We start from the raw sequence: 115343 nt of genomic DNA, 5'->3' as shown, positions 1-115343 counted from the left end.
GCCTCTTACTTTTTTTATGCCTATCAACATTTGCACAACAAAAATCCGGAACGGTAAGCGGACGCATCGTTCAATCAAAAGATAAAAAGCCTTTAGATTATGCTTCAATCGTAATTAAAAACCTAAAGGATTCAAGTACAGTAGTTTCAGGAACAACAAGTGCAGATGGTAAATTTGCTTTTAAAAATTTGCAGTTTGGTAATTATAAAATTTACGCTGCCTTCATTGGATTAAAAAATAACAATAAGGATTTTTCTATTTCTGCTGATAAAAGCGATGTTGCATTGGGCGATATTGTGTTAGATGGAAGCGCCATTGATTTACAAACGGTAGAAATTAAAGCCGAAGTACCACCAATCGTAGTTAAAAAAGATACGCTTGAATTTAATGCCAGTTCTTTTAAAACGGTGGAAAATGCAGTTGTTGAAGATTTGTTAAAAAAGCTTCCAGGTGTTGAGGTTGATAAAGCTGGAGCCGTAAAAGCACAAGGAGAAACAATAACCAAAGTTATGGTTGATGGAAAGGAGTTTTTTGGTAATGATCCATTATTGGCTACAAAAAACCTTCCGGCAGATATGGTTGATAAAATACAAGTTATCGACCAACTTTCAGACCAAGCGCAGTTTACAGGTGTTGATGATGGAACCAGAACTAAGATTATTAACATCACCACAAGAAAAAATAAGAAAAACGGTTATTTCGGTAATACAAGTATTGGTTATGGCTCGGATGATAGATACGATGCGAACGCAAATTTAAATCGCTTTAATCAAGACCAACAGATGAGTTTGGTTGCGCAATTTAATAATGTAAATAAGCAGAACTTTGGTGGTGGTTTAGGTGGTAATGGTGGTGCAGGTGGCAGAGGAACTGGTATTACAACAACAAATGCTTTGGGTTTTAATTTTGCAGATACCTATTCAGATCAAACTCAAATTAATGCCAGCTATTTCTTCAATAAAACCGAGAATCTTGTGCTTAGAAATAGCGTTACGCAGAATCTTCTGGGAGACATTACTACTATTTTTAATAATAATCAGAACAATGTATCTAATCGATTAAATCATCGCTTAAATTTTATGGTTGATACCAAGATAGATTCGCTAACCTCTTTAAGAATTCAGCCAACGCTTAGCTACACTAATAATGAGAGTTCGAATAATAGTATCTATACCAGGGATTATAGCACCTATACTACAAATGGAACGCAAGCTTTAAATAACAAAAATGCATCACCATCAATAAATAATAATATTTTATTAAGGAGGAAATTTAAACGCAGAGGTAGAACGCTTTCGTTAAACTTAAATACCAGCATTAACAATAACCATGCTGATAATTATAACAACATTGTAGATAATACCACCAATGCAGGAGTAACAACTCAAAAAATTACAAATCAGCTTAACGATCAGACTACCGAATCCATCAATCAAAGCACGAGGATTGTTTATACCGAACCATTATCCAAAACTTTAAATTTGGAGCTGAATTATCAGAATGGGTATAATCATAATACATCCGATAGGTTTACATACAACTTTAATCCGGCAACGTTACAATATGATATTTTAGATTTAACCTACAGCAATTCTTACGAGAATACAATTTTAACCAATACCGCAGGTTTCAGTTTTAACGGAAACGGCAAAAAGTTTAACTGGAACGTGGGTATGGCTGTGCAAAATACCGACCGTACAAATGATAATTTAACGCAAGGCTTTACCTTAAAGCAAAATGTATTCAATTATACACCATCGACAATGTATCGCTATAATTTTAGTAATAGTAAACGTTTGGTTATTAATTATAGAGGTTCTACAAATCAGCCAACCATTCAACAATTACAGCCTATTCCAAATAATACAAATACACAAAGTATTCCGGTTGGTAATCCCGATTTAAAACCTGAGTTCAATAATAATCTTCGTATAGCTTATAATACATTTACGGTTGGCAAGAATCGGTCGCTTTTTGTTAATTTAAATCTAACTCAAACGCTAAATAGAATTGCAAACAGTAGTAGTTTAATTCAAAGTGGAATAGATCAGGGTAAACTTGCTATTTTACCAGTAAACGTAAATGGAACTTACTCAGGAAGTATTTCATCTTCCTTAAGTTTACCATTTTTGCCAGAAAATAAATTAAACTTTCATATCAATATCGGCGGAAACTACGATCGTGATGTGAATTTTACTAATACATTAAAAAACATAACTAATAGTTGGGGCATAAACAACGGTTATCGATTGGTATCTAACTTAGATAAATTGGATTTAACTGCAGGTATAAACGGCTCAATTAACAGAGCTACTTATTCTGTACAACCAAATTCAAATACAAGATTTTATACTTTTAGTCCGAATGTGAGTGTAAGTTATCTTTTTCCAGGCGATATCCGTTTTAATATTGATGCAGATTACAATCAAAACACTGGTAGAGGAGAAGGGTTCGATACTCACTTTACATTGGTAAATTCTTACATCAGCAAGCTTTTATTTAAAAACCGCGGAACACTTAAGGCGGCGGTAAATGACTTGCTGAATCAAAATCAAGGCATTACAAGGACAGCAAATAATAACACCATTCAGGATGTAAGCTACAATGTTTTAAAACGTTATTTTATGTTTTCTTTTACATACGCACTTAATCGCATGGGCGGAAAAAATATGAATATGATGCGAGATCAACGTAACGGCGGTGGAAATCGAGGTGGCGGTTTCGGTGGTCGTCGAAATTAATCAGCTTACAGTCAAGGATTGATTTAAGGCATACGATTGTTACCCGCTTATTTGGAATAAATCTAAAGAAAGGCTAAATTGCACCAAAATTAACAAGTGATGCTTTTTTCGGCATTTAGTTGTTAAATAAATAACAATGCAAATGAAACTTTCACAATTAAAGGTCGGCGAAAAGGGAACCATTACATCGTTTACAGATTTAGATCTTTCTGTAAAATTAATGGAAATGGGCTGTTTACCTGGCGAAGTTGTAGAAGTAGAGCGCTTTGCTCCGCTAGGAGATCCAATGGCAATTCGAGTTGCAGGTTATCAGCTTTGCTTGCGTAAAAGCGAGGCCGATGTCATTATCATACTATAAATAAAGCTGGTTTGAATATTAAAGTTGCATTAGTTGGTAATCCCAATACAGGTAAATCTACTCTGTTTAATCGTTTAACAGGATTAAACCAAAAGATTGGAAATTTCCCGGGCATCACTGTCGATAAAAAAACAGGGTTTACAAAACTTGGTAATGGGAGGGAAGCCGAAATTATTGATTTACCAGGAACCTATAGTTTGTATCCAAAGAGTGCTGATGAAAGCATTGTTTTTCAGGTGCTTGCCGATAAATCTAATGACGCTTTTCCTGATGTAATCGTTTTAATTGCAGATGCTTCTAACCTAAAGCGTAATCTATTATTGTATTCGCAGGTTGCGGATTTGGGCATACCAATGATTTTGGCTTTGAATATGATCGATTTATCTGAAAAGCAAGGGATAAATATCAATTTAGATAAGTTAGCCCAAAAATTAGGCGTTCAAGTGGTTTCTATCTCTGCCCGTAATAATATCGGTATCGATAAATTGAAGCAAGCTATTGCCAATACAAATAAAGTGGCTACTCAGTTTCAAGATGTTGATGTAAATATTTTGGCACCTGATGCGATTAATGCAATTAAATCGAAGTTGCAGTCTGATAACGATTATTATGCCTTGCAAGTTTTGCATCAACACGAATATTTAAAGTTTTTTACAGCGCAAGAGCAAGATGAAATAGAGCAGATTGAGGGTTCACATAGATTTGAATCTTCAAAAGTTCAGGCAGCAGAAACCGTTGCCAGGTATAAGCATCTAAATACTTTGCTTTCTGGAGTTGTTACTGATAATGGGTTAGCCAAAAAGTTTACTTTAAGCGATAAACTGGATTCAATTTTAACACATAAAGTTTGGGGTTTTGGTATCTTCCTCTTAATTCTTTTCGTAATTTTTAATGCAATTTTTGCATGGTCATCTTATCCAATGGATTTGATTGAAAGCACATTTGGTTTAATAACAGAACTTGGTCACCAATACCTTCCGGCAGGGATGCTAACCGATTTGGTTTTAGACGGTGTAGTTGCCGGTTTAGGTGGAATATTTGTTTTTATCCCGCAAATTGCCATTTTGTTCGCTTTTATTTCTATACTTGAAGATACCGGTTATATGTCCAGGGTTACTTTTATGATGGATAAAATCATGAGTAAAGTTGGCTTAAACGGCAAATCTGTTGTGCCGATGATTGGCGGTTTAGCCTGTGCTGTACCATCAATTATGGCGGCCAGAAATATCGAAAACTGGAAGGATAGAATGATAACCATCATGGTTACGCCCTTAGTGAGTTGCTCTGCCAGGCTACCGGTTTATATTTTAATTATCTCACTAATTATCCCCGAAAAAAACGTTTTTGGTATTTTCAGTCTGCAAGGTTTATCCTTAATGATTATGTATTTGGTGGGTTTGGTGGCTGCGGTTTTGGTGGCTTGGGTTATGAAATTCATCATCAAAACCAAAGAAAGAGCCTACTTCATTATGGAATTGCCAATATATCGCATGCCAAGGTGGAAAAACGTACTATTTACCATGTACGAAAAGTCTAAAACCTTTGTTTTCGAGGCAGGTAAGGTAATTATCGCAATATCAATAATTTTATGGGTCTTAGCATCTTTTGGACCTGGCAACCGTTTTGAAAACATTGAGAATAAATATAAGTCAGCATTAAGTGATACCACAAAAAATACAGCACACATTGAAACTTTAATCGCTACTGAGAAACTCGAAAATTCTTATGTTGGAATTTTAGGCCACTGGATTGAGCCAGCAATTCGCCCATTAGGTTACGATTGGAAAATTGGCATTGGTTTAATCACTTCATTTGCTGCCCGTGAAGCCTTCGTTGGCACAATGGCAACCATCTACAGTGTTGATGGCGGCGATGAAGATACATCAACCATCAGAGAGCGTATGGCTGCTTCCGTAAATAATCGTACGGGTTTACCTGTTTATTCGTTCGCAACTGGCATTTCGCTGATGCTTTTTTATGCCTTTGCTATGCAATGTATGAGTACTGTGGCAATTGTTTACCGCGAAACTAAAGGCTGGAAATGGCCGGTTATCCAATTGGTTTACATGACGGCAATGGCTTACTTTGCAGCGCTGATAGCTTATCAGTTACTGAAATAAAAGCTAATGGTTTTGAAAAATCTTTAGAAGAGCAAGTTCGTACTTCTATTGATGTTTCTTCCCGCTTTCCGTTTTACTCAACCACAGCAGGAAAAGCTGTGGCTTCGTGCCCACTCCAATCGGGTCTATAAACAAAATTTGTGTAAGAGATTTCGTTCTGCATTTACCGTTGTTCGCTTAAGTCTTTATTCCTTGCTCCTTAATCTTTGCTCCACTAACCCAACTCAATCTGCCTTTTAATACTTTCTTCCAACGAAATTAAAGTTTCAGTGCGTTGAATACCGTTTACTGCTTGTATTTCTTCATTTAATACATGGCGCAAATGATTTGTATCTCTACAAATAATTTTAGCGAACATACTGTAAGCACCAGTGGTATAATGTAATTCTACAACTTCCTTAATTTTACTTAATTGTGCAACAGCATCTTTGTACTGAATCCCTTTTTCAAGGTAAATACCAAGAAATGCACAAATGTCATAACCAGCCTTTTGTGGATCAATAATCAAATGCGAACCTTTTATAATACCCATTTCCTGCAATTTTTTCATTCTAACGTGTATTGTACCGCCTGAAACAATTAGATCTTTTGCAATTTCTGTATATGGTTTGGTCGCATCCTGCATTAATTGTTTTAAAATATCAATGTCTAGGTTGTCAATTTCTAAATTGGAATTATCTTTTTTAAGCATATTTTCTGATTTTGATAAGCAAATTTAAATAAAATTATCAATATTATAAAAATAAAATTAAATGATTAAAATATTTGCAAGGTATTAGTTGTTCCTTTACATTTGTATTAAGCAAATCACAAAAAGGAACGTTCTTTAACAATTTGTTTAACATACTGTAGGGTGGTGAAACAGGCAGACACACCTCCTTGTCTCGGTGGCGGAGAATTTGGAAAATCGGAAACGGCTAACCACTCCTTGAAGGTTCGATTCCTTCCCCTACAGCACTGAAGTTATAAGTTAACAGTTTTAAGTTATACGTTTCGCATTTCGGAAACTGACTTATTACTTACAACGTAAAACTTATAACTTAAGTAATAATGTTGGGTGGTGAAATTGGCAGACACGCCTCCTTGTCTCGGTGGTGGGGAATAATGGGACAAACGCAGTTTATTGGGTTGACCACAATTAATTTTTTGAACTGTAGCTAACTACCCCTTGAAGGTTCGACTCCTTCCCCAACAGCATTTTTTATGAATAATAAGTTAGTTAATCGAGCAATCCCGGATGGGTTGCTCTTTTTCTTTTTAGGGGCATTTTTAATCGTTATACAACAAAAAAAGGAACAAATCTCTTTGTTCCCTTCAAATATCAAATCGTAAAGCAGTTAAACTGTCATTACATCTTTTTCTTTAGCTTCTGCGTGTTTATCAACCTTTACAATATATGCATCAGTTAGTTTTTGCACTTCGCCTTGACCTGTTTTAATTTCATCATCAGAAACACCTTCGCCTTTTAATTTTTGGATTTTAGTGTTTGCATCTTTACGAATATTACGAACAGTAATACGACCACGTTCAGCTTCTTCTTTTACTTTTTTAACTAAGTCTCTTCTACGTTCTTCAGTTAATGGCGGTACAACCAAACGAATAACTATACCATCATTTTGTGGGTTAATACCAATATTTGCTACCTGAATAGCTTTTTCAATTGGCACAAGCAAAGCTTTTTCCCAAGGTTGAATCACAATCGTTCTTGCATCAGGCGTATTAATGCTCGCCACTTGAGCCAAAGCAGTAGATGCACCGTAATAATCAACAAAAATACCATCTAGCATTCCTGCTGATGCTTTACCAGCTCTAATTTTAGTTAATTCAGCTTCACAATGATCGATTGCTTTCTCCATCGAAGATTGAGCATCCATTAATTGTAATTCTATGAGTTCGTTCATAATGTGTGTATTTCTACAAAAATAATAAAAATTTAAACGCTTATTTTACCAAAGTACCAATTGGTTCACCATTAGCAATCTTCATAAAATTACCATGCTTATTCATGTCAAACACAATAATCGGAACCTGGTTTTCTTCACATAATGTAAATGCGGTCATATCCATTACGTTTAGCCCTTTTGCATAAACTTCTTTAAAAGTTATTTCATCGTACTTAGTCGCCAACGGATCTTTTTCCGGATCTGCGGTGTAAATACCATCAACTCGTGTTCCTTTTAAAACTGCGTCGGCTTTAATTTCAATTGCTCTTAAAGCAGCTGCAGAATCAGTTGTAAAATATGGGTTTCCCGTACCGGCTCCAAAAATTACCACACGTCCTTTTTCCAAGTGACGAACAGCTCTTCTGCGGATAAATGGTTCGCAAATTTGCTCCATTTTGATTGCAGTTAATAAGCGGGTTTTCAAACCAACTTTTTCTAAGGCATCTTGTAATGCCATTGAGTTAATTACAGTTGCTAACATGCCCATGTAATCGGCCTGCGCTCTGTCCATTCCACTTTTTTCGGCACTTAAACCTCTAAAAATATTCCCGCCACCTATAACGATTGCTATTTCTAATCCTTTATCGTGTACAGCTTTGATATCTTCAGCATATTGTTTAACACGTTCATTATCAATACCGTATTGTTTGTCGCCCATTAGCGATTCGCCGCTAAGCTTTAGTAGGATGCGTTTGTATTTCATGACCTCAAAAATAGGATAATTGTTTTAATGTTGGAAAGTTTTAATGCTAAAGGTTTAATTAAATTAATTCGCCCTTAAATATGACTTGCTTTAAGTTTAATTGCTCATCAAGAACCAATAAATCTGCTGATTTATCAACCGCAATTTCGCAGGTTAATTTTTCAATACCGATTAGTTTAGCCGGATAAGTTGTCGCCATTTTTAAAGCTTCTGGTAAAGAAATATCACAATGCTCTACACAATTTTTAACAGCTTGTAACATCGTTAGTGAAGAACCTGATAAAGTTCCATCTGGCATTACGAATTTGTCGCCACTTTTTACGTGTTGGTATGGTCCATTATTACATTCGGTTACCGCATCTGTTATCAGAAACAATCTTTCTTTTAATAGTTTCTTTGCAAATTTTACGACTTCAAAATCCAAATGTTGTCCATCGGCGATAATACTTGCAACTGCTTTATTATGATTGAAGACAGCCGTTGGTATTCCAGGCTCACGGTGATGTATCGGGCTCATGGCGTTGAATAAATGCGTGGTGGTTTGAATACCCTTGTTATAAGCACTTGTAGCTTCGTCAAATGTTGCGTTGCTATGGCCCAATGAAACCACAACACCATTATCCAATAAATAACTAATTACTTTATCATCCTGAAGTTCCGGAGCAATCGTCATCATTTTAATAACACCATCTCCAAAATCTAAAAGCTCTTTAATTTCATCTAAATTTGCTTTGCGAACAAATTCTGGAATATGGGCACCTAAACGTTGCGGGTTTAAAAACGGACCTTCTAAATGTAAGCCTAAACAATTTTTTGCGGTTGAACGATGTTCTTTTGCTGCTTTAATACACTCGTTAAAAACTTCTGGTGTGTTAGTTGCCATGCAAGCCAAAAAACCAGTTGTACCTTTTTTTAATAAATCATCTTCTATAATCTGTAGCGATTCTACTGTTGGCGATGCTGAGAACAATCTTCCGCCAGCACCATAAATTTGTAAATCAATAAATCCGGGAACGGTTAAAGAATCATCAGTTTCCGAATCTGCTATAGATATAATTTTACCGTTTTCAATATTGATTGTTTTGTTTTCATTCACAACATCATTGCTGTAAAAGCTCGTATTAGATATATTAGGCATTGTTGGTTATTTACAGCTGCTAAGTTACAAATATGAATCAATTGATTTTTTGGAAAGCAAATGCAGTAGAAATATTAAAGTTAGTCGGGCTCTCGTTCCAATTTCCGATGAAGAATCGTAAGATTTCCACTAAGTCCCGTTTAGATAACCTGGGTTTTTGCTACAATTAACACTTGCAAGGCAACAAGCTAAACCCAAATGTGATTTGCTTTGTATATTAAACCAGATAGCGTGGAAATACTTTTTGTTGCAACAACCTTGAATATATGGTGTCATGCTGAGTTACGAAGCACCCGATGAAACAGATTCTTCGTTCCTCAGAATGACAGAAGTTTCAAAAAGATTGGAACAATAGCGGGGCTGCAATTGCCGAAGAACATAACGCTATCATTTACTAAAAAAACAAAATCTAAGCGCAAAAAAAAATCCGTTCCAATTTTACATCGGAACGGATTTTTATATGTTTTATTAATGCTTATGCGCCTAATTGAACACGTTTGAAAGCTGTTACTGTTAAACCTTTAGATGTGTTATCTAAATATTTACGAACATCCATCGAACCATCTTTAACAAACTCCTGGTTTAGTAAAGTACTGTCTTTGTAGAATTTATTTAATTTACCAGCAGCAATTTTCTCAACCATTTCTTCTGGTTTACCTTCTTGACGGATAACGTCTTTAGCAATCTCGATTTCACGCTCGATAGTAGCCGGATCAACACCGTCTTTATCAACAGCAACCGGGCTCATTGCAGCAATTTGCATTGCAACATCTTTACCAGCTTCAGTAATATCAGCACCGTTAGCGCCTTGGAATACTACTAAAACACCCATTTTACCGTTAGAGTGAACATAAGAAACAACCTGTTCGCCAGAGATATTTGCATACTCCTGGATAACGATTTTCTCGCCAATTTTACCAGTTAATTCAGTAATCGTTTCAGCAACTGTACGTCCATCTTCTAAAGTAATTGCAGATAATTCTTCTGCAGTAGCAGGATTGTTAGCAACCGCAGCAGCTAAAACAGCTTGAGCTAAATTACGGAAATCTTCAACTTTAGAAACTGGCTCAGTTTCGCAAGCTAAAGCAACTAATTTACCGTTTGTACCATCAGCTGAAACAGCGATTGATACCAAACCTTCAGATGTAGCATTACCAGAACGAGCAGCAGATACTTTTTGACCTTTTTTGCGCAATAAATCAACAGCTGCTTCGAAATCGCCGTTAGCTTCAACTAAAGCTTTTTTGCAATCCATCATACCAGCACCAGTTTGTTGGCGTAGTTTATTTACATCAGCGGCAGTAATTTGTACTGTAGACATTTTATTTCTTTTTTAAAATTTACGATCTTGTTTATAACAATTACAGGTTACAAGTTACAAGCGCCAAGTTAAACTCATGTTAAGCCAACTTAAAACCTGAAACCAGTAACCTGCAATTAAAAAATATTACTATTCTTCTGTTTTAGTTTCTTCTGATGAAGATGCTTCAACTTCTGCTTCAGCAGTTTTTTTACGTCTTGGTTCTTTAACCTCTGGCGCATCAGCTGCAGTTTTAGCTGCTACTGCTTCTTTTTCTGCTTCATCATCTTTTTCGCGTTTACGCTCGTCTAAACCTTCTTCAATCGCTTTAATAATTACATCAGTAATTAATGAGATAGATTTTGTAGCATCATCATTCGCCGGGATTGGGAAATCGATGTTTGAAGGGTCAGAGTTTGTATCAACCATCGCAAAAGTTGGGATGTTTAATTTTAACGCTTCAGTTACCGCAATGTGCTCTTTCTTAACATCAATTAAGAATAAAGCTGCTGGTAAACGATTTAAATCAGCAATACCACCTAAAAGTGATTCTAATTTAATACGCTCACGCTGAATCATCAAACGCTCTTTTTTAGATAAAATAGCATAAGTACCGTCTTTAGTCATTTTATCGATGGTAACCATCTTTTTGATTGACTTACGTACTGTAGCAAAGTTAGTTAACATACCACCTAACCAACGCTCGGTTACGAAAGGCATGTTTACTTTTTTAGCTTGCTCAGCTACGATTCCTTTTGCTTGTTTTTTTGTTGAAACAAATAATACTTTACGTCCTGATTTTACGATTTGTTTAATCGCAGCCGCAGCTTCTTCAGTTTTAGTTAAAGTTTTATTTAAATCTATAATGTGAATTCCATTACGCTCCATGAAAATGTAAGGAGCCATTTTTGGATTCCATTTACGGGTAAGGTGACCAAAGTGTACACCTGCATCCAATAAGTCTTGATAAGTTGTTCTTGCCATTGTTCTTGCCTCCTGTGATTAACGTTTACTGAATTGGAATTTCTTACGAGCTTTAGCACGTCCTGGTTTCTTACGCTCAACCATACGCATATCACGCGTCATTAGGCCTTTAGCACGTAATGCAGGTTTTTTCTCCGCATCTAGTTCAACAATCGCTTTAGCAATAGCTAAACGAACAGCTTCTGCTTGTCCTTTTACTCCACCACCTTGTACGTTTACTGTGATATCATAACGGCCAGTAAGCTCAGAAACCTCTAAACTTTGGTTTACGATATATTGCAATGGTAAAGTTGGGAAATAAACTTTGTGATCTTTACCGTTAACGGTAATTGCTCCAGCACCATCTTTTAAGTAGATACGTGCAACAGCTGTTTTTCTTCTTCCTGAAGTGTTAGTAACTGACATTTCTTAAAGTTTAATGGTTTTTGGAGATTGAGCTGCATGAGGGTGGGTTTCACCAGCATACACAAAAAGATTGGTGTAAAGTTTTTTACCCAATTTAGTTTTCGGTAACATACCACGTACCGCTTTCTCGATTACACGTTGAGGGTGTTTCGCCATTAACTCTTTTGGAGAGATAAAACGTTGACCACCTGGATAACCAGTATAAGAAACATATTGCTTTTCGCTGAATTTGTTTCCTGTCAATTTAACCTTGTCTGCATTGATAACAATTACATTATCTCCGCAATCTACGTGTGGGGTGTATTCAGGCTTGTTTTTACCACGGATGATCATAGCGATCTTCGATGACAAGCGCCCCAAAATCTCGCCTTGTGCATCAACAACAATCCACTGTTTGTTAACAGTTTTCGCATTGGCAGAGACAGTTTTGTAACTTAACGTATTCACTTGCTTGTATTTAATTTATTAAACAATTATTTATTCCCATTAAAATTGGGACTGCAAAGATAGATAGAAAACTTTTATTATCAAATAGTTGGTAAGAAAAAAGTTGAACGTTTTATGTAGTAGGTTTAACTTCCACAAAGCTATCGTTAAGCTAAACAATTTCGTCATTGCGAGAAGCTTAGCGACGCGGCAATCTCATTCATAAATATGTAAAGCAATTTCACTAGTACTTTGTTTGGGTTCGGCCCCGCTTTTTGTTGCAATCTTTTTTGAAACAGCTACTGCCTTTAATATTACGTCATTGCGAGGCGAAACGACGAAGCAATCTATCTTAGGTAGAAGAAACAAAAAAAGTATTTCCACTTCAATCGGGTTTGGATTAGAAAGGTAAATCGTTATAACTCATCAGGCTTAAACCCAATCCTCGTTCTTGGCTCGTTTTTCTTCTCCATCAATTTATCCAGGTAACTAAAAACCAATTCTATGCTTTTGTCCTGGTTCTTAGCCCCATTTTATCTGCTTTGGAGGTCACAAATTGTGACCTCCAATCTTCAAGTTCTTCTTTATTAAGCTCAAACATAAAGTCGTTGGGGAATCTATCAATATTTCTTTTGACTGCTTGTTTTAAAACTTTGGTTTCTATACCATAAAGTTCCGCCAAATCCCTATCCAGCATAACTTTTTGGCCACGGATTTCATAAATCTTATTTACTAAAATATTTCCAGGGATGATAGAGAGCGTTTGTTTAGCTGTCATATCATAATTGGATTTAAATTGAATAAACAAAAATCAATTCAATCTATGAGGTCACAATTCGTTACCTCATAGATTTTTCACTCCAACTCCAGCATCATATTAATTATTGCTTTTACTTTATCCTCTCTTTCTTTGTAATCCCCTTTTATTTCGATGTATGGAACACTTCGCTTATCAAGCTCATTTTTAAATAGAGCAAACATCTCTTTTCTCCTGTGTCCTTGGTCTCTTAAATTATCAGCAACCCATTCTATATCAATATCTAAAAGAAAATATAAGTCATATTTAATTTGGGCTTCAAGTTCAAAAAGTATCTCAGGAATGGCTCGTAAATAATGTTGCGAATAAATCTGTGTGGTAATAATATCTGTATCGCAGAAAAGAACTTTGTTTGCAATTCGTGTTTTATCAATTACGCGTTGCGTTTGTGCGTTCCCAATCTTAATAATATCATCAACAGAAATATCATTCGAGGTAATTAATTCTCTGGCAACTTCTGGAACAAATTCAGTTTCATAAGTCAAAGCCATTTTTTCAGCCATTGTAGATTTTCCGGTGCTTTCTGGACCGTAGAAACAGATTTTTTTAACGAAATGTGGTTTAACGTCATCAGGAATATAGTTCCAACATCTAAGGGGATTACTGCGTATCATTGTTGCAGAGACTGGAATTACAAGTCTCGCCTGGTCGAATAGAAAGTGTTTTGCTTGTAAATTTAAGGCAAATGGTTCGCCATATTCTTCTGAACTAAACAATACATCAATTTTTGGATAAACCTCCTGCATCTTCCTTGCCCAAATTTTGGTTCGTTCTTCTAGGGCTAAATTGTCATTATCAAAATCATCAGCAATTAAAGCTGGTTTAATATTCGGTTGGGTTTTGAAGATTTCTTTTATCCAATTAAAACGCAATTCTGCATTTATTGGGTCGCTTGGAGTGTAACTCATTGATACGATAAGTTCATCACATTGTGCTGCTGCGAAGTTAATTAATGCAACATGGCCATTATGAATGGGCATAAACTTGCCGATTACTAAGCCTCTTTTCATGCAGTTTTATTATAACTTTTATACTCTTCAATCCAATTCCATAGGGCAAATGCGGCAATAATGGTAAAGATGAAATATTCAACTCCGAAAAATTTGGCTCCTTTTAAAAAGTATAAATAAGTGGCTACAACATCAATCAACAACCAAATAATCCAACATTCAATTCTTTTTTGAATCATTAAGAAGGTGGTTATTACACTCATCACTAAAATAAATGAATCGACAAATGGGTAGGCACTTGGCAAATTAAACAGCAGCGGAAACCAATTATGAAGTTGGCTGGCTAACATGCCGATGAGTATAGTCCCTGCAACGCCAACGGCAATGCAAATGTAAAACTGCTTTCGAGGCATGAAACTTACCTTCAGTTCTTTCTTTTTGTCTTCTTCTTCGGGTTTAGGGTTTGCCCATCGCCACCAGCCTAAAATATTGGTTACGAAAAAGAAAACCATCAGAAACATATCGGGGTACAGCTGAATTTGATAATAGAAAAAGGCAGATAAAAAAACATTTACAATGCCTGCCGGCCAACTCCAGATGCTTGCTTTTGCCGAAAGAATAACGGAAATTATACCCGTTATTACTGCGAAAAACTCCAAATAGCTCATCTGGTAACCAAGAATTGTAAAAAATATACTGTGGGAACTGAAAAAATCCATGTTAGAATTTCGTTTTGAAATACAAAGTCCTAAAAGTATATAATTTATTATTGTTGTGCCATTTCTTTGGTACAAACAAAAGTGAAAGATGCTTGTTGTTAAAGTATCTATGGCTTTTCAGCCTAATTTATTAACCAACAAATTTCTTAAATGCAGTATTTAGATAATATTTTCGGTTATCCTATTCCGTTATTTTTAAAGAACTTAATCATTGGTATCATTGCAATATTGCTGGGTATTTTGGTTAAGTTTATCATCCATAAAGTATTTATTTTGCTATCTCGCTGGTGGGATTTCATCATCATAAAATCTACCATAAAACACCTCCGCAGACCAATCGCAGTTTTTATTCCTTTACTATTTCTTAATTTTTCACTGGATTTAATGGCGATATCTGCGAAAGTAAAGTTACCATTGGATAAAGTATTAGAAATATGTTTAACTGCAACTTTTGCTCTTATTTTAATTCGATTAATAAATGTGCTCGAAGATTATTTCTACCTCAAGTACGACCTTAACAAAGAAAATAATTTAAAGGAACGAAAAATTAGGACGCAGCTGCAGTTTGTTCGCAAGTTCATAGTTTCACTAATCATCTTAATTACGGCCGCGATTATTCTGCTAAGCTTCGAAAGTATGCGAAAAATAGGCGCTGGGCTATTAACTGGTGTTGGTATTGGCGGAATTATTATCGGTTTTGCGGCACAAAAATCGCTTGGAAATTTACTGGCAGGTTTTCAAATTGCTTTTACACAGCCCATTCGTATAGATGATGTTTTAATAGTTGAGGGCGAATGGGGTAGGGTTGAGGAAATTACGCTGACCTATGTGGTCGTTAGTATTTGGGACCAACGGCGGTTAATTTTACCCATCACTTATTTCATCGAAAAACCCTTTCAAAACTGGACAAGGGTTTCGGCTGATTTACTCGGAACGGTTTTCCTTTATCTCGATTATACCATCCCAATTGAACCCATGCGCCAAGAGCTAACCAGATTGCTAACTTCAAATCCCCTTTGGGATAAGAGAGTCAATGTGGTGCAAGTTACGGATAGTACGAAAGATGGCGCTATTGAAGTTCGTTATTTGATGAGTGCTTCTAATTCCTCCAGAGCTTTTGATTTACGTTGTTATGTGAGGGAAGAAATGATAGCTTTTATTCAAACCAATTACCCTGAAAGTTTACCAAAGAAAAGATTGGAATTTAAGGATAAGTTTGATGGGATTTAGTATCATTTGTCGTCATCTCGACTGGAGCGCAGCGGAATGGAGAGATCTTTGTAATATGTAAACAAAGTTCAAAGATTACTCCACTACGGTCGAAATGACGACAATATAATTTACTTAAACATCCCTTTCAACTTCGCTAATTTTTCCTGTAAATCGCCATCTGCATCTTTAGGTTGAGATTGAGGATGAGATTGAGCTTTAGGCTGAGAACGAGATTGAGAAATGATAGCCTTTATTCAAACAAATTACCTTGAAAGTTTACCAAAGAAAAGATTGGAATTTAAGGATAAGTTTGATGGGATTTAGCATCATTTGTCGTCATCTCGACTGGAGCGCAGCGGAATGGAGAGATCTTTGTAATATGTAAACAAAGTTCAAAGATTACTCCACTACGGTCGAAATGACGACAATATAATTTACTTAAACATCCCTTTCAACTTCGCTAATTTCTCTTGCAAATCGCCATCTGCATCTTTAGGTTGAGATTGAGGACGAGATTGAACTTTAGGCTGAGAACGAGATTGATTATGCTTTGCATTCTGTTCTTTATTCTTTGCTCCTTGCTCCTTATCCTTCGTCCCCACTTCAGTCTTCATCGATAACGAAATCCTTTTACGAGCCACATCAACCTCCATTACCGTAACTTCAACTTTTTGATGCACCTTAACTACATCGTTCGGGTTAGCAACGAAACGATTAGCCAACTGACTGGTATGCACCAAACCATCCTGGTGAACGCCAATATCTACAAAAGCACCGAAATTGGTTATGTTGGTTACAATTCCAGGTAATTTCATTCCAATTCTTAAATCAGCTATTTCATTAACACCATCCGTAAAACTGAAAGCCTCGAATTGCTCACGCGGATCGCGACCGGGTTTTGCCAGTTCCTTTAAAATATCAGTTAAAGTTGGCAAGCCGATTTCATCGGTAACATATTGTTGAGGTTTAATTTGCTTTTGAAGTTGCGCATCTTTCATCAAAGTCGAAACAGTTGTACCCAAATCTTTGGCCATTTTATCTACCACAGCATAACGTTCTGGGTGAACACCACTGGTATCCAAAACGTTTTCTGCATTGCGGATACGTAAGAAACCAGCCGCTTGCTCGTAAGCTTTATCGCCCAAGCGAGCTACTTTTTTCAAGCTTTCACGGTTTTTAAAAGCGCCGTTTGTGTTTCTGTAATCCACAATGTTTTGCGCCAAGGTTGGTCCTAAACCAGATACATAAGCTAAAATTTGTTTCGAAGCCGTGTTTAATTCTACACCTACCGCATTTACCGCACTAATTACGGTATCATCCAAACTGGCTTGTAGTTTAGTTTGGTCAACATCATGCTGATATTGCCCAACACCGATAGATTTCGGGTCGATTTTTACCAATTCTGCCAATGGGTCCATCAATCTACGACCAATTGAAACCGCCCCACGAACGGTGATATCTTGTGTTGGAAATTCCTCACGAGCCACATCAGAAGCAGAATAAATTGAAGCACCACTTTCATTCACCATCACTATTGTAACATTTGGTAAATTTAACCCGCGAACAAAAGCCTCGGTTTCTCTACCAGCCGTTCCGTTGCCAATAGCAATTGCTTCAACATTATGTTTTTCGCAAAGTTGTTGAATCGTAACTTCTGCATTTTTAACGTTTCCTTGTCCGGTATGCGGATAAATCGCTGTGTTTTCTAATAGCTGACCTTGCTTATCCAAACAAACCACTTTACAACCCGTACGGAAACCTGGGTCGATAGACATTACATTTTTTTGCCCCATTGGTGCAGCCAACAATAACTGACGGGCATTTTCTGCGAAAACACGAATCGCTTCTTCATCGGCTTTTTGTTTGGTTAAAACACGCAATTCGGTTTCCATTGCTGGCTCTAATAAACGTTTGTAACCATCTTCTAAAGCTTGTTGAACCTGTTTCGAAGCCGCATTATTTCCTAAAATGAACTGTTTTTCTAAAATTGCTAAAGCGTCTTCTGCGGGAGGCAAAGCGTCTAAACGTAAAATCAATTCCTTCTCACCACGGCGCATGGCTAAAACACGGTGCGAGGCCGCTGTTTTTACTGGCTCAGTCCACTCAAAATAATCTTTATACTTAATGCCCTCTTCTTCTTTTCCTTTTATCACTTCCGATTTGAAGACCGCCTTTTCCTGAAAATAAGTGCGCATTTTTGTACGGGCTTCTGCATTTTCCGAAATCATTTCGGCAATAATATCTCTTGCGCCAGCCAAAGCTTCATCAAACGTATTTACGCCTTTCTCGGTATCAATAAATTTATCGGCAGCAGCTTCTAAATCAAAGCTTTTCTGCTCAAAAATTTGTAGGGCCAATGGTTCCAAACCTTTTTCTTTTGCCATCGAAGCACGTGTTTTGCGCTTCGGTTTGTAAGGCAGGTAAATATCTTCTAAAAGCGAAATGGTTTCAGCTTCGTTTATTTGTTTTTCCAGTTCTGGCGTTAGTTTTCCAAGCTCAGTCATCGATTTTAAAATCGCTTCGCGGCGCTTGTCTAAATCGCGTAATTGCAAAACCCTGTCGCGTATTCCTGCTACCTGCACCTCGTCTAAACTCCCCGTTAATTCTTTACGGTAACGCGAAATAAATGGTACTGTTGCGCCCTCGTCTAACAAATTTACGGTTGCGGTTACTTGTTTTTCTGCAACGTTTAATTCGGCTGCAATTATTTTATGGTGAGCTAACATATTCAAAAATTAATGTCGCAAAGCTAATCAGGATTTACTGGATTTAAGGATTTTTAAGATGAAGTTTTCCACCAGATATTGTGAGTAAAATTATGGTAGGATTTACAGGGTTTTTGTGAGTTTTAGAGATTGATTTTTTGAAAAGCAAAGACAGTAGATTTTATTAATATCCGTCGGGCTTTACGCTATATTCCCGATGAAAAATCGGGATATGCCGCTTCAATCCCGTTTAGAAAATTCTGTTTATGCAACTATTTTGGGTTACATGGGGAATCGTATCAGAATGTGTATTATTTCTTTTTCTCCGCTTCTTTTTCCAAATCTCGCTCTGCTTTAAATTTTGTAATTCTGGTAATCAAATCCAAAGGCATTGGTTTATTTATGGGAAACTGTACTGCACCTTTGCTCCATTTATAATCGCCAAATTCGTGTTGAAAGGCTTCGATGCCTGAGCCTGTTGGATAAAAACCAATATGTTTTGCATAACCTGCAAAGTAAACTAAAATACCATTTTGCTTAAATGCCGGCATTTTATAGCTAATTACTTCTGTTGCGTTTGGCACAGCATTTTGAATGGTTTCTCTAACTTGTTGCAAAATTTCTTGCGTTTTTGCAGGGAATAGCGCAATGTATTCATCGATGGTTTTTGGGTCTGTCTTTTCCATAGCAATTGGTTAGTAGCTAAGATAATAAATTATATTTATTTGCTTTTTGATTTATGCAGGAACCCAATTAAGTTTTTAGCACAGGTTTTTGTTAAATAAACCAGACAGAAATGGAAATACTTTTTGTGATAATGACGAAAAAAAAGCTACGTCTTTCCGCCACGCAATGGCGAGAATTGACGCAAAAACAGTAGTGCACAAAAAGATTGAAATGAATGGCGGGACTGCTGTAACCGAAGAATTACGGATATTGGTTTTCAGAAATATTTGACCATGTAAGGAATGTAAGATACATATGAGCCCGGAGAAGAAATCTTTACGCTTTTATTTTAAAGTAGTTATATGTGAAAAGAACACCCCGCCCTACGGGCACCCCTCTAAAAGAGGGAATAAAAAATCCCCCAAATTGCTTTGGAGGATTTATATTTTTTTGTCTTCTAATACTTGTCCCGATATTTTTAGGGAAGCTCAGACTGACAGGTTGTGCTTATTTTGTAGCGTACATTACTTCTTTAACCGCTTTGATAACTTTTTCTGCGTTTGGTAAGCTTGCAGCAATTAATGTTGGCGAGTATGGAAGTGGAACATCTGCACAAGTGATACGTAAAACTGGCGCATCTAGGTAATCGAAAGCTCTTTTTTGTACCATGAAAGCAATCTCACCAGAAAGTGATGCTAACGGCCAAGCTTCTTCAACCACAACTAAGCGATTTGTTTTCTTAACCGATTCGATAATGGTATCGTAATCGATAGGACGAACGGTACGTAAATCGATAACTTCTACGTTAATTCCTTCTTTAGTTAATTCTTCTACAGCAGGGTTAACTACGCGGGTTAACATTTTACCGAAAGTTACGATGGTTACATCAGTACCTTGTTTGGTTACGTTTGCTTTACCGAATTCGATGTAATATTCTTCTGCGGGAACATCGCCTTTATCGCCGTACATTACTTCAGATTCCATGAAAATTACTGGGTCTGGGTCGATAATGGCTTGTTTTAATAAACCTTTAGCTTCGTATGGAGTTGATGGAACAACTACTTTTAAACCTGGAGTGTTTGCAAACCAGTTTTCGAAGTTTTGTGAGTGTTGTGCACCTAATTGACCTGCGTTACCTGTTGGACCGCGGAAAACCATAGGGCATGAGAACTGACCACCGCTCATTGATAAAATTTTAGCTGCGCCGTTAATGATTTGGTCGATAGCTACCAATGAGAAGTTGAATGTCATAAATTCGACAATTGGAATAAGGCCTGCTGTTGCAGCACCAGTTGCAATACCTGCGAAACCTAATTCGGCAATCGGGGTATCGATAATGCGTTTCGCACCAAATTCATCAAGCATGCCTTGACTTACTTTGTACGCTCCGTTATATTCTGCTACTTCTTCACCTAATAAAAAAACGCGGTCATCTTTACGCATTTCTTCGCTCATGGCTTCGCGTAGTGCTTCTCTAAATTGGATTTCTCTCATTGTAAATTTTAATAACGGTGGCAAATATAATTATTAAAAGCATTGAAACCAAAGGGAATTAGGCGTGTATTTTGTAATAATTATGCTTGGTTTTAATGGCTTTTTGCAGGTTAAGGTTTCTATTTTAATGGTTTTTGGATAATAGCTAAAATATTATTTCGCAATGGGATGAGTTAGGTTGTTTTTGTATTACTCTTTATCTATTTCTCCAAATATTTAATGATCAGGATTCATCAAACCATAAATTTCGCTGTCTAAAAACTGCCCGCGGAAATAATAATCTTGCTTAAAATGCGCTTCTTTGGCAAAGCCGTGTTTAATAAGCATTTGCCTTGATGCATCATTTTCTACATTAATGTTTGCTTTTATGGTGTGCAAATTCATATCCTCAAAGCCAAAATCTATGGTTCTTTTTAAGGCTTCGGATATCATTCCTTTCCGCCAATAATCGGGGTGAAGCATATATCCAACTTCTGCCCGGTGGTTTGCATAATCTGTTCGCCAGAAACCAATGGAGCCAATCATTTCGTTGGGATTTTCTTTTAATGCAATTACCCAAGCAAGGTTGTCGCCATTTTCGAAGCCCTCGTTAAACTTGGTAATAAAGGTTTTGATTTCCATTAAATCTTTTGGTCGCTCACGGTCAATGTACTTCATAACCGTTTCATTGGTGCGCATTGCGAATAATGCCTCGGCATCTGCCAAATTGTGTTCTCTTAAAATCAATCGCTCGGTTTCGAGGTTTGGAAATTTAGTGAAGTTGAGGGTTAGCATTATATTTTTTTTATTATCTCAAATTTATATTTATCTGCGAATTCTTTTACTTCTGTTCCAAATGTTTTTTTTGAATGATGCGACTCTTGATTTTTGATGTAGTTTGTAACCGCTTCTAATTGTGATTCGCTTACTGATACTGCGAAATAATCATCCTGCCACATGAATGTCCCATCAACAAGCATATTTTTGTTAATCCAAAACCCAGATTCGCCTTTAATAAGCTGTGCAACTTTGGCGATATTTTGTTCTTTTCCTAAAGATATTAAGCAATGCAGATGGTCTGTGTATCCATTTATAGCTTTAAGGAAGATGGATTGTTTTTCACAGTTTTCAATAATGTGTTTTTGAACTTGATAACGGATGTTTTTGGTTAAATAGGGATGTCGGTTTTTTGTTGAGAACACCAAGTGAACCCAAATTTTTACATACGACATATTTTATGGTTTGGCTAAAGCCAATATAAGAAAATAATTATTATCCGTCGGCTGAAGCCAGACGGCAAAGAGATAACTGAGGAGAGTGATATTGCCTTTATGCGTTTGCTAAGATTAATTGCCGTTGGTTTCAACCAACGGTTAAAGTTTATGCATTGCCAAAGCCAATATAAGAAAATAATTTTTATCCGTCGGCTGAAGCTGGACGGCAAAGAAGTGACTGAGCAGAGTGATATCGCCTCTATGCATTTGCAAGATTAATTGCGGTTGGTTTCAACCAACGGTTTAAGTTTATGGTTTGGCTAAAGCCACCCAAATATTTAATATAGGCAGTCAGCTAAAGCAGACTGCAATTAATGCATGTATATTGGGCGATTTGAAATCTTCATTGCCATTGGTTTCAACCAACGGTTAGAGATTGGTTGCCATTTGGCTTTAGCCAAACCTATTTCCCAAACAAAGTTTTATAAATCGAATACTTATAATTATCGGGTATCTCGCTGGCTTTAAAATAAGGTGCGCCAAATAATTCGGTTAGTTTTTCTTTAAGTTTAGCCAGAAACATAGGTTTTATTTCCTCAAGGAAATCGCCTCGCAAAACTTGTCGGTTAGATTTAAACCAAACGCCGCCATAAACTGGGTCGTTCATGGTTTTAACAATATATAGATTTGGCTCAACACAAGTTTTTCCAGCAGATTGCTCGTAAGCATAAGTATAAAGTAACGTTTGAATTAATGCTTTGTTAATGTGTTTACCGTCAGAATTAAAAAGTTCTTCAACATCCTTAAAAGCTAATTTGTCGCTCCCTGTTTTATAATCTACAATTTTGGTGATGCCATCCTTAACATCCACCCTATCGATATAACCGAAAATTTTAATGCTTTCCTCTTTGCCATTTAGCGAAAAACTGATTATGGCCTCAACTTTTTGCTCCAAACTGATGATGGTAAATGGCGTTTGCGAAATATCCTGGTCTAAAATGATTTTAACATAAGCTTCCACGATTGCAAGTATCACTTTTTGCATGCCTTTATATTCCATCACCAAATCTGGATGGTTAAACATTACCGCGTTAAAAGCTTTTTGAATGAGTTTTGGAACCAACTTCCTTTGCTCATTAATTCGTTCGGCAGTAATTTCAGCTTTGCGTAAATCCTCATAAAAATATTCCATCACCTTGTGCAAGATAGAACCAATTTCATTTGCTTCTACAACGGCACTAATCTCTTTAGGCTCTTTTATGCCTGCAATGTAGTTGAAGAAAAAATCAATCGGGTTCGAAATATATTGCGTTAGAGCCGATGGAGAAAGGATTTTCTTTTTATCCAGATATTTTTGCAACGTTTCCTGAATGAAAGCATTGTTGGTTTTCTCAATCTGAACTTCTTTAAAAGCTTCGGTTTTTACTTCGAGATTTAATTCGTGGTAAGTAAAGTTAAAACCACTTTCGTATTCCAATTGCTTTAAAATTCTGCTGGCTTCGCCCGATGTACTTTCATCCGTTAGGCTGTTGTAAACAAAATTGATGTTTTTTGCCCTTTGCATCAATCTGTAAACCATATAAGATGAAATCGCATCTAAATTCTCCAGAACTGGCAAGCCATAAACCCTGCGGATGGAATCCGGAATAAAGCTATTTCCGATGGATGATTTTGGAATGATGCCCTCATTAAAGCCTAAAATAACAACCTTGTCAAAATTTAGATTTCTGGTTTCGAGCAAACCCATAACCTGTATGCCATTGAGCGGGTCGCCAGAAAGCGGGACAGCGATGGCTTGCAGCGATTTTTGGACCAAATAAATTACGAATGGAATCTCCTCCTTCCCTATATGACTGTTGAAAGTATCGTGTAAGCGGTTTAGCTCCTGAATGGTTTTTACGAAAAGCTCCGCATCGATTTTCTTTAAGGTTTTCGCATTCGATAATCTGGTTAAAACAAAATCCAAAACCTCGAGTAAATTCGTGACAACAAACTGCGGTTCCTCAATTTTTTTGTAGAAAACTTCGAATAAACCATTTTGCCTTAAAAGGCGTTTGTGGTCTATCTCAACCTGATTTTCTTCCAAAAGTGCGGTCAGGATTTTATCACGCATTTTTTGCGACAAACCTGTTAATGGATGGGTTAGAAAAGCTTCAACACTTTTGTAGCTAATTTTATCGCTCTGCAAAACCTCTAGCTGGCTGGTTAGCCATAAATCTACCAAGCCAAAAATGCTTGAAGTTGATAAAGCAAAACCCATCGTTACATTGAGGTCGATTTCAGTTCCATTGAAACTTGCCGGAATGGTTTGTAGAGTTGGAATGAGCAAGCTTTCATCGGCTAAAACCACAACTGTTTTGCCAACCGTTTCGGCATTCGTATAATCTTCTTCTAAAATATTATTAAGAATTTTTGCTTGCGCAGATTGCCCCTGAACCTTGAAAACGCTAACATCATGTTGCTCAGTTTTCATTAAACTTTCCCGGTTAGCAAACTCATTTTTCAAACCAAGCAGGTTAAGGTTTTTCCTTAAAAACAAGCCAGCTTCCTGAGAAGTATCATCTAAATAATAACGGTCTGCATCGAAATAAAAAAGTGCTTTTTCGGCTTCCTGCAATTGCGTAAAAATTTTCGCTTCCGCACTGCTCAACGCATTAAAGCCAACAAATATGATTTTTCCTTTTTCAAAGTTGGAAATAAATTCCTGGTGACTTGTAATATCATCAGCCAAATGGCGATATACAGAACCATTGGTTAAATAACCCTGTTCCTTTAATACAGTGTGAAATTTATTATAAAGTTTGGGCATTCTGCGCCACATTTTTATAAAAAGTTCTTGCTGTTTTTTATGTTTTCCCTCAGAATAAGAAGTCCAGAATTGGGAGAGAAACTGATATTGTTCAGGGCTTAAATAATCGAAATCTTGGTTGATAATTGAAATATCTTCCAAATCGCGATACAATTTTTCGGCATCAACTAAATCCGCATCAATTTGGTTAAAATCGCTCAAAATAATTTTTGCCAGCGGAAAAAATTTATGGCTTGAAATGGTTTCGAGTTTTTCTTCAGCCAAAAGCTGATTATAAATTTTGTGTAGCGTAAAAAACTGCAAATAGAAATCGGCAATTTTAAAATTGGTAGAGCAGGCAAAAAACTCTTGTATGGTAAAAAAAGATGGGCTGAAAAATGGCTTGCCAATAATATCAGCAAAGTGTTTTTGCAAATAAGCGGCTGGTCTCTTGTTATTAAAAACAATGGCGCAGTTTTCTAGCTCATTTCCAAATCTGGCAATTAAATCTTCGGCAACTTCTTGTAAAAATGGTTTCATTTAATAAATTTTGCTTTGTTATTTAATCGGTTCTCAATCTAAATTTTTTACCTCCAAAGGTTGATATATTATAATTCAATCCAAAGTTAACTACACGCATCACTTGGTTATTTCTGCTTTCGATAATGGTATTCCCAAATATACTCTGCGAAATATTATTACCTTCATTAAGTAAATCGTTAACACTAACTGTACAAGATAGACTTTTACTTTTTAAGAATGATTTTCCAACTCCTAAGTTAATAATCAATGGATTTATATTATTTAAATTATAACCTTTAGTAAATCTTTTATTTCCACTGAAGTTAAAATTCCATGATTTAAGGGCTGTTCCATTTCCAGATGCACCAAGGTTAAACGATTGTGTTTTAGCATTTATATTTTGAGTAATTGTATTAGCAGTATTATTGTTGTTGAGCATATAATTCCCATTAAAACCAAAGCGAAAATTTTTAAGTCGTAAAGATGACGAAATGTTGCTGCTTAAACTTTTGGTTGTAAAAAACGATTGACCTGTATTCATTAATAAGTTATAGTTAAAAGAAGGGTCGGTAGGCATAGGATACATGAAGTTATTATCATTATTTGTGCTCATACTGTAAGTTAAACTTACATTGGTGGTTACCTTTTTCTGGTTCATTGAGCCATTAATGCTTTGCGAAAAATTTAGTCCCTGATTATATGTTTTTATACTATTTACAATTGCAATCTTTCTAGAATTACCAATAGTACCGTTTAAACTAATTGAAAATTTTCTTTTATTGAATGGGATATTTAGATCATAGTTTCCATTAATACTATAGTTTCCATTCGCATTCTCAAAACGTGTTTCTTGCTTAAAGGCCCCAAGTGTATCAGAAATAAAAGTAGTGCTGTTAACAATCTCATTCCTGATTGTATTATAGCTAACACCAGTCATAAATGAAATGTTAGATTTTTTCCCAAATGAATTAAAACTGGCTGAAAGTGAATTACTAAATGATGATTTCAGATTTGGGTTTCCAATTACAATATTCTGCAAATTACGTGTGTTTCTTACAGGTTGAATCTGCATAATGGACGGATTACTATTCTGTCCACGATAAAAAATCGATAATGATTTTGAACTACTAATTGTCTTTGAATAATTAATGCTTGGAGAGATATTGATATAATTATTATTGAATGTTGAATTTAGTTCGGGATAGTTATTCTTTATTAAGTTTGGACTAATATTTAGCCCAGCACTCATCCTGTTTTTCTTGCCAGATTGGTTATAATTAAGACTTAAAGACTGATTTATTGAGGCATTTCTGGTAAATATACTCAATGAATCTATTTTAACATTTCTACCAGTTGCAGGATTAAGCACCAGCGTTTGTAAGTCGCTTTCGGTGATGTTTGCTGAGCCATGATAGTTAACGGATAAGCTTTTTGTAAAAATAGTATCCTTTTTTAAGAGGAAACTATAACTTACACCGAAATTAAATCGTTTAGTATCTCCGTTATTATAAACTATTCTATTAAGTAATGAATCCTTTTGCAAAATGCCAGCTGCTGAGTAATACAATGTATTTGTGCTGATATCTTGATTAGATTTATTGGTAGAATTTGAAAATGAAAAATTTCCTGAGAAGGTATTTTTATTAAGTTTCTTTGAGAAATCTAAATTTACTTGCAGATTAGGTGCAGTATTACTGGAATTAGAGTTATTTTTAAAATCTTGTCTTATAAAACCTGTTTGATTATTCAAAGAATTTGCAGCTGATTCAGATTGATTGTAATTTAAGGATGCTGAGCCCGTAACAAAAATATCTTTAGTGGTTTGATTCAAATTTAGGCCAAAATTATGACCATTATTAGAAGATTGATTAAAGTTTTCTAGTCGGCTATTTAATCTTCCTAACTCACTCACGGTTTCAGCAATCTGCATGGTTCTATTATTATTGTTATTGCCATTAAAATTATAGTTAGCGCCAAACCGAGCGTTTTTATTAATTTTATCGTTAATGGAAAGTGATGTGTTTTTATTTTTTGAAAGTCCTGCTCCATTATCGGCAACATTGTAGCCCATCCCTCCACTAATTTGTTTCGAACCCTTCCAGTAATTACCATTCGCACCTCCTCCAATTTGTCTGTTGGTTCCACCGTTTAAGGCAATAAAACCAAACTGCCCCTTGTTCATGCCTGGTTTTGTAACGATATTCAGCATTTTGTTAGGCTCACCAACTTTAATGCCCGTAAAATTTGCCATATCGCCGAAATCATCAATTACTTGTATTTTGGCAACAATTCCTGCAGGAAGTTTTGAAATAAAGTCTTTAACATTATTAGTAAAAAAGTCTTCACCATTAACCCTCAGCTTAGTCATGCTTTTACCCATGGCAGTAACATTTTCATCATCATCAACCTCTACACCAGGAAGCTGTTTTAATAAGTCGCTTACTCTATCATCATCCTGAACATTAAATGCATTTGCATCATATTCAATAGTATCTTGCATGTACTTAATTGCCACAGGCTTTGCTTTAATTATTACATCGGGCAAGGTTATTTCTCCTGCTGATAAAATTATTGTGCCCAGGTCTATTTCCTGCATATCAGGCTTTATTGTGTATTTAGCCATTCGGGTGTTAAATCCAACAGCACTAATGTGTATTGTAATTTGCTTTGCATTTATTTTAGAAAATGTAAAACGACCATTGTCATCTGTTGTGGTACGCAGAGAATCTTTAGTAGAATATAGCCTTACCGTGATATTGCTCATTGCTTTCTTTGTCGAATCAGCAACTACGCCAGTAACCTCACAGTTAGTTTGTGCAAAAAGAGATTTGCCAAATAGTAGTAAAATTACAACGAGTGGAACTAGAAAGTTTTTCAATGAGTAGCGTAATTTTATAAATATGGTTTTAGCTTAAGATGGATTTCCTTCAAAATTTCCATAAGCATCAGGACATATTAATTTGGTTAATTAAATACTGGTTTCAGTTTTTGATTAACTGCATAAAACAAATAGGCATGAATATTTTCATATCCCATTTGACTAAGTAATTTTTTATAATTTAATACCTGTTCAATGTGTTTATCGCTTTCTTCCAAAGTAAATTTATAATCCAGAATAATCACTTCATCGGCGTTTATTAAAACCTTATCTGGTCGATGGAGCTTGCCGTTTGCATCAATAATGTTTTTTTCGGTGATGCTTTCGGTTGCTTTATTTAAAATCTCTTTTAGTTCTGGATGATTTAAAACTTCCATTGCAGATTCCGCCAGTTTTTCCTTTTCTTCTGCCTTGATTATGCCTTGTAGAATAAGATTTGAGATGTAATCCTCCACACCTTTTTCGGTAGTTGCGCTCGCTAAAATATCATGAAGCAAAGAACCTTCTCTACCAGAATTTTCGATGTTAACCAAATGCTTTAAGTGCTTTTCTTCTGATGGAATATAAAGCTCAGATAATCGGCTAGTGGTTGGATAATGCTTTAAATTAATGAAATTCGTTTCTTCAGTTTTGCTTTCATTTTTTATAAAATCCACAATTTCGTAAACGCCATTTTCATCAAACTGTTCATCGAAAGTGAAGTTTATCACATCGCCCATGTTCGAAAGTTTTGGCTCTTTTTTGCCCATCGTAGCGATATATAAATAATCTTTCGACCGCGTTGTGGCAACATAAAGCATGTTTAAGGCATCCATATTGTTGTAGAGCAATTCTTCATAATAAGCTTGTGCAATGGCAGAATCGGCCAAAGCCTCATTATATTTTAAAGGAATTCCTCTAAGCTCTTTATAAATCGTATCTTCTGATGAAACCCAGAAAGTTGAATTTGTTTTACCCTTAACTTCCCAATTGCAAAACGGCAAAAAGACAGCTCTAAAAGCTAATCCTTTAGATTTATGGATGGTAATAATTTGAATGGCATCTGCACCTTCGGGCGATGGAAGCGATTTTTTTATACCATCTTCATCCCACCAGGTTAAAAAGGAAATGATGCCTTTTTCACCAAGTTTTCCCGCATTAGCGGTTAAATCTCTAAAAGCTAATAAATAAGGTAGATGCTGATTGAGGTTTTTAAGGTCGTACGCTTCAAATAAAATTTCGACTAATTCTGCCAAGGGAAGTTGTAGCCACGATTGCCAGTTTTCGCAAAGCGATTTTGGTAAAACATGACTTAAAGAACTTAATGAGGTATTATTTAAGTTTAAATAATGATTTGCATTTGCTTCTTTTTCGTGCAGCGAATGGTAAAGTGCAATGCAGTTTGCCTTGTATAAAGCGGTTTGCGCATCTAAACCAATTAATGTTTTCAAAGTATTGATGATAAGTTGTACAGCAGAATTATTCGAAATCAGCAAGGCATCACCAGATAAAACAGGAAGTTTTTGCTCCATCAATTTTTGAACGGTTAACATGGCCTCGCTATTGGAGCGAACCAGGATTGCAATATCCTTTAGCGCATAATGCTGTTCATTTTTTAGGTAGAGAATCTCCTCAATAATATCATTCAGCGCAATATCTCTGAAAATTGTTTCCGTAAAACGCACTTCATCTGGCGCATGTTCTTTGCTAAATTTTTTAATTTTTATGGTTCCGCCCTTTACGGTTTGTGGCGCAAAATTTTGCGTAGAACCTGCGTAAATATCAGTAATTATGGAGTTGTAATATTGCGAATCCCACCAGGCTGTAATATGTGCGGGTTTGCCAGTAATATTCTGATTCAGCTCTTCCTGAAGTGTTGCCGGTATTTGTCGGTAAAGGAAATTATTGAAGGTGATGATGTTTTCGGTACTGCGATAATTTTCTTCTAAACTATCTTCGATAACATTGTGCGCACCAACATCTAACTTTGCATGTTTATGTAAGATGTTCCAATCGCCATTTCGCCAACGGTAAATAGATTGTTTCGTGTCGCCAACAATCAGATGGTCGGTTAAATCTAAGCTTGGCGTGGCAATGGCATTGGTTAATAGGGATTTAAAACTTCCCCACTGACTGGTTGATGTATCCTGGAATTCATCAAACAAAAAATTACGGTAACGATTGCCAACTTTTTCCCAAATAAATGATGGATTGTCGCCTGCATCTTCTGTAATTCCCGAAATTAATTTTTGCGCATCACTGATTAAAAGATTATCATTTTCTGCCCGATATTCTTTCAGCAGGACTGCAATTTCCTGCATCAAACGTAAATAATACAGGTTTTTATTAAAGGCGATTGCCAACTGGTAATTTGGCAAATGATTTAGATAATGTGTTTTAATCTGCTGTAAAATCGGGTTAACTGTAGCAAAAGCTTCAGGATTATCTGCATTTTTTTGAAACCATTCATCAGGCTCATCGATAAGGTTAAAAAGCGCTTCAATTTTTGAAAAATCACCTCTTGCCACCACAACTAATTTCGTCAGCGGACTTCTAGATTTTCCTTTTAACTGATCGTTTTCTACACCTAAAACTTCAAGTGCTTCACGGGCATCAGTTGCTAACTGAATAATTTCGCTCTCAAAATTTTTGATTTCATCTTTGGTAACACTGATGTATTTTTTGAATAGTTCATCAATGTTCTCTAATCCTAATTCTTCAACCGCAGATTCAAAAATCTGAAATCGTTCTGAGAAAATTTCTCCAATAAGGTTATAGAGTTCGATTTTGTAATTCCAACTTTTATTATCGCTGATGCGTTCGATTGCCAAATCAATAATCCACTGTAAAAGTTGTTTATTGTCATTTAAAGCTTCATCAAGCTTATTTACCAAATCGTCTTTTACCTTATCATAATTCATTTCTAAATTATAATCGGCATTTAAACCCAACTCAAATGCGAAGCCACGAATAACTTTTTGCACAAAACCATCAATAGTACTTACCGAAAAACGACTGTAATCGTGAAGAATTTTTCGGTAAATTTTATCTGCTTTGCTTTGAAGTTCCTGAGAACTCAATTGTGGATAAGCTTTTAGAATCAACTTTCGGTAATCATCAATTTTTTTTGAAGGATTTCCTTGAGCCAGGCCAATTAAAACCTCTAAAATTCGGGTTTTCATTTCTTCTGTAGCCTTGTTGGTAAAGGTTACGGCTAAAATTTCTCGGTATTTATTCTCGCTAGAAAAAAGTAGTGTGAGGTAATGTGCAGTTAAACTGAACGTTTTACCTGAGCCTGCAGAAGCTTGAAGAATTTTTAAAGGTTGAGGCATAAAATGATTTCGTTTCGGAATTTAAACTTACAACAATTTAAAATCCTCCCGAAATTAGAATATCCACAATAGTTATTTTTTCTTGAGCTTTCTCTTGGCCAAAGTTTTATGACTAATCCTTGCTGGTCTTTCGGCCATTTCTATTTTTAAACCAAGTAAATCGCGAATAACAACTGAAGCGCAAGTACCACCAAAAGCTGCAGGGAGGTAAGAAACTGTTCCATAAGCAGAACGTTTGAAGTTACTTCCATCAGTCATAATCATGGAATTTTTATCCATTTCCTCGGTAGAAAAAACTGCTTTTATCTTTGCTGCACCAACCAATTTATTAAGCCTTTTGCGTACATAACTGGCAAATACACATTGATAGGTATCGGGAAGCATGGCTATTCTAAGCTTTGTGGGATCCATTTTGCCACCAGCACCCATCGAGCTTACAATCGGAATGTTTTTTTGTAGTGCTGTACCTAATAAGGTAATTTTCGGCATTACACTGTCTATACAATCCATAATGTAATCGAAATTTGATTCCAAAATTTCTCTGCATTTTTCTGGTGTTAAAAAAGTATTCACAACGTGAAGTTTCAGTTCAGGGTTTATTGCAAGCAAGCGTTCTTGCATAATTGCCGCTTTACTTACGCCATGATTAGTAGCTAAAGCAGGTAATTGTCGGTTGCGGTTTGTTGGGTCGACCACATCGCCGTCTACAATAGTCATTTCACCAACACCTGCCCGACAAATAAATTCGGCAGCAAAAGAGCCCACGCCACCCAAACCAATTACCAAAACGTGTTTCGATTGTAATTTATCAATTCCATCATTTCCTACCAATAAGGCAGAGCGTGAAAGCCAGCTTGTATCAGACATTTTTTAAGTAAAGTGTAATGTAAAAAGTAAAAACTGAAGGTAAAAACGGTTACAGCAAACTCAATTTATCCCAGTTTGCAAAAATAAGTGCTTTTAATTCATCAACAGAACATTTTTTTAGATTCGCAGCCGCTTGATAAAGTTCTTCAATTGAAACGTCCGAATCATCTGTTTCCAGAAAAAAATTATTGGATTCTTGTATCAGCTTTGCTGCACCAGAATTTTCTTTTAAAATCGCTACTCCAAACGACAGCAAAAAACCTTTATCTAAAAGCTGTTTACCAAGAATTTCATTTTTAGCAAAACCGTGAATTATCATCGGAACTTTAACTTTCAAACGCTCTTTGATTTCTATTAATTCAGAAAAAGCTTTTACACAATGTAGAATTAAGGGTTTGTTTAATTCTTCAGCGATAGATATCTGTTGCTCTAAAATGTAGGTTTGGATTTCTAAACTTTCACCTCTTAGCTTATCTAAACCACATTCGCCAATCAGTTTTACATTGCATTGTTTCGATAATACTTGTAAATACCTCAATTGAATTTCAAGTTTATCCTTTGAAGCATACCAAGGATGTAATCCGATTGAAATGGGTTTAGTTTTAGGCATTGCTAAGAAAATATCACTGGTTAGCGATAGGCTCTGAATGCTGTAAACATCCTTTCCCTGCGAGGTTTTATGAGTATGTATGTCTAAAAAATCCATTGTGATGCAAAGATAAGCTTTGCAAAAATGTATTCCTTCTGTAAAAGATAGGATTGATAATCTATAAAGTTAGTAGTCTTTGCTATTTTTGTTCCATCATTCTTAAAATCATGAAAAAGATAATAACAATATTGGCTGTCCTTTTTATTTCGGTAACAGCTTTTGGTCAGGTCAAGAAAGAAGGTGTTCATATTTACAATCCTGAAGCAAACGCTATGGCAGATTTGAAAGCGGCTACAGAAAAAGCAGCCAAAGCAAAAAAACATGTATTGGTGCAGGTTGGGGGTAATTGGTGTACTTGGTGCATCGCCTTTCATAATTTGGTTGATATAACCGCAGTTTTAAAACAAACAATAAGCGATAACTTCGAATATGTTTTAGTGAATTGGGATAAAGATCATCATAACGATGAAGCCATGAAATACTTGGGTTTTCCAAACCGTTTTGGCTATCCTGTTTTTGTTGTCTTAGATGGTAAAGGAAAAGTATTACATATTCAAAACTCCGCTTATCTTGAATCAGAGGAAATTGGAGCGGATGGGAAGCGCAAAGTTGGTCACGATGTTAAAAAAATTAATTCTTTTTTAAAAGGGTGGACTGTTGCAGCTGTAGATCCAGAAACTTACAAGCCTAAAGCGAAATAGGTTGCATGTCAAAAAATTCAAAGCCACAAATTTTTAGTTGTTAACTGCTAATTTGTGGCTTTTTTTTAATCTTCTGAATAATCTTCCTTTAAATCATCTACATTTAACTCGTAAGATGGTCTCGAAGCTTCATCAGCTTGTTCTAACAAATCTTTATCGTGTTCTATGTTAGAGCTTTCGCCATTCAATTCATTAATATTTTCTGTGTCGTCTTCTCTGCGTAGAGCATCATTTGGGTCGTTGGAATAATCTTCGTCTTTTGGGTCTATCATAACATTATGTTTTATTAATATATAATGATTTAAAGAACGATATTGTTTTGAATTTTAATAAAGAAAGCTTCTTAAATGAAATGAGGGCTTACATCCCGTCGCCAAACTTATAATTTGGCAAAATACTAACTGGTAATTTGCCTGTAGGAACTAATCTGTTATTAATTACGGCTGCTGCAGAAATTTGCATATAATCTTCCTTTTGATAGCCAACCACCAAACCTTTACTATTTTCTAAACCAGGCAAACCTGCAAGATTATATGGGTTTGCGAACAATGCAAAAACTGCATTTCTGGTTGATAAATCTTTAATAAAATTCTTAACGCCGGCATTCAGCTGAATGTTATTTCCAGGTCTCGAGCGACTATCATGAATGCCAACAATAACTTGGTCAAAGGCTGCAATCTCTCTTGCAACATTCGAAATTTGTGTTGCGCTTGCATCTTTATCTAAAACATAATACACCGAATTATAGAAACCTTTCGAAATTTCTTTCTGAAACTTAGTTACAGTTGGTACGCCAATACTAATAATAGCCGTTCTTCTTATCGGAATCAGGTTTTTAATATAATCTTTACCTTTTAACATCGTAACAGAAGCATTTGCCAATTCCTGCACAAGCGCATTACTAGAATTGCGATTAATTCCGGCTATTAAGCCTTTGGTCACAATAGTATCTTTTTGCGCTAATCCTGCCCAATATTTAGCTGTTAAAATTTTTCTAACACTCTCATCTATTACTTTTATATCAATCTTGCCCTGACGAACAGCTTTTCGAACTAAATGGATTGCTCTGTCGCTATTTTCCGAAAGTTCTAAAATATCGTTACCAGCTATAATGCCCATCAAATCGGCCTCGCCGTTTTTAAAATATTTCACAACACCTTTCATGTCCATTGCATCAGAAATGATTAAACCTTTAAAGCCCAGTTTTTGCTTCAAAATACCCGTTACAATTGGTTTTGATAATGTAGAAGGCAAATTTGGTGTATTATCCAATGAAGGAATATTCATATGAGCAATCATAATGCCCGAAGCACCTTGCTTAATTAGTTCCCTAAAAGGGTACATTTCTAACGTATCCAATCGCGTTGCGCTAAAAGTTAGCTGTGGTAAATCATAATGAGAATCTACATCAGTATCTCCATGACCAGGGAAATGTTTCAATGTGGTTAGTAAGCCTCCATCTTGCATCCCCTTCATGTAAGAGCCTGTTTTTGTCGTAACATTAAATTTATTTTCTCCGAAAGAACGGTAGTTAATAACCGGATTTTTTGGATTGTTGTTTATATCCGCATCTGGAGCCAAATTCATTTGCATACCCAAACGCTTATAATCTTTGGCAACTTCCAGGCCCATTTTATAAAGCAACTCTTTATTTTGGATGGCACCCAATGTCATTTGGTATGGGTAAGAAATTGTACTATCCAAACGCATACCCAAGCCCCATTCCCCATCATTAGCTACAATTAACGGTACGCGACTTACCTTCTGATAAGCATTTGTTGCCATGGCTTGCCTTACTGGCCCGCCTTGAAAAAATATTACTCCACCAAGCTGTTCTTTCTTAATCACTAAACCAACCGAATCAGTATATTTCTGCCCTAAATTAGTATGTGCCCTCACAAAAAACATTTGGGCAATTCGTTCTCTTCTGTTTAATTTTTTAAATACCGAATCAACCCATTTAGGTTGGTTTGCCAGCATTTCTATATAGCTAATTTGTTGTGCACTTGCAGAAAATGCCAGTGTGCAGATGGTTATAAGTGTTAGTAAGTTCTTTTTCACAGTGTTTTGTTGTAGCGGCTAAATTAATAAGTTATATGCTAATAAAACAAAAACCAATCCAAGTAATCGATTTAATACATTTTAAAAGTTAAGGTTGTACTAATTAAAGCGTTTTGAAAATTACCGTTCAGTAGTACTTTCAAAAAGTAGTCCTGCTTTCTGTTACAATCTTTTGTCTAAACTTATGAAGTCTCTGCCCCGATGGCGATATTCAGACTTCGTAAGTTTGGTAGGCCAAAAGTATTTTCACGCCAATCAGGTTTAAGTACAAAGCTGTTGCTACTATGATGGGTTTCCCTTGCATAAGCCAAAGTAAATAGCCCTAATTGTAGCGAAAATACTTTTTGATGTAGTGCTTCAATAAGTTGCTGATAACATTGGCAAAAAGATTGAAGCATAAAGTAGGACTAACTATTAATAATTGTACAAGCTTCGCGCTTCAAAAAATATAAATATTTATAATTAATGAATAGGCAGTTTATAAAAATGTATGGAGCCTTTTAAATTAAAAAATTAAAACTTTCTGCAATATCAAAAGTTAATGTAATAGCGCTTTACAATAAATGTTAAACTAAAACTTTTAACCATGAAAAATGTAAATACACCAAAGAACAATCCAACAGTTCAAGGAAGTTCAATCGCCGATAGAGCAAATCACGATGTAAAGGTTGATAAGAAAATTCAAGGTATTACTAATGGAGGCGGACAACGTTCAGACCAAACTTCGAATAAAGATAACCAACGTAAACACGACAATAAAAAATAGTTACGATGTGAGCGGTAAGATGGAAATGTAAGATGGGGGATGTGAAACGGAATAGATACTTTGCTTTACATTTGCCCTAATCCATTTTACATTTCCATTTCCAATCTTCCGTCCTCCAATTTCCACCTTTAAGATGGTTCATTAGCTAAAGCTATAATATCTTTGCCTTCTAATGCTCTACGTTCATTGTTATGGCTTAACGTATTAATCATTGCATCTCCAAGCTCTTCCATTTTACAAAATCCATTCGGGAAAAATTTTCTCCCGATGGGGAACATCCAGTTTATGTATTTATAAAATTTGTGGGCAAATTTTTGTCCCTCAATTGGTTTTATAAAACCTGGCCTGAAATTATAAACCTGCTCAAAGGGAAGTTTCATTAAGTCATTTTCAGTTTTCCCCTTTACTTTTTGCCAATTTAACTTTCCTTCTGCATTAGTTCCACTGCCAGAAACATAACAGAAAGTCATATCATTATTCAACTCAGCTAATATTTTTGCGATATGTAAAGTTAAAGTATAAGTCATTTTGTAATAAGTGTCGTTGTCGGCACCTAAAGAAGTAATTCCAAGGCAAAAGAAACAGGCGTTATGACCTTTAAGCTGTTCCTCAATTGGTGTAAAATCTAAAAAATCTTTGTGAATAATTTCTTTCAGCTTGGCGTGTACATAACCACATGGTTTACGGTTAATCACTAATACCGAATCAATTTCAGGACTATTTAAACACCTGATTAAAACACCTTCCCCAACCATTCCTGTGCTTCCGGTTATAATTACATTATTTAATGATCTCGTTTTTCCCATATTTGCTTTAATAATATTAACCTCCAAAGGTAAACTTTGTTTTACATCAACTATGTTGTAATAAAAAAGGATAGCCGTTTAGCTATCCTTATTAAATTATCTTGTCGGACCCTTCATTTTATAATCTTTAGGTGGTTCAGCACCCAATAAATGTTGCACAAAATAATCCCATCTTCTTCTCATCATGTAAGCCGAATATTCTCCAAAGCCATGTCTGCTGTTAGGGAAAATAACCAAATCAAATGATTTGTTTGCTTTTTGTAGAGCTTCCACAACTAACAATGTGTTATAAGGAGGAACGTTATCATCCATCAATCCATGTACTAACATTAGCTTGCCTTTTAAATTTTTGGCATAATTCTGATTGGCCTGAGCTTCGTAATCAGCGTTTTCAACTAAACCGTTGTATCGTTCGCCCCAATCATCCTCATAGTTTCTATTATCATGGTTTCCAGATTCAGAAATACCAACCTTAAAGAAATCTGGATAACGAAGCATTGCCGTTGCAGTAGCAAAACCACCGCCCGAATGCCCCCAAATACCAACTTTGGCTGTATCAATTGGGTATTTTAAAGCAAGTTGTTTAATCGCAGTAATCTGATCTGGAAGTGTATTTTCTGCCATATTTCCGTAGCTCATATCGTGGAAACTTTTAGAGCGGTCGGGATTGCTTGTACCTTCAATCACTACAACTATAAAACCCAATTCGGCTAAAGCTTGGTTATCGCCACGAGAGGCCGCAAATGCCCAGCTACCAACACTTCCGCCTTGTGGACCAGGATAAATATAATCAATAACGGGATATTTTTTTCCTGCTTCTATTTTAGTTGGTGTAAAAACTAAACCGTAAATATCAGTTTTACCATCATGCGCTTTTACTGTAACCGGAGTAGGAGCTTTCCAACCGGTTGCCGCCAATCGTGTTACATCTGTTTTTTCTAAGGTACTGATAAGCTTGCCGTTTAAGTCTCTTAAAACAGTAACCGATGGAACATTTGGCTGAGAATAAGTGTCTAAAATGTATTTTCCTGTTGGAGAAAAACTACTAACGTGATTGCCTTCTTGTGGTGTTAATGAAACTAATTTTTTGCCATCAAATCCTATTTTATATAAATGTGTAAAATATGGATTTCCAGCTTCTTTGCCATTTCCTACAAAATATATTGTGCGGGTTTTTTCATCAACCTTTACAACCCTTGCAACCACAAATTCGCCTTTTGTAATTTGATTTTTAACTTTTCCGGTAGTAGCATCATACAAATAAAGGTGGCCCCAATTATCGCGTTCCGAATACCAGATAATTTCTTTCGATGCTGGTAAGTATCTCCAGTTTATCGCACCTTGTCCAGATTCGTATTGTGTTTTCACAACTTCTTCAAAAACTTCACGTACTGCACCGGTTGTTGTATTTGCGATACGGAATTTTTCTATTTTATGATCTCTTGATGTAGAAACAAAAGCAACTTCCGAGCCATCTGCTTTCCAATCAATATCATCAAAAGTGCCACTGCTCGAAATGTCATCGCTCAAAGTAGCACGATGCGGATCTGGAGCTACGTTTAATGAAATAACTTTTGGCTGCTCAACATCGATAATTACTCGTCTTATTGTTGGTATTTCCTTATCGCCAGGTAAAGGATATTTCCAGGCTTCTAATTTTGGCGAACCAACATTTGTGGTAACCAAATACATATCTTTTGTATTGCGTTGATCTTGCTGGAAGGTGGCAATTTTCTTCGAATCAGGCGACCAGCGAAGTATTGCGCCATCGCTATGCTTCCAACCTGCATTATCGGTAGCATAGCCGTAATCTTTAACACCGTCGGTTGTTAATTGAGTTAATTTGCCAGAAGCAATATCTTTAACATATAAATTATAATCTTTTATTAAGATTGATTTTTTGCCATCCGGTGATAAAACTTCTCCTCTTCCTCTGCGTGGAGCTTGAACCGGGCTGCCAGATTTATATTCGGTTGTTAGTGTTTTTGTTTTAGTTGATGGATCGACCAGGTAAGTTTTTTCTTCACCATTTATCTTTACAGTGTACCAAAATTTATCGCCGTCTAGCCAGTTTGGTCTAACATTACCACCATCAATGAATTTTTCTGTATTGTAACTCATAAAACTTTCAGCACGTTCATAATCTTGAACGGTAAAAGTATTTTTTTGCTGTGCATTAGCCGATAAAGCCATCGCCACAGCCGTTACGCTTAATAAATGCTTATTCATATTTTGTTTGTTCTTTGCGATAAAATTAAAACTGTTTTATCATTAGATTTTAATTTATCAAGAATAATACAAAATATGGTGAATTAATACTTACAAAACGAAGTATTTTACTAAAGCGGAGAGGGCGGGATTCGAACCCGCGGTACCTTGCAGTACACACGCTTTCCAAGCGTGCTCGATCGACCACTCTGACACCTCTCCGAATTATATAATATTATTTTGCTTTAGATAAATGTAACCATTTACCGATTTGTAATATTGTTCCCTTCTAAAGGCTTCACTTCTTGTGTTAAACACTTCATAAAAATGAACAATGAAAGGCCTTCTATTTTTTGTTGATTTTGTACCTCCATTATTATGTTTGATCTATGTCACTTCTAAGTTTTCAGTACTGCCATAATAGTACTTTCCATCCTTGCAGCTTTTTAAAATGTAACTATAAAACATAATTATCTTCTAATGCAAGTTAATAATTTTATAGAAAGTTTATTAGAGCTTTCCAAGCGTGCTCGATCGACCACTCCCCATAGGGGTCCTTTGGACTGACACCTCTCCGAATGGATAGCAAAAGTATATTTTTTATTCAAAAAAAAATGCTTCCAATTAAATTGGAAGCATTTAATATTTATTTGTCGTTGAAATTAATCAATAACAGTAATTTTTAACATATTGGTTTTACCTTTTGCTTCCATCGGGATAGCAGCGGTATTAATGATAATATCACCTTGTTTAACCAATTTTTTGCTTTTTAGGAATTCATTAACTTCAATAATGGTATTATCTGTACTCTCCCATTTATCGTAGTAAAAACCTCTAACACCCCACAATAAACTTACAGCGTTTAACAAAGCACGGTTGCTTGTAAATATGAAAGTTAAAGCTTCTGGTCGGTGACTAGAAATTTCAAAAGCAGTATAACCACTTAAAGTCATCGAGACAATACCAACAGCATTAGTTTGTTTAGCTAAGAAACAAGCCGAATCGCAAATTGCATCACTTAAGAATGATGGAGATTTTGGTTTTAAAAACTTATCCGGATGGAAAGGATAGTTATTTTCTTCAATGTTTTGAATAATTTTTTGCATCGTTTCGATAACAATCAGCGGGAATTCACCTACCGATGTTTCGCCACTTAACATTACCGCATCTGCACCATCTAAAACTGAGTTAGCCACGTCATTCACCTCAGCACGAGTTGGACGAGGTGTAGTGATCATGCTTTCTAACATTTGAGTAGCAACAATTACTGGTTTCGAAGCTGCTCTACATTTTGCTACAATCATTTTTTGTAACAAAGGCACTTCTTCCATTGGGCATTCAACACCTAAATCTCCGCGGGCAACCATAATTCCATCAGTAACTGCAATAATCTCATCGATATTTGCAATAGCCTCAGGTTTCTCAATTTTTGCAATTACACGGGCAGTTTTACCACGCTCAGCAATTATTTTTTTAAGTTCGATAATATCTTCAGCCTTACGTACGAAAGATAAACCAATCCATTCAACATCATTTTCAAGAACAAACTCCAGGTTTTCTCTATCTTCTGGTGTTAATGACGGGATAGAAACTTTTGTATTAGGAAGGTTAACACCTTTTCTTGATGTTAAAATACCACCATGAACAATTTCGCAAACAACCTCATCTTTCAAGTTAGTAGATAGCACTTTCATTTGCAGCTTTCCATCATCCAAAAGAATAATTTCTCCTGCCTGAACATCTTGAGGGAAATTTTGGTATGTGATGTAAATACGTTCTTCATTACCAATACACTCTTGCGTAGTGATGATTGTTGTTTTGCCGTTAATAAGATTAATTCCACCTTCTTTAACTAAACCAATACGGATTTTGGGCCCTTGTAAATCGGCCAAAATACCCACATTATAATCGTATTTTTTATTCAAATCGCGGATGGTATCCAAAACCGCTTGATGATCTGCTTGTGAACCGTGAGAGAAATTTAAACGACAAACATCCAAACCTGCATTAAACATGCTATATAATACATCTGGTTTAGCTGAAGCGGGGCCGAGTGTGGCTACAATTTTTGTTCTGGAATGAAAAGGTTTCATTTAATTATTTGATTTAGCAATGCGATTTCTGTTTCTAATTAATTATCTAAATTAATTAAACCGCATTAATTTTTATATATATTTTGTTTTGTACAGTTTTTTATAACCCTCAAATATAGTGTAATTAATACACCAAGTATATAATTTTTATATTACCAAATTCTCTTTCGATTTTAATTTAGTTGGGTCTATCTTTGCAGCTACCTGAATATCAGGTAGTTTATTTAATCCGTTTATTAAATAATTCAAATCTTCCTTATCTATAAATTCTTTAATAATTATAAAAAAGTCAACATTATTCATTTCCGGAACCAATACACCATCACTGCTTTTATTACTAATTAGGTAATATTCCACTTCACCTTGCTCAACAAAAAAGTAATACTTGGAGAAATACCATGCTGGTTCATCAATGTTAAAAAATATTTCATGGTCGTCTATCTTCTCAAATTGAGTGTTTAAACGCGTATTAATTTTGTGGCATAAAACGTAGTCTTTCAGCGGTGCTGTTACCGCAATTAGTGTAAAATCAAGGTCTAAGGTTAATTTTAAGTAAGTTTTATTCAAAGCGAAATAAATTATTTACAGAACGAAATTAAAAAACTAATTCTATATTCGCTTGTTATTTGAGAGCCAAAATTAGGTGTCGAAATAAAAACATTTGAAAATTGTAAGAATTTATTTTTCTTTGCACAGAATTATTTAACCATTAAATTATAAAATTATGTCTGATATTGCTTCAAGAGTTAAGGCTATTATCGTAGAAAAACTAGGTGTTGACGAAAGCGAAGTTACGCCAGAGGCTTCATTCACCAACGATTTAGGTGCAGATTCTTTAGATACCGTAGAGTTAATTATGGAATTTGAAAAAGAATTCAATGTAGCTATTCCTGATGATCAGGCTGAAACCATCGGTACAGTTGGTCAAGCGATTGCTTATTTGGAAAAAAACGTTAAATAGAATTACGCTTTTTCAGTATAAATGGAATTAAAAAGAGTAGTAGTAACAGGGTTGGGTGCGCTCACTCCTATAGGCAATAATGTTCCCGATTTTTGGGAAGGATTGACTAATGGGGTGAGTGGCGCTGCTCCTATTAAGGGTTTTGATACTGAAAAGTTCAAAACTAAATTCGCATGCGAGGTAAAAAACTTTAATCCGGAAGATTTTTTGGAAAAAAAGGAAGCCCGCAAGCTAGATCCGTTTGTACAGTATGCCCTTGTAGCAACTGATGAGGCCGTTAAGGATGGAGGATTTGATTTTGAGAAATTGGATACTAACCGTATCGGAGTTATCTGGGGTGCAGGCATCGGTGGATTGAAAACTTTTTTAGATGAAATTTCTAATTTCGCTAAAGGAGATGGTACGCCAAGATACAATCCATTTTTTATTCCTAAAATGATTGTAGATATTGCTCCAGGGCATATCTCAATTAAATATGGCTTACGTGGGCCAAATTTTGCAACTGTTTCGGCATGTGCTTCTTCTACAAACGCAATGATTGATGCATTTAACTATATCCGTTTGGGTATGGCAGATGTTATCATTAGCGGTGGTTCTGAGGCAATTATTAACGAAGCAGGGATGGGTGGTTTTAATGCCATGCATGCATTATCTACACGTAATGATGATCCGCAAACCGCTTCACGTCCATTTGATAAAGATCGTGATGGTTTTGTTGCTGGTGAAGGTGCTGGAACTATTATTTTGGAAGAACTTGAACATGCTAAAGCAAGAGGTGCAAAAATTTATGCAGAACTTGTTGGTGGTGGTATGAGTGCTGATGCAAACCACATTACCGCACCGCACCCAGAAGGTTTAGGCGCCAAAATGGTAATGGCCAACGCCATGAAAGATGCAGGATTAACAACCGCAGATATTGATTATATTAACGTTCACGGTACTTCTACTCCGCTTGGAGATATTAGTGAAACTAAAGCAATTGGCGATTTATTTGGAGAAGATGCTTACAGATTAAACATCAGCTCTACCAAATCAATGACTGGCCATTTACTTGGTGCCGCTGGCGCTATTGAATCAATTGCTGCAATTCTTGCTGTTAAAAATGATATTGTTCCTCCAACAATTAATCACTTTACAGATGATCCGCAATTTGATCCGAAATTGAATTTTACATTTAACAAAGCTCAAAAACGTACCGTTAGAGCTGCATTAAGTAATACTTTTGGTTTTGGTGGTCACAATGCTTCAGTAATTTTCAAGAAGTACGAAGAATAATTTCATCAGCCCTGCTATATAATTTTGTATGCTAATTAAAAATAGATAACTTAGTTAAATATGCTGATTAGCCGTTAATTTGTGTTATTTATTTAATGCCGTTATTAAAATTATATAAACTTTACATCTCTCCCGAAAAGGAATTTGTTAAAAAGCTAAAGAATATTCTTGGGTTTATACCAGGTAATGTTTCGCTGTATAAAATGGCGTTCAGGCATCGCTCTGTGGCTAAAGTTTTAAAAAATGGCAGTAGAAGCAGTAACGAAAGGTTAGAATTTTTAGGAGATGCAGTTTTAGGTTCGGTAATAGCAGAATTGCTGTTTAAGCATTATCCTTACAAGGAAGAAGGTTTTCTAACCGAGATGCGTTCTAAAATTGTAAATCGGGCTAATCTAAATCAATTGGCTAAGAAAATGGGCTTTGATAAGTTAATCCAATTTGATCAGCGTTCTGTAAGCATTCAAACTAAGCACAATTCTATGCTCGGCGATGCATTTGAAGCCATAATTGGTGCAATTTACATGGATAAAGGCTACAATTTTACCAAAGAATTTTTACTACGTAGAATTGTTAAGCCTCATATCGATATCCATACGCTTGAATTAACCGAAACCAATTTCAAAAGTAAACTTATTGAATGGTGCCAAAGACATGGTAAGGATATAATATTCGAGCTGGTTGAAAACGGTGAAGGCGAAAGCAATAAACTATTTACTATCAGTGCTGTTGTTGATGCGGAAAAAGTTGGAATTGGTAGAGATTACAATAAAAAGAATGCTGAAAAACTAGCTGCTGAAAAAGCTTGTGAAGCACTGTCTATTTAGTTAACTGGTTCATTTTCCATCCGGCTTAACCATTCCACTATTTACACTTAGATTTCTAAATCTTTCTGCTGTGATTTGATAATTGATTCTTGAAAATTGGGATTTTATTATTGATAATTGGATTTTGAAAATTACCAACCCACTATTTCCCTTTTCCTAAAGTATCGGTAAATTTCTTTGAAGTCTCTTTAATGTATTTTATGTAATCGTAGCTGTTCCAGTACTGCACTTTTTGAAATTCCGGACGGTAATCGATCATGTATTTTTCAAGCGTATCGCCTCTTAATTCTGTATTGTTTTTAATTATTGAGGGATTAAAATAAACATCAATCTGCGATTGCTTAATTTCATTATCTGCATATCTGCCAAATCTTCTGGCATTTTTAGGATCTTTACCAAAAAGATTATAAATGGCATTTAATGGATGAAATACAGAAGATAGAATAGAGGATTTACCGCCATTGTAAACGCCCTTATTTTTAAACTCCTTACTAATTTCTGCTAAATCTTGTTTTTTAGTGTTACCGTAAATGGTAACTTCATTTAAAGCTGTACTTCCTCTAACTAAATAAATCAAAATATCTTGCTGACCATGGATAATAATTCTCTGGTCGTTCATGTAGGTTTTGTTAATTAAAAGTGTATCGCCAACAGCAGCTTTGATTTGAAACATCCCCAAATCATTACTGGTTACGCCAATTTTTGTTCTAACGTTGGTAATATTGGCAAGTGCAATTCGAACATTAGCACCCTTTTCAAATACAACTCCCTTCACAATAAAATCCTGTGCCTTTAATGATGTACACACGGTAACGGTAAGGAAAAGTAAAAAGAGCAGAGAATATTTGAATTTCATTTGATGAGATTTTCTTGTAAAATTAACAATTGTAGCTGATGTAAACTGTTAAAAAAACGTTAATGCGCATCGCTTTGTTTGTGGCGCAGCATTATTTGTGTTATTTATTTAGCTTACCGCATAAGAAATTTGCCATGTTTGCAAAACTTGGTTAAATAGCCACGACATAGCGAAAATACTTTTGGCTTAGTAAATTTAAAAAGTTTCCACTCAAGGTGTTTATTAAACTTCGTAAGTTTAGGTGCACAGGTTCTCCAGCCAAAAGATTGCAGCATTGGCGGGACTGTGTTTGCCAAGAACCACTGTTTTTCCGCTTCTAAAAATAAAGAGGCTTTTTGAATTTAGGAGCACCTTATTGCAAGGTAAAACTCTTCAAATTTTTCTTACCTTTGCGCATGATAAAATCCATGACAGGATACGGACTGGCTACAGCCGATTATGCAAATGCTAAGTATAGTGTCGAAATCAAATCGCTTAACAGCAAATTTCTTGAGCTGAACTTAAAATATCCTAAAGCTTTTTCTGATAAGGAGCTAATCCTGAGAAACATATGCAGTAAAGATATCGAACGTGGTAAAGTTAGTTTAAGCATTACGGTTGATAGAAATTTAGGTGAAGTTACCGGAGCAAATATTAACACAGCTTTACTTGCTCATTATTACAAACAGTTATTGGCGGTAAATAATGAATTGCAGGCCAACAGTAGTAATCTATTGCAAACGGCATTAACTTTCCCTGAAGTAATAAGTTACAAGGAAGAAAGTGTTAGTGAGGATGAATGGAATGAGTTGTATAAAATTTTTAATGATGCGCTGGTTAATTTTAACAAATTTAGAGCAGATGAAGGCGCTGTTTTAAAGGCAGATTTAGAGTTGAGGATTAAAAATATTCTTTCCTATTTCAAATCGGTAGAAGAACTTGAACCTAAACGGATTACTGCAATTCGCGATAAATTTACCCAGTTTTTAGATGAGGCGGTTGGAAAGGTTAATATAGACCAAAACCGTTTTGAACAGGAATTGATATACTATATTGATAAAATTGACATCACCGAAGAAAAAACCCGTTTAAAAAGTCACTGTGACTATTTTCTTCAAACATTGGGAAGTAAGGAAGCAAACGGCAAAAAGCTAGGTTTTATCTCTCAAGAAATTGGTAGGGAGATTAATACAATGGGAGCCAAGGCAAATGATGCACAAATGCAGCAGTTTGTTGTGGGCATGAAAGAAGAGTTAGAGAAGATTAAAGAACAGTTATTAAATGTGTTATAGAAAGCATAAAGCTTAAAGCTCAAAGACTAAAGCTTTGGGCTTTAAGCTTTATGCCTTAGTCTCAGAAATATGAAGCAAGGCAAATTAATTATATTTTCAGCACCATCAGGAGCAGGTAAAACCACAATAGTACATCATTTACTTAAGAAATTTCCTGAGCTGAGTTTCTCCATTTCAGCTACAACCCGCGAATCAAGAGGTGCTGAGCAGCATGAAAATGATTATTATTTTATTTCAAAAGAAGAGTTTTTGCATAAAGTTGCACACCAGGAATTTGTAGAGTTTGAGGAAGTTTACAACGGAACTTTCTATGGTACTTTACGCTCAGAAATAGAACGCATCTGGAATGCAGATAAGCATGTTATTTTTGATATTGATGTAGAGGGCGGTCTTCGTTTAAAAAGAAAATATGAAGAAGATGCTTTAGCCATTTTTGTTCAGCCGCCATCATTAGCAGTACTAAAAGAACGCTTAAGCGGCCGCGGAACGGATAGCGCCGAAAAGCTTCAGGAACGTTTTGTAAAGGCCGAAAAGGAATTGCTTTATGCAGATAAATTTGATGTGATTTTAAAAAATTACGATTTAGAAATCGCCTGCGCAGAAGCTGAAAAGCTTGTTGGCGATTTTTTGAAGAAGTAATTTTCTGCAAATTTTAATAAATATTCGCCATTGCGAGATACCAAGCAATCTATTTTGTAAGAAAGATTGCTCCGTACCTCGCAATGATGTTTTAAACAAACTGAAAATCTCCATATGAAAATTGGTCTATTCTTCGGTTCTTATAACCCAATACATACCGGGCATTTGATTATTGCCAATTACATGGCAAATCATACCGAATTAGATGAAGTTTGGTTGGTTGTTTCGCCACATAACCCTTTGAAAGAGAAAAGTGGTTTGGCTAATATGTACGATAGGTTGGAAATGGCAACATTAGCAACTCAAAATGCGACTAATATTAAGGTGAGTAATATCGAATTTAATTTGCCGCAGCCATCTTATACAATTGATACTTTAACACATCTGATGGAGCGTTATCCAAATAATAAATTTGTTTTGATAATGGGTGCTGATAATCTGGTATCATTTAAGAAGTGGAAAAATTACGAGATTTTGCTAAAAGACTACGAAATTTTTGTTTACCCACGCCCAGGTGCCGATGTAGCAGAATGGGAAAACCATCCATCAATTACATTTACGAAAACACCTTTAATGGAGATTTCATCTACATTTATTAGAAAAGCCATTTCTGACAATAAAAATGTACAGTTCTTTTTGCCTGATAAAGTAATTGATTTCATTGATGCCAAAGGTATGTATGGAAAATAGATTAAAAGAGCAAGGAGATAATAGGTTAATTTAACCTTTGTTCCTTGCTCTTTTTTCTATCATCCCCTTAATACAGCAAAAATATGGTAGGTTGCTTATGTAAATCAATTTTTTCTTTGCGCCAGTTGTAAACACTTTGTGTTTTTATAAACTCATTTCCGGCGGTTAAATTACTTGCGATACAAAGTTGGGTATTCGGTTTACAGCTTTTCAACACTTCTTCAAGCATTTGATTATTACGGAAAGGCGTTTCTATAAAAATTTGCGTTTGCTTATATCGGCTGGCTGATAAATCTAAATCTTTTATACGTTTGGTGCGCTGTTCTTTATCAATAGGCAAATATCCCCAAAAGGCAAAACTTTGTCCGTTAAAGCCAGAGGCCATTAAAGCCAAAAGAATTGAACTTGGACCAACTAATGGCATCACCTTAATGCCTCTTTTATGTGCTTCTGCAACAATATCTGAACCTGGGTCTGCAACACCCGGACAACCAGCTTCGCTCATTAACCCAACATCTTTACCCGCCTTAAGTTCGTGAAAAAACTGATTCAAGTCGCTTCGGTTGTGTTTGCCATAATCATGTACAATTAAATCCTTTTGTGGAGTGTTAAGTCCAGCTTCTTTTAAAAATTTGCGGGCAGTTTTGCTGTTTTCAACGATGTAAGTATCAATTTTATTGATCGTTTCTACCAAATATGGTGTAAAAGTTTTAGCTGCTGCTTCTTCCGCAAGCGGTACAGGAATAAGATATAAGGTGCCATTTTGCATAATGCAAAAATACTTACAATTAATAGAATATATGTTTTAAAAATCAAATCATTCGCGATATATTCTATTTTATAAACACTGGTGTAGCAAATTTTATTCCTGATTGACTTATTTTCTGCACAATTAATATCAATTCAAATCGTTAATAATTAGTTAAATATGCCCTCCATGTCAGTATTTTCAATCATTTAATAAAACTATGCATGCATATTAAACCAAATCTAAAATTGGTTCTCTAATTGATACACACAAATTAGGTTATTAAATAAACACACAAATGAAAACACTGAAAACTACGGCGCTTGTGCTGGGGCTTTTTTCGCTCCTTGCCGGAACCACATCCTTAGCCAGGGCGCAAGGCTACGAAGAAAACTACCAGAATGATGGTTACAACACTGGTAATGTCTCTTTGCAAACTTTCTATGATGAGCTTTCTCCTTATGGTACCTGGATTCAAGACCCGCAATACGGTTATGTTTGGCGTCCTGATGTAGACCAAAGCGATTTTCGCCCATATTATACAAATGGTAGATGGGTAATGACTGAATATGGTAATACTTGGGTTTCGAATTACGACTGGGGTTGGGCACCATTTCACTACGGAAGATGGGTAATTAATAACTACAGGCAGTGGATTTGGCTTCCCGATACAAACTGGGGACCAGCGTGGGTAGATTGGAGAAGTGGCGATGGATATTATGGCTGGGCACCAATGGCTCCGGCAATCAGTATAAACTTAAGCTTTGGTCGCCGCTATGTGGTTCCAGATTTTTGCTGGAATTTCATCCCTCAAACCAATATTTATATTAACAGATTCCCGAGGTATGATTATGGCAGAAACAATGTTTACATCCGTAATACAACGATTATAAATAATACTTATGTGTACAACAGAAGAAGTTATTACGGTGGTCCGAGGATGGAAGATATTAGAAGAGCAACCAATAGAGATGTTAGAGTTTATCGCTTTGAGCAGAGTAACAGACCTGGTGTTGGAAGAGTTAATGATAGAGCAGTTTCAATTTATCGTCCGAGACCAGAACGTGGTGCGGTAGATAACAGAAGCGCAGCACCTAGAAAATTTGAGCAAGGCAATGCTGGTTTCAACAGAAATGGTAGGGGAGATACTGGTTACGCTAACCGCGATCAGCGAGATGGAAACAGAAACGATAATCGTTTTGGAGAAAGAAACGATAACAGGATGACTCAACCTAATAGAAGAGACAATGGAAATGTTGATAATCGTAGAGATAATCAACCTAATAACCGTCCTGAAGTTTATAATCGTGATGCAAATGGAAGAACGGACAGAGCGAATCAAAATTTAGGTGATGCCGAGCAAAGAAATAGGCAAGCGATGGACCGTACAAGAGAACAGGGAAACCGTAGTCAGGAACGTATTCAACAAATGCAGCAACGCAGCCAACAGGAGCGAGTGAGTCGTGAGCAGCAAAATACGCAGCGCAATGAGCAAATGCAGCAACAACGTTCTCAGCAGTTTGAACAACAACGCCAGCAAATGGATCAGCAAAGAGCACAGCGTAATGAACAAATGCAACAACAACGTTCTCAGCAAGCAGAACAACAACGTCAGCAAATGGATCAGCAAAGAGCACAACGTAATGAGCAGATGCAGCAACAACGCCAGCAACAGCAAGAGCGTTCGCAGCAAATGCAACAGCAAAGAAATGAGCAAGTTCAACAACAGCGTCAACAACGTTTTGAACGCCCTGCTGAAAATAGACAACAAGCACCTCCCCAACAACAAAACAGAGGTGGTGGAGAAAGAAGTAGTGAAGGTGGAAGACCAACAAGAGGTGGCAGAGGATAAATCTAAGTCCCGATGAAAATCGGGACTTTTTTAATTTTTAAGCTTGACCAGCAGCCTCAGGAAGTGTTTTCAAATCAGTTCCTCTAAATGTAGTTTGTGCATTAGGATGAATATTGTCAGGATCTAAAAGAAAAGTTGATAGCCCTAGTTCCAATCCGAATTTAATTTCGGATTCTGCATCATCTCCGATAACTAAAATTTCATCAGGATTTAATTGGTGCTTTTTTATTAATGCTTCAAACGCATCCTTTTTATTTTTATTTGAGGTTGTTACATCTACAACATATAATTCTTCAAAATCATCACTAATACCCAGCATTTTTACCTTGGTGGTTTGCTTTCTTAAAAAACCTGCGGTTACAATAAATTTTCTGCCTTTTAGATTTTTAATATAATGATAATCATCCGAAGGGTTTAAAGGTGCTGTCACTTCTCCAGTTACTAAATATTTAACGGCTTTATCAATAGCTGTTTGTTTGAAACCATACTTAGCTGCAACTTTTTGGAACGGTGTTCTAAGCATTTCTGCCTTTGCTTCGAGATATTTTTCCTCAGAAATTCCCAAATCTTCAGTTTCTAAAACCTTATAAAGTCCACCCATTAATTGTTCTTCATTAGGTTTCGTAAAATAAATCGTATTATCTAAATCGATAAAAAAGATATTTTTCATTATGGATTGGTTTTTGTGTTATTAAAAAAAATAAAAACAGCGAGCACTAATTTATGTTTAATAATTAAAAATAAGATTATGACAAAGGAAACAAAAATAGTAGTAGGCGTACTAGCCGGAGCAGCATTGGGTGCTACAATTGCATTAGCGTTATCTTCAGATTCGAATAACGATGTTAAAAACAAATTATCAGATTGGTTCTGCGATTTGTTAGATTCATCAAAAGAAAAGCTGTCTGATTTGGCTGGTAAAGCAAGCGGAGTTGCCGATAAAGTAAAAGATAAGATATCTGATATAAAAGCTTAAAAATAATTGGAGATGCCGGATAATTCCGGCATTTTTATTCAATTATAATTTCTAACCATCGATAAATGAAAATTGCCTTTCATGGTGCTGCCCGAACCGTTACGGGAAGTAAACACCTTATTACGCTCAAAAATAACACTCAAATATTATTAGATTGCGGCCTTTTTCAAGGAATGGGACACGTTACAGATAAGCTAAACGGCTTTTTTGGTTTCGACCCAAAAAAAATAACGCATATGATCCTATCGCATGCGCATATAGATCATTGTGGCTTGCTGCCGCGTTTAGTTGCCGAAGGCTTCGATGGTAAAATCTTTTGCACTGCCGCAACTATGGATTTGGCCAGAATTTTAATGATGGATTCTGCTAAAATACAGATGCAAGATGCTGAATTTTCTAACCGCCATTTAAAACCAGGGCAGGAAGAAGAAGTGCCGCTTTACACAGATGAAGATGTAACTAAGGCAGTGGGGCGGATGAAAATTGTTGATTATGAGGAAGATTTCGAAATACAATCTGATATCCATTTAAAATTTACAGATGCTGGTCATATTTTAGGCAGTGCTGCCGTTCATTTAACAATAACTGAAGATGGCAAAGCAACCCGAATTACCTTTAGTGGCGATGTGGGCAGGTATGGAGATTTGTTGCTTAAAAGTCCGCAACAGTTTAGTCAGGCAGATTATATTTTAATGGAATCAACCTATGGCGATTCTTTACATAAGGATTTGGAGCCTATTGAAGATATGCTTTATGAGGTGATTAATAATACGTGTAAAATAAAAATGGGCAAAGTTATTATCCCTGCATTTAGCGTTGGGCGTACGCAAGAGCTGTTGTATGCTTTAAACAGTATGGAATTAAAAAACAAACTCCCCGATGTTCAGTATTTTGTTGATAGTCCTTTATCATCAAAGGCAACCGAAATTTTGAAAAATCATCCTGAAGTTTACAATAATGGAGTTAAAGAGATTTTAAAAATTGATCACGATATTTTTGCTTTCAAAGGTTTACGTTTTATCGAAAGTGTAGAAGAATCAAAAGCCTTGAATGCCGACCCAAGACCATGCGTAATTATTTCTTCATCGGGAATGGCAGAAGCCGGGCGTGTAAAGCATCACATCAGAAATAACATCAGCAATTCTAAAAATACAATTTTAATGGTTGGTTATTGTGAGCCATCATCTTTAGGCGGTCGCTTAATTGCCGGACAAAAAGTTGTTGAAATATTTAATGACGAATACGATGTGAAAGCAGAGGTGCAATCTATTAAATCTATGAGTGCGCATGGCGATTACGAAGATTTATTACAATTTCTATCAGGCCAAGATCCTGAAAAAGTAAAACGATTGTTTTTAGTGCATGGAGAATATGATGTGCAGCAGAATTTTGCTACGCGATTAAAAGAACAAGGCTTTAAAAACGTTGCCATTCCAGAATATCATCAAGAATTTGAAATAGACTGAATCTATTGATAAAAGTTTTATCCTAGCCACAAATTAACAGATTATTTTATTTTAAATCTGTTAATCTGTGGCTTTGTTCTTTATTCTTTGCTCCTCAATCCTTGTTTCTTATATTTACCGCATGGACGTTTTTGGAAAGGCAATTGCAGATTTTTATGAGACTGGTGAAGCCGATATACTTTGGTTACACAATTCTTATGATGCACCTGAAGAAATGCCTGTTGATTTTTTCTTCAGAGATGATGAGGATATGCCAGTGCTCGAATTACAAGCTTTACAAATGTGCAATGGTAAAGTTTTAGATATTGGTGCCGGTGTTGGAAGTCATGCTTTAGTATTGCAAGCCTTTAATATTGATGTAACTGCAATAGATATTTCAGCATCTGCTGTTAAAATTATGAAGGATAGAGGGGTTAAAAATGCAATCCATCAAGATATTTTTACTTTTAACGAAAAATTTGATACCATTTTAATGTTAATGAATGGTATTGGTTTAACTGGAACTTTACCAGGCTTTAAAAACTTTCTTATCAAGTTAAAATCGTTAATAAACCCTGATGGGCAAGTCCTTTTTGATACATCTGATATTGCTTATTTATACGAGGATTTGCCAAAACCTCAAAATAAGTATTATGGTGAAGTTTCCTACCAATATGAATATAAAGGCGAAAAAGGCAGTTGGTTCAATTGGTTATATATTGATAAGAAAACCATAGCCGAGATGGCAACAGAAACTGGTTGGACTGCAGAAATTATTTTTGATGATGAGGAAGATCAGTATCTCGTTCGGTTGGTACTGGCTGAATAATTATCGTCATTTCTTGGTACGAAGCAATTTGCAAGCATTGATTCGTACCAAGAAATGACGATAGTGGGTAGCGTTAACTCAAAAGTTTTTATTACTTCAAATCATTATAATTTATAATTTTAACATCGCTGTTTTTGGCTAGAATTTCTTCCAATATTTTGCGATGTGCCGCACCTACACCAACCACAACTCTTTTGGCATTTTTTGCTTTTGCTTGTTCCATAATGTTCTTACACATGCCCTCATTTCTTAGGGTCCATTGTGCTATCATTTCTTTAACCGCTTCGGTTGGGAAGCCTGCATAGCCATAAAACTTTTTGCCACCGTAAAAATTCCACGCATCATTAAGTTTTGCGTATTCATCAGTATTCATGCCTGCATATTCGTCGTTAATAAATTTCTTCTCTTCGCTATCTGCGTAGTTTGAGTATTTTTCAATTGCTTTTAAAGTTTTTGCTTCAGGAGAAAGGCTATCATTTTTTGCCTTAGCCGACAAAATTTTAAAAAGTGAATCAGTTTTGCCCCATGCAGCACCCCAGGGTTTGTCATAAGCCTGGCAATCCATATTGTAAATTTGGTTTTGACCAAGCTGATAGATTAGTGGAAAGTAAATTTTATTGTATTCACTGGCAGGCCTGAAAACATTTAGCTTCTTTAAAGAATCCGTACCGCCAAACATTTTATTGTAAGTGGCTTTTTCCTCGTTACCAAAATTTTGCTTCATGTAACTCTCCAAAACGAAAATCTGATAGTCGAAATTTCCTCTATCCCAATTCTTAGCATATTCAACAGCCAATTCCATTCTTGTTTTATGGTAATAAGGGAAAGATGAAAGTGCTTTTTGATTTTTTTTAATCCTAGTATTTAAATTTTTAGGGGTTTCTGGATTAAGTCTTTCTATGAAACTCACTTTTTTTGCAAATCCTTCTTTAGCCCAGTTATTATCTTCAAGTTTTGCGTAGTCTGCTGCTGGTATGTACTCGCCGAATACCATATCAGGTTGGAAATTCTTTAATTTTTCTATTACTGCCTCAAAGTTTTGTTTTGATTTAGAATTGTTATGACTTGAACCAACAATTACAATTTCAATTTGCGCTTTTGAAGTGAGTGTTGCGCCAATTAAAATTAATAGCGATAAGCAGATTTGGTGTATCTTTTTCATAGAGAATTTTGTTTTTAATTTGTTGATTCAAATATTAAAAGAAGATACAACTGTGAGTATTTAATTATTCCAACGGGTTAAAATTTTATACCAATGGTTTATTTTAAATATAAATGTTATTTTACCTAAAAAATTAGTTAGTATGAAGATTTCTTTATTTTTTCTCTTATCGTTTATTGCATTAAATTCGTTTGGGCAATCAAAAATAAATTCAGCTTTAGCAAAAAGCATAAATATGATGTTTGAAGAGGATCAAAAATGGAGAGCTGAATACAACAAAATTAATTTTGGCGAAAAATCTGACTATGATGAGCCTACGGTAAATAAGATGTTAGCTGAAACTGATAGTGGGAATTTAATTTTGGCAAAAAAAATTATTTTGAAATACGGTTTTCCGGGATATAATTTAGTTGGAACGGAAGCAAGTAATCAATTTTGGTCGATAATTCAGCATTGCGATGACGATTTAATTCTTCAAAAGAAAGCGCTATTCTTAATGGACAAAGAAGTTAAACGCAAAAACGCTTCGGCTTCGAATAATGCTATGCTTAGAGATAGAATTTTAGTAAGTGAGGGTAAAAAGCAAATCTATGGAACACAAGTTCGATATAATGTTGAGTTGAAAAAAAGTCAGCCGTTTCCAATTACAGACCCTGAAAATGTAGATATTAGAAGAAAATCTGTGGGGCTTACAACTTTGGCTGAGTATTTAAAATTATTCAATCGTTAGCCTACTCCATCATTTTTTTATTAAAACTAATAATCAACTTAAATAAATCATTGTATTCTGTTAAGGGGAGATCTTGCTCTGTGTCGAAAACATCGTGGTAAGCAGTTGGCCCTCCTTGGGTGTAAAAGAAAAACGCAGGTACTCCTTTTTCACTAAAGAAATAATGGTCGCTGTTTGCTGCTTTCCCTCTCGGGTTAATTTTGGAAATTAACTTTTGTTCTTGATTAACCTCATTTAATAACGCAAAAGCTTTTGGATAAACACTTGCATTAACAACTGTCATTCCTGCTTCGCCGGTTCCAACCAAATCTAAATTTAGCAGGAACTTTATATTACTTAATGGAACTATTGGATTTTCCACAAAATATTTAGAGCCTAATAAGCCAGCTTCTTCGGCAGCAAAACATATAAAACCGATTGAATAGGATTGTGGGTTTGCCGCATAATATTTTGCAAGGCTTAACAAGGTTGCAACGCCAGCAGCATTATCATTTGCACCTGGGAAATAAGTGTTTGATCCCATTCCGCCAAGATGATCATAATGTGCGGTTATCATTAAAACCGAATCGGGATATTTTGTGCCTTTTACAATCCCAACAATGTTCGACGCCTTGAAATCGGGGAGAAATTTATTTTCAATATCAACCTCTATCAATTTGTAAGGCTGATTAATAGCAGATTTTTTAACGATAAGTGTTGTCCTATCTTGAACTTTTTGCGCTACAGACCAGGTTAATCTCTCTTCAACTTGAAAGTTTAATCCTGCCACATCTGCTAAATTTAAGCTATCCTTAATCACATCTATAATTGCATTTATGCTATTACTGGATGGTTCAACAATGAAATCTACACCCGGAACTAGTTTTTTGCCATCAATTTTCAGGTTCATTTTACCGGGGAAAGTATTTACAGCGAAAGTAAAATCCTGTTTATAATTTTCACTCAAAGTTGACACTCCAATTTTTTTGTATTCGGATGATAGAAAATTTGCTGCTTTTGCCATCCCATCTTTAGTATAACCTCTTCCCCAAAAACTTTTTGAAGTTAGGGTTTTGATGATATTACGAGTGTATGTTGAGTCTTGTGCAAAGCCATTTATCGAATTAATTAGAAACAGCAGCAAAAGAATTTTCCTTATAGATATAATATGCATAAGCTAATTTAGTGAATGAAATTTAACTCAAAATAAAAGCCATTTAACTTTTACATTAAACGGCTTTAAAGGGGTCTGAATATCTTCTTATTATTTAGCTAAATACGGTTGTAAGGCGGTTTTCACCTTTTCTTTGTTTTGTGTTGCAGTCCATTTTTCTTTAATAGATTGGTCGCCAAGATTAAAAAGTGTTTCGTACAGTAATTTTCCATTCGCCATTGTTTTTACTTTAAATGTATCATTTGAGCCGATAATATCTGCCCATACATTGCGTACATCTGCCCAATAAGTTTGTTGGCTAGCCCACCATTTTTGTGCAAAGGCAAAGGCTTTTGGGTCAATTTTGGTAAATTCTTCGTAGCCTTTTTCTACTGCAATTAATTTATCACCTTGTGGAGAACGAACAATTTTTTTATTGTCTTGTTCAAACATCCAACCATCTTTCGTAATGTTAATTCTGCTGCCGCGATTTAAAACGTTGTAATCTTTACGTACTGTCGATTCCCTTCTTGGAAGGGGAGAATCTGTTTCGCTAGACCAAGAATCATGTCCGCCAATATGGCTCCAAGTTCCTATTCCCTGATAACGGGGACTATCATCAACCTGATAAACTTTTTGAGTCCATTTCCCTTTAACATCTGCAGCTGTTAAATTCCCTTTTTTCCAAGCATTATCCTGCGTGTAAAGCATAATGTTGGTGTCTTCGTAAGTCCAATCTTGGCGCCAGTGTTTAATAACTGTAGAATCATTAATCGCTAACATGTGCTGAATAACAATTCTTTTTGGCTCATCTACAATAATTTCTGCCCATTCCTTACCATGACTTCTGTAAGGTTTGCTGAACTGATAATTTGCATCTGGAGAAGTTACTTCGCCATAATTGAAATTTACTTTATAAAAACCAGCCAATGATTTAATAGCTTTTCGATCTTGCTCTAATTTATCTTGAGCGAAAGCTTTAACAGAAATAAGTGCTGCTAAAACTAATATTAAGTTTAAAATTTTCATTTTATTTTTAATTATGATTGTGTTAATCAAACCGCAACTGCGGGATTTTTTTTCTTTTTCTTTTTGCCCCACCAAATAATGAAACCGGTAATTGGTAAACTTGCTGCGATTAAGCTTGCAAAAAAAGCTAAAATTTTTCCAGGTAAACCAAGTATTGCACCAACATGGATATCGTAATTCATTCGGTAAATTTTATCGGCAACTGTTGCATTTTTAATTTTTCCGAAAACATGTTTAACTTCCAATTCCTTCAATGTGTGTTGGTCGTAATATCTGTAATCTGATTTCCAGTAGGTTTCAGGATCTGGGTTTTTAGCAATTTCTATTGATGCTTTTTCATTTTCCGGAACGTGCACATCAATACTACCTTTAAATTTTGGGTCACTTTCTAAGTATTTTTGCCAAATCTTATCTGCTGCTGATGCGTTAATTTTCAGATTCGAATTAGAGGTTGTATCAGAGAAAGTCTCCGTAAATTCTGTTAAGGATTTTCCTCCTGATGTTGCGAAGTACATTGATTTGGCAAACCATTGGAAACCCATTACCATTCCCGATAATGCAATAAATATGACGATCCAGGTCATATAAAAACCCAGAATGTTATGAAGATCGTAATTACGCCTTTTCCATTTTGCATTCCATTTTATCGAAAACCGTTGCTTTGAAGCAGCTTTTGTTTTAGGCCACCACAACACCAATCCGGATATTAGTAGAAGTACAAAAATTAATGTAGCACTTGTTAATATAGGCTGACCAATATTTGGAGGAAGCCAAAGGTAATAGTGTCCCATGATAACGATTCTAAAGAAATCATCATTCATGTTTTTAACATTTAATACTTCACCAGTATATTGATTTACAAAAACGATGTAATAGTATTCTGGGTCAAAATTATAGTAAACAACTTGCGTGGTTTTACCAGGCTGATAGGTAACACTATGGGCGTGCTTATTTGGAAGTGCTTTATCAGCAATTTCTTTTAACTGCGTAGGTGATAATAAGGGTTTATTCTGGATTTCCAGTTTCCTGTAAGGTTGGGTTACATTTTCAATCTCCTTTTCAAAAGCTAAAATACAACCGGTGATGCCTAAAAAGCATACGAATAGCCCGGATGTTAATCCGAGCCATAAGTGAATTTGTCCAATCCAATATTTTAAAGTTTTTTTCTTTTTCTTTACAAACATTGATGTTAATTAAAATTTATAAGCAACAGTAATTCTGTAATTTCTTGGCGCTTCTGCCTGATAGTAATACGCGTTTAACCACTCGTAGTAAGAACCGCTGAATAGGTATTTATTAAGGATATTAAAGGCATTACCTGTAATTTTAAATTTCGGACGCTCGTAAAATAAACCTCCATCTAGTTTAAAATAGTTCGGTAACTTTTGTAAACCAACACTCCAGGTATCGGTTGCTCTATCAGCTAAATATGTAAAGCCTGCAGAAATACCAGAACCTTTTAATGAGCCGTTTTGTAAGGTATAGGTTAACCAAGCATTTGAAACATGCTTTGCGAAACCTGGAACTACATCACCAACACTAATTCCGGTAACTCCTGGTGTAACTTCGGTTACTTTAGCATTGGTATAAGCGTAATTTGCAACTAAAGTTAATCCATCAGTAATTTTACCTCTTAAATCAAATTCAATTCCTTGTGCTTTTTTCTCTCCCAAAACAACACTAAAGTTGGTTCCAGGTGTATTTGTTGGGTCGGCTGTTAGCTCATTTTGTTTAAGGATTCTATACGCTGATAAAGTAGTGTTCCACTTACCATCAAACCAATCTTTTTTAATACCGATTTCATTGTTTGTGCCAGTAATGGGTTGTACTTTTCCGCCATTGCGGAGTAATCCACTTTGTGGCGTAAATGCTTCATCGTAAACCGCATAAATTGCCGTGTTTTTATCAAGTGATACACTTAAACCAACTCTTGGTGTAACTTTTTTAGCTTTATATGGTGCGCCACCCCAATTTGCCTGACTAACATAAGTATATCGCCCAGCCAATGTTAAACGAATTCTATTTGCCCAAAAACCTAACTCATCCTGAACGTAACCACTTAAATATTTAGAATCCATTAAACCTCCAGCATTAATTGCCCTTTGTTGCAAAGATGTTGCACGGTCGAAGTTTGGATAGCCATTTGATGGAAAATTATAGTTAGGATTATTTAAATCAAATGGTGAAGAAGCTAAGTCTAAATCGTGAGATTGACCCCAGTCTGCAAGATAGTTTTTCTTTCCTCCATCAAAACCAGCCAAAATACGGTGATTAATTCCACCGGTTTTAACTTGCCCATTAATAAATAACTGTGCTAACTTCATGCTACTCTCTGCATCCCAAATTGCAACGTTTCTGATAACCGTGCTGTTTGCGTTTACTGCAGAAGGCCACGAACTGTAGCCCATTTGATCGTATTTAAAATAAGCAGCCTGAGCGGTTAATTTCCAATTCTCATCAAAATTATGCTGCAAGTTTAAAAATAAACTCTGGTCGTTAATACGTGTCGGCGGAACGCCAGGCTGAGTCATTGTTAATTCTCTTGGATAGGCTGCATAACCATTTGGCGAGAAAATATAATAAGAGCCAACTTCAGTCATTTTCGCATTTTGGAAAGTATATTCCGCAGTGAATTTTGTCTTATCAGTAATTTGATAACTTAAAACAGGAGAAATGCTATATCTGTCGTTTTGTTCGTAGGGTCTGAAAGAACCTTTAGTTTGCGCTGCACCATTTAACCTGAACAATAATTTACCATCGCTGGTTAATTTGCGGTCTAAATCAATACTGGTTCTGTATAAATCATAACTTCCTAATGTGAACGACACTTCTCCGCGATTAAATCCAGTTGGTTTTTTTGTTACCACATTATACATGCCACTTGGGTCGCCGTTTCCTAACATAAACCCCGCCGGACCTTTAACGAACTCAATGTGATCTACAAAACTCATATCTTCAGTAAGTGGGCCCCAAAATGATGAAACGACGTTAAAGCCATTACGCATGGCCTGAATTTGAGAACCACGCATAGTAATGTTGGTGTACATATCTCCCCAGTGTTCTACACGTACTGCACCACTTACATTTCTAATCAAACCATCACTCATACTAATAATTTGCTGGTCTTTTATAACTTGATCACTTACGGTCTGAATGTTTTGAGGTGCTTCAAGTAAAGGTTCGTTTAATCTTAAAGATGCCGATGGAAGGCTGATTTTATATCTGTTCTTCTTTCCTGCGATAATTACATCCTCCAAAGCCTGATCGGTTTCTTGGAGTGTAAAATCTACTGTTTTGGATTCTCCGGCAAGAATAGTTATTGATTTTTCTGCTGACTCTATACCAACGGCTGATACTTTGATTGTATATGTGCCTGCCTTGATACGATGGATGGTATATTGTCCATTATCATCTGTAGTGGTTCCATTTCCGCTACCTTTTAATCCAACTGAAATATATGCTGCGGATTTGCCATTTTTGGTTCTGATAACACCCTTAATTGAACCAAATTGCTGGGAAAAAACTTGTATGGATGTAAGTAAAAGTAAAATTGTTAAATAAACAGGTATAAATCTTTTCATTATATTTATTTGGATTAATTATAAACAGTTGCAAAATAACGGTTCATATTTCTTTTATCCAAATTTATTTTGACTAATTCTAAATAAGCTATTATTGTTTTAGATTGCGTTCCAACTGAGTAGATGTAACAAAAAAAGGCCAGTTGTGAAACTGGCCTGAAACGAAGAGAATTTATGTTTTGTGTTAACTGTTTTTAATTAATTATTTTATAACTAGAACCTGCAAGCTTAGGGGTTTTTCAGTATCATTAGCCGGCGTTACCAAACCGCCACAAATAATATCATAATGAAAACCCGCAGCGAGTGTTACATCAGCCTTTGTTGTTTTGATGGCGCCAGTTGCGGTATCTTTTACATCTAATGAAATCGTACCGGCATCAACAGTGATAAAGGAACTAACCGTTTTATAAGCTTTATTATTAATTAATGATGTTGCAGCACCAGTTTTTGCTAAATCTAATGCAGGCGCATCAACAGATAAATTTATAAAGCGAATGTAAGCTTTATCGCTTGTTGATAAGGAGACATCATCAGCAACTAAAAAACCATCTAACTGCCCAGGCTTATTTACCAGATAATAAGAATAGTTCGAACTTGGGTTTAAGGTTATGTCCTTAGTATGTAATGCATCTGTGCTACTTGCGCTGGTAAATTTTAAGCCATAAGCACCTGAGCTTCTTGAAACATAGGATGTTGAGCCCAGAAATGGTAAGGCAGCAGAATTTATGATATTGCCAGATAAATAAACATTAAAGGTGGATAAACTAGGAGAACCATTAACAACTCTCACATAAGAAATAGTTGTATCGATTGTTTCAGTTTTACCGCAAGCGCTTAAAATGGTTGAGCATACTGCTAAAGCAAAAATTATAAAACGTGTTTTGTGTTGAGTAAAGTTGCACATAATTAATAGAGGATTTTGTTTAAATTTTAAAATTGGAACGAATTAGGAATCGCATTCGCTACACTATGCAAATATTGATTTAATAGATGTTTACAAATGTTAAATCTTGTTAAGCATATGTTAAAGTCCGTTTCAGCTGTAAATTTTACCTCGTAATCCATTTCAGAATAGCTTCGTTAGTCAGATTAGTTTAAAAAATCATCATTAAAACATAAAAAAATCAGTTTAATATTGTGTAACTCAATTATTATTTAAACCTTTGCACCTCAATGGAGTTAAAGCCGTTTTAATACGTTAAGAATGATTAAACAATTTTTACATAAACTTTCGAATATCACAGCATATTTAGTAGCTGGTGAAAGTTTATTTATTAATCGTTTTCAACCCGTATTTTACTATCCCACAAGTCGGCAAAATTTTACTCCGCGTATTTAGTACTCAACTAAACGCTATGAGGAATTGATCCTCTCTAAAAACCCAATTAACAAGAATACTTATAATTTTTCGTTAGAAAACGAATGGATATTAACGAATTTATAGTGCAGGTTGCACTTCCTGAACATCGTGTATTTGCAGAACAAATCGTAACCGAGATGGCCGAATCTGCTAAAGCACGTGGTACGGGCATTGCAAAACGTTCTCCTGACTATGTTGCAAATAAAATGCAAGAAGGTAAAGCGGTTATTGCATTCCATAAGGATGGTACGTGGGCTGGCTTTTGCTATATCGAAACCTGGAGTCATGGGCAATTTGTTGCCAACTCAGGTTTAATCGTATCGCCTGAATTTAGAAAAGCAGGCTTGGCCCATGCCATCAAAGAAAAGGTTTTTGAGCTTTCCAGAAGCTTATATCCAAAAGCGAAGATTTTCGGGTTAACTACGGGTTTGGCTGTAATGAAAATTAATTCTGATTTAGGTTATGAGCCAGTAACTTATTCTGAATTAACGCAGGATGAAGAATTTTGGAAAGGCTGCCAAAGCTGTGTAAACTTCGAGATTTTGAAAATGAAGGAACGTAAAAACTGCATGTGCACTGCTATGCTTTACGACCCTGCTACGCAAAAGCACGATGCTGCTAAAAAATTTGCTGAAGAACTGCAAAAGAAACCTAAGTTATATGAGCGATTTATGCGCATAAAGCAACGTTTAGTTGTTAAACCTAAGCCTAAATCTGGCTTAAAAGTAATAATGTTTTTATTTACCCTATTATTCAATAAGTAATGAACAAAGTAGTTTTAGCTTTTAGCGGAGGTTTAGATACCTCATTTTGCTGTATTTATTTAGCACAAGACCGTGGATTGGAAGTTCACTCTGTAATTGTAAATACTGGTGGTTTTTCTGATGAGGAATTGGAGGAAATTGAGAACAGAGCTTATGCTTTAGGGGTGAAATCTCACGCTGTGGTGGATGAAACTGAGAGTTACTATGATGAGTGTATTAAGTATTTGATTTACGGAAACGTATTAAAAAATGCAACTTACCCACTTTCTGTAAGTGCAGAACGTGTTAGTCAGGCTACTGCAATTGCTAATTATGTTAAAAAAATTGGTGCAGATTACGTTGCGCATGGTAGTACGGGTGCAGGTAACGACCAGGTACGTTTTGACATGATTTTTAATATCTTAATTCCAGGTGTAGAAATCATTACACCGATTAGAGATTTAAAATTATCCCGCGAAGCGGAAATAGAATATTTAGCCGAACATGGTGTTGAGTATAGTGCAGCTAAAGCAACTTACTCCATTAATAAAGGTTTGTGGGGAACTTCGGTTGGTGGTAAAGAAACTTTAACCTCCCATGATACTTTACCCGAAAGTGCGTGGCCAACTCAGGTAACTGAAACAGAAGCCCGTAAGGTTGAACTTACTTTTGAAAAAGGTGAATTAGTAGCGATTGATGGTGAAACCTTAGCACCTGTTAGGGCAATTCAAAAACTTCAAGCCATGGCTCAACCTTTTGGTATCGGTCGCGATATTCACGTTGGCGATACGATTATCGGTATTAAAGGTCGCGTGGGTTTTGAAGCTGCGGCACCAGTTTTAATTATTAAGGCACACCATACTTTAGAAAAACACACGCTTACGAAATGGCAGTTAAGCTGGAAAGAGCAATTATCTTCTTTCTATGGTAACTGGCTGCACGAGGGTCAATTCCATGATCCAATTATGCGCAATATCGAAGCTTTTTTAACAGATACGCAGAAGGTGGTTAGCGGTAAAGTTTTTGTTGAATTGTTGCCTTATCGTTTCCAAATTATTGGTATAGAATCGAAACATGATTTGATGAGCAATAAATTTGGCAGCTACGGCGAAATGAACAATGCCTGGAGCGGGGAAGACGTTAAGGGTTTCTCTAAAATCTTTGGTAATCAGGTAATGATTTGGCATAAAGTGAACTCTGAAGTTCAGAGTTAAATGTAGAAAGTTTAAAGTTATATGCAGGATTATAAAGTGCTATTGGTTTGGAGAAAGGCACATCATTTCACATTAAAAATGTACATGCTCGTTGCTACTTTTCCTAAAGATGAAACATATAACTTAATTAGCCAAGTTAAAAGATCTTCATCATCAATTCCAACTAATATTGCGGAAGGCTGTGGAAGATTTACACAAAAAGATTTGGCAAATTTTTTACAAGTTGCTCTAGGCTCTAGCCACGAGTTAGAATACCAATTATTATTATCAAAAGACTTGGGATTTATTCAAGCAGAACAATATTTAGAATTAGAAAAGGAAGTTGGAGAAATAAAAGCAATGTTAATCTCCTTGATTAAAAAGGTTAGAATTTAAAATATGCTTTACGACTTTATACTTTCAACTTTAAACTTTCAACTATGTTAAAAGCAGGAATTATCGGTGGTGCAGGTTATACAGGCGGCGAAATGCTCCGTATTCTGATTAACCACCCAAATGTTGAAATTGCTTTCGTAAATAGTACCAGTAACGCTGGAAATTTAATTTCTGATGTGCACACTGATTTAATTGGTGACACCGATTTGAGGTTTACAAATGAAATCTCACAAGACATTGACGTTTTGTTTTTATGTGTTGGGCATGGCGATGCGAAGAAATTTTTAGCCGATAATCCGATTAACGACAACGTCAAAATTATCGATTTATCTCAGGATTTTAGGTTAGCTCAAAATTCGTCAATCGAAAATCGTCAATTCGTTTACGGTTTACCAGAGTTAAATCGCGATGAGATAAAATCTGCAAACAACATTGCTAATCCAGGTTGTTTTGCCACTTGTATTCAATTGGGTTTATTGCCGTTGGCTGCAAAAGGCTTAATAAATGCAGAAGTTCACATCAACGCAACTACAGGTTCAACTGGTGCCGGACAAAGTTTAGCTGCAACTTCTCATTTTAGCTGGAGAAATAATAACCTTTCCATTTATAAAGCTTTCGAGCATCAGCATTTGAATGAAATTGGCGAAAGTTTATTACAGTTACAACCCTCACTATCGGAGGCTTTGAGTTTCATCCCGCAACGCGGAGATTTTACAAGAGGTATTTTGGCTGCGATGTATTTGGAAAGTGATTTAACCTTAGAAGAAGCGCAAACTATTTACCAAGATTACTACAACAATCATCCTTTTACTCACGTAAGTCGGAAAAACATCGATTTAAAGCAGGTTGTAAATACCAATAAGGCGCTGGTTCATGTAGAAAAACATGGCAACAAATTATTTATCATCAGCATTATTGATAACCTTTTAAAGGGCGCAAGCGGACAAGCGGTTCAGAATATGAATTTAATGTTTGGCTTGGAAGAAAATGCGGGACTGAAATTGAAAGCGGTAGGGTTTTAAGTTTTAAGTAATACGTTATAAGTGTATGCAAAATTTTAAAGAATTGAAAGTTTGGGAAAAAGCACATCAACTTACACTTAGTATTTATAAAACAAGCGCCAAGTTTCCAAAAGAAGAGATTTACAGTCTAACTAATCAACTTCGGCGGGCGTCGGCGTCAGTACCAGCAAACATCGCCGAAGGTTGCGGTAAAAATTCACAAGCAGATTTGGCTAATTTTTTAAATATTTCTTTAGGCTCGGCCAATGAAACTGAATATTTTTTGATATTATCAAGAGATTTGGATTACCTAACTGAAGAACAATTCACAATTTTATCAAACAGTATTAACGAAGTTAAGGCAATGCTTATCAATTTAATTTCGAGAGTGAGAGCAGCCAAACCTATAACTTAAAACGTACAACTTATAACATAGTAATATGCAGCTATTCGACGTATACCCTCTTAACGATATAGAAATTACAAAAGCATCTGGCAGCAATGTTTGGGATGCTAACGAACAAAAATATTTAGATTTATATGGCGGTCACGCGGTGATTTCCATTGGCCATACCAACCCTCATTATGTAAATCGCTTAACTGAACAATTAAACAAAGTTGGATTTTACTCTAACTCGGTTAAAATTCCTTTGCAAACACAATTAGCAGAGAAATTAGGTCAGGTTTCTGGTAAAAAAGATTACCAATTGTTTTTGGTAAATTCTGGTGCCGAAGCAAATGAAAATGCTTTGAAACTCGCTTCATTTTACAATGGAAGAAAGAAAGTAATTGCTTTTAGTGGCGCTTTCCACGGTCGTACTTCGTTGGCAGTTGCGGTAACGGATAACCCTAAAATTGTAGCGCCTGTTAATCAAACTGAAAATGTAATCTTCTTGCCTTTTAATAATGAAGTGGCTTTAGAAGAAACCTTCAAATCGCAGGGCGATGAAATTTCTGCGGTGATTATAGAAGGCATTCAAGGTGTAGGTGGAATTAAAGAAGCTTCAAAAAGTTTCTTACAAAAAATCCGTTCACTTTGTGATGAATATAACGCGGTTTACATTGCCGATTCAGTTCAATGCGGTTATGGCAGAACTGGTTTGTTTTATTCTCACGATTATTCTGGTGTTGAAGCTGATGTTTATACTATGGCAAAAGGCATGGGCAACGGATTTCCAGTAGCAGGAATTTCAATTGCACCAAAATTTAAACCTTGGCATGGCGAGTTAGGTACAACCTTCGGCGGTAACCACTTGGCTTGCGCTGCGGCTTTGGCTGTTTTAGAAGTGATGGAGCAAGATAATCTGATGAAAAATGCAGAGGAAATTGGTAACTATCTAATCACTGAATTGAAGAAATTTGAGCAGGTAAAAGAAGTTCGCGGTCGTGGTTTAATGATTGGTATAGAATTGCCAGAAGAATTGGCGCATGTTAAAAAAGAGTTATTATTTAAACATTTCATCTTTACTGGCGAGGCAAAACCGAATGTTATTCGTTTATTGCCAGCTTTAAATTTAACCAAGGCACATGCTGATGAGTTTTTGGCGGCTTTCAATTTAGTTTTAAGTTCTAAGTAGTACGTTTTAAGTACACAGAACTTTATTTGTAAATTATTTAGACGAGGGATACGAAACTTACAACGTATAACTTACTACTTACAACGTTTTAAAATGAAACTTTTCACTTCCGTACACGATGTTCCAAGCATCAAACAATTTGTAAAAGATGCGCTTGAATTAAAGGCGAATCCTTATGCGCATCAAAGTTTGGGTAAAAACAAAACCTTAGGTTTGGTTTTTATGAACCCAAGTTTACGTACCCGTTTAAGCACTCAAAAAGCTGCCTTAAATTTAGGTATGAATGTTATGGTAATGAATCTGGATAAAGAAGGTTGGGCCTTGGAAACTCAGGATGGTGTGGTAATGAACGGTTCAACGGTTGAACACATTCGCGAAGCTGCAGCGGTAATGGGGCAATATTGCGATATCTTAGGCTTGCGTTCTTTCCCGAAATTAAACAATCGTGAGGAAGATTACAGTGAAGATTTCTTTAATAAATTTGTGAAATATTGTGCCGTTCCTGTAGTGAGTTTGGAAAGTGCAACTCGTCACCCTTTACAAAGTTTTGCAGATATTATTACCATTCACGAAACCTGGACTAAACAACCGGATGGCAGAAAACCAAAGGTAGTTTTGGCTTGGGCGCCACACGTAAAAGCTTTGCCACAGGCTGTTCCAAACTCTTTTGCCGAATGGATGTGTAAAGCGCAGGATGAGGGTATGATTGATTTTACCATCGCTCAGCCTGAAGGTTATGAGTTGGCTGAAGAATTTACGCCTGGAGCAGATATTCAGTACAATATAGAAGAGGCCTTAGCTGGCGCTGATTATGTTTATGTGAAAAACTGGAGCAGCTACAAAGAATACGGTAAAGTTTTAACTTATCCTGATGGCTGGATGATGAATAACGAAAAGCTGAAATTTACAAATGATGCTAAAGTGATGCATTGCTTGCCAGTTCGCAGAGATTTGGAATTATCTTCTGAAATTTTAGATGGACCGAACTCATTGGTTATACACGAAGCTGGAAACCGTTTATGGGCTGCACAAGCAGTAATTAAAGCGGTTTTGGAAGAATTGAAATAAACAGCACGTCATTGCGAGGCACGAAGCAATCTCTGCTTGAAAGATTGCTTCGTGCCTCGCAATGACGAAATTATTAATAAAATGAAACAACTCACCATCATCAAAATAGGCGGAAACGTAATTGATAATTCTGAAAACTTACATCAGTTTTTATTGGATTTTACGGCTTTGCCTGGCTATAAAATTTTAGTTCATGGAGGTGGTAAAATTGCCACCGAACTTGGCGAAAGCTTAGGTATTGAAGCCAAAATGGTTGAAGGCAGACGTATTACTGATATTGAAACTTTGCGGATTGTGACGATGGTTTACGCTGGTCTAATCAACAAAAACATGGTTGCGCAATTGCAAGCTAAAGGTAGTAACGCAATCGGTTTAACTGGCGCAGATGGAAATATAATCAAAGCTAAAAAACGTCCTGTTAAAGAAATCGACTATGGTTTTGTTGGCGATTTAGATGAAACATCGGTTTCTTCAACTACGTTGGATAGTTTGTTAAAAGCTGGTTTAGTGCCTGTTTTGTGTGCGATTACACATGATGGAGACACCCAACTTTTAAATACCAATGCAGATACCATTGCTTCATCGGTTGCTGTTGCGATGTCATCACTTTACGAAACTCGTTTGGTATATTGTTTCGAGAAGAAGGGTGTATTGAGAGATGTGAATGATGATGCATCAGTTGTTCGGGAAATAAAAGCGGATGAATTTGAGGGTTTAAAAGCCGATGGAACTGTTCAGGGTGGAATGATACCAAAACTGCACAATGCTTTTGAGGCGATTAAAAAAGGTGTTTCTGCAGTTTACATCGGCAAAGCCGATGAATTGAATGAGCTTGAAGAAGGAACATTCGGAACGAAGATGCTGAAGTAAGGTAAAGGGCGAAAGGTATAAGGACGATGGCATTTCGCAATGTCGGCGTAAATAAACCTGATAGGAGCGGAAATACTTTTTTTAGCAGAAACCCTGAATATCTGTCATGCTGAGGTACGAAGCATCTGCAAACGATGAAACAGATGCTTCGTACCTCAGCATGACAAGAAGTTTAAAAAAGATTGAAGTGAATAGCAGGACCGAACCACAAAAAGAAATACGGAACCTGCTTTTCAAATAATAATATCGGTATAATCAATCCGAAGGAAAATATAAACGAACCACATGAAAAAAATAGCCATAATTGGTAGCGGAAATATTGGATTATCTTTAGCAAAAGGCTTGGTGAAAGCCGATTTTGCAAAGGCTGAGGATATTACGTTGACACGTAGAAATATCGACCACTTAAAATCTTTTACAGACGCCGGATTTGGAGTGAGCAATAATAACAAACAAGCGGTTGCTGATGCCGATGTTGTGATTTTGGCCGTTTTACCGCAACAGTTAAATACGGTTTTGGATGAAATTAATGCATCGATAGTTGCGGCTAAACATTTGGTTATTTCGGTAATTTCTGGTGTAAGTTGCGCTGCAGTTCGAGATAAACTGGGCGAAGATGTAGAAGTGATTCGCGTAATGCCAAACACTGCCATTGCAATTGGTCAATCGATGACTTGTATGGCGAGCGATAATGCATCGGCTGAAAACATTGCTGAGGTGACCAAAATGTTTGAAACGGTTGGTTCGGTCGTGAAGATTAATGAAGATTTAATGACTTCGGCAACGGCACTTTGTGCTTGCGGTATTGCCTTCTTTTTGAGGGCAATCAGAGCAGCATCTCAAGGTGGTGTGGAAATTGGTTTTCACGCAGATGAGGCTTTGAAAATGGCAGTTCAAACAGCAAAAGGCGCAGCCGATTTACTTTTATTACATGGCACACATCCAGAATCAGAAATAGATAAAGTAACTTCGCCGAAAGGTTGCACCATTGCAGGTTTAAACGAAATGGAGCACAATGGCTTTAGTTCATCCTTGATAAAAGGGATTAAACTTTCAGCTTTAAAGGCAGGAAACTTATACACGAAAGAAGATTAAAGGTATCAGGTTGAAGGTAGAGGGTTTTGCTCAATATCTTGATACTTGATACTAAATACTTGATACTATGTTGTTAGAAAATATACAGAACGAGAGCTTGGATTTATTGCGGCAGTTGATTCGCATACAATCTTTTAGCAAGGAAGAAGATAGAACAGCAAATTTAATTGCTCAGTTTTTGGAGGAGCGTGGTGTAAGCATTCATCGTAAAATGAATAATGTTTGGGCTTACAACAAGCATTTCGATGCCAGTAAACCAACCTTACTTTTAAACTCGCACCACGATACCGTAAAACCAAATTCTGGTTACACCCGCGACCCTTACGATGCCGCAATTGAAGGTGATAAGCTTTTTGGTTTGGGTAGTAATGATGCAGGTGGCTGTTTAGTATCATTAATCGGTACGTTTTTGTATTATTTCGAGCAAGAAAATTTAAATTATAACATTTGTTTGGCTGCAACTGCGGAAGAGGAAATCTCTGGAAATAATGGTTTAGAATTGGTTTTACCAGATTTGGGCGAACTAGAATTCGGAATTGTTGGTGAGCCAACCGAGATGAATTTAGCAATTGCCGAACGAGGGTTATTGGTTTTGGATTGCGTAGCCCACGGAAAAGCTGGTCATGCGGCTAGGGAAGAAGGTGAAAATGCAATTTATAAAGCTTTGGCAGATATTGAATGGTTTAGAAATTATCAGTTTCCGAAGGTATCAGAAGTTTTTGGTCCGCTGAAAATGACGGTTACGATTATCAATGCAGGTTCGCAACACAATGTAGTACCTGCAAATTGTACGTTTACGGTTGACGTACGGGTTACGGATGCTTACACGAACGAAGAGGTTTTAGAGATTATCCGTGCGAATGTAGGTTGCGATGTTACGCCTCGTTCTATTCGTTTAAAACCATCTTCGATTGATAAAAATCACCCAGTAGTTCAGGCTGGTGTGGCATTGGGCAAGACTACTTATGGCTCACCAACTACTTCAGACCAAGCTTTATTGGACATTCCATCGGTAAAATGTGGGCCAGGTTTTTCTGGTCGCTCGCACATGGCTGATGAATTTTTATATGTGAGGGAAGTTGCTGAAGGTGTTGAGGGATATGTAAATATGTTGAGTCCAGTTATTATAGGATAAGCCTAATGTCATTGAGAGGTGAATTAAACAATTAGCTTGGCGCTCTTTGCAAAAAAACTTAGTGCTATTTGCAGTTAATCTGGTAGAATTGTCTTGTTATTTGCTCATAAATAAAAGTTTTATAATATTGTTTATCTTTACCTTATGAAAAATTATTCAAATTTCATCGAAATAGATTCTAATAAACGTTTTGGTAAACCTTGCATAAAAGGTACCAGAATTGCCGTTTATGATGTTTTGGGATGGTTGGCTAATGGTATGACTGTACAAAATATTATCGAGGATTTTCCAGAGATAAGCGAAGAAGAAATTTTGTCTTGTCTCGCATATTCTGCAGATAGAGAACATAAAATAAGAGTCGCTTAGTGAAACTATTATTTGACCAAAACATATCTCATAGAATCATCAAACTTTTAGAAGCTGATTTTTTGGATTGCAATCAAGTGAGGCGATTAAAATTAGAAAACAAATCTGATAAGGAAATTTGGTCTTTCGCAAGCGAAAACGACTATGTTGTGGTCACGTTTGATGCCGATTTTTATGAGTTTTCTAATTTATACGGACATCCTCCAAAAATAATCTGGCTTCGCTTTGGAAATAATACAACTTCGGGAATAGCTCAAGCATTTGTTGAGAAAAAACAATTTATTTATGAGTTCATAAAACAAGATGAGTTTTCTTGTCTTGAACTACAATAATCATGGTTGCGGGACGAAAGCAAACTCTTTGCATAATGTCTAGCTTTGAATTTTTGAATATAAAAGAGAGGATTGCTTCGTGCCTCGCAATGACGGAGTTGAAATATGAAGATTTGGCAAAAAAATATAGATGTAAATAAATTCGTAGAAAGTTTTACGGTTGGTAAAGACCGCGAATTGGATTTACAAATGGCAAAGTTTGATGTTTTGGGCTCATTGGCGCATACGCAAATGTTAGAAACGATTAATTTGCTTACTGCTGATGAATTGGCAACCGTTCAGAAAGAGCTTAAAAATATTTATGCTGACATTGAAGCGGGTAACTTCACGATAGAAGATACTGTAGAAGATGTGCATTCGCAGGTTGAGTGGCTACTTACACAACGTATCGGCGAAGCAGGAAAAAAAATTCACAGCGGCCGTTCGCGTAACGACCAGGTTTTAGTTGATTTAAAACTATTCTTCCGTGCTTGTATAGAAGATATGGTTGGGCAAACTTCAACTTTGTTTAACCAATTAATCGAACTAAGTAATACGCACAAAGATAAATTGCTGCCAGGTTACACGCATTTGCAAATTGCGATGCCATCAAGCTTTGGTTTATGGTTTGGTGCTTATGCCGAAAGCCTTGCTGATGATATGGAATTAATGCTTGCAGCCTGGAAAATCACGAATAAAAATCCATTAGGTTCTGCTGCGGGTTATGGTTCATCTTTTCCGTTGAACAGAATTTTAACTACTAATTTATTAGGCTTTGAAAGTTTAAATTACAATGTAGTTTATGCACAAATGGGCCGTGGTAAAACAGAAAGAATTTTAGCACAAGCTATGAGTGCGGTAGCAGCAACTTTAGCCAAGATGGCGATGGATGTTTGCTTGTTCATCAATCAAAATTTTGGATTTATCAGTTTCCCACCCGAACTTACAACAGGTTCGAGCATTATGCCGCACAAAAAAAACCCTGATGTTTTTGAACTGATTCGTTCACGTTGTAATAAAATTCAGGCTTTGCCAAATGAAATTGCAATGATGATAACCAATTTGCCATCAGGTTATCACCGCGATTTACAGTTGCTAAAAGAAAATCTTTTTCCAGCAATTACTTCATTAAATGAGTGCTTAGAAATCGCAACTTTCATGTTCCAAAACATTAGCATTAAAGATGATATTTTAAAGGATAAGAAATACGATTATTTGTTTAGTGTAGAAGTGGTAAACGATTTGGCTTTGCAAGGCGTTCCTTTTAGAGAAGCTTATAAAATAGTTGGCGAACAAATTGAAAATGGTACTTTTGCACCATCGAGCCAAATACATCATACACACGAAGGTAGCATCGGTAACCTTTGTAATGAACAGATTGCTGAAGCAATGCGAGCTGTTTTAGCTCAATTTGGTTTCGAAAAGGTGAATAAAGCGATAGAAGAGTTAATTCGTTAAGTCGTCATTGCGAGGTACGAAGCAATCTCTGCTAATGGATTACTTCGTACCTCGCATTGACGAAAGTAGAAAAAAGTATAACATATGAAAGTTTCAGTATTAGCCAGCGCATTAATTGGCTCAGAAATTATTAAAATTGGTAATGAGGTTAACGAAATGAAGCGTAAAGGCGCATCTATTGCTAACTTAACTATTGGAGATTTTGATGCAAATATCTACCCAATTCCAACAGAATTAAAAGCCGGAATTGTAGAAGCATACAATGCAAATCAAACCAATTATCCGCCAGCTGACGGTGTTTTACCTTTAAGAGAAACGGTTTCTGAATTGCTGAAAGAGAGATTTGGCTTGGAATACAATACTAACAGCATTTTGGTTTCTGGCGGTTCTCGTCCGTTAATTTATGCTACTTACTTAGCCTTAATCGACCCAGGTGATACCGTAGTTTTCCCAGCACCATCTTGGAATAACAATCACTATTGCCATTTAACTTCTGCAAAATCTATTGCGGTTGAAACGGATGCGGAGAACAACTTTATGCCAACCGCGGCACAGTTGAAGCCACATTTAAAAGGTGCAACATTATTAGCTTTATGCTCACCGCTAAATCCTACGGGAACCATGTTTGATGCCGATTCTTTAGCTGAGATCTGCGATGTAGTTTTAGAAGAAAACGCATCCCGCGGAGCGGATGAAAAACCTCTATATTTAATGTACGACCAGATTTACTCGCTTTTAACTTTCGGTAAAGAACATGTAAACCCGGTTTCGTTGCGCCCAGCAATGCGTGAGTTTACCGTTTTTGTTGATGGTAGTTCTAAATGTTTGGCTGCAACTGGTGTACGTGTAGGTTGGGGTTTTGGACCAGAAGATATTGTTAATAGAATGAAAGCATTAGTTGGACATATGGGGGCTTGGGCGCCTAAAGCCGAGCAAGTTGCCATGTCTAACTATTTTAATGATAAAACACAGGTTGATGCTTTCTTAACCAGTTTTAAAGGTCAGATTCAAGATAGCTTAAACGCACTTTACAATGGTTTTAACGAACTAAAAAGCGAAGGCTTTAATGTGGATGCCGTTGAGCCAATGGGCGCAATTTATTTAACCATTAAAATCGATTACATCGGAAAAACTACAGAAGATGGACAGCTTTTAAAAGACAGCGCAGATGTGAATTTCTATCTGATTAAAGAAGCAGGAGCAGCCTTAGTACCTTTCTCTGCTTTCGGAAACGAAGACAGTATGCCTTGGTTTAGAGCATCTGTTGGTGCTTGTACTTTACAGGATATCAAAGATATGTTGCCAAGAATTAAAACTGCTTTGAGCAAGTTGAAATAATGTTATCAACCTTAAAAAGAAACCCTCTTCAAAAACAACTTTGAAGAGGGTTTTTATATTATGATGCTTTTTAAATTAACTCTTAAACTCACTCGTTTTATGGAAATCAATATCCGGGTAATCCTGTTTGGTTAAATTAATCATGTAATCACTATCCGATAAATAAACGGGTTGTTCTTCTTTATCGAAACCGATATGTTGTTGCTTGCGTTTTACAAACTCATCCAGTTTCTTTCTGTCTGTTGAGGTTACCCAACTCGAACGTGTGTAACTCAAGGTACGAAAACGACATTTAGCACCATATTCATGCTCTAAGCGGAAATTAATTACTTCGAACTGAAGCTCACCAACTGCGCCAATTACTTTTCTATTACCAGGTTGCATTACAAATAGTTGCGCTACACCTTCATCTGTTAATTGATTAATGCCTTTTTCTAGCTGTTTGGTACGCATCGGATCCAAATTTTCTACCTCCTTAAAAATAGAAGGCGAGAAACTTGGAATTCCTTTAAACTGCAACTTTTCACCCTCTGTTAAAGTATCGCCAATTTTAAAGTTTCCGCTATCATACAAGCCAACTACGTCACCAGGCCAGGCTTCTTCTAGTAAATTCTTCTCATTTGCCATAAAATCCATCGGGTTGGCAAACTTCATTTTTTTATCCTGACGGGTATGGTAATAAAATTTATTACGTTCAAATTTTCCTGAACAGATGCGTAAAAACGCAATTCTATCGCGGTGTTTTGGGTCTAAGTTGGCGTGAATTTTAAAGACAAAGCCTGAAAAGTTTTTCTCTTCAACCAATACATCACGTTCTTCAGCTTCGCGATGTTTAGGACTTGGAGCAATCTCGATGAATGTATCCAAAATCTCTTTTATACCAAAGTTGTTAATCGCCGAACCAAAAAACACAGGCGCTAATAACCCTTCCTTATATAGTGACACATCCAAATCACCATAAACACCATGCACCAATTCTGTTTCACTTTGTAAAGCTTCAACTTCCTTTTCCTGCAAATAATCTAACAAAGCAGGGTCGGTTAAATCATTAACCTTAACCACCGAATCTGTAACCTTAGTTTTATCAGAGTGAAATAAATTTAATTGATTATGATAAATGCTATATACACCTTTAAATGTATGTCCTTGACCAATCGGCCAACTTTGCGGACATAAACTGATGTTTAATTTTTGCTCAATTTCATCCAAAACATCAAATGCTTCCTTACCCTCACGGTCCATTTTATTAACGAAAATAATAACTGGAGTGTTACGCATACGACAAACTGACATCAATTTCTCCGTTTGTTCCTCAACACCTTTCACGCAATCTACTACCAGAATCACACTATCTACAGCAGATAAAGTACGGTACGTGTCTTCAGCAAAATCCTTGTGGCCAGGTGTGTCTAAAATATTAATACGTTTTCCACTATATTCAAAACCCATTACCGAAGTCGCCACCGAAATACCACGCTGTTTTTCAATTTCCATAAAATCGGAAGTGTTGCTTTGGTTCGCTTTGTTACGTTTTACCGCACCAGCCGTGTTAATTGCGCCACCAAAAAGCAGAAACTTTTCTGTTAATGTGGTTTTGCCCGCATCGGGATGACTAATAATGGCAAAGGTTTTGCGTTTTTCTATTTCAGGGTTAAGCATAATAAAATTTTGGGTAAAAGAGGCGATGAAACCTGGTTAAAGGAATTTAACTGCAATAAGATTTGAATAATTTTGTTTCATCAGGCTGCAAAGATAAGAAAATTGCTTAACTGTTTGAACTGCTTAAGTGTTTAATTAAAAACCAAATCTATCAATTTTTTTGAAAAGCAATTGCAGTAATTCTTCTTAAACATCAGTCCTGCCATTTGCTCCAATCTTTTTCTAACTTCTGTTAAGCTTAGGTACAAAGCATTAGTATCATCGGTTGCAGGTACACAACATTCAAGGTTGCTGCTAGCAATAAGTATTTCCGCGTCTGTCAGGTTTAGATACAAAGGTTATTTCGCTAAAGTCGCAAAAGCATTATTAAAAACAGGCAGCTAAAGCAGCCTGCACTGAATGACAAGTGGTTTACAAACAAGCGTATTAACCACTATGCAATTCATTGCCGTTGGTTTCAACCAACGGTTTAGAAATTTTTAGTTTCAAAATGATTAATCAATTGGATTTGGTTTCAACCAAAGTGCCAACTAATAAACCCCGCCCTGTTTTGCCAAATTAAATCCGCTTTTTAAGAAATCCTTTTGTTCACATTTATCCCACAGTAATTTATTGGTATGGTTTAAATGGATGAAGTGAATTTTCGATTTAATATTTAGAGCTTCATTTTCAAATAGTTTGGTGGTTTCAGTAACCAAAGGATGTGGCACTTCGCTAATTGGTCGGTTGCCAAGTTCTTCAGCGTTAAAAAAAGTGGCATCTAGAAAAGCGAAATCAACCTTTTTCACACGTTCAATAATACTTTGATTCCATTTGCTCCATTTATCAATATCTGGGATGAAAAGATATTTTTTAGTTTGTGTCGAGATTTCAAAACCAGCTGTTTCCGAATATTCATCGCGGTGCGGAACGGTAAAAGCAATTACATTACTTTCACCAATCGTAAAGGGTTTATCTTGCGCTAAAGCAGTAATTCCTATGTTTTGCAATTTCACCAATTGGCTCCAAGGACCATTTGCTTCCAAAAAGGATTTCAATTTTGGTAAAACATAAACATTTAAGTTTTTGGTATTCATCACTTCTCTGCCAAATTCCATTAAACCTGTATAATGACCTATGTGTGCATGTGTAATAAAAATACCATCTGGTAAATAAGGATATTTATTTTTCGTTTTCTCACTAAAATCCTTCAATTGTTTTTTAATATCTGGTGTGGCATCAAATAAATACCACTTTTTTTCTTTTGGGTCGACTAAAGCTATTGAACTGACAGCTTTCTGCGTTTCTGGATTTTTCCAAGCATTTGTACAACATATTTTAGTACAGCCCATGTGCGGATAACCGCCATCTTGCGCTACACCCAAAACCAAAACATAAGGCTGTGTTGTATTTTGTGCAAAGCAAGTTATAGACAGAAATAAAATTAATATAATGGATTTTGAAAGCTTTGTGAGCATATTTTATTCATAAATGCTCACGAATTTAGCAAAGTAATACGTTTCTTTGCTAAATATTGGCTAATTTTAATTCATCCCGCCAAATTTTTAAACAAGCACTTTTTACGAAAATGCCAGAATTAGAAGAAACTTCTATGCCCGCAGAAATTGCGGCAAAATTTGTAAATTACACCTCTAAACATGTTTTTTTAACAGGCAAAGCTGGTACGGGTAAAACTACATTTTTACGCAAATTAATTCAGCTAACGCATAAAAAAGCAATGATTTGTGCGCCAACTGGTATTGCGGCAATCAACGCATCTGGCGTTACCATTCACTCCCTTTTTCAGCTGCCATTTGGTGCATTTTTTCCAGATGCAGCAGCTAATATCATTAATCAAAACATCACTTTTAACTTTAATACACCCCGAACGATTGTTAAGCACATGAATATGCAAGGCAATAAAAGGCGGATGTTGCAGGAGCTGGAATTGCTGGTAATTGATGAGGTAAGTATGCTCAGAGCGGATATGCTTGATGCAATAGATTTCGCTTTGCGCTATATACGCAGAAACAGAAATGTTCCTTTTGGAGGTGTTCAACTTCTTTTTATTGGCGATTTGCATCAGTTACCACCAGTTGTAAAAAACGACGAATGGCGAGTGATGGCGGGTTTTTACAAAAGCATTTATTTTTTTGATGCCTTGGCTTTAAAAGACAATCCTCCGATTTATATCGAGTTGGATAAAATCTATCGACAAAATGATTCGGTATTTATTAATTTTTTAAATAATCTTCGTAATAATAAAATAACAGCCGAAGATACCAACTTGTTGAAACAGCATTTTAAACAAGATTTTAAGCCTTCTGCTGATGAAAATTACATCACTTTAACCACACACAATAATAAAGCAGATGCCATAAATCGCGAAAGATTAACACAGCTTAAAACAAAATCTTATTTCTTTGACGCAAAGATTACAGGCGAATTTAGCGAGCACTCTTTTCCGAATGATAAAAGTTTGGAACTGAAAGTTGGCGCTCAAATCATGTTCATTAAAAACGATATGACAGCCGAGAAGCGTTACTATAATGGTAAAATCGGTGTTGTTCATCATATTGAAAAAGATATTATAGAAATAGAATTGCCTGATGATAAGGAGATTATACAAATATCTCCTTACACATGGGAGAATGTAAAGTATAAACTCAATGAGGCAACCAATGAAATTTCAGAAAGTGTTGCAGGTTCATTTGTTCAATATCCAATAAAACTGGCTTGGGCAATTACGGTGCATAAAAGTCAGGGTTTAACTTTTGATAAGGCAATAATTGATATTGGCGATGCCTTTGCACCAGGACAAGCCTACGTTGCGTTATCGCGTTTGCGGTCGCTTAATGGGTTGGTATTAACTTCGCATTTGCGAGAAACGGGTTTGCAGCAAGACCAAAATATTCACTATTTTTCGAGTACCAAACAGTCTTCGGATGTGCTTAAACAGCAAATTAGCTTCGAAAGTTACGATTTTATAAGAACGTATTTGTTGGCCGCTTTTGACTTAAATTTGGTTCGGTATTACCTTAAAGAGCATGTGCAAACTTTTGATAAAGGAGAAAAATCTACCAAACAACATTATGATGATTGGACGATGGAGCTCTATCGCGATTTTCAGAAAATCACCACTACTGCCGATACTTTTATCAACCAGTTAAAGAATTTATTTGCTACGCAAACCGAGCATACATTATTTAATGTTTCCAAAAGGGTTGCTGCCGCCCTGAAATATTTTAATCTCTTAGTTAAAGAAGTTTCTGACAGACTTTTAGCGCATATTGAAGCAATAAAAGATGAAAAACAAGTTAAAACTTACTTAACCGAATTGCTTGAACTGGAAATTCTGGTTTATGAACAATTAAAGAAAATGCACAAAAGTAAGGCCTTGCTTCAAGCCATGATAGATGGTAAAGAATTTAATAAAGCCGATACCGATGCACTACTCAATGCATCAGAACGTGAAAAACAATTGCAAAAAGCCATTCAGCTAAAAGGCGTTGCATTAAAGGTAAAATCTGCAGTAGAAAAGAAAAAGAAGGAATCAAAAGTTGACACCAAATTGGTGAGTTTTGAACTTTATGAACAAGGTAAAAGCTTGGCAGAAATAGCAAAGGAGCGAGGCTTTTCTGCAAGTACCATAGAAGGGCATTTGGCATATTATGTTTCAACGCAGCAAATTGATGTGGCAAAATTGGTTAAGCCAAACAAAATCAGAAACATTGCGGATGCGGTGGAGAGTCAAAAGACTAAATCTATGTCGGTAATAAGAGATTTTTTAGGAAAGGATTATTCATTTGGAGAGATAAAGTTGGTGTTGGCGTCGTTGTTTCCAACGGAGGAATAGGTTTGAAATATTGTCGTCATTGCGAGGTACGAAGCAATCTTTCGAGAAGAGAGGTTGCTTCGTGCCTCGCAATGACGGAGTGGAAACACATGCTGTTTCAATCAATGTTTCTCTTAAGTAAATCTTTGTGTCCTCAGCGGTTAAAAAAATTAAAATAATTATCTTAGCCATCGTGGAGAAAGTTAATGTTTTAGCACAATACATGCCCACTGAGGCTGCACCGCTAATTGCAAAGTGGATAGATTACTTTCAATGCGAATTTAAAATCGCTAAAACACGTTCTACTAAATTGGGCGATTACCGCCATCCATATCGAGATAAGGGCCACAGGATTTCGGTAAATTACAACTTAAACAACTACGCGTTTTTAGTTACAACGGTTCACGAATTTGCACATCTCTTAACCTGGAACGATTTTAAGAATAGAGTTAAACCCCATGGTTCGGAATGGAAAAAGAATTTCCAAAGAATGATGGTGCCGTTTTTCGAAATGAACATTTTTCCAGAGGATATTCACAAGGCCATTGATAATTATATGTCAAATCCAGCCGCATCGAGCTGCTCGGATTTACATTTATCGAGAGCCTTAAAAAAGTACGATTCCAACAAAACTGAAACCTTGCATTTAGAGCAACTGCCCATAAATACAAATTTCAAAATTAAAGATGGGCGGCGTTTTACTAAAGGCGAACGCATTCGAAAACGCTATCGTTGCGTTTGTTTAGATGATAAACGGATTTATCTTTTCAACCCCTTGGCAGAGGTTTTTGTGGATTAGTTGTTTATTATACATTGTCACGTTGAGCTTGTCGAAACGTCTTGATTCAGATTTAAAAGTCCTTCGACAAGCTCAGGATGACAAGCAGAAAAAATAATATTAAATTTTTAGGCGGTCGTCATTGCGAGGCACGAAGCAATCTTAATGCGTTTAGTATTATCACGACTGTTGTAGGATTACTTCGTACCTCGCAATGACGAAAAACGCTAAATAAACTCAAACTTATCTCCGTCAAACAAACCCTTATCGCTTAACTTTAAGTGCGGAATAACCAATAACGCCATAAAGGAAAGGGTCATAAAAGGTGCGACTAATGTTGAACCTAATTCTTTTGCGAATTTGTCGATAGAAGTATAACTTGCTGCTACTTCGTAACCATTTTGGTTGCTCATTAAACCAGCAATTGGCAAAGGCAAAACTTCTTCTTTCCCGTTACCCAAGGCAACCACACCACCAGTTGATGCAATTACCAAATTTACAGCATCGCAAATGCTTTGGTCATCAACGCCAACAGCAATAATGTTATGACTATCATGAGCAACACTCGATGCAATTGCACCCTGTTTCATCCCGAAATTTTTTACAAACGATATCGCAATCGGTGCATCGTGATAACGGTTAACCACCACCATTTTTAACACGTCGTTTTCTAAATCGCTAACTACATTTCCGTTTTCTACTTTTGGCGTAAAAAATAATTTATTAGTGATTAATTGCCCATCCAAAGCTTCAATAACGGGAATTTCTTTTTGCTCTGAATAAGGATAAACAAAATCTGCTACCTTTTTAAAACTGCAATTGAAATGATTTACAGCTTCTTTACCTGCATCATGTTTTATCCAATCGCCTACAGTTTCACCGTTTTCTGCTAGTAAAATACCATCAATATAAGTTTGTTTTATTTTGAAGTTTACTAAATCTTCTGCGAAAATAAAATCAGCGTAGTCTCCAATTTTTAAAGCCCCTACCTCTAATTTATAATGAAGAATAGGATTGATGCAAGCGGCTTGTAAAACGTTAAAAATATCAATTCCCTTTGCAACAGCTCTTGCGCAAAGTTCGTTAATGTGACTTTCTACCAAACTATCGGGATGTTTATCATCACTACAAAACATCATCATTTCTGGCCAATCGTGTAATAAATCAATTAAAGCCTCTAAGTTTTTGGCAGCACTTCCCTCGCGAATCAGGATTTTCATTCCACGTTGCAATTTATCTAAAGCTTCTTCAGCGGTGAAGCATTCGTGGTCGGTAGAAATCCCCGCATCAATATATTGCTGAACCGCATCGCCACACAAACCTGGCGCATGACCATCAACAGGTTTGCCCAATTCATGGGCAGCAGCAATCTTTTTTAAAACTTCTTCATCCCTATAAAGCACACCTGGAAAATTCATCATTTCGCTTAGGTATTTTATTTCAGGGCGCTCTAAAAGTGCTTTAACATCATGGTGATTTAATTCTGCCCCAGCAGTTTCAAAAATGGTTGCAGGAACGCAACTTGGTGCGCCAAAATTAAATTTGAAAGGAACGGTATTGCCATTCTCAATCATAAATTCTACACCTTCCATGCCGCATACATTGGCAATTTCGTGTGGGTCGCTAATGGTGGCAACTGTACCATGCACCACAGCCAACCTTGCAAATTCGCTCGGAATGAGCATACTGCTTTCTATGTGGACATGGCTATCAATAAATCCAGGAAGGATATAATGAGCATTTTCTTTTCTATCGGAACTTTTATTAATCGATTTTATCTTTCCGTTTTCTACCTCTACTTCACCAAAGAAAATATATCGCTTGGAGATGTCAACTATATTTCCTTCAACTTTAAAATTGCTCATTCTTTTTATGTATTAACCACGGAAGCACAGATTGACACGGAATTAAAACTATAGATTCTGTGATTTTAGTGTTTCCGTGGCGAAATAATTTAATATTTTAATAATTTTTCAACGGTTTCAGTCAATCTAGCTTTAGCCAAAAACTCATCTTCTAAAGCTTTGTTCATCGGTATTGCGGTATCTAAACTTGCACACCGCGAAACAGGCGCATCTAAATATTCAAAACAATGTTCGCCAATCCATGCCGAAATTTCTGCTCCAAAACCATTGGTAAGTGTATCCTCATGCAAAATTAAAACCCTTCCAGTTGCTTTAACCGCTTCGCGAACCGTTTCTTTATCCCAAGGTTGAAGTGTGCGTAAATCAACAAGTGTTGCATCACTTTGTGGGTTGTTTTTTAAATAATCTAAAGCCCAATGAACACCTAAACCGTACGTAATGATGGCAAACTTACTTCCTGTTTTTAAGGTTACTGCTTTTCCGATTTCGGTTGTGTAATAACCTTCTGGAATTGGGGCAGATAAACTTCTGTACAAATACTTATGCTCGAAATAAATAACCGGATTTGGGTCTTCAATTGCGGCTAAAAGTAATCCTTTGGCATCATCGGGAAATGCTGGATAAACGATTTTCAAGCCAGGTGTTTTGGTAAACCAGGCTTCGTTGCTTTGTGAGTGAAAAGGACCAGCACCAGTTCCTGCTCCAGTTGGCATGCGAACGACAACATCCGCTTTTTCGCCCCAACGGTAATGTGTTTTAGCCAGATTATTTACAATTTGGTTAAATCCGACCGTAACAAAATCTGCAAATTGCATTTCTACAACCGCTTTATATCCATTTATTGATAAGCCTAAACCTGTGCCTACAATTGCCGATTCGCAGATTGGCGTATTGCGAACTCTGCCTTTGCCATATTTAGTTGTGAAACCATCGGTAATTTTAAAAGCACCACCGTAGTCGGCAATGTCTTGCCCCATTAAAACCAGATTCGGATATTTCTGCATGGCTAAATCCAACCCATCCGTTATGGCATCTAAATATCTTTTTTCTGTTGATGATTGGCTTGGTTCAATTACCTTTTGCTCGTAAGGAAAATACATATCATTTTCCTCCTGCGTAGCACTCACTTCTGGTTCAGGCTCATCAAAAGCATCTTCAACTTCTAATTCAATGTCCTTTTTATTTTTCGTTCTGATATCTGAAATTAAATCAGCATTTAAAATGCCTAGCTCAACCAGGTAAGCTTCGTAATTGCTTAAAGGGTCTTTTTTCTCCCATTCATCAAATAATTCTTGCGGAACATATTTAGTGCCCGATGCTTCTTCATGGCCTCTCATCCTGAAGGTGAGGCATTCTAACAATATTGGGCGAGGGTCTTTCCTAATTTCATTGGCTAACTGATTGATGGTATCGTAAACTTCAAGAATGTTATTTCCATCAATTTGCCTGCCTTCGATACCGTAACCAATGGCTTTATCTACCAAATTTTTGCAACGAAACTGTTCTGATTTTGGGGTTGATAAACCGTAACCGTTATTCTCGATTAGAAAAATTACAGGTAAATTCCAAACTGCGGCAACGTTAACTGCTTCATGAAAATCGCCTTCGCTGGTTGCACCTTCGCCTGTGTACACTAAAGTAGCTTTTTGCTTGTTCGCTAAAACATCCGCCAAAGCAATACCATCGGCTAAAGCCATTTGCGGACCGAGATGTGAAATCATCCCGATAATTTTATAGTCTTGTGTACCAAAATGAAACGAGCGGTCGCGGCCTTTTGTAAAACCAGTGGACTTGCCTTGCCATTGCGCCATTAACTTTTTCAAAGGAATATCCCGTGAGGTAAAAACGCCTAAATTGCGGTGCATGGGTAAAATATATTCATCGCCTTGCATGGCTAAGGTAGAGCCAACTGCAATCGCTTCCTGTCCGATTCCCGAAAACCATTTACCTATTCTACCTTGCCTTAAAAGTTTTAGCATTTTCTCCTCAACCATTCGAGGGTAAAGCAATCTTTTGTATAAATTTAGTAGAAATGAGTTGTCTTTATCGCCTCGGTTGAATTGCATATTTGGTTGGTAGATTTGACGCTTATTTTTTCTCCAAGATAGAAGATTGACTTGTAAAGTTGAAAAATCCCTCAAAACTTAAGTCTTCATCAAGCTCTTCCCAATGGATGCCAAAAGGTGATAAAGTAAAGTTTTCCAAAAGCTCTTTTGGCGCATTTTTAAGTCTAGGAAACCAATCTAAAGGATGGCTTTTTACCTCTCCCATATTTGTTTTAATGTGAATTTTATCATTTTCAACCCACACTTTAGATATGTTATTTTCCATGATATTCACTCCATTTATTAATGATGATTTCTTTGTTCTCTTCAATTAAAGCAATCGCCAAACTAACGTCCTTATTTTTTAAACCTCTATTCGAAATTAGTTTTACTTCTTCTACCTCAAACTTTGCTTCTCCATCAGCATTTCTTACGTGGATGTGAATTGGTAAATGTTCATTTGAGTAAAAGAAAAACCTCAATCCAAAAACGATAAAGAGTGTTGGCATAGTATTATTTTAATAACTAATTTACTAATACAATATCGTACTTAACTAATATCTTTTTAAGAATCTTTATTCTTTTTCAAATCTTCCCATTGCTTTGCAAAAGATTTATCGGCAACTTTTGGCAATTCGCGGTATTTACCCCAGCTTTTTTTGAAGAAGGTTTTAAGCATAAAGTTTTTAAATTTCCCACCGAATAAATCCATCAACTTACGCTTTTTCATCATTCGGTTAAACATGCCCCAACCCATTTCTTCTACCTTACCATTTTCGTGGGTGGCAGCTGCATCTCTACGGTTAAGCAGCAACATTTTATGGATGTCGATTTTAACCGGGCAAACTTCAGAACATTTACCACATAAACTGGAAGCATAACTTAAGTGCTTAAACTCTTCCATACCTTTTAAATGGGGTGTAATTACCGAACCAATTGGCCCGCTATAAGTGGTATTATAGGTATGACCGCCAATATTTTTATAAACCGGGCAAGCATTTAAACAAGCACCACAACGGATGCAATATAAACCTTGTCGCTGGTCTTTTTGTGCCAGTAAATTTGTCCGTCCATTATCTAAAAGAATAACATACATTTCTTCAGGGCCATCGGTTTCATTAGGTTGACGAGGACCACTTAAAATAGAATTGTAAACGGTTAGGTTTTGCCCAGTTCCGTGAGACGCCAACAAAGGCCAAAACAAATCTAAGTCTGTTATTGAAGGAATTATCTTTTCGATACCTACAATGGCAATGTGGATTTTGGGAAAAGTGGTACTTAACCTGGCGTTGCCCTCGTTTTCGGTAATGGCAATGCTTCCTGTATCGGCAATTAAGAAATTGCCTCCACTAATGCCAATATCAGCATTTAGATATTTATCTCGAAGCAATTCTCTAGCTTTTTGTACCAACTGCGGCGGTGTGGCATCAATTGGTGTTCCGAATTTATCATGAAATAACTGCGCAATATCGGTTGCACTTAAGTGCATGGCTGGCGTTACGATATGATACGGTGCTTGCCCAAGTAGCTGAACTATATATTCGCCTAAATCACTTTCTAAAGATTCGATGTTATTCTTTTCTAAAAAATCATTCAGATGAATTTCTTCAGTCGTCATCGATTTAGATTTAATAACCGTTTTACCGTTATTTCTTTTAATGATATTAAGGATTTCTTGTTGTGCTTCTTCTGCATCATTTGCCCAAATTACCTTACCGCCTCTGCGTTGGAAATTAGATTCAAACTCTGGTAAGAATTTATCCAAATTTTCCATTACCCGCCATTTTACAACATGGGCCTTCTTTTTAGATGCTTCGAGGTTTTCGAATTTTGATAAACCACGTTCGACCGCTGTATTGTACTTGCCAATATTATAATTTATGGTTTTACGGTGCGGTAAATCGAAAGCTTTCTCATCAGACTTCTCTAAAAATTCCTCGGCAGTTTTGATCATAAATCAAAGATAAGAATTTAAGCAGGCACCAAAAGTAATGTGCATAAAAAAGCCCCGATACAATATCGGGGCTTAATATTTTTAATTATTATTTCTTCGGATTTCCTTTTCCGTCTCTATCAACTGCTGGTCGTTTAGCTTGATTTGCCAATTCCCATGCGGTAAAATAGGTTAATTGTGCTCTTTTTGATAACAGCGGGAAATTGATTTTGCTAACTTCATCTCCAGGTTGATGATAATCTTGCTCTAACATTCCATCATAATAGAAAATAATTGGAATACCTAATTTCGCAAAGTTGTAATGATCTGAACGATAATAAATACGTTGGGTATCATTTGGATCATCATATTTGTAATCCAACTTCATTTTTGTGTAAGTTGCATTTACTTGCTCACTTAACTTTCCAAGTTCGCTGCTTAGCATATTAGAACCAATAGAATAAATATAATTGGCAGAATCAGGTTTGCCAAGGTATTCCTCTCCAGTACGGCCAATCATATCTGTATTTAAGTTTGCAATTGTATTTTCTACAGGGAAAACAGGGTGCGAAGAATACCAGTCAGAACCCCAAAGACCTTTTTCTTCACCAACGACCGTCATAAATAAAATACTACGTTTAGGCCCTTTGCCTGCTTTTTTTGCATCAGTAAATGCTTTTGCCATCAATAAAACGCCAGTAGTTCCAGAGCCATCATCATCAGCACCATTATTTACTTTATCTTTTGCATTCGGGTCGGCGACTAAACCAATGTGGTCATAGTGCCCGGTTAAAACCAAAACTTCTTTTTTCAATTTAGGATCAGAACCTTCTAAAAAGCCTAAAACATTTTCTGCTCTAACCGCTACTTCAGATTTCATTGCACTTGCAGAAACTGCAACATTAATGGTTTGCGAAGCTGGTTTTTTAGTTTCTGCAATCTTTTTCTGAACGGCCTCTACCGAGGTATTTACAGCCTTCAAAATTTCGTTCGCAGTTGCGGTCGTTACACTAATTGTAGTAAAAGGTGTTTGAGTTTTCATACGCTCTACAACCTCTGGAGATTTCATTACCGGTTGTCCTTCGCCATAAATTGCTTTTAATTGTTCAGCTCTGTTATCTAAAGATGGATCGATGATAATTACAGCCTTCGCGTTAGCTTTTGTGATAAAGGCAATTTTTCTAGCTCTCGCCATCATCATTGTTCTTCTATCTTGTTTGTCTTCAGGCTTAGCTGTTGGGTCGCCGCTACCAAAAATAACTACAACTTTTCCATCAAGGTTTAAGCCTTCAAAATCGTTATAACCATCTTTGTTTACGCCGTAACCTGCAAAAACTAAATCATCGGCACTAAAAGTAAAGCCGTTTAAGCCAACTGCATTTCCTGTAATTAAATAATCGCTATATAATTGCTTTGGCTGGCCATTAATAGTTAAAGAACTTTGGCTTATAGAATAGTTTACTAAATCTATTTTTTGGAAATAACTTCCATCAACAGGACCTTTTAAACCAAGTGATTTAAAATAATCACGAATATAATCAGCCGCCATCCATGCACCTTTTTTTCCAGTTTCACGACCTTCAAATTCATCAGAAGCTAGTATAGAAAGGTGTTTGTAGCCATTTTCTGGGTTGATTACTTTGCTAAACCTAATAGCGTCCTTATTTGGTACTAATGGTTTAACCTGAGCGAAGCAGCTTGCAGTAAGCAGCGATGCAATGCTAAGGGTTAAAAATTTTTTATTCATTTTTTAATAATAGTTAGTTGTAATTAAGTTAGCAGGATACTTTATCAACCCTGTTTTGATGACGGCCCCCTTCAAAATCAGTATTTAAAAAGGTAGCAGTAATTTCTTTGGCAAGTTCTTCTGAAACAAATCTTGCCGGAATACATAAAACGTTCGCATCATTATGTTTTCTAACCAGTGATGCAACCTCGTTTTCCCAGCATAATCCGGCGCGTATTCCCTGATGCTTATTTGCTGTTATGGCAACTCCATTTGCCGAGCCACAAAGCAAAATGCCATAGGTAAATACTCCACTTTCTACAGCAGAGGCTACAGGATGCGCAAAATCTGGATAATCAACTGAATCTAAAGAATGCGTTCCAAAATCTTGAACATCATAATCTGCAAGATAAGTTTTCAAGATTTCTTTGTATTCAAAACCAGCGTGATCGGCGCCAATAGCAATTTTGAATTTTGTATCAGACATGGCCAAATTTATAGAGAATTATGAAATGTATTCGTAATGTTTTTGTTAGTTAGCATAGAACGCCGCATCCGCCTTTTTCTTTTTGCTTTCGATGAATGCGGAAACAAAAATACTCAATTCGTAAAGCAAGAATAATGGGGTTGCAACTATCAACATCGTCATGATATCTGGCGTTGGCGTAACAATAGCCGAAATAATCAAGATAATTACAGCCGCATATCTTCTGCTCGAACGCATTAACTTCGGTGTCATTAAGCCAAGCTTCGATAAGATAAAAATGATAATAGGTAATTCGAAAATTATACCAGTTCCTAAAGTTAATGTTGCCACAGAAGAAAGGTAAGAATCGACAGTGAAGGTATTTTTAATTTCTTCACTTACGGTATAGCCAGTTAAGAAATTTACTGAAAGTGGACATACAATAAAATATCCAAAAAGGATACCAATGATAAATAATACTGATGCAAAAAATACAAAGCCACTTGCCGATTTGCGTTCGTTTTCGTGTAACGCTGGCTTAATAAATCTCCAGATTTCCCAAAGCAGATAAGGAAAACCCACAACAATACCGCACATTACACAAACATTTAGTTGCAAGTTAAATTGCCCTGCCATTTCTGTGTTGATGATTTCACCATTAATTTTGGTGATACACATATCTTTCCCTAAAGATGGAAACATATCTACCAACTTACACATCATTCTGTAAGTCCAGAAATCGGGTTTTTTTGGTCCAAAGATAACTTTGTCAAGAATTTCCTCATTAAAATAAAAGGCAATGCCGGTAAATACGGCAATTGCAATAACGGCTCTAATTAAGTGTTTCCGTAATACATCAAGATGATCGAAAAAAGACATTTCTGCCTCAAGTGTCGTACTGCGCTGCCCAATAGCTTTGGTAAGGGATGATTTTTCTTTAGTGTTGCTCATGTTGAAAACAAAAATACCATTCTAAATGAATAGAATGGTATTTACGTGTTAAATATAGAAATAGTTTATGTTATTCTGAAAATTGGTAACAATGATATTTAAAAAATGGATGCAGATTTATCAACTTTAATTAAACTGAGTTGCTTCATGTTAACAGGATTGAAATAAGTAAACTGATATACACCATCTGCACCCGTTACAATTAAAGACTTCGGTCCGGCAATAACATCATAACTTTTAATATTAGTTAAATACTGCAACATATTTTTATCAATTTCGGTTTTATTGGCAATGTTGAAACTTTTTATACCAAATTCACCTTCGCAGAGGAATAAATTATTGCCGCTAACACTTAAACCATGTGGGTTTTTCATGGGGAAAACTGAAACTTGTTTTGGTTTAGTTGGGTCTTCTATATCCACTACTTCTAACTGGTTAACTGCCTGTCTGCAAAAATTACCTGTGCGCAATGTTACAAAAGCATATTTTCCTTGTACCACTACAGGATCACAGGCAAAAACGTGACTATACGTCGATAATTTTACAGGGTTGGCCGCATCAGCAGCATTAAAAATATGCATACCTGTATTTGTCCCAATAAATAATTTGTTTTCATAAGGAAATATTGTTTCAACACCCCAACCTAAAATTATCGATTTAACGAAACTTGGATTTGTTTCTGTTTTTATATCGAACAAACTTAAATCCATATTGCCCACCGTATATAAATAATCGTTTAGCAAAGTAAACCTCGCCATCGATCCGCCTTGACCTGATGAACTGCTGTTTGCCGAATTCGAGAATGCCGATATATCATTTACCCAGCCGCTCTTGTTTGTACTCTTTCTAACTAAAGTATCTTTATAGGTTACTATATTTTTTTGAGCGCCTTGAGTACTGAAACCTCCCCAGTAAAATTGCTTAAATACATCAGGCAATCTTTTAATTTGTTTAATATTTGATACCGAAGAAATGTCGAAAGCTAATAAATCTACATAGCTATCTGCGTAAAGCACATTATTACGAATGGCAATATCTACGTTTCCTGGTATCTGTAAAAATGCCATGTTTATCGGCGCAGCCGGATTAGCATTATTGTAAATATGAATACCCTTCTGTGGTTCGTTTATGAAAAGATAATCATTGTAGATATAAATTTTTCCGGGATTTTTAACTCTGGTTGCCTTAGTTAATCCTACAGGAAGCGCTCTCATCGCATCAACTGAAATTACTTTGCTGATTTGAATTAATTGCAATTCGTTATCATCATTTTTTTTGCACTGGCTTAATACTACTAGGGCGAGTATTAAAAGAAATCCGTTAAGTAGAAATTTTTTCATGTTTTGTTGGTTTTTATTGCAAACGAAAGCAAGCTCAAAAACGCTACAAGTTATTGAAAACTATGTGTTTAATTTGATAAATATCAATGTTTTAATGGATGAAAATTGAACAGCCTTTTTTTTTGAAATAAAAAAGGCTGTTCAAAATTATTTTGAACAGCCTTTTGCCAAATGTGAAATTTAGGCAGTTATTCCGAAAATTCGAATGTTTCCATAAATTTTGTTGTGAAATTACCTGCTCTAAAATTAGGGTCTTTCATTAATTGTAAATGGAAAGGAATTGTTGTTTTAATACCTTCGATAACGAATTCTCCCAAAGCACGTTCCATTGTACAAATCGCTTCTTCACGAGTCTGCGCAACACAAATTAGCTTTGCAATCATTGAATCGTAATTTGATGGAATAGAGTAGCCTGCATAAACATGTGTATCTACACGTACACCATGACCGCCGGGAGAATGAAAATTAGTAATCTTTCCTGGCGAAGGACGGAAATTATTAGCTGGGTCTTCTGCATTAATACGACACTCAATCGCGTGCAAACGTGGGAAATAATTTTTACCTGAGATTGGAATACCAGCAGCAACTTTTATTTGTTCTTTAATTAAATCGAACTCAATAACTTCTTCAGTAACCGGGTGTTCTACCTGAATACGGGTATTCATTTCCATAAAGTAGAAGTTGCGGTGTTTATCAACCAAAAATTCGATTGTACCGGCACCTTCATAATTTACAGCTTGCGCACCTTTAATTGCAGCTTCACCCATTCTTAAACGTAGTTCCTCAGTCATAAATGGCGAAGGAGATTCCTCAACCAATTTCTGGTGACGACGTTGAATTGAACAATCACGTTCTGATAAGTGGCAAGCTTTACCAAACTGATCGCCAATAATCTGGATTTCAATATGGCGAGGGTCTTCAATATATTTTTCTAAATATAAACCATCATTACCAAAAGCAGCACCAGATTCCTGACGGGCACTGTCCCATGCGTTTTCGAAATCTTCATCTTTCCAAACTATACGCATACCACGGCCACCACCACCGGCAGTTGCCTTAAGTATAACTGGATAGCCCATTTCGTTTGCAATAGCAATACCTTCTTTTACGCTATTCAGTAAGCCTTCAGAACCTGGAATTGTTGGTACACCAGCAATTTTCATGGTTTCTTTAGCAGAAGCTTTATCACCCATTCCATTAATTTGCTCGGGCGTTGCCCCAATAAACTTGATGTTATATTCACGGCAAATATTCGAAAATTTAGCATTTTCAGATAAAAAGCCATAACCCGGATGGATTGCATCGGCATTTGTTAATTCTGCCGCTGAAATAATATTTGGAATATTTAAGTAAGAATCTTTACTTGGTGGAGGGCCAATACAAACAGCCTCATCAGCAAAACGCACATGTAAACTCTCTCTATCAGCAGTAGAATAAACAGCAACCGTTTTGATGCCCATTTCCTTACAGGTACGGATAATACGCAAAGCGATTTCGCCCCTGTTGGCAATAAGTATTTTTTTAAACATAATTTTTTCGTTTAAATGCCATGGTTAGTGTCTCCACGAACCATTATGTGTTATACGATTCGTGGAGACACAAATCGAGGCTTAAACCAGCTAATTGATTAATTCGCTAATTAAATAGGTTCTACTAAAAATAATGGTTGATCATATTCAACCGGAGAAGCATTATCTACTAAGATTTTAACAATGCGACCAGAAACTTCACTTTCAATTTCGTTAAAAAGTTTCATCGCTTCGATAATACAAACCACTTTACCAGTACCAATTTCATCACCAACGTTAACAAACATAGGTTTTTCCGGGCTTGATGAACGGTAGAATGTACCAATCATTGGAGATTTAATGGTAATGTATTTTGAAGTGTCTTCTGCTACCGGAACAACAGGTGTTGCTGCAACTGGTGCAGTTGGAGCCGTTGCAACCGGAGCCGCTGCCTGTACAAGCGGTGCTTGTGGTACAGTTGCGTGCACTACTGTAGGTGTTTGGTTGGTCTTAATTGTAATTTTGAAGTTTTCTTGCTCGATTGCAACTTCATTTACACCAGAACGAGAAACAAATTTAATAAGTTCCTGTATTTGTTTGATATCCATTTTTTAAGCTTTTATTGTAAAAAATAGTGTTATTGAATTAACTAAGTTATACTTTTTTTGTTTTATTTATAAAGAAAATAGATGCGAGGGCAATATGAAATAGAAATTCTTTATTAAGCATCTACTTATTATCCATTCATTATTTCCAAGTTCCTATTCAGTGTCGTAAGCCCATTTAAGGTAAATAGAACCCCATGTAAAACCACCACCAAAAGCTGCGAGTACAATATTATCGCCTTTTTTTAGTTTGCTTTCCCATTCCCATAAACATAAAGGAATAGTTCCATTTGTTGTATTACCATAACGTTCAATGTTAATCATCACCTTTTCGGTGCTTACACCCATGCGGTTTGCCGTAGCATCAATAATACGTTTGTTTGCTTGATGGGGTACTAACCAAGCTACATCATCAGATGTTAGGTTATTACGCTCCATAATTTCGGCAGCAACATCTGCCATATTAGTTACTGCAAATTTAAATACTGTTGGTCCTTCTTGATGTGCAAAATGTTCTCTAGCATCAACACTTTCGTGGGTAGCTGGTTTTACTGAGCCACCTGCTTTCATGCCTAAGAAATCTCTGCCCGAACCATCTGTCCTTAAAATAGAATCTTGAACGCCGAAGCCTTCCTCATTTGGTTCCAGCAAGGCACATCCACAACCATCACCAAAAATGATACAAGTTGTACGGTCTTCATAGTTAATGATAGAAGACATTTTATCTCCACCAACCACTAGAACTTTTTTATGTCTGCCAGATTCGATAAAAGAAGCACCTGTAGATAAACCGAAGATAAAGCCAGAACAAGCGGCTTGTAAATCATAACCCCAGGCATTGGTTGCACCAATTTTATCTGCTAAAACGTTTGCTGTAGCCGGGAAAGTAAAATCCGGAGTAGTGGTGCAAAAAATAATTAACTCAATTTCCTTTGCATCAATACCGCGTTTTTTAAGCAAACCATTTACAGCATGAACTGCCATATCTGATGTGCCCAAACCTTCACCTTTTAAAATTCTACGTTCTTTAATTCCTGTTCTGCTGGTTATCCATTCATCCGAAGTATCAACCATGGTTTCCAACTCTGCATTTGTAAGCACATAATCAGGAACATAACCATTAACTGCCGTTATAGCAGCGTGAATTTTACTCATTTTAAAAAATTTAAAAATTTATTTAAATGCTGTTCTAATTTTTTCTACTAAACCAGTCGTAATCATTTCTCTTGATTGAAGTACCATGTTTTTAACAGCCAATGGGCTCGAAATCCCATGACCAATAACTACAGGTGCATTAACCCCCAGAACCGGACTTCCGCCATATTGTTCGTAATTAAAACGATCAAAAAATTCATCTTTTAATCCTTTTTTAACTGTCATTACATAAAATGATTCTGCTAATTTAAGCATTACATTTCCAGTAAAACCGTCGCAAACAATTACATCAGCTTTATCATTGAATAAATCTCTTCCTTCAACATTGCCCACGAAATTAAATAAGTTGGTATCTTTCATTAACGGAAAAGTAGCCATGCTTAGCATATTGCCTTTTTCATCTTCTTCGCCAATATTCATTAAAGCCACTTTTGGGTTATCTATTTGCAGTAAGTTCTCTGCATATAAACTACCTAAAGCACCAAATTGAAGTAAAATGTCGGGTTTGCAATCGGCATTTGCACCAACGTCTAATAATAAACCTGTGCCGCCTTTAATTTTTGGAAGGATTGTGCATAAGCATGGGCGAATAATGCCCGGGATGGTTTTAACGCTAAAAACTGCGCCAACCAGCATAGCACCAGAATTACCTGCACTCGCAAATGAATCGATTTTGCCCTCCTTTAAAAGGTTAAAACCAACTGCTATGCTCGAGTTTGGTTTCTGAACAATTGCTTTTGTGGGATGTTCGCCCATACCAATAACTTCATCAGTATGAACGTATTCAAAATGATCTGGATTAAAGCCTTCTTCTGCAAGAATTAGTTTAATCTGTTCGGTATCGCCGATAAGAACAAGATGTTCTCCTGCGTTTAGCGATTGATGAGCTGCTATTGCTCCCAAAACAATTGCTTTGGGAGCATAGTCTCCGCCCATTATGTCGAGGCCTATTTTCATAGAAAAAATCTGTTTGTGTTAGTCAGGTAAATCCTGAATGTTTCAGTTGACTAAGGTATGACTAAAGCCGCTGAAAACACAAACAATTTTTTAAGAAAATTACCCGATTTGAGTATTTTCGATAACCAATTTACCGTTATAGTATAGGTTACCATCAACGTTATATGCACGGTGAGGTACGTGGATAGCACCTGTAGTTGCGCAAGTTGCTAAAGAAGGAAGCTCAGCTTTATAGTGCGTTCTTCTTTTATTTTTTCTCTGTTTCGAGATTTTCCGTTTTGGATGTGCCATTGGTGTATAATCTAATTATTTTTTTAACTTATTAAGTGCTTCCCAACGTGGGTCGCTATTTTGTTCTTTTTCTTCGTTCTGCTTTTCAATAGAAAGGTTTTCCAATCTATCTATCATTTCCTGGTCGCAATCCTTACCACCTTGTTCGCAGTTTTTAATATATGGCACCGCAACGTTTATCATTTCGTACAACGGTTTCGATATATCAACAGATGTTTCTTTTCTGCTTAACGAAACAATTTCTTCGTCATCGCTTTCCAATTCATCTTCTTCAAACTTTACAATTTGTCTTTCGTACAAATTAATCGGTAAAGCAAATTCCGACAAGCATTTATCGCAATCTAAATTAACAGTACCTAAAACTTTAAATTTTAAAATCAACATGGTTTCTTGTTTATCAAGTTCCAGGTCAACTTTTAAGTTTCCAGTTTTAATCATTGAGTACTCAAATGCGCCAAAAAAGGTGTCATCAAGCTCATAATCAAAATGATGGCTTCCCAATTTTAATCCGGTAAACGGTACAGAAAATTGTTTTAGCGGGTTCAAAGTACTGTAAAATTTTAGCCTGCAAATGTAGGGATAAAATAGTTAGATAAAAAATGTTTTTTAAAAAATTGTTGTTCTTGAGCGCACAGATAGCGAAGAATATAATTTTACGAAAATCAGTTTTATTGCTTATCGGTTACTTCAGTCCCGCTTTTCGTTTCAATCTTTTGGCGCAACTTACGAAGTATCTTCCAGGCCTACTTCCAGGCTTCTTAAGTTTGGTAAGCCAAAAGTATTTCCACAGCAATCGGGTTTAAATAACTTCTTCAGAAATTCTTATCAAGGTTTAACCACCCCTTGCCCCTCCTAAATTAGGAGGGGAGTTGTATCTGCTAATATAAATTGTTGTGCTTATTTTAAAGTTTAATATGCATAAACTACAGAAATAAGGGTTTAAATAACCTCAACTTATATAAGACAGTATTAATCCTTAGCCAGAATCATTTCCTTATTATTTCTGCTCCACTCACTCCACGAGCCAACATAAAGCTTCGGAATTTGCAACCCGGCATAATCCATAGCTAAAAGCGTGTGGCAAGCTGTAATACCCGAACCACAATGCACAACCACATTTTCGGGTTTTACTTTTGCTAACGCTTCGGTATATTTTTCCCTTAAAATTTCTGGAGATAAAAATCTACCATCGGCATCTAAGTTCTCTGTAAAAGGAATGTTTGTGGCGCCGGGAATATGTCCGGCAATCTTATCTATTGGTTCAGTTAAGCCCGCAAACCGATTGGCATCGCGAACATCAATCACAATAAAATCATTCATTTTCGATACTTTTTCTATTTCGTCGATATTAGCTAATGGTAAGCTCCAATTTCCAACTTCGTACTTTTCAACAGATTTTGGTATTTCTATTTTGTCTGTTGTAGGGAAACCCGATTTTATTGCCGCCTGGTAACCCCCATCTATCACCTGCACTTTTTCATGCCCGATTGATTTTAACATCCACCATAGTCTTGCGGCGGCATTTCCACCGTTTTTATCGTCATAAACAATTACATGGCTATGTTTAGTAATTCCAAGTTTTTGTAAAACCTGCGCAAACTCTTCAAGGTTGGGTAGAGGATGTCTGCCGCCTTTTGCAAAATCATCAATGCTAGCTAAATCTTCGTTTACATCAACGAAAAGCGCACCAGATAAATGCTCATTTTCATATCTGGATTTTGAGCCAGCACTGGCATCCAGAATCACAATTTCTTCATCAAAATTTAACCAGGTTAAATCTTCGAGTTTTATAATTGGAAGAAGTTTACTCATAGAATTAATTTATTATTTTTTAATTAAAGCATAAATGCCCAATATTGGTCCGATTGCTAAAACCATATAAAGATAATGCGAATTCATTTCTTTTGATAGGATATTAATAATTTGAATGCTGATTATGGTAATGGCGAAACCTACACAGTTTACAATGGTTAACGACGTACCCTTTAATGATTCGGGAGCGTTTTTAGCAACTAATGATGAAAATAAAGGCGAATCTGCAGTACCTGCCAAACCCCATATAAAGAGAAATATCAAAAAAATATAAACCGAACCGGAAAACAAAAATATTGGAGAAAGCAAGCAACATATTCCAGATATGGATAGTGCAATTGTTGCAATATTTTTAGCCCCAAATTTTTGAGAAAGTATGCCGCCAACCATGCAGGATAAACTGCCTGATGCGATAATTAGAAACGCGAAAAGTGAGATATTTAAAGATGAGTTTTGGTGCATATTGTTGTAAAGTAAAAGCAAGCCCGGTAAAAAGGCCCAGAAAGTGTACAACTCCCACATGTGCCCAAAATAACCGAAAGCTGCTGAACGGAAATCTGCGTCTTTAAATCCGCTAAAACTGGCTTTAAAATTAAATTTTTGTCTGGCGACCCTGAAAGGCCCATTTGGAACGAAAATGAAAACGCAAGCAGCTCCAATTAATGATAGAAATGAGGTAGCGTAAATAACATATTGCCAGGCAAAATCGGTTGTAAATGTTTTTAATAAATGTGGAAATGCGGTGCCTAAAACCAATGCACCAACTAAAAAACCTAATGATTTCCCTAAGCCATCTTTATAGTAATCAGCGGCAATTTTCATTCCTACCGGGTAAATCCCAGCAAGCATAAAGCCTGTTAAAAAGCGAAATAACAGCAAAAGGTTTGCATCTGATATTGGTAAACTCACGCCTAAATTGAATAAGGCTGCTGCAATGCCGCAAATAAAAAACACTTTGGATGGTGAAAAAATATCGGATATGGCGAACACTGCAAAAACTAAAGTTCCGGTGATGAAACCCAGTTGTACCATGCTTGTAAGGTTGGCTAAAAGGTTTAATTCTGTCGGGAAGTTTTTAATAATATCTAGTAGAACAGCATTGCCCGCAAACCATAGTGAAGTGCAGAGGAATTGAGATATTACGATTATTGGGAGTATTTTTTTAGTGCCGCTCATTTTTTGTCTGTTGCACAATTTTAACTAAAATAAACCTGATAGAAGTGGAAATATTTTTTTTTGCTATTACGAGAAAGATTGCCACGTCGTTCCTCCTCGCAATGACGAAAACGGGAGAAATGGCAGGAGTTTAAAAAAGATTGCAACGAATAGCAGGACTATCAGAACCGATGAAAAACTGAAACTGCTTTTCTAAAAAAAAATAAAACTTTAATTGGCTTTAAGAAGCATCATCTTTAATATCGAACTGATTTTCGACAATTTTGCCGCCCGTTCTGAGTTGGTTGCTCAGCATTTCTTCTTGCTCCCTGCGTTTTTTAACAATGTGGATTGCCGAAAATAATGCTTCAGTAAATGAAGTAGAATCTGCAAGATTTTTACCTGCAATATCATAACCTGTGCCGTGGTCGGGAGAGGTGCGAACGAAATTTAAACCCGCTGTATAATTAACACCATTGTGGAAAGCCAAAGTTTTGAAAGGAATTAAACCCTGGTCGTGGTACATGGCTAAAACCGCATCAAATTGTTTATAACTGCCATTTCCGAAGAAACCATCAGCAGGGTATGGCCCGAAAACCATAACGCCTTTGCTATAGGCTTCCTCAATTGCAGGTGTAATAATTTCAGCTTCTTCAGTACCAAGCAAGCCATTATCACTGGCATGGGGATTCAAACCTAAAACCGCAATTTTTGGTTTTTCAATCCAGAAATCCTTTTTCAAGCTATCGTTTATTAAACGGATTTTGTTGATAATTTTCTCTTTTGTAATTGCCGTTGGTACAGCCGCCACAGGGATATGTCCGGTAACAACGCCAACACGCAAACCTTCGCTAATTAAAAACATCAGCACATCTTTACTGCCGCTTTTTTCTTGCAGATATTCGGTATGACCCGGAAAAGCAAAGGTATCTGATTGTATATTGTGTTTATTAATTGGTGCGGTTACTAAGGCATCGATATCGCCGTTTACTAAATCTGCAGTTGCTCTTTCCAACGATAAAAGGGCATATTTTCCACCAATTTCGGTTACCTGACCAAGTTCTATTTTAACATCTTCTTCCCAGCAATTAATCATATTCGCTTTTTTTGCTTGCCCTTGATTTGCGTGGTTAATTACGTTAAAACTAAATTCTCCAAGGTTATTCGCCTTTCTATGAAAAGATGAAACCTTTGTATGGCCATAAACTATTGGTGTGCAGTAATTTAAAATAGCGGGATTAGATAATGTTTTGATAATTACCTCTAAACCTATACCGTTCACGTCGCCTATACTAATGCCTATTTTAAGTTTATCGCTCATAATTAATGGAAAATTTTAGCGCAAAATACTGATTTTCGTTTAAACAGGGGCTTACCGAATAAAAATTAGTTATTTTGTAGAAAATATCTCGCCACTGAAACACAGAATACACGGAGTATTGATTGAAATGCTTTTAGTATTTTGGAACGTGTTTCTCTGGCAAACGAAATTATTGTAATGAGTTTAGTAAAAGCAAAAAAACATTTAGGTCAGCATTTTTTAACTGATAAAGGCATTGCAAACCGCATTGTAGAAAGTTTGGTTAATACTGACAAATATAATCAGGTTTTAGAAGTTGGTCCGGGAATGGGGATTTTATCTGATTTTTTGCTTCAGCGTCAGGATTTGCAAACCTACCTTATCGATATTGATACGGAATCCTATCATTTTTTAAACGAAAAATACCCACAATTGGGTGATAGGCTAATAAATGGCGATTTTTTAAAACTAAATTTTGATGATATTTTCCCAAATCAATTTGCCATAATTGGTAATTTCCCTTACAATATTTCTTCACAGATATTATTTAAAATTTTAGATAATCGGCATAAGGTTGTAGAAATGGTGGGCATGTTTCAAAAAGAAGTTGCGCAGCGTTGTGCTTCTCCGGCAGGAACAAAAGATTATGGTATTTTGAGTGTTTTTCTTCAGGCTTACTATAAAATTGAATACCTTTTTACTGTAAAACCCGGAACATTTAATCCACCTCCAAAAGTGCATTCGGCTGTTATTCGCCTAACCAGAAATGAAGTTGAAACCTTGGATTGCGATGAAAAATTATTCTGGCGTGTGGTTAAGGCTGGTTTTAATCAACGTAGAAAAACTTTGCGTAATGCGGTATCGGCAGTAATGCCAAAAGATAAAATGGATGACCATATTTATTTCGAGAAACGTGCCGAACAATTAACCGTTGTTGATTTTGTGGCGCTAACACAACATGTAAGTAAGTTGATGGAGGCTTAGATTGAAGGGCAGGATTTGTTTTGTGATTTTTTTAAGGCCTTATCACAGTATTTCCGTTTTACTTAAATCCGGCCTAACAAATTTTTAGGAATATTCTGTCCAAGCCAAAGTACAAACTTAAGTACAAAAATTTTCAGCCGGCAATTTTGTTTCTTTTGTTACCAAAAGAAAAGAGCCTGTCTGGCTAAGACAAAAATTGAAAATACCATATGATTCTTAAAATTCAATACTTAATTACTCAAAATTTCTTGCAAAGCAATGATTAACTTATGCTAATTTCTACTTTCCTTTGCCGCATAAAATTATGAAACAACATGGTTAACTACAGCGAAATTTTCGACCAGCAAGGCATGGACTATCAAATTTATAGAGCATTGGTAGACCAACTTTTATTAGAAGGAAAAGCGACGGGTGATGTCTCGTACGATTTGCACTATACAAAAATGAATGTGCAAAGGATGAGCCGCGTAGATAAAACCGCTAGTTTAACCGATGCCTTGACCACCGTTATTGCAAACTTAAATGCTAATTATAAGTTTTTAGTTATTACCGAAGGTTGGTGTGGTGATGCTGCACAAATTGTTCCTGTATTTAACAAAATTGCGGCTGCATCTTTAGGTAAAATAGATTTAAAATTTGTATTGCGTGATAAAAATCTGCCATTAATAGATGCTCATTTAACAAATGGCGGCAGGGCAATTCCGGTTTTAATTATTCTGAATGAAAACGCTGATGAAGTTTTAGCAACTTGGGCACCACGTCCGCAGGTTTTGCAAGGGCTTTTAAAGGAATGGAGAGAAGAAACTACTGAAATGACGATTTTAGCAGAAAGGCTTCATAGCTGGTACGCAAAAGATAAAACCTTAAGTACGCAGGCTGAATTACTGGAAGTTTTAAAAGGGTTGGAAAGTTAGATATTAGAGAATTCAATCTTCTTTTTTGTAGCCTTCGTAATAATATGATTGTTCAATACCTTTCATAATAACGTCCCGGCTGTCAATTTTTTCCGTTAAATTAGCAATAAGAAGCGTTCTCAATTCCAAATCATTAATTGGGCTACGTTCCATAGCTTGTAGATAGAGCGTTTTATCTATAAATTGCCAATCTACTAATCTTTGAAGGTTTTGTTTTAGAATCATATCTAACCAAATCCGCATCGTTCTACCATTTCCTTCCATAAAAGGATGTGCAATGTTCATTTCTACGTATTTGGCTATAATTTCTTCGAAACTGTTTTCAGGCATTTGTTCTATTTTTGCCAAAATCTCATTTAGATATAAGGCTGTTGCAAATCTAAAACCTCCTTTAGAAATATTTAATGTCCTGATTTTTCCTGCAAAATCATATAAATCAATAAATAAGTATTTGTGTATCTGCTGTAACCCTTTAGTGGTGCCAACTTCTATATTAGCAATGTCTCCACTCTCAAATAAACGGAAAGCATTTTCTATACTTAATTTGTCGATATTTTTCATTTTTTGGTTGAAATCAAAGACTTTATATTTTACGCGTCGATATTCGGTTTGGCGTACCTAATCAACAGAAACAGTCAAACCCTCTTGCTGCAAAATTTTTCTATAAACTTCCATTTCTGTAAAAGAACCTTCTAAAACCGGGCATTTACCATCATTGTGCACTTTCCACGCAATTTTTTCAGCTTGCGCTTCGTTATAGTCTAAATATTTCATCATGCAATAAATTACATGGTCGAAAGTATTTACATCATCATTCCATAAAATTAAACGATGTACAGTTTTTAAGGAAGTTAAAATTTCTTCGAGCGTAAAGGTCTCTTCTTTTGTTTCTGTAGACATGGCGCAAAAATAACTATTTTTATGGAAGATATTATACTTTTATGGGAAGAGGTAAAATGTATAATGGATGATGGTTTGAATCAAAGAATTAAGATGTTTTGTCACATTTTGCATTCTAAGTTTTCCATTTTACTTCCATTTAACATCATCCATCTTCCACTAGTTTTAATACATTTACTAACAAAAATATAATCGTATGCATCAGTCTAAAATTGCAGGAATAGGTTACTACGTTCCTAAAAATGTATATACCAATAATGATTTGAGCCGTTTTATGGAAACCAGCGATGAATGGATTCAAGAAAGAACTGGTATTAAAGAACGTCGCTTTGCAGATAGAAACGAAGAAACGACCACCACAATGGGCATCGAAGCTTCGAAAATCGCGTTGGAGCGAGCAGGAATTACTGCAAAAGATGTAGATTTTATCGTTTTCGCAACACTAAGTCCTGATTATTATTTTCCTGGTTGTGGCGTTTTACTACAACGAGAAATGGGCATGGGCGAAATTGGTGCCTTAGATATTCGTAACCAATGTTCGGGGTTTGTTTATGCACTTTCGGTAGCCGATCAGTTTGTAAAAACGGGTATGTATAAAAATGTTTTGGTTGTCGGTAGCGAAAAACATTCCTTTGCTATGGATTTTGAAACCCGAAGCCGGAATGTTTCGGTAATTTTTGGCGATGGGGCAGGAGCAGTTGTGCTCCAGCCAACAGACGAAAAAGGTAAAGGAATTTTAAGTACGCATTTACACAGCGATGGCGCCGATGCTGAAATTTTGGCAATGTATTATCCAGGCTCTCACGCTAATAAATGGATGAAAGATAAACCTGCTTTTCCAGAGCAGGAGTTGGGTGGTTTGTTCATGACCCCAGAAATTTTAGAAAGTGGAGCAGCTTTACCATACATGGATGGGCCTTCAGTTTTTAAAAAGGCCGTTGTTAAATTTCCGGAGGTGATAAAAGAGGCATTGGCAGCAAATAATTTAACGGAAAAAGATATCGATATGCTGGTGCCGCACCAGGCAAATTTACGCATAAGCCAATATGTTCAACAATTATTAGGTTTGAGAAACGATCAGGTTTTCAATAATATTCAAAAATATGGAAACACAACGGCAGCATCTGTACCGATTGCGCTTTGCGAAGCCTGGGAAGAAGGAAAAATAAAAGATGGCGATTTAGTTTGTTTAGCAGCTTTTGGTTCTGGTTTTACCTGGGCAAGTGCGCTTATCCGTTGGTAAATATTATTTTGGTAACTAAATTTTGACATTTCGTGTAAAAAAATTGAAAATCAGCGTTTTATCACTTAATTTTATTTTGTTTCAAAATAATTTTTATGGCGATAGACATTTACGCAGGAAATTTTGGAGCAAAAGAACTAAATCATCTACTAAAACGCACATTATTCGGAGTTAAAAGAAGTGATTTGGCAACTTTTGCTGGTCAGTCTGTTTCACAGGTTGTGGATTTTCTATTGAGGGATTTGCCACTTCCAAATCCGCCGGTAAACAATTATAACGATACTAATTATACTGATGCAAACGTATTGGCGGGGCAAACCTGGGTTAATGCACCTTATACAGATGGTACTGCAAATAGCCGGAGGGTTGCCTCTTTTAAATCCTGGTGGGTTACGCAAATGCTTAATCAACCGGTTTCTATAAGGGAAAAATTAACTTTGTTTTGGCATAATCATTTTGCAACAGAAGCCGATACTGTTGATGATGCAAGATATATCTATAAACACAACGCTTTACTTCGAAGCTCAGCATTAGGCAACTTTAAAACGCTAACAAAGCAAGTTACAATTGACCCGGCAATGGTTAGGTACCTGAATGGGTACGCCAGTACCCGAACGGCTCCTGATGAAAATTATGCAAGGGAATTGCAGGAACTTTTCACATTAGGCAAAGGACCAGATTCTAAATACACCGAAGCTGATGTTAAGGCCGCCGCCCGATTATTAACTGGTTATACACTCGATGGTACAAATATTGTTTCGGTTTTCAATGCAAATAGACACGATGTTACCGATAAACAATTTTCATCATTTTATGGAAATAAGTTGATTAAAGGTAGAGCCGGAGCAGATGGAGCGAAAGAAGTGGATGACTTGCTTGATATGATTTTTGCACAAGTTGAGGTGAGCAAATACCTTTGCAGAAGGCTTTACCGATTTTTTATTTATTACGATATTACCGCTGATGTGGAATCGAACTTCATTACGCCGCTTGCTGAAATATTTAGAAATGCCAATTACGAAATCAAACCTGTGCTAAAGGTTTTGTTCACTAGCAATCATTTCTTTTTAGCTCAAAATCGTTCTTGCAACATCAAAGCTCCGGTAGATTTTGTTGTTGGTTTGGCTAGAGAATTTGAAATCGTTTTTCCGGATGCCAGCGATTATGTGAACGTTTATTACATGAGTGATTATTTACGCAGTACGGCTTCAAATCTTCAGCAAAATTTAGCCGATCCACCGAATGTTTCTGGCTGGCCTGCATATTATCAGGTTCCTCAATTTTATGAGCTTTGGATAAATTCGGATACTTTGCCAAAACGAAATGTTTTTACAGATAGGTTTATCAGCTCTGGCTATACCCGAAACGGTAAAAAGATAGTTATCGACCCAATTGCTTATACTGCAAAATTTAGCAAGCCCGAAGACCCAAATGTTCTGTTAGAGGAAGCTTTGGCACATTTATATACTATTGATGTTAGTGCAGATGTGAAGAAGTTTTTAAAGAGCATTTTGCTCAGTAATCAGGTTACTGATACTTATTGGACTACGGCCTGGCTTGATTATAAGGCAGCGCCAACAACTGCAAAAACTGCAATTGTTCAAACCCGTTTACAGGAATTTTATAAATATATTATGAATCTTGAAGAGTATCAGCTATCATGAAAAGGCGGGAATTTTTAAAAAAGGCAATGCCTGCAGGTGTAGTGCTTCCATCTTTAATAGGAGGGTTTTCGTTAAAAGCATTCGGTGCTTCAAGTTTATTATCAGCAATCACAGCAGCCAACCAAGAAACTGATCATGTTTTGGTTATTATTCAATTAAATGGAGGTAACGATGGTTTGAATATGATTCTTCCATTAGATCAGTATGATAACCTGACTTTGGCCCGCCCGAATATTATCCTTCCAAAAAATAAAATTATTAAACTTTCAGGCTACAATACTGGTATCCATCCTTCAATGTCGGGTTTGGCTGGCTTGTATGATGATGGAAAGGTTCAGGTCATTCAATCTGTCGGTTATCCTCAACCTAATTTTAGTCACTTTAGGGCGACTGATATTTGGCTTTCAGCGTCAGATTCTGACCAAACCATAGAAAGTGGTTGGGCAGGAAGATATCTAAGCGAAGAATACACAAATTTTCCTATAGGATATCCAAATACGGTCATGCCCGATCCTTTAGCTATTCAAATTGGGTCTTTTATTTCTCCTGCCTTTCAAGGTCCTTCGGTTAATATGGGTATGGCGATTTCCGATCCTGTAAATTTCTACAACTTAATTAATGGTATTCAATCGCCTGCGCCAAACTCAAATGCAGGTAAAGAGTTAACTTATATTCGTCAGGTTTCGCAGCAAACACAGCAATACGCTTCGGTAATTAAAACTGCTGCGGGTAAAGTAACCAAGCAAGGCACTTATCCAACAAACAATTCACTTGCCGATCAGCTTAAAGTTGTAGCGAGATTGGTGGCCGGAGGTTTAAAAACCCGCTTGTATATGGTAAACATTGGATCTTTTGATACACATGCCGCACAAGTAAACACTGGCTCAACAGAAACCGGAACACATGCCGTTTTATTGCAGAGGGTTAGTGATGCTATTAAAGCTTTTATGGATGATTTGAAAGGTTTGGGTGCTTCAAAAAGAGTTGCCGGAATGACTTTTTCAGAATTTGGCAGAAGGATAAAATCAAATGCAAGTAACGGAACCGATCATGGTGCAGCAGCACCATTAATTGTTTTCGGTGATGCCATTCAGGGTGGCGTTTTGGGTAAAAATCCAACCATATCAGCAACCACATCTGTAAATGATAACATCCCTATGCAGTATGATTTTCGTTCAGTATATGCAACTTTATTAGAGAAATGGTTTTGCGTTGATAAAGCAACTTTATCAAATGTGATGTTGAAGGATTTTCAGCCGTTGCCACTTATTCAACCTGGTACAAATTGTATGTCGACCAGTTTGGCGCAAACCAACCGATTAAGCGGCGAAAGTTTAATCAGCAACTATCCAAATCCATTTACTACAAACACAACCATAAAATATACTTCAAAAGGCGGGCATGTTTTAATACAGGTATTTAATACCATGGGCAAATTAATGGCTACCGTTGTAGATGCCGTTAAAGACGAAGGCACGTACAATATAACTTTCGAAAACCAGCGTTATGCACCTGGGATTTATTATGCCCGACTTCAAAACGGAGAATTACAACAAGTGAGAAATATGCTAATCGTTTCTTAAACTAAAAATTAGGTACTTTTGCTTAAATCATCTGTTTTAAAAGGATGATTGATGTCAGAAATATCTTAATATGAAGTTTAATCTTGGTGATTTTGTACGTTTTGTTGATGAAAAACGTGAGGGTTATGTTACGAAAATAATTGATGCACAAACTTTAGGGGTAACCGATGAGGATGGATTTGAAATTCCGGTAGCCATTAGCAATCTAACTTCAGTTCATGGTCATGGCAAAGTTGCTGAAGAACAAGATGCGCCAAAACCTATTCAGGTTAATGCTCCATCTATTCATAAAATTGAAAACGGAATTTATGTTGCGGTGGCGGCTGATGGAAGAGCCGGAAGCGTGGTTCATTTTTACCTGCAAAATCAATCTCCGAATACTTTACTGGTTAGCTTAACTACTGAGAGAAAGGAGAAATATAATGGTATTTACCATGGCATCATTCAAAGTTTCCAGTCTGTATTGGTACATTCTGCTTCTTTGTCCGAATTAGATATCTGGCCTGAATTTACCTTTCAGTTTTTAGTATTCAGCAAAGCTGATGTTAAGCCATTAGCGCCATTGGTGGTGAGTAAAAAATTCAGAGCAAAGGATTTCAGCTCAGTACAAAAGGAACTACCTAACCTAAAGCAAAAAGGTTGGTTGGTTCGGTTAGATGAGTTGGCTTCAGTAAATATCGATCCACAGAAATTGAAGGAAAGTTTTTTCAAATCTCCATCAGAAAAACGTACGGTTGATGCACCTGATAAAGAAATCGACTTACACATCGAAAAGCTTAGAGACGATCATCATTTTTTAGAAACAGATGAAATCCTACAAATTCAATTATCACATTTTCAAAATGCATTAGATGCAGCTATTGTTCATCATTTTGATAAAATGATTTTCATACACGGCATTGGCAACGGAACCCTTCGAGATAAAATCCATAAACTGATTAGTAAAAATCCACACATCAAAACTTATATGGATGCAAGGAAAGAAAAGTTTGGTTATGGCGCTACCGAAGTGGTCTTTAAGTAATTGATTACGTGAGTTATAGATTTCGTGCCTCGCAATGACGTAATTAACTCCAAAGTCTGTGTCCTCATAAACCGTTTCGACCTAAAAAATAAATAAAATTATTTGGGCGTTTCCCATCCCGATGAAAAATCGGGAATGGGCCGGGCTTTTCAGGGCTACGCTGCGCTTCGGTACCGTGAAAAACGGTACTAAACCCTTACAATCCCTAACGCAAAACCCACCGTACCTTTACGCAAATAATTCTATGGTCAAAATAAATGCATCGTTATCAAGCGCTTTTATATTAATGCTTTCCGTGTCCCATAAAGCAATGCCATCACGGGCGTTCGTCATTCGCCCTTCTATTTGAAAAGAACCACTAACAGTAAAGCTGAATAAACTATTTGTCCTTTCGTGTAATTTATAAACTACTTCCTCTCCCTTTTTAAAAAGGCCTGTACTGAGCTTAAACGGATATCTATAATTTGCAATTACATCTACCATTTTGTTTTTATTGTTTTCCAAATCGAATGAAAAAAGCTGGTCTTTAAAAAATATAAAATCATCATTAACCATCGCCAAATGAAGGTAATTTACAACTTCGTCTTTATGGGAATTACTTATTTCTAAAACCTCACCTTTCTCTAAACTCAGCAACTGGACTTGTTTGGTTTCAACAAAAAATTCTTTGTTTTTAGCAACCATATTAATGCTTCCTGCAATTGGGATAAATAAATGAAGCGAGTTTTCTTTGGCTAAATAAAAATTGAGTTTTCCTGGAGCAATAAAATCATCATTACATATAAATAAATTTTTAAATGCCGCTTTGTGTTCATTAAAAAAACGTTCGAAATTGAATGTACAATGCCTTTTTAAGCTCGAATTTTCTATTAATCCACGCTGATCTGCTAAATAAAGTTTACCTGGGTTTTCCAATATTTTAATTTTTTACGAGGTGTATGCCTACAAAAGGTTGTAAATCCTAAACAGATTTCTTCGGAGCTTTTGTTTTAAGCAAAATTAATAAATGTTCTGCTCACACATCCCTGCAAAAATAATGGTTTTGAAAAATTAAACTTATGTACTTCTGATTATTTAAATCACTATGTGAAATATGAATTTAAATTAGAGGTACAGTTTTTGCGTAACTGAAATTTCATTTTATAAAAGAATAAACATAGCTTTGCCGCTAATTAATGAAACACCTCGTTACCATATCCCTTGTATTTTTTAGCTTAACACATTTAGCCAAAGCGGAGCGTGTTGAAGGGCTTAGAATATTAAATGAATATTGTACTGAGCATAAAATAAACATTAATTCTTCGGCTCATGGCTCAGTTCAGCTTAACGAAGATCGTAATCCATATCTACTATCTTACAGTAGTCTTGCTTTAATTGGAACAAAAACTCCAGTAAAAACAGCTAAATATATTAGTGTTAATCAAGTAATTAGTGATTTAACCATAAGGAAAAAGCCTAAAAATAACAGTCCTTAATCTCTTCAATCAAAGTGTCTTTCCCTAAGACCTTTTTATCATTTATACAATCAACAGCCAAAATGACTTGCAAAATGTCATGGCTTGGTTGTTGTAACACACCATTTTTTTATTAATAATTACGAATTAGAATATAATGTTAGGATTTTTAGCGAAGGTTTTCGGAAGTAAATCGGAAAGAGATATAAAGGCTATACAGCCATTAGTTGTTAAAATAAATGAAGAATATGCAAAGTTATCTTCAATAAGTAACGATGAGTTACGGGCTAAAACAATTGAATTTAAAGGTAGAATTTCTGCTTTTTTAGAAGATATTGATGGTAGGATTTCAGCATTAAAAACTGAAGCTGAAGGTGAGAATTTAGAACTTCACGAAAAAACAGCTTTATACGAGCAAGTAGATGCTTTAGGTAAAGAAAGAGATACTGAATTAGAAAAAGTATTGCTAGAAATTTTACCGGAAGCTTTTGCTGTGGTAAAAGAAACTTCCCGCCGTTTAAGTGAAAACGATTACCTGGAAGTTACCGCAACGCAATTTGATAGAGATTACGCCGCACGTAAGAGCAATGTTAAAATAGTTGGCGATAAAGCACAATGGGCTAACCGTTGGGATGCTGCCGGAACTGAAGTGGTATGGAACATGGTTCACTACGATGTCCAGTTAATTGGTGGTATTGTATTGCATAGCGGTAAAATTGCCGAAATGGCAACCGGTGAGGGTAAAACTTTGGTAAGTACGCTTCCTGCATACTTAAATGCTTTGGCTGGCGAAGGTGTTCACGTAGTAACGGTGAATGATTACCTTGCCCGTCGAGATAGCGAATGGAATGGTCCGTTATTCGAATTCCACGGAATTAGTGTTGATTGTATTGATAAACACGAACCAAATTCTGAAGAACGTAGAAAAGCTTATGCAGCCGGAATTACTTATGGAACAAATAATGAGTTTGGTTTCGATTACCTGCGTGACAATATGTCGCAAACGCCAGACCAATTGGTTCAACGTAAACCTCACTTTGCAATGGTGGATGAGGTCGATTCAGTTTTAATTGATGATGCTCGTACGCCATTAATTATTTCGGGTCCAATTCCGCATGGCGACCAACACGAATTTTATGAGTTAAAGCCGAGGATTGAACGTTTGGTAAATGCTCAGAAAGCTTATGTTACGCAATCATTAAACGAAGCTAAGAAGTTAATTAATGCTGGTAATACAGGTACTGAAGAAGGTGAGGGTGGTTTAGCTTTATTACGTGCTTACCGTGGTTTGCCTAAAAACAAAGCTTTAATTAAGTTCTTAAGTGAAAGTGGTGTTCGTGGTTTGTTATTGAAAACAGAGAACTATTACATGGCAGATCAATCTAAGAATATGCCTAAGGTAGATTCTGAATTGTTCTTCTATATCGATGAAAAAAATAATCAGGTAGAATTAACCGAAAAAGGTATTGAATTAATTACCCAATCTGGTGAAGACCCTCAATTCTTTGTATTACCTGATGTAGGTACTGAAATTGCAGAATTAGAAAAATCTGATTTACCATTGGATGAAAAAGTATCTACAAAAGATGCTTTAATGCGTGATTATTCTGTTAAGGCAGAGCGTATCCACTCTGTAAATCAATTATTAAAAGCATATACTTTATTCGAAATTGATGTTGAATACATCATCGATGAAGGAAAGATTAAAATTGTAGATGAGCAAACGGGCCGTATTATGGATGGTCGTCGTTACTCAGATGGTTTACACCAGGCAATTGAGGCTAAAGAAAATGTTAAGGTTGAAGATGCTACGCAAACTTACGCTACGGTAACCTTACAAAACTATTTCCGTATGTACCATAAACTTTGTGGTATGACGGGTACAGCTACTACTGAAGCTGGCGAATTTTGGTCTATCTATAAATTAGATGTTGTCGAAATTCCGACCAATAGAAATATCTCTAGAAGAGATGAGCAAGATTACGTTTACCGTACGGTTCGTGAAAAATACAATGCAGTTGCAGATGAAATTGTAAAATTAACTGAAGCTGGCAGACCAGTATTGGTTGGTACAACATCAGTAGAAATTTCTGAGTTGTTAAGCCGTATGCTGAAACTACGTGGTATTAAGCATAATGTATTAAACGCTAAAATGCACCAGAAAGAGGCAGATATTGTTGCCGAAGCTGGTCAGGCAGGTACAGTAACCATTGCAACAAACATGGCTGGTCGTGGTACGGATATTAAGCTTGGTGCAGGTGTCAAAGAAGCAGGTGGTTTGGCGATTGTAGGTACCGAACGTCACGAATCTCGTCGTGTTGACAGACAGTTACGTGGTCGTGCTGGCCGTCAGGGTGATCCAGGTTCGTCTCAGTTCTTCGTATCATTAGAAGATAACTTAATGCGTTTATTTGGTTCTGAAAGAATCTCAAGCATTATGGTTCGTATGGGTATCGAAGATGGAGAAGTGATTCAACATTCTATGATTACCAAATCAATCGAACGAGCACAGAAAAAAGTAGAAGAGAACAACTTTGGTATTCGTAAACGTTTGTTAGAGTATGATGATGTGATGAACTCTCAACGTACTGTAATTTATGCTAAACGTAAAAATGCATTATTCGGAGAACGTTTAGATGTTGATATGAATAACATGGTTTTCGATGTTGCTGAAGATATCGTAACCGAATACAAAGAAGAGTCAAATTACGAAGGTTTTAAACTGGAAGTGATTAAAAACTTCTCGGTTGATACTTCAATCACTGAAAAGGAATTTTCATCAACAAATGTTGCAACACTTACCGAAAAACTTTTTGGCGAAGCTGAAGCATTCTACGCTCGTAAATCTGATGCAATTATAGAGCAATCTATGCCGGTATTGAAGCAGGTTTTTGAAGAACGTGGCGAGCATATCGAGCAAATTGTTGTCCCTTTTACAGATGGTATTCGCGGTATTCAGGTTGCTGTTGACTTGAAAAAGGCAATCGATAATAAAGGAAAAGAAGTTGTTCGTTCTTTCGAAAAAACAATTGTTTTAGCCTTAATTGATGATAGCTGGAAAGAGCATTTACGTGAAATGGACGATTTAAAGCAGTCTGTTCAAAATGCAGTTTACGAACAAAAAGACCCATTGGTAATTTATAAAATGGAAGCTTTCAATTTATTTAAAAACATGCTTAATGCGGTAAATAAAGAAGTTGTAAGTTTCTTGTATAAAGGCGGTATTCCAGTTCAGCAAGAACCAGATGAGGTAAGAGAAGCACCAGCACCGGTAAAACAACCTAAATTGCAAACTACTAAACAAGAGTTTGGTGCAGAGCAACCAGGAATCGAATTTGGTGATACCCGCGAAGCGGTTCCACAACAGCCAATACGTAAAGAAGCTACTATTGGTCGTAACGAACCTTGCCCTTGCGGTAGTGGTAAAAAATACAAGAACTGCCACGGAGCGAATCTTTAAGATTAATTTTAAGTATTATTATATCAAAGCCGAGTTTATTTAAACTCGGCTTTTGCATTTTAAGGAATATGAATTAATTTTAGTATTTTTAGGCTATGGAAACATTAACAATAGAAATTCCAGAAGAAAAAAATTCTATGATAAGGCAAGTTCTAAAGGAGTTTGGGGTGAATATAATTGATCCACAAATTCAAAACAAGAAAATAGAGCTATCACCAGAACAAAAATCAGAAATCAATTCATCCCAAGAGCAAATTAAAAATGGCTTAATTGTAGAAAATTCTACGCTAAAAGATGAAGTTGATAAATGGCTAAAAAAATAATCTGGTCGCATAAGGCAAAAATAAAGCTCTTCAATATTCTTGAATTTTATGCTAATAGAAATGGAAATAAGAAATATTCTGCAAAGCTTTACAACAGATTTAATAAGCAAATAAAATTACTTATCAAGAATCCAAATTTGGGAATTCAATCTTCTATTGAAAATGTTAGAGGTTAATTATTTCCGATTATATTATATTTTATGAGAGTAACGATAGTTTGTAGTCATTCATACGATTTGGCCTACTAACCAAAATCCTGACGAGCTAAGCATTTAATTTATTTTTACTCGCTTACCCATTTTTATAAATGATTATTGTGCTTTTATGTGACATTAGATATATGAGATTCAAATAATTTAAAAACTGTAAATATCAAAGCCTTGACAATTGTCAGGGCTTTTTATTTATAACTAAATTCTTATTATTCAGAATTTGCTATATATTTAGAGACACACAAAAACACACAAAAATGAAAAGAATTTTTATCATTTTTGCCATCTCGGCAACACTCATGCTATCTAGCTGCGCTACCGTCTTTACCGGTACAAAACAAACTGTAAATTTTAAAACTGATCCGCCTGCTGCAGATATTGAAGTAGATGGGGCTAAAGTTGGCGTTACGCCAATGGATGTAACCTTGAAGAAGGGATTTACAGGTCAAACCGTAAGTTTTAAATTGGCAGGCTACGAAACAAAAACATTTCAACCTACTACAACATTTAATCCGGTAACAGTATTAAATGTTATTGGTCTTCTAGGTTTCCCGATTGATGCTGCAACTGGTGCAATGATGAAGTATGACCCTAAAGTTTATGAATTTAAGCTTGAGCCAAAAAAATAAAAGGTTAAATGTTGACTCATGTAAATGCAAGATATAAACTAGCATTTGCACAACCCATAAAGAATGCCGAATTTTGCAGAAAGTTCGGCATTCTTGTTTTAAAACATTTTATCGCCAGCGATGTCATAACATCATGAAAATATTTTACTCAATAATCT

105 protein-coding genes and 3 tRNA genes (2 of these 108 cut by a window edge) are annotated in these 115343 nt (G+C 36.2%); 47 read left to right on the top strand and 61 right to left on the bottom strand.

What is annotated here, in order from left to right; all coding sequences use genetic code 11:
- The 3 genes from QWY86_RS02895 to feoB form a co-directional block, all read left to right on the top strand.
- A protein-coding gene (locus QWY86_RS02895) for an outer membrane beta-barrel family protein (protein ID WP_290238566.1) crosses the window boundary here: on the top strand, positions 1–2741 show its 3' portion. The gene continues 19 nt to the left of window position 1, outside the view; the window shows 2741 of its 2760 coding nt (coding positions 20–2760); its start codon lies beyond the left edge, outside the window; the stop codon is at positions 2739–2741.
- A 142-nt stretch (positions 2742–2883) separates the two neighbouring features.
- The gene (locus tag QWY86_RS02890) at positions 2884–3099 is read left to right on the top strand and encodes a FeoA family protein (protein ID WP_290238564.1); all 216 of its coding nucleotides are present in this window, start codon (positions 2884–2886) and stop codon (positions 3097–3099) included.
- Positions 3100–3110: 11 nt separating this feature from the next.
- Complete coding sequence (gene feoB / locus QWY86_RS02885; protein WP_290238562.1) at positions 3111–5219, top strand: ferrous iron transport protein B; 2109 nt, start codon at positions 3111–3113, stop codon at positions 5217–5219.
- Between the two features lie 214 nt (positions 5220–5433).
- Here feoB and QWY86_RS02880 read toward each other — a convergent pair whose 3' ends face one another.
- Positions 5434–5910: an Lrp/AsnC ligand binding domain-containing protein gene (locus QWY86_RS02880; RefSeq protein WP_025145395.1), complete on the bottom strand. Its 477-nt coding sequence runs from the start codon at positions 5908–5910 to the stop codon at positions 5434–5436.
- Positions 5911–6066: 156 nt separating this feature from the next.
- Here QWY86_RS02880 and QWY86_RS02875 point away from each other — a divergent pair.
- Together QWY86_RS02875 and QWY86_RS02870 are read left to right on the top strand one after the other, a co-directional pair.
- Positions 6067–6174: transfer RNA gene (locus tag QWY86_RS02875), tRNA-Asp, on the top strand.
- A 96-nt stretch (positions 6175–6270) separates the two neighbouring features.
- Positions 6271–6414 (top strand) — tRNA-Asp (locus QWY86_RS02870).
- A gap of 142 nt (positions 6415–6556) precedes the next feature.
- Here QWY86_RS02870 and frr read toward each other — a convergent pair.
- The 10 genes from frr to pnuC form a co-directional block, all read right to left on the bottom strand.
- Positions 6557–7120 (bottom strand): ribosome recycling factor, encoded by a 564-nt coding sequence (gene frr, locus QWY86_RS02865; RefSeq protein ID WP_290238552.1) that lies wholly within the window; start codon positions 7118–7120, stop codon positions 6557–6559.
- 40 nt (positions 7121–7160) lie between these two features.
- Positions 7161–7865 carry a UMP kinase gene (gene pyrH / locus QWY86_RS02860; RefSeq protein ID WP_290238549.1) on the bottom strand — a complete coding sequence of 235 codons (705 nt, stop codon included), beginning with the start codon at positions 7863–7865 and terminating at the stop codon, positions 7161–7163.
- A 58-nt stretch (positions 7866–7923) separates the two neighbouring features.
- The gene (gene nagA / locus QWY86_RS02855) at positions 7924–9003 is read right to left on the bottom strand and encodes an N-acetylglucosamine-6-phosphate deacetylase (protein ID WP_290238548.1); all 1080 of its coding nucleotides are present in this window, start codon (positions 9001–9003) and stop codon (positions 7924–7926) included.
- A gap of 475 nt (positions 9004–9478) precedes the next feature.
- On the bottom strand, positions 9479–10324 hold the full coding sequence (tsf, locus tag QWY86_RS02850) for a translation elongation factor Ts (protein ID WP_290238546.1): 846 nt from the start codon (positions 10322–10324) through the stop codon (positions 9479–9481).
- Positions 10325–10453: 129 nt separating this feature from the next.
- Positions 10454–11287, bottom strand: coding sequence for a 30S ribosomal protein S2 (rpsB, locus tag QWY86_RS02845; RefSeq protein WP_290238544.1), 834 nt, complete (start codon positions 11285–11287; stop codon positions 10454–10456).
- An 18-nt stretch (positions 11288–11305) separates the two neighbouring features.
- Positions 11306–11692, bottom strand: a complete 387-nt coding sequence (gene rpsI / locus QWY86_RS02840; RefSeq protein ID WP_055913282.1) for a 30S ribosomal protein S9 — start codon at positions 11690–11692, stop codon at positions 11306–11308.
- A 3-nt stretch (positions 11693–11695) separates the two neighbouring features.
- Positions 11696–12139 carry a 50S ribosomal protein L13 gene (gene rplM / locus QWY86_RS02835; protein WP_010602007.1) on the bottom strand — a complete coding sequence of 148 codons (444 nt, stop codon included), beginning with the start codon at positions 12137–12139 and terminating at the stop codon, positions 11696–11698.
- 481 nt (positions 12140–12620) lie between these two features.
- Complete coding sequence (locus QWY86_RS02830; protein ID WP_290238533.1) at positions 12621–12896, bottom strand: ORF6N domain-containing protein; 276 nt, start codon at positions 12894–12896, stop codon at positions 12621–12623.
- A 77-nt stretch (positions 12897–12973) separates the two neighbouring features.
- A complete protein-coding gene (locus QWY86_RS02825; protein WP_290238531.1) occupies positions 12974–13945 on the bottom strand; it encodes an AAA family ATPase in 972 nt (323 codons plus the stop codon).
- Positions 13942–14604 carry a nicotinamide riboside transporter PnuC gene (gene pnuC / locus QWY86_RS02820; protein ID WP_290238530.1) on the bottom strand — a complete coding sequence of 221 codons (663 nt, stop codon included), beginning with the start codon at positions 14602–14604 and terminating at the stop codon, positions 13942–13944. Before pnuC ends, QWY86_RS02825 begins: the two co-directional genes overlap by 4 nt.
- Before the next feature lie 150 nt (positions 14605–14754).
- Here pnuC and QWY86_RS02815 point away from each other — a divergent pair, with 150 nt between their 5' ends.
- On the top strand, positions 14755–15834 hold the full coding sequence (locus QWY86_RS02815) for a mechanosensitive ion channel family protein (RefSeq protein WP_290238528.1): 1080 nt from the start codon (positions 14755–14757) through the stop codon (positions 15832–15834).
- Positions 15835–16250: 416 nt separating this feature from the next.
- On the opposite strand, the gene QWY86_RS02810 is transcribed toward QWY86_RS02815, so the two are convergent.
- Positions 16251–18542 carry a Tex family protein gene (locus tag QWY86_RS02810; RefSeq protein ID WP_290238526.1) on the bottom strand — a complete coding sequence of 764 codons (2292 nt, stop codon included), beginning with the start codon at positions 18540–18542 and terminating at the stop codon, positions 16251–16253.
- Between the two features lie 290 nt (positions 18543–18832).
- Positions 18833–19207, bottom strand: a complete 375-nt coding sequence (locus QWY86_RS02805; protein ID WP_290238524.1) for an iron chaperone — start codon at positions 19205–19207, stop codon at positions 18833–18835.
- An 88-nt stretch (positions 19208–19295) separates the two neighbouring features.
- On the opposite strand from QWY86_RS02805, the gene QWY86_RS02800 reads away from it, so the two are divergent.
- Positions 19296–19478: a hypothetical protein gene (locus tag QWY86_RS02800; protein WP_290238522.1), complete on the top strand. Its 183-nt coding sequence runs from the start codon at positions 19296–19298 to the stop codon at positions 19476–19478.
- A 216-nt stretch (positions 19479–19694) separates the two neighbouring features.
- Here QWY86_RS02800 and QWY86_RS02795 read toward each other — a convergent pair whose 3' ends face one another.
- From QWY86_RS02795 to QWY86_RS02760, 8 genes are all read right to left on the bottom strand, one after another.
- The gene (locus tag QWY86_RS02795; protein ID WP_290238521.1) at positions 19695–20681 is read right to left on the bottom strand and encodes a pyruvate dehydrogenase complex E1 component subunit beta; all 987 of its coding nucleotides are present in this window, start codon (positions 20679–20681) and stop codon (positions 19695–19697) included.
- A 216-nt stretch (positions 20682–20897) separates the two neighbouring features.
- Positions 20898–21455, bottom strand: a complete 558-nt coding sequence (locus QWY86_RS02790; protein ID WP_290238519.1) for a GNAT family N-acetyltransferase — start codon at positions 21453–21455, stop codon at positions 20898–20900.
- Positions 21455–21892 carry an IS200/IS605 family transposase gene (gene tnpA / locus QWY86_RS02785; protein WP_290238516.1) on the bottom strand — a complete coding sequence of 146 codons (438 nt, stop codon included), beginning with the start codon at positions 21890–21892 and terminating at the stop codon, positions 21455–21457. Before tnpA ends, QWY86_RS02790 begins: the two co-directional genes overlap by 1 nt.
- 445 nt (positions 21893–22337) lie before the next feature.
- Positions 22338–25202, bottom strand: coding sequence for a PD-(D/E)XK nuclease family protein (locus tag QWY86_RS02780; protein ID WP_290238514.1), 2865 nt, complete (start codon positions 25200–25202; stop codon positions 22338–22340).
- A gap of 22 nt (positions 25203–25224) precedes the next feature.
- Complete coding sequence (locus QWY86_RS02775; RefSeq protein ID WP_290238512.1) at positions 25225–28062, bottom strand: TonB-dependent receptor; 2838 nt, start codon at positions 28060–28062, stop codon at positions 25225–25227.
- An 86-nt stretch (positions 28063–28148) separates the two neighbouring features.
- The gene (locus tag QWY86_RS02770; RefSeq protein WP_290238509.1) at positions 28149–31373 is read right to left on the bottom strand and encodes a UvrD-helicase domain-containing protein; all 3225 of its coding nucleotides are present in this window, start codon (positions 31371–31373) and stop codon (positions 28149–28151) included.
- A gap of 72 nt (positions 31374–31445) precedes the next feature.
- Positions 31446–32240 (bottom strand): tRNA threonylcarbamoyladenosine dehydratase, encoded by a 795-nt coding sequence (locus QWY86_RS02765; RefSeq protein ID WP_290238507.1) that lies wholly within the window; start codon positions 32238–32240, stop codon positions 31446–31448.
- A 49-nt stretch (positions 32241–32289) separates the two neighbouring features.
- Positions 32290–32946, bottom strand: coding sequence for a TatD family hydrolase (locus QWY86_RS02760; protein ID WP_290238505.1), 657 nt, complete (start codon positions 32944–32946; stop codon positions 32290–32292).
- Between the two features lie 110 nt (positions 32947–33056).
- On the opposite strand from QWY86_RS02760, the gene QWY86_RS02755 reads away from it, so the two are divergent.
- Positions 33057–33590 (top strand): thioredoxin family protein, encoded by a 534-nt coding sequence (locus QWY86_RS02755; protein ID WP_290238503.1) that lies wholly within the window; start codon positions 33057–33059, stop codon positions 33588–33590.
- Between the two features lie 65 nt (positions 33591–33655).
- Here the strand turns inward: QWY86_RS02755 and QWY86_RS02750 are convergent, their stop codons facing one another.
- Both QWY86_RS02750 and QWY86_RS02745 read right to left on the bottom strand, forming a co-directional pair.
- Complete coding sequence (locus QWY86_RS02750; RefSeq protein ID WP_290238501.1) at positions 33656–33862, bottom strand: hypothetical protein; 207 nt, start codon at positions 33860–33862, stop codon at positions 33656–33658.
- 88 nt (positions 33863–33950) lie between these two features.
- The gene (locus QWY86_RS02745; RefSeq protein WP_290238499.1) at positions 33951–35651 is read right to left on the bottom strand and encodes a glycoside hydrolase family 3 protein; all 1701 of its coding nucleotides are present in this window, start codon (positions 35649–35651) and stop codon (positions 33951–33953) included.
- A gap of 586 nt (positions 35652–36237) precedes the next feature.
- Between QWY86_RS02745 and QWY86_RS02740 the strand changes: the two genes are divergently transcribed.
- Positions 36238–36417 (top strand): hypothetical protein, encoded by a 180-nt coding sequence (locus tag QWY86_RS02740; RefSeq protein ID WP_231460413.1) that lies wholly within the window; start codon positions 36238–36240, stop codon positions 36415–36417.
- 128 nt (positions 36418–36545) lie between these two features.
- Here QWY86_RS02740 and QWY86_RS02735 read toward each other — a convergent pair whose 3' ends face one another.
- The 6 genes from QWY86_RS02735 to QWY86_RS02715 form a co-directional block, all read right to left on the bottom strand.
- Positions 36546–37223, bottom strand: coding sequence for a Rossmann-fold NAD(P)-binding domain-containing protein (locus QWY86_RS02735; protein ID WP_290238496.1), 678 nt, complete (start codon positions 37221–37223; stop codon positions 36546–36548).
- A gap of 96 nt (positions 37224–37319) precedes the next feature.
- Positions 37320–39452 carry a S9 family peptidase gene (locus tag QWY86_RS02730; RefSeq protein ID WP_290238494.1) on the bottom strand — a complete coding sequence of 711 codons (2133 nt, stop codon included), beginning with the start codon at positions 39450–39452 and terminating at the stop codon, positions 37320–37322.
- 116 nt (positions 39453–39568) lie between these two features.
- A tRNA-Ser gene (locus tag QWY86_RS02725) sits at positions 39569–39653 on the bottom strand.
- 3 nt (positions 39654–39656) lie between these two features.
- Complete coding sequence (locus tag QWY86_RS20050) at positions 39657–39767, bottom strand: hypothetical protein (protein WP_435406622.1); 111 nt, start codon at positions 39765–39767, stop codon at positions 39657–39659.
- A gap of 326 nt (positions 39768–40093) precedes the next feature.
- Positions 40094–41524 (bottom strand): pyruvate kinase, encoded by a 1431-nt coding sequence (gene pyk, locus QWY86_RS02720; RefSeq protein WP_290238492.1) that lies wholly within the window; start codon positions 41522–41524, stop codon positions 40094–40096.
- 147 nt (positions 41525–41671) lie between these two features.
- Positions 41672–42091: an IPExxxVDY family protein gene (locus QWY86_RS02715; protein WP_290238490.1), complete on the bottom strand. Its 420-nt coding sequence runs from the start codon at positions 42089–42091 to the stop codon at positions 41672–41674.
- 157 nt (positions 42092–42248) lie between these two features.
- On the opposite strand from QWY86_RS02715, the gene QWY86_RS02710 reads away from it, so the two are divergent.
- The 3 genes from QWY86_RS02710 (at position 42249) to rnc (ending at position 44584) form a co-directional block, all read left to right on the top strand.
- The gene (locus QWY86_RS02710; protein WP_008508386.1) at positions 42249–42485 is read left to right on the top strand and encodes an acyl carrier protein; all 237 of its coding nucleotides are present in this window, start codon (positions 42249–42251) and stop codon (positions 42483–42485) included.
- Between the two features lie 21 nt (positions 42486–42506).
- Positions 42507–43760, top strand: coding sequence for a beta-ketoacyl-ACP synthase II (fabF, locus tag QWY86_RS02705; RefSeq protein WP_290238424.1), 1254 nt, complete (start codon positions 42507–42509; stop codon positions 43758–43760).
- Positions 43761–43855: 95 nt separating this feature from the next.
- A complete protein-coding gene (rnc, locus tag QWY86_RS02700; protein ID WP_290238422.1) occupies positions 43856–44584 on the top strand; it encodes a ribonuclease III in 729 nt (242 codons plus the stop codon).
- Positions 44585–44726: 142 nt separating this feature from the next.
- Here the strand turns inward: rnc and QWY86_RS02695 are convergent, their stop codons facing one another.
- A complete protein-coding gene (locus QWY86_RS02695; RefSeq protein WP_290238420.1) occupies positions 44727–45440 on the bottom strand; it encodes a hypothetical protein in 714 nt (237 codons plus the stop codon).
- A gap of 407 nt (positions 45441–45847) precedes the next feature.
- On the opposite strand from QWY86_RS02695, the gene QWY86_RS02690 reads away from it, so the two are divergent.
- The 3 genes from QWY86_RS02690 (at position 45848) to nadD (ending at position 48040) form a co-directional block, all read left to right on the top strand.
- A complete protein-coding gene (locus QWY86_RS02690; protein ID WP_290238621.1) occupies positions 45848–46711 on the top strand; it encodes a YicC/YloC family endoribonuclease in 864 nt (287 codons plus the stop codon).
- 69 nt (positions 46712–46780) lie between these two features.
- A complete protein-coding gene (gene gmk, locus QWY86_RS02685) occupies positions 46781–47350 on the top strand; it encodes a guanylate kinase (protein WP_290238418.1) in 570 nt (189 codons plus the stop codon).
- Positions 47351–47464: 114 nt separating this feature from the next.
- Positions 47465–48040, top strand: a complete 576-nt coding sequence (gene nadD, locus QWY86_RS02680) for a nicotinate (nicotinamide) nucleotide adenylyltransferase (RefSeq protein WP_290238416.1) — start codon at positions 47465–47467, stop codon at positions 48038–48040.
- Between the two features lie 67 nt (positions 48041–48107).
- Here nadD and QWY86_RS02675 read toward each other — a convergent pair whose 3' ends face one another.
- Entirely contained in the window at positions 48108–48809 is a 702-nt protein-coding gene (locus QWY86_RS02675) for an SAM-dependent methyltransferase (protein ID WP_290238414.1), read from the bottom strand.
- Between the two features lie 277 nt (positions 48810–49086).
- Between QWY86_RS02675 and QWY86_RS02670 the strand changes: the two genes are divergently transcribed.
- Positions 49087–50640, top strand: coding sequence for a DUF6600 domain-containing protein (locus tag QWY86_RS02670; RefSeq protein WP_290238412.1), 1554 nt, complete (start codon positions 49087–49089; stop codon positions 50638–50640).
- A 37-nt stretch (positions 50641–50677) separates the two neighbouring features.
- Here QWY86_RS02670 and QWY86_RS02665 read toward each other — a convergent pair whose 3' ends face one another.
- Positions 50678–51310, bottom strand: a complete 633-nt coding sequence (locus QWY86_RS02665; protein ID WP_290238410.1) for an HAD family hydrolase — start codon at positions 51308–51310, stop codon at positions 50678–50680.
- Between the two features lie 78 nt (positions 51311–51388).
- Between QWY86_RS02665 and QWY86_RS02660 the strand changes: the two genes are divergently transcribed.
- The 3 genes from QWY86_RS02660 to QWY86_RS02650 all read left to right on the top strand — a co-directional run bounded on the left by QWY86_RS02660 (position 51389) and on the right by QWY86_RS02650 (position 53890).
- Positions 51389–51616, top strand: a complete 228-nt coding sequence (locus QWY86_RS02660) for a YtxH domain-containing protein (protein WP_290238408.1) — start codon at positions 51389–51391, stop codon at positions 51614–51616.
- A 65-nt stretch (positions 51617–51681) separates the two neighbouring features.
- Positions 51682–53082: an MBL fold metallo-hydrolase RNA specificity domain-containing protein gene (locus tag QWY86_RS02655; RefSeq protein WP_290238406.1), complete on the top strand. Its 1401-nt coding sequence runs from the start codon at positions 51682–51684 to the stop codon at positions 53080–53082.
- A 121-nt stretch (positions 53083–53203) separates the two neighbouring features.
- The gene (locus tag QWY86_RS02650; protein WP_290238404.1) at positions 53204–53890 is read left to right on the top strand and encodes a class I SAM-dependent methyltransferase; all 687 of its coding nucleotides are present in this window, start codon (positions 53204–53206) and stop codon (positions 53888–53890) included.
- Positions 53891–53981: 91 nt separating this feature from the next.
- Here QWY86_RS02650 and QWY86_RS02645 read toward each other — a convergent pair whose 3' ends face one another.
- Positions 53982–55052, bottom strand: coding sequence for a DUF5694 domain-containing protein (locus QWY86_RS02645; protein ID WP_290238402.1), 1071 nt, complete (start codon positions 55050–55052; stop codon positions 53982–53984).
- Positions 55053–55194: 142 nt separating this feature from the next.
- On the opposite strand from QWY86_RS02645, the gene QWY86_RS02640 reads away from it, so the two are divergent.
- The gene (locus QWY86_RS02640) at positions 55195–55782 is read left to right on the top strand and encodes a DUF6624 domain-containing protein (protein WP_290238400.1); all 588 of its coding nucleotides are present in this window, start codon (positions 55195–55197) and stop codon (positions 55780–55782) included.
- Position 55783: 1 nt separating this feature from the next.
- Here QWY86_RS02640 and QWY86_RS02635 read toward each other — a convergent pair whose 3' ends face one another.
- The 5 genes from QWY86_RS02635 to QWY86_RS02615 form a co-directional block, all read right to left on the bottom strand.
- Positions 55784–56935: a M28 family metallopeptidase gene (locus QWY86_RS02635; RefSeq protein ID WP_290238397.1), complete on the bottom strand. Its 1152-nt coding sequence runs from the start codon at positions 56933–56935 to the stop codon at positions 55784–55786.
- A 90-nt stretch (positions 56936–57025) separates the two neighbouring features.
- Positions 57026–57943, bottom strand: a complete 918-nt coding sequence (locus tag QWY86_RS02630) for a DUF6607 family protein (protein ID WP_290238395.1) — start codon at positions 57941–57943, stop codon at positions 57026–57028.
- Between the two features lie 26 nt (positions 57944–57969).
- Entirely contained in the window at positions 57970–59127 is a 1158-nt protein-coding gene (locus tag QWY86_RS02625) for a PepSY-associated TM helix domain-containing protein (RefSeq protein ID WP_290238393.1), read from the bottom strand.
- A 9-nt stretch (positions 59128–59136) separates the two neighbouring features.
- Complete coding sequence (locus QWY86_RS02620; protein ID WP_290238392.1) at positions 59137–61524, bottom strand: TonB-dependent receptor; 2388 nt, start codon at positions 61522–61524, stop codon at positions 59137–59139.
- A 202-nt stretch (positions 61525–61726) separates the two neighbouring features.
- On the bottom strand, positions 61727–62428 hold the full coding sequence (locus tag QWY86_RS02615; RefSeq protein WP_290238390.1) for a DUF4397 domain-containing protein: 702 nt from the start codon (positions 62426–62428) through the stop codon (positions 61727–61729).
- 518 nt (positions 62429–62946) lie between these two features.
- On the opposite strand from QWY86_RS02615, the gene QWY86_RS02610 reads away from it, so the two are divergent.
- From QWY86_RS02610 to QWY86_RS02545, 14 genes are all read left to right on the top strand, one after another.
- The gene (locus QWY86_RS02610; protein ID WP_290238388.1) at positions 62947–63648 is read left to right on the top strand and encodes a GNAT family N-acetyltransferase; all 702 of its coding nucleotides are present in this window, start codon (positions 62947–62949) and stop codon (positions 63646–63648) included.
- Positions 63648–64841 (top strand): argininosuccinate synthase, encoded by a 1194-nt coding sequence (gene argG / locus QWY86_RS02605; RefSeq protein ID WP_290238386.1) that lies wholly within the window; start codon positions 63648–63650, stop codon positions 64839–64841. Before QWY86_RS02610 ends, argG begins: the two co-directional genes overlap by 1 nt.
- Before the next feature lie 21 nt (positions 64842–64862).
- The gene (locus tag QWY86_RS02600; protein ID WP_290238383.1) at positions 64863–65216 is read left to right on the top strand and encodes a four helix bundle protein; all 354 of its coding nucleotides are present in this window, start codon (positions 64863–64865) and stop codon (positions 65214–65216) included.
- 44 nt (positions 65217–65260) lie between these two features.
- Positions 65261–66238 carry an N-acetyl-gamma-glutamyl-phosphate reductase gene (argC, locus tag QWY86_RS02595; protein WP_290238381.1) on the top strand — a complete coding sequence of 326 codons (978 nt, stop codon included), beginning with the start codon at positions 65261–65263 and terminating at the stop codon, positions 66236–66238.
- Positions 66239–66263: 25 nt separating this feature from the next.
- Positions 66264–66632: a four helix bundle protein gene (locus tag QWY86_RS02590; RefSeq protein ID WP_290238379.1), complete on the top strand. Its 369-nt coding sequence runs from the start codon at positions 66264–66266 to the stop codon at positions 66630–66632.
- 25 nt (positions 66633–66657) lie between these two features.
- Positions 66658–67794: an aspartate aminotransferase family protein gene (locus QWY86_RS02585; RefSeq protein WP_290238377.1), complete on the top strand. Its 1137-nt coding sequence runs from the start codon at positions 66658–66660 to the stop codon at positions 67792–67794.
- Between the two features lie 93 nt (positions 67795–67887).
- Positions 67888–68862, top strand: coding sequence for a Rossmann-fold NAD(P)-binding domain-containing protein (locus QWY86_RS02580; RefSeq protein WP_290238376.1), 975 nt, complete (start codon positions 67888–67890; stop codon positions 68860–68862).
- Between the two features lie 81 nt (positions 68863–68943).
- Positions 68944–69732, top strand: a complete 789-nt coding sequence (gene argB / locus QWY86_RS02575; protein ID WP_290238374.1) for an acetylglutamate kinase — start codon at positions 68944–68946, stop codon at positions 69730–69732.
- 285 nt (positions 69733–70017) lie between these two features.
- Positions 70018–70827 (top strand): pyrroline-5-carboxylate reductase, encoded by an 810-nt coding sequence (gene proC / locus QWY86_RS02570; protein ID WP_290238372.1) that lies wholly within the window; start codon positions 70018–70020, stop codon positions 70825–70827.
- 67 nt (positions 70828–70894) lie between these two features.
- Positions 70895–71962 (top strand): M20 family metallo-hydrolase, encoded by a 1068-nt coding sequence (locus tag QWY86_RS02565; protein WP_290238370.1) that lies wholly within the window; start codon positions 70895–70897, stop codon positions 71960–71962.
- 144 nt (positions 71963–72106) lie between these two features.
- Complete coding sequence (locus QWY86_RS02560; RefSeq protein ID WP_290238368.1) at positions 72107–72328, top strand: DUF433 domain-containing protein; 222 nt, start codon at positions 72107–72109, stop codon at positions 72326–72328.
- Positions 72328–72660, top strand: a complete 333-nt coding sequence (locus tag QWY86_RS02555; protein ID WP_290238367.1) for a DUF5615 family PIN-like protein — start codon at positions 72328–72330, stop codon at positions 72658–72660. The genes QWY86_RS02560 and QWY86_RS02555 overlap by 1 nt, the downstream gene beginning before the upstream one ends.
- A gap of 105 nt (positions 72661–72765) precedes the next feature.
- The gene (argH, locus tag QWY86_RS02550) at positions 72766–74097 is read left to right on the top strand and encodes an argininosuccinate lyase (RefSeq protein WP_290238365.1); all 1332 of its coding nucleotides are present in this window, start codon (positions 72766–72768) and stop codon (positions 74095–74097) included.
- 84 nt (positions 74098–74181) lie between these two features.
- Positions 74182–75435, top strand: a complete 1254-nt coding sequence (locus tag QWY86_RS02545; RefSeq protein WP_290238363.1) for a pyridoxal phosphate-dependent aminotransferase — start codon at positions 74182–74184, stop codon at positions 75433–75435.
- 75 nt (positions 75436–75510) lie between these two features.
- Here QWY86_RS02545 and QWY86_RS02540 read toward each other — a convergent pair whose 3' ends face one another.
- A complete protein-coding gene (locus QWY86_RS02540) occupies positions 75511–77094 on the bottom strand; it encodes a peptide chain release factor 3 (protein ID WP_290238361.1) in 1584 nt (527 codons plus the stop codon).
- 530 nt (positions 77095–77624) lie between these two features.
- Positions 77625–78551: an MBL fold metallo-hydrolase gene (locus QWY86_RS02535; RefSeq protein ID WP_290238360.1), complete on the bottom strand. Its 927-nt coding sequence runs from the start codon at positions 78549–78551 to the stop codon at positions 77625–77627.
- A 110-nt stretch (positions 78552–78661) separates the two neighbouring features.
- Here QWY86_RS02535 and QWY86_RS02530 point away from each other — a divergent pair, with 110 nt between their 5' ends.
- On the top strand, positions 78662–80929 hold the full coding sequence (locus QWY86_RS02530) for a helix-turn-helix domain-containing protein (RefSeq protein WP_290238358.1): 2268 nt from the start codon (positions 78662–78664) through the stop codon (positions 80927–80929).
- Positions 80930–81101: 172 nt separating this feature from the next.
- Positions 81102–81707 (top strand): SprT-like domain-containing protein, encoded by a 606-nt coding sequence (locus QWY86_RS02525; RefSeq protein ID WP_290238356.1) that lies wholly within the window; start codon positions 81102–81104, stop codon positions 81705–81707.
- Positions 81708–81913: 206 nt separating this feature from the next.
- On the opposite strand, the gene ade is transcribed toward QWY86_RS02525, so the two are convergent.
- From ade to pdxA, 18 genes are all read right to left on the bottom strand, one after another.
- Entirely contained in the window at positions 81914–83551 is a 1638-nt protein-coding gene (gene ade / locus QWY86_RS02520) for an adenine deaminase (protein WP_290238354.1), read from the bottom strand.
- 89 nt (positions 83552–83640) lie between these two features.
- Positions 83641–85617 carry an alpha-ketoacid dehydrogenase subunit alpha/beta gene (locus tag QWY86_RS02515; RefSeq protein ID WP_290238352.1) on the bottom strand — a complete coding sequence of 659 codons (1977 nt, stop codon included), beginning with the start codon at positions 85615–85617 and terminating at the stop codon, positions 83641–83643.
- A gap of 22 nt (positions 85618–85639) precedes the next feature.
- Positions 85640–85882: a DUF2442 domain-containing protein gene (locus QWY86_RS02510; RefSeq protein WP_290238350.1), complete on the bottom strand. Its 243-nt coding sequence runs from the start codon at positions 85880–85882 to the stop codon at positions 85640–85642.
- The gene (locus QWY86_RS02505) at positions 85872–86105 is read right to left on the bottom strand and encodes a DUF4160 domain-containing protein (RefSeq protein WP_290238348.1); all 234 of its coding nucleotides are present in this window, start codon (positions 86103–86105) and stop codon (positions 85872–85874) included. Before QWY86_RS02505 ends, QWY86_RS02510 begins: the two co-directional genes overlap by 11 nt.
- A gap of 56 nt (positions 86106–86161) precedes the next feature.
- A complete protein-coding gene (locus tag QWY86_RS02500; protein ID WP_290238346.1) occupies positions 86162–87550 on the bottom strand; it encodes a LutB/LldF family L-lactate oxidation iron-sulfur protein in 1389 nt (462 codons plus the stop codon).
- Positions 87551–87638: 88 nt separating this feature from the next.
- Positions 87639–89276 (bottom strand): M28 family peptidase, encoded by a 1638-nt coding sequence (locus tag QWY86_RS02495; protein WP_290238343.1) that lies wholly within the window; start codon positions 89274–89276, stop codon positions 87639–87641.
- Between the two features lie 28 nt (positions 89277–89304).
- Entirely contained in the window at positions 89305–89742 is a 438-nt protein-coding gene (gene rpiB / locus QWY86_RS02490) for a ribose 5-phosphate isomerase B (protein WP_290238341.1), read from the bottom strand.
- A 45-nt stretch (positions 89743–89787) separates the two neighbouring features.
- Entirely contained in the window at positions 89788–90672 is an 885-nt protein-coding gene (gene tatC / locus QWY86_RS02485; protein WP_290238339.1) for a twin-arginine translocase subunit TatC, read from the bottom strand.
- Between the two features lie 98 nt (positions 90673–90770).
- Positions 90771–92012, bottom strand: coding sequence for an LVIVD repeat-containing protein (locus tag QWY86_RS02480; RefSeq protein ID WP_290238337.1), 1242 nt, complete (start codon positions 92010–92012; stop codon positions 90771–90773).
- Positions 92013–92200: 188 nt separating this feature from the next.
- A complete protein-coding gene (accC, locus tag QWY86_RS02475; protein WP_290238336.1) occupies positions 92201–93541 on the bottom strand; it encodes an acetyl-CoA carboxylase biotin carboxylase subunit in 1341 nt (446 codons plus the stop codon).
- 110 nt (positions 93542–93651) lie between these two features.
- Positions 93652–94128, bottom strand: a complete 477-nt coding sequence (accB, locus tag QWY86_RS02470) for an acetyl-CoA carboxylase biotin carboxyl carrier protein (protein ID WP_290238334.1) — start codon at positions 94126–94128, stop codon at positions 93652–93654.
- A gap of 153 nt (positions 94129–94281) precedes the next feature.
- On the bottom strand, positions 94282–95280 hold the full coding sequence (locus QWY86_RS02465; protein WP_290238332.1) for a beta-ketoacyl-ACP synthase III: 999 nt from the start codon (positions 95278–95280) through the stop codon (positions 94282–94284).
- Positions 95281–95298: 18 nt separating this feature from the next.
- A complete protein-coding gene (plsX, locus tag QWY86_RS02460; protein ID WP_290238330.1) occupies positions 95299–96237 on the bottom strand; it encodes a phosphate acyltransferase PlsX in 939 nt (312 codons plus the stop codon).
- A gap of 99 nt (positions 96238–96336) precedes the next feature.
- On the bottom strand, positions 96337–96528 hold the full coding sequence (gene rpmF / locus QWY86_RS02455) for a 50S ribosomal protein L32 (protein WP_231460361.1): 192 nt from the start codon (positions 96526–96528) through the stop codon (positions 96337–96339).
- 15 nt (positions 96529–96543) lie between these two features.
- A complete protein-coding gene (locus QWY86_RS02450; protein WP_290238325.1) occupies positions 96544–97074 on the bottom strand; it encodes a YceD family protein in 531 nt (176 codons plus the stop codon).
- Positions 97075–97497: 423 nt separating this feature from the next.
- Positions 97498–98340: a sulfurtransferase gene (locus QWY86_RS02445; RefSeq protein WP_290238323.1), complete on the bottom strand. Its 843-nt coding sequence runs from the start codon at positions 98338–98340 to the stop codon at positions 97498–97500.
- A 12-nt stretch (positions 98341–98352) separates the two neighbouring features.
- Complete coding sequence (locus tag QWY86_RS02440; RefSeq protein ID WP_290238321.1) at positions 98353–99516, bottom strand: MFS transporter; 1164 nt, start codon at positions 99514–99516, stop codon at positions 98353–98355.
- Between the two features lie 220 nt (positions 99517–99736).
- Positions 99737–100816 (bottom strand): 4-hydroxythreonine-4-phosphate dehydrogenase PdxA, encoded by a 1080-nt coding sequence (gene pdxA, locus QWY86_RS02435; protein ID WP_290238319.1) that lies wholly within the window; start codon positions 100814–100816, stop codon positions 99737–99739.
- Positions 100817–100993: 177 nt separating this feature from the next.
- Here pdxA and rsmA point away from each other — a divergent pair, with 177 nt between their 5' ends.
- On the top strand, positions 100994–101779 hold the full coding sequence (gene rsmA, locus QWY86_RS02430; RefSeq protein WP_290238317.1) for a 16S rRNA (adenine(1518)-N(6)/adenine(1519)-N(6))-dimethyltransferase RsmA: 786 nt from the start codon (positions 100994–100996) through the stop codon (positions 101777–101779).
- 314 nt (positions 101780–102093) lie between these two features.
- Positions 102094–102693: a thioredoxin family protein gene (locus QWY86_RS02425; protein ID WP_290238314.1), complete on the top strand. Its 600-nt coding sequence runs from the start codon at positions 102094–102096 to the stop codon at positions 102691–102693.
- Between the two features lie 12 nt (positions 102694–102705).
- Here the strand turns inward: QWY86_RS02425 and fic are convergent, their stop codons facing one another.
- Both fic and QWY86_RS02415 read right to left on the bottom strand, forming a co-directional pair.
- Positions 102706–103254, bottom strand: a complete 549-nt coding sequence (fic, locus tag QWY86_RS02420; protein WP_290238312.1) for a protein adenylyltransferase Fic — start codon at positions 103252–103254, stop codon at positions 102706–102708.
- A gap of 57 nt (positions 103255–103311) precedes the next feature.
- On the bottom strand, positions 103312–103593 hold the full coding sequence (locus QWY86_RS02415; protein ID WP_290238310.1) for an ATP-dependent Clp protease adaptor ClpS: 282 nt from the start codon (positions 103591–103593) through the stop codon (positions 103312–103314).
- Positions 103594–103789: 196 nt separating this feature from the next.
- Between QWY86_RS02415 and QWY86_RS02410 the strand changes: the two genes are divergently transcribed.
- From QWY86_RS02410 to QWY86_RS02395, 4 genes are all read left to right on the top strand, one after another.
- Positions 103790–104836 carry a 3-oxoacyl-ACP synthase III family protein gene (locus QWY86_RS02410; protein WP_290238309.1) on the top strand — a complete coding sequence of 349 codons (1047 nt, stop codon included), beginning with the start codon at positions 103790–103792 and terminating at the stop codon, positions 104834–104836.
- Between the two features lie 95 nt (positions 104837–104931).
- Complete coding sequence (locus QWY86_RS02405; protein ID WP_290238307.1) at positions 104932–106500, top strand: DUF1800 domain-containing protein; 1569 nt, start codon at positions 104932–104934, stop codon at positions 106498–106500.
- Positions 106497–108083, top strand: a complete 1587-nt coding sequence (locus QWY86_RS02400) for a DUF1501 domain-containing protein (protein ID WP_290238305.1) — start codon at positions 106497–106499, stop codon at positions 108081–108083. The genes QWY86_RS02405 and QWY86_RS02400 overlap by 4 nt, the downstream gene beginning before the upstream one ends.
- 70 nt (positions 108084–108153) lie before the next feature.
- Positions 108154–109107, top strand: coding sequence for a Smr/MutS family protein (locus tag QWY86_RS02395; protein ID WP_290238303.1), 954 nt, complete (start codon positions 108154–108156; stop codon positions 109105–109107).
- A gap of 228 nt (positions 109108–109335) precedes the next feature.
- Here QWY86_RS02395 and QWY86_RS02390 read toward each other — a convergent pair whose 3' ends face one another.
- Positions 109336–110022: a pirin family protein gene (locus QWY86_RS02390; RefSeq protein ID WP_290238301.1), complete on the bottom strand. Its 687-nt coding sequence runs from the start codon at positions 110020–110022 to the stop codon at positions 109336–109338.
- Positions 110023–110282: 260 nt separating this feature from the next.
- Here QWY86_RS02390 and QWY86_RS02385 point away from each other — a divergent pair, with 260 nt between their 5' ends.
- From QWY86_RS02385 to QWY86_RS02365, 5 genes are all read left to right on the top strand, one after another.
- Positions 110283–110582: a hypothetical protein gene (locus tag QWY86_RS02385; protein WP_290238299.1), complete on the top strand. Its 300-nt coding sequence runs from the start codon at positions 110283–110285 to the stop codon at positions 110580–110582.
- Positions 110583–110718: 136 nt separating this feature from the next.
- A complete protein-coding gene (gene secA / locus QWY86_RS02380) occupies positions 110719–114021 on the top strand; it encodes a preprotein translocase subunit SecA (protein ID WP_290238297.1) in 3303 nt (1100 codons plus the stop codon).
- Positions 114022–114116: 95 nt separating this feature from the next.
- Positions 114117–114344: a hypothetical protein gene (locus tag QWY86_RS02375; protein WP_290238294.1), complete on the top strand. Its 228-nt coding sequence runs from the start codon at positions 114117–114119 to the stop codon at positions 114342–114344.
- 469 nt (positions 114345–114813) lie between these two features.
- Positions 114814–115185: a PEGA domain-containing protein gene (locus tag QWY86_RS02370; RefSeq protein WP_290238292.1), complete on the top strand. Its 372-nt coding sequence runs from the start codon at positions 114814–114816 to the stop codon at positions 115183–115185.
- Positions 115186–115318: 133 nt separating this feature from the next.
- On the top strand, positions 115319–115343 hold the 5' portion of the coding sequence (locus QWY86_RS02365) for an SPOR domain-containing protein (protein WP_290238290.1). Its footprint extends 422 nt past the window's final position; 25 of the gene's 447 nt are visible here — the first part of the coding sequence; the start codon lies at positions 115319–115321; its stop codon lies off the right edge, out of view.

Source organism: Pedobacter aquatilis (genome assembly GCF_030409415.1).
GTDB lineage: Bacteria > Bacteroidota > Bacteroidia > Sphingobacteriales > Sphingobacteriaceae > Pedobacter > Pedobacter aquatilis.
Note: the sequence above shows the minus strand (reverse complement) of the source record. Positions and strands in the feature narration are given on the sequence as shown.

Bases quoted from the DNA above. Each gene is read 5' to 3' on its own strand.
- tnpA (WP_290238516.1), bottom strand. From the start codon at position 21,892: ATGTCGTATGTAAAAATTTGGGTTCACTTGGTGTTCTCAACAAAAAAC.
- QWY86_RS02565 (WP_290238370.1), top strand. From the start codon at position 70,895: ATGTTGTTAGAAAATATACAGAACGAGAGCTTGGATTTATTGCGGCAG.
- QWY86_RS02825 (WP_290238531.1), bottom strand. From the start codon at position 13,945: ATGAAAAGAGGCTTAGTAATCGGCAAGTTTATGCCCATTCATAATGGC.
- QWY86_RS02755 (WP_290238503.1), top strand. From the start codon at position 33,057: ATGAAAAAGATAATAACAATATTGGCTGTCCTTTTTATTTCGGTAACA.
- pyk (WP_290238492.1), bottom strand. From the start codon at position 41,524: ATGAAACCTTTTCATTCCAGAACAAAAATTGTAGCCACACTCGGCCCC.
- argG (WP_290238386.1), top strand. From the start codon at position 63,648: ATGAACAAAGTAGTTTTAGCTTTTAGCGGAGGTTTAGATACCTCATTT.
- proC (WP_290238372.1), top strand. From the start codon at position 70,018: ATGAAAAAAATAGCCATAATTGGTAGCGGAAATATTGGATTATCTTTA.
- QWY86_RS02890 (WP_290238564.1), top strand. From the start codon at position 2,884: ATGAAACTTTCACAATTAAAGGTCGGCGAAAAGGGAACCATTACATCG.
- QWY86_RS02640 (WP_290238400.1), top strand. From the start codon at position 55,195: ATGAAGATTTCTTTATTTTTTCTCTTATCGTTTATTGCATTAAATTCG.
- QWY86_RS02375 (WP_290238294.1), top strand. From the start codon at position 114,117: ATGGAAACATTAACAATAGAAATTCCAGAAGAAAAAAATTCTATGATA.
- QWY86_RS02425 (WP_290238314.1), top strand. From the start codon at position 102,094: ATGGTTAACTACAGCGAAATTTTCGACCAGCAAGGCATGGACTATCAA.
- pdxA (WP_290238319.1), bottom strand. From the start codon at position 100,816: ATGAGCGATAAACTTAAAATAGGCATTAGTATAGGCGACGTGAACGGT.
- fic (WP_290238312.1), bottom strand. From the start codon at position 103,254: ATGAAAAATATCGACAAATTAAGTATAGAAAATGCTTTCCGTTTATTT.
- nadD (WP_290238416.1), top strand. From the start codon at position 47,465: ATGAAAATTGGTCTATTCTTCGGTTCTTATAACCCAATACATACCGGG.
- QWY86_RS02650 (WP_290238404.1), top strand. From the start codon at position 53,204: ATGGACGTTTTTGGAAAGGCAATTGCAGATTTTTATGAGACTGGTGAA.
- QWY86_RS02480 (WP_290238337.1), bottom strand. From the start codon at position 92,012: ATGAAAAAATTTCTACTTAACGGATTTCTTTTAATACTCGCCCTAGTA.
- QWY86_RS02660 (WP_290238408.1), top strand. From the start codon at position 51,389: ATGACAAAGGAAACAAAAATAGTAGTAGGCGTACTAGCCGGAGCAGCA.
- QWY86_RS02690 (WP_290238621.1), top strand. From the start codon at position 45,848: ATGACAGGATACGGACTGGCTACAGCCGATTATGCAAATGCTAAGTAT.
- gmk (WP_290238418.1), top strand. From the start codon at position 46,781: ATGAAGCAAGGCAAATTAATTATATTTTCAGCACCATCAGGAGCAGGT.
- QWY86_RS02830 (WP_290238533.1), bottom strand. From the start codon at position 12,896: ATGACAGCTAAACAAACGCTCTCTATCATCCCTGGAAATATTTTAGTA.
- tatC (WP_290238339.1), bottom strand. From the start codon at position 90,672: ATGAGCAACACTAAAGAAAAATCATCCCTTACCAAAGCTATTGGGCAG.
- QWY86_RS02665 (WP_290238410.1), bottom strand. From the start codon at position 51,310: ATGAAAAATATCTTTTTTATCGATTTAGATAATACGATTTATTTTACG.
- QWY86_RS02445 (WP_290238323.1), bottom strand. From the start codon at position 98,340: ATGAGTAAACTTCTTCCAATTATAAAACTCGAAGATTTAACCTGGTTA.
- argH (WP_290238365.1), top strand. From the start codon at position 72,766: ATGAAGATTTGGCAAAAAAATATAGATGTAAATAAATTCGTAGAAAGT.
- rpiB (WP_290238341.1), bottom strand. From the start codon at position 89,742: ATGTCTGATACAAAATTCAAAATTGCTATTGGCGCCGATCACGCTGGT.
- QWY86_RS02770 (WP_290238509.1), bottom strand. From the start codon at position 31,373: ATGCCTCAACCTTTAAAAATTCTTCAAGCTTCTGCAGGCTCAGGTAAA.
- QWY86_RS02370 (WP_290238292.1), top strand. From the start codon at position 114,814: ATGAAAAGAATTTTTATCATTTTTGCCATCTCGGCAACACTCATGCTA.
- QWY86_RS02405 (WP_290238307.1), top strand. From the start codon at position 104,932: ATGGCGATAGACATTTACGCAGGAAATTTTGGAGCAAAAGAACTAAAT.
- QWY86_RS02610 (WP_290238388.1), top strand. From the start codon at position 62,947: ATGGATATTAACGAATTTATAGTGCAGGTTGCACTTCCTGAACATCGT.
- QWY86_RS02880 (WP_025145395.1), bottom strand. From the start codon at position 5,910: ATGCTTAAAAAAGATAATTCCAATTTAGAAATTGACAACCTAGACATT.
- QWY86_RS02765 (WP_290238507.1), bottom strand. From the start codon at position 32,240: ATGTCTGATACAAGCTGGCTTTCACGCTCTGCCTTATTGGTAGGAAAT.
- ade (WP_290238354.1), bottom strand. From the start codon at position 83,551: ATGAGCAATTTTAAAGTTGAAGGAAATATAGTTGACATCTCCAAGCGA.
- QWY86_RS02530 (WP_290238358.1), top strand. From the start codon at position 78,662: ATGCCAGAATTAGAAGAAACTTCTATGCCCGCAGAAATTGCGGCAAAA.
- plsX (WP_290238330.1), bottom strand. From the start codon at position 96,237: ATGAAAATAGGCCTCGACATAATGGGCGGAGACTATGCTCCCAAAGCA.
- rpsB (WP_290238544.1), bottom strand. From the start codon at position 11,287: ATGGCAAGAACAACTTATCAAGACTTATTGGATGCAGGTGTACACTTT.
- fabF (WP_290238424.1), top strand. From the start codon at position 42,507: ATGGAATTAAAAAGAGTAGTAGTAACAGGGTTGGGTGCGCTCACTCCT.
- QWY86_RS02540 (WP_290238361.1), bottom strand. From the start codon at position 77,094: ATGCTTAACCCTGAAATAGAAAAACGCAAAACCTTTGCCATTATTAGT.
- QWY86_RS02505 (WP_290238348.1), bottom strand. From the start codon at position 86,105: ATGCCAACACTCTTTATCGTTTTTGGATTGAGGTTTTTCTTTTACTCA.
- QWY86_RS02750 (WP_290238501.1), bottom strand. From the start codon at position 33,862: ATGATAGACCCAAAAGACGAAGATTATTCCAACGACCCAAATGATGCT.
- QWY86_RS02385 (WP_290238299.1), top strand. From the start codon at position 110,283: ATGAAACACCTCGTTACCATATCCCTTGTATTTTTTAGCTTAACACAT.
- QWY86_RS02670 (WP_290238412.1), top strand. From the start codon at position 49,087: ATGAAAACACTGAAAACTACGGCGCTTGTGCTGGGGCTTTTTTCGCTC.
- QWY86_RS02810 (WP_290238526.1), bottom strand. From the start codon at position 18,542: ATGTTAGCTCACCATAAAATAATTGCAGCCGAATTAAACGTTGCAGAA.
- pyrH (WP_290238549.1), bottom strand. From the start codon at position 7,865: ATGAAATACAAACGCATCCTACTAAAGCTTAGCGGCGAATCGCTAATG.
- QWY86_RS02515 (WP_290238352.1), bottom strand. From the start codon at position 85,617: ATGCAATTCAACCGAGGCGATAAAGACAACTCATTTCTACTAAATTTA.
- rnc (WP_290238422.1), top strand. From the start codon at position 43,856: ATGCCGTTATTAAAATTATATAAACTTTACATCTCTCCCGAAAAGGAA.
- accB (WP_290238334.1), bottom strand. From the start codon at position 94,128: ATGGATATCAAACAAATACAGGAACTTATTAAATTTGTTTCTCGTTCT.
- QWY86_RS02805 (WP_290238524.1), bottom strand. From the start codon at position 19,207: ATGGAAAAGACAGACCCAAAAACCATCGATGAATACATTGCGCTATTC.
- QWY86_RS02560 (WP_290238368.1), top strand. From the start codon at position 72,107: ATGAAAAATTATTCAAATTTCATCGAAATAGATTCTAATAAACGTTTT.
- QWY86_RS02815 (WP_290238528.1), top strand. From the start codon at position 14,755: ATGCAGTATTTAGATAATATTTTCGGTTATCCTATTCCGTTATTTTTA.
- QWY86_RS02580 (WP_290238376.1), top strand. From the start codon at position 67,888: ATGAAACTTTTCACTTCCGTACACGATGTTCCAAGCATCAAACAATTT.
- rpmF (WP_231460361.1), bottom strand. From the start codon at position 96,528: ATGGCACATCCAAAACGGAAAATCTCGAAACAGAGAAAAAATAAAAGA.
- argC (WP_290238381.1), top strand. From the start codon at position 65,261: ATGTTAAAAGCAGGAATTATCGGTGGTGCAGGTTATACAGGCGGCGAA.
- QWY86_RS02710 (WP_008508386.1), top strand. From the start codon at position 42,249: ATGTCTGATATTGCTTCAAGAGTTAAGGCTATTATCGTAGAAAAACTA.
- QWY86_RS02645 (WP_290238402.1), bottom strand. From the start codon at position 55,052: ATGAAAAAGATACACCAAATCTGCTTATCGCTATTAATTTTAATTGGC.
- QWY86_RS02695 (WP_290238420.1), bottom strand. From the start codon at position 45,440: ATGAAATTCAAATATTCTCTGCTCTTTTTACTTTTCCTTACCGTTACC.
- accC (WP_290238336.1), bottom strand. From the start codon at position 93,541: ATGTTTAAAAAAATACTTATTGCCAACAGGGGCGAAATCGCTTTGCGT.
- QWY86_RS02615 (WP_290238390.1), bottom strand. From the start codon at position 62,428: ATGTGCAACTTTACTCAACACAAAACACGTTTTATAATTTTTGCTTTA.
- QWY86_RS02415 (WP_290238310.1), bottom strand. From the start codon at position 103,593: ATGTCTACAGAAACAAAAGAAGAGACCTTTACGCTCGAAGAAATTTTA.
- QWY86_RS02465 (WP_290238332.1), bottom strand. From the start codon at position 95,280: ATGAGTAAAATTCACGCTGCTATAACGGCAGTTAATGGTTATGTTCCT.
- argB (WP_290238374.1), top strand. From the start codon at position 68,944: ATGAAACAACTCACCATCATCAAAATAGGCGGAAACGTAATTGATAAT.
- secA (WP_290238297.1), top strand. From the start codon at position 110,719: ATGTTAGGATTTTTAGCGAAGGTTTTCGGAAGTAAATCGGAAAGAGAT.
- QWY86_RS02635 (WP_290238397.1), bottom strand. From the start codon at position 56,935: ATGCATATTATATCTATAAGGAAAATTCTTTTGCTGCTGTTTCTAATT.
- rpsI (WP_055913282.1), bottom strand. From the start codon at position 11,692: ATGTCAGTTACTAACACTTCAGGAAGAAGAAAAACAGCTGTTGCACGT.
- pnuC (WP_290238530.1), bottom strand. From the start codon at position 14,604: ATGGATTTTTTCAGTTCCCACAGTATATTTTTTACAATTCTTGGTTAC.
- rsmA (WP_290238317.1), top strand. From the start codon at position 100,994: ATGAGTTTAGTAAAAGCAAAAAAACATTTAGGTCAGCATTTTTTAACT.
- QWY86_RS02780 (WP_290238514.1), bottom strand. From the start codon at position 25,202: ATGAAACCATTTTTACAAGAAGTTGCCGAAGATTTAATTGCCAGATTT.
- QWY86_RS02620 (WP_290238392.1), bottom strand. From the start codon at position 61,524: ATGAAAAGATTTATACCTGTTTATTTAACAATTTTACTTTTACTTACA.
- QWY86_RS02735 (WP_290238496.1), bottom strand. From the start codon at position 37,223: ATGGGAAAAACGAGATCATTAAATAATGTAATTATAACCGGAAGCACA.
- QWY86_RS02440 (WP_290238321.1), bottom strand. From the start codon at position 99,516: ATGAGCGGCACTAAAAAAATACTCCCAATAATCGTAATATCTCAATTC.
- QWY86_RS02655 (WP_290238406.1), top strand. From the start codon at position 51,682: ATGAAAATTGCCTTTCATGGTGCTGCCCGAACCGTTACGGGAAGTAAA.
- nagA (WP_290238548.1), bottom strand. From the start codon at position 9,003: ATGCCTAATATATCTAATACGAGCTTTTACAGCAATGATGTTGTGAAT.
- QWY86_RS02410 (WP_290238309.1), top strand. From the start codon at position 103,790: ATGCATCAGTCTAAAATTGCAGGAATAGGTTACTACGTTCCTAAAAAT.
- QWY86_RS02760 (WP_290238505.1), bottom strand. From the start codon at position 32,946: ATGGATTTTTTAGACATACATACTCATAAAACCTCGCAGGGAAAGGAT.
- QWY86_RS02795 (WP_290238521.1), bottom strand. From the start codon at position 20,681: ATGAGAGAAATCCAATTTAGAGAAGCACTACGCGAAGCCATGAGCGAA.
- QWY86_RS02630 (WP_290238395.1), bottom strand. From the start codon at position 57,943: ATGAAAATTTTAAACTTAATATTAGTTTTAGCAGCACTTATTTCTGTT.
- QWY86_RS02625 (WP_290238393.1), bottom strand. From the start codon at position 59,127: ATGTTTGTAAAGAAAAAGAAAAAAACTTTAAAATATTGGATTGGACAA.
- QWY86_RS02590 (WP_290238379.1), top strand. From the start codon at position 66,264: ATGCAAAATTTTAAAGAATTGAAAGTTTGGGAAAAAGCACATCAACTT.
- QWY86_RS02500 (WP_290238346.1), bottom strand. From the start codon at position 87,550: ATGATCAAAACTGCCGAGGAATTTTTAGAGAAGTCTGATGAGAAAGCT.
- QWY86_RS02740 (WP_231460413.1), top strand. From the start codon at position 36,238: ATGAAAAATGTAAATACACCAAAGAACAATCCAACAGTTCAAGGAAGT.
- QWY86_RS02730 (WP_290238494.1), bottom strand. From the start codon at position 39,452: ATGAATAAGCATTTATTAAGCGTAACGGCTGTGGCGATGGCTTTATCG.
- QWY86_RS02495 (WP_290238343.1), bottom strand. From the start codon at position 89,276: ATGAATAAAAAATTTTTAACCCTTAGCATTGCATCGCTGCTTACTGCA.
- QWY86_RS02675 (WP_290238414.1), bottom strand. From the start codon at position 48,809: ATGCAAAATGGCACCTTATATCTTATTCCTGTACCGCTTGCGGAAGAA.
- QWY86_RS02585 (WP_290238377.1), top strand. From the start codon at position 66,658: ATGCAGCTATTCGACGTATACCCTCTTAACGATATAGAAATTACAAAA.
- QWY86_RS02510 (WP_290238350.1), bottom strand. From the start codon at position 85,882: ATGGAAAATAACATATCTAAAGTGTGGGTTGAAAATGATAAAATTCAC.
- tsf (WP_290238546.1), bottom strand. From the start codon at position 10,324: ATGTCTACAGTACAAATTACTGCCGCTGATGTAAATAAACTACGCCAA.
- QWY86_RS02400 (WP_290238305.1), top strand. From the start codon at position 106,497: ATGAAAAGGCGGGAATTTTTAAAAAAGGCAATGCCTGCAGGTGTAGTG.
- frr (WP_290238552.1), bottom strand. From the start codon at position 7,120: ATGAACGAACTCATAGAATTACAATTAATGGATGCTCAATCTTCGATG.
- QWY86_RS02790 (WP_290238519.1), bottom strand. From the start codon at position 21,455: ATGCTAACCCTCAACTTCACTAAATTTCCAAACCTCGAAACCGAGCGA.
- QWY86_RS02535 (WP_290238360.1), bottom strand. From the start codon at position 78,551: ATGCTCACAAAGCTTTCAAAATCCATTATATTAATTTTATTTCTGTCT.
- QWY86_RS02395 (WP_290238303.1), top strand. From the start codon at position 108,154: ATGAAGTTTAATCTTGGTGATTTTGTACGTTTTGTTGATGAAAAACGT.
- QWY86_RS02545 (WP_290238363.1), top strand. From the start codon at position 74,182: ATGAAAGTTTCAGTATTAGCCAGCGCATTAATTGGCTCAGAAATTATT.
- QWY86_RS02600 (WP_290238383.1), top strand. From the start codon at position 64,863: ATGCAGGATTATAAAGTGCTATTGGTTTGGAGAAAGGCACATCATTTC.